A 111,869-nucleotide genomic window follows, 5' to 3' on the forward strand; every position below is an offset into this window, starting at 1 on the left:
GGTCGGAGCGTGATACTCAAAGAAACCACCAACCACACAACATCACAATGTCATCTGGTCAGGGGCATACAAAGAACACTAACCAAATCAGTCCGCTGTTGAGTTCTCAAAGAACACACCCACACCAAAACCCAACCCGGAAAAACCGGGCCGGACTCCGGGGAGTCGTTTTCTCTCGCTCTTGTGCTGATTACTTTAGCAGGCCCGCATTTCGGCGTTTTAAGGGGGGTCCCCTTCGCTTTCTCGCCGGAGCGAGGGCCTTGCTCAAGTTATCAACTCGCCGTAGGGGTCGAAACCTCGGTTCCGTTCTCCTCAGGCGGCCGTTTAACGTTACCCGGTGCGCTTCGCGGTGTCAAACCGCGCGCCCCGGTTCGGTCTGCGCTCCGCGACCCGGACCCCGAGGTCCGATCGTTCGGGCGCTCCCGGCGCCGTCCGCCGCGAGGTGAACACCCCGCTCCGTCCGGCTTTCCGTGCGGCGAAGAAGAAGTTACGCACACTCTCCGTCAATGTCAAATCGCCTGAACACGGGCTTGACGCCACCCGATCAGACCTGCCGCTACTTCCCCTTCGGGCGCAGCCACAGCTTCACGGTGCTGCCGCCGCCCGCCGCGTTCATGGCCTCCAGCAGGTCGGAGGCGTTGACGGGGTGCTCCCGGCCGACCGGGACGAGCTCGTAACCCCACGTGCCGAACTCGCGCAGCGCGGCCGCGGGATCGTCACCCAGTTGGACGATCGCGTCCGGGGTGAACGAGCACACGATCGACGGCTTGTCCCGCCGGAGCAACCGCACGAGCCCGCCCAGCACCCGGTGGACCCGGCCACCGACGTCGACGTGCACGACGGACAGCTTCATGTCGTTGACCGCGTCCAGCCCCTCGAGCTCCTTGTCCAGCCGCACGGCTCGGACGTGCTCCCCGCCTTCGCCCCCGGGCGCCACCGACACGCCGCCGGCGAGCGCGGGCTCAGCGGTCAGCTCGCCGGGGCTGTCCCAGGCCGCGCCGTCGAGCGCCACCAACCGATGTCCCCACGCGGCCGGGACGTTCACCTCGACGTTGCGCTCCAGCAGGGCGCGGCTGCGCGCGCACGGCTCGACGGCGACCACGGCTCCGCTGTTGCCGAGCCTGCTCAGCACCCGCACGCTCTGGTACCCCACGTAGGCGCCGACGTCGAGGAACACCCCGTCGGGCTCCAGCAGCGAGTCGATCAGCCCGGAGACCTCGGCGTCCCAGGTCGGGTGCGAGGACAGCCACGGGAGCATGAAGCTGTCGTCGGCGGGCAGCCGCATCAGGCCCGCGTCGCAGAGCACCGGCGTCGTCGTGCCGTCCCCGGCGCCCGAGGAGCGCTCGTGCTCGCGCAGCAGGATCCGCTGCAGCACGTCGGTGCGCTGCAGCGCGTCCGCCGCGTCGCCGGCGGCGCTGCGCACCCCGGCCTCCAGCTCGGGGTCGGTCTGCTGCTTGCGCTCGAGGTCGTCCATCCGGTCGAGCACCTTCTCCAGCGCGCCGGTGAGGCCGTCCATGCGCTCGGCCAGCGCGTCCACGCGGTCGTCGCGGCCACCGGCCCCGCCCTCTTCCAGCTGCTGCAGCCTGCGGTGCTGCTCGGCGAGGTCGGTGCGGGCGCGCACCAGGCCGTCGTCGGTGCCGATGAGCTGCGCGTCGACCTGGTCCTGGCGGCGCAGCAGGTGCGAGAGATCGGCGCGCATGGCCTCCAGATCGCCGTCGCCGTCCGCCTCGTGCTGCCTGCGCAGCAATTCCGAGGCGGTGTGCTCGACGCCGTCGACGAGCGAGCGCAGCACGTCGCGGATGTGGTCGTCGTAGTGGCTCAGCGCGCGCAGCACCGCCTTGCGCAGGGCCGGCGCCATCGCGTTGCGGGTGCCCGCCGCGTTGCCGACGTCCGGAGCGCGGTGCAGCGCGTGCCGGGCGACCAGCAGCGGGCGCAGCGGGTCGTCGAACTGCCCGTGCTTGTCGCCGGAGTACTTGGTGCGCCAGTTGCGGTAGGCGTGCTCCACGCGTTCCCGCAGCTTGGCGCCGGCGCGAACGACGGTGTGCGCGCCCAGCAGCGTCTCCCTGGCAGCCAGGCCGAAGGCCGCGGTGCCGTCCGGGTCGTCGGCAGCGGTGCGCAGGACCTCGGCAGCGGCTTCCACGTCCGGCTCGCCGGCGCCCTGGCAGGGCACCAGCCGCGCGGCCCGGGCCCCGAAGAGCTCGGCCACCGCGCCGTGGTCCCCGGCGATGACCGGCACGCCGTGCGCGGCGACCTCCAGCAGCCGCAGCACGTGGTCGTCGCCGGCCTCGGCGCGGTGCAGGGAGGCGAAGCAGTCCGCCGCGGCCAGCAGCTGCCCGAGGTCGACATCGGTTTCGACCAGTTGGACGCGGGAGTCGGCGGCGGTGGCGAGCCGCAGCCGCTCGGCCGCCTCCGGGTGCTCGTCGGCCCCGTCGACGCCGAGCACCAGGCGGACGTCGTCGCGCTCGGCGAAGGCCGCGAGGAACGCCGAGACCACGCCGAGCGCGTTGGCCGCGCGCTCGGCGGAGTGGTCGACGTGCGCGGCGACGACGAACTCGTCGGAGAGCTCGAAGCGCGCCCTGGCGCCCTTGCGGGTGGCGAGACCGACCGGTTCGCGCTCGGGCGCGGGCAGCGCGACCACCCGCGTCTTGATGCCCGCGCGGCGGACGACCGCGCGGCTGCTCTCGGAGAGCACCCAGGTCTCGGCCGCGTCGTTGGTCTCCGCGCCGCCCGCGTGCACGTCGATGACGTAGCGGCCGGCGGGGACCGGGAGTCCGGGCTCGCAGCGCAGCACGACCGGGTAGTAGGCGGTGTCGGCCGACGGCAGGCCGGAGGCGCCGACCGCGGTGCGCATCAGCTCGGCGAGCCTGCCGGTTCCCAGCACCGCGACGCCGAGCTGGTCGACCAGCGAGGTGCGCTCGGTGCTGCGGCGGCGCACGGCTTCGGCCGGGACCCGGCCGCTGGCCACGCCGACGTCGGCGCACCACTCGTGGAACGACTCGGCATCGGCGCCGAACGGGTCCGGGTACTCGCGCCGCAGCAGCTCGTCGTCGGCCCAGACCGCCGCGGTCCAGCGGGAACCGCCCGCGACCCGCTGGCGCTCGTCGGCGGGGGCGAACGCCCACTCGCGGAACCCGGCCTCGCCGTCGGCCTCGAACGGGCTCGGCGGCGCCTCCTCGTCGTTCAGCCAGGCCGTCAGGTACTCGGCGCGCAGGCCGTCGGGCAGGACCTCGCCGTCGGGCAGGGCGTCGTAGGGGTGCGGCTGTTCGAGCGAGTAGCCGGCGCCGACCAGCGCGTTGCGGTAGTTCGCGCACAGGCCGGCCAGATCCGGGTGCTCGGAGAGCAGGACGCGCGGCCGGTCGGCGTGCTCGGCCGACAGCAGCCACGGGCGCTGCGGCTGGAAGCCGTCGAAGTGCACGCTGCGCAGGCGCGCGCCGTCGACGGTGTGCCCCTCGTCGTCGGTGGCGAACTCGCGCTGAGCGGCGTTCCACACCGACAGGCCGACGCCCGGGTCGCGGATGACCTGGTGGTCGACCAGCGCGGAGACCCCCTCCAACATCGAGGTGGCCACGGTCGGGTCGGTGCGCAGCTGTTCGGTCCAGCCGGCCAGCAGCTCCTCGGCGCCGGGACGCACCGCGAACGCGCTCGGGTCGAAGGTGCCGGACTCGGCGAGGTCGGCGGGGCTGGGCCGCAGGCCGTCGGCGGACAGCGGCTGCAGCACGCGGGGCACCAGGGCGACCGGGCGCTCCTCGCTCAGCCCGGCCAGCAGGTCGTCGAAGCGGCCGAAGACCTGCACCCAGGGTTCGAGGTGCAGCACCGTCGCGCCGGTGCGGAGCAGGTGGGCGAGCAGGCGCGGGCGCAGCACGTCGCGCAGCTGCGCGGCGGTGCACCCCACGGCGAGCCGGGCGAACTCCTGGGCGTCCACTCCGATGTCGGTGACCGACAGGGCGTCCGGCTCGTCGCGCGCGGCCCCCGGCTCGTCGACGACGAGCAACACGAACCCGGCCGAGGGGTGGTGCTCGCGGAAGCTGTCCCGCAAGACCCGGGCAGCCGGGAGCTGGTCCCGGCGGGCCAGGGTGCAGCCGAGGAGCTGCAGGGCAACGGGCTCGGCGGGCTGCTCGGCGGGCCACTCCGGTTCGAAGGACTCCGCCGGCTGCTCTAGCACGCCCGACTGCAGCGCGGCGTCGGACTCGGAGCCGCGGGAGTCGTCCTGCGAATCAGTCACGGGCGCAACCTATCGCCTCACGCGCAACAGCAAAACGCCCAGTACCGGTTAGTGCTCGCGGGCGAACTCGTTTTGCGTGGCGAAGCGGCCGACCGGGCGCGACACGCCCGCCGGTCCCGGCCGGCCGCTCGCGGTGCCCTACAGCACCGGCAGCATCGAGCTGAGCTCGTACGGCGTGACCCGGCTGCGGTAGTTGTTCCACTCCTCGCGCTTGTTGCGCAGGAAGAAGTCGAACACCTCCTCGCCGAGGGTCTCCGCGACGAGCTCGGAGTTCTCCAGCTCGCTCAGCGCCTCGTTGAGGTTCTGCGGGAGGCTGGCGAACCCGGCGACCTTGCGCTCGCGCTCGGTCAGGCTCCAGACGTCGTCCTCGGTGGCGGGCGGGAGCTCGTAGCCCTTCTCCACCCCGCGCAGCCCGGCGCCGAGGATGGCCGCGTAGGCCAGGTACGGGTTGCAGGCCGAGTCCAGGCTGCGCACCTCGACGCGGCGCGAGGAGGACTTGCCCGGCGAGTACATCGGCACCCGCACCAGCGCGGAGCGGTTGGCGTGGCCCCAGCAGACCGCGGTGGGCGCCTCGCCGCCGACGACCAGCCGCTTGTAGGAGTTCACCCACTGGTTGGTCACGGCGCTGATCTCGCGGGCGTGGTGCAGGATGCCCGCGACGAAGGCGCGGCCGGTCTCGGAGAGCTCGTAGGGGTTCTCCGGGTGGTAGAAGGCGTTCTGGTCGCCCTCGAAGAGGCTGAAGTGGGTGTGCATGCCCGAGCCCGGCTGGGCGCTGAACGGCTTGGGCATGAACGAGGCGCGCACGCCCTGGGTGATCGCGACCTCCTTGACCACGTACCGGAACGTCATCACGTTGTCGGCCATGGTCAGCGCGTCGGCGTAGCGCAGGTCGATCTCCTGCTGGCCGGGCGCTCCCTCGTGGTGGCTGAACTCCACCGAGATGCCCATCGCCTCCAGGGTCTCGATGGCGTTTCGCCGGAAGTGCGGTGCCGCGTCGTGGCTGGCCTGGTCGAAGTACCCGCCCGAATCGGCGGCCTCCGGCTCGCTGCCGTCGGTCGGCAAGCTCTTGAGCAGGAAGAACTCGATCTCGGGGTGCACGTAGCAGGTGAAGCCCGATTCGGTGGCGCGGGCCAGGGTTCGCCGCAGCACGTGCCTCGGGTCGGACCAGCACGGCGAACCGTCCGGCATGTGGATGTCGCAGAACATGCGGGCGGAGTAGTGCTCGCCGTCCGGGGTTTCCCAGGGCAGCACTTGGAACGTGCTGGGATCGGGCTTGGCGACCATGTCCGACTCGTAGACGCGGGCGAAGCCCTCGATCGCCGAGCCGTCGAACCCGATGCCCTCGGCGAAGGCGCCCTCCAGTTCGGCCGGCGAGATCGCCACCGACTTGAGCATGCCGAGGACGTCGGTGAACCACAGCCGCACGAAGCGGATGTCACGTTCCTCCAGGGTGCGGAGCACGAACTCCTGCTGGCGGTGCATGCCAGCAGCCTAACTTCCGATCACCGCTCGCGTCCTGCCCGGCGCACCGACGTCCCGCGCCGCGGAGGGGCGCGGCCCCGGCCTCCCGCGCCCCTCGTGCCGGAAGCGCGGGAAACCGGGGCCGGGGCCCGCGGTCAGCCGAGGCCGATGGCGGCGATCATGAGGGGCAGGACCAGCAGGATCAGCAGGATGCCCGCCGCGTCGAAGACCGCGCCGGAGCGGATCATCTTGGTGATCGGGACCGCGCCGGAGCCGTAGACGACCGCGTTCTGCGGGGTGGAGACCGGCAGCATGAAGCCCAGCGACGCGGCGAAGGTCGCCGCCATGGCGGGCACGAACGGGTTGGTGCCCGCGGCGATCGCCACCGGGATGATGATCGGCACCACCACCGAGGCCGAGGCGGTGTTCGAGGTCGTCTCGGAGACCAGCACCGCCAGCACGATCGCGAACAGCGTCACCGCCACCCCGCTGCCCAGGCCCAGGGCGCCCGCGGTGTTCTCGCCGATGGTCTTGGCCAGCTCGGTGTCGGCCAGCATGGAGCCGAAGATGATCCCGGTGCCGAACAGCACCACCGTGCCCCAGTCGATCCGGCTGGCCTCGGTCCAGGTGAGCGTGAAGGTGCGCTTGGACCAGTTGGTGGGCAGCAGGAACAGCAGCGCGGCGCCGAGCACCGCGACGACACCGGTGTCGAGCCGGTCGCCGACCACGTCGTAGGCGGCCGAGTCGTTGCCCGCGACCAGCGCGACGACTCCGGGCGTCACCCACAGCACCACGGTGACCGCGAAGGCGACCAGGGTGTTCTTCTCCGCGCGGGACATCCGGCCGAGCTTGGCCCGCTCGGCGGCCACGTACTCCTCGACACCGGTGAGCTGGTGGATCTCCGGGCGGTTGAGCAGCAGGAGCAGCGCGGCGAGGACCGCGAACATCAGCAGGCAGATCGGAGCCGCCATGAGCATCCACTGCAGGAACGGGATGCGCTGCCCGGTGGCCTCCTCGATCAGCCCGCGGCCGATCAGGTTCGGCGGCGAGCCGATCGGGGTGAGCAGGCCGCCGACGCTGGCTCCGTAGGCCAGCATCAGCATCAGCGCGACGCCCACCCGCAGCCGCAGCGGGTCGAACGGGGCGCCTTCGGGCAGCTGCTTGCGCACGAGCTCGGCGATGACCGACAGGATCCCGACCGCGGTGGGCAGCAGCATCGCCACGGTGGCGGTGTTGGACACCACCGCCGACAGCAGCGCGGTGATCACGCCGAAGGCGATGATCACCCGCCAGGCGCTCTTGCCGACGCCCGGCAGCGACAGGATGGTGAAGGCGAACCGCCGCGCGACCCCGTGCCGCAGCATGGCCTGGGCCAGGATGAACGCGCCGATGAAGGTGAACACCGTGGTCGAGCCGAAGGGTTCGAGGACGTCGTCGGGCGGCATCACCCCGAGCAGCACGACCGCGGCCACGCCGAGCAGGCCGCCCACGGGGATCGGCACCGGTTCGCACACCCACAGCACGATCACGCCGAGCAGCACGGCGGCGAGCTTGTGCTGCGCGGGTTCGAGCCCGGTGGGGGCGAGCAGGAACAGGATGGTCAGCGCCGGGGCCAGGAACAGCCCGACCGTGCGACGGGCGCGCTCGAAGCGCTCCTCGGCCGGGGACAGCACCTGTTCGCCCAGGCTCTTGTACGTGCTGCCGGACAGCAGCACCGAGGTCACGCTCTGCTCGGCGGGTTTCGCGCCGGAGTCGTCCGCATGAGACATGCCGAGACCTTAAGCGCGATGTGATCGCCTTCACCATACGGCGATGGGTGGACGCTTCGCCCCTGAACGCCCGGTTCTCCGCGCGCGACGGCGACGCGGGTCGGACTGCCCCGCCGAGCGCGGCGGGCTCCGATGTGCCCGCGCTCGGCGGCCGGAGACTTCTGCTGAGAAGGGGGAAGCACGTTCCCGCCGCGCGGCTCCGCCGCCGGTTCTCCGGGGCTCAGCCCGAGCAGCGGGCTCCGCGCTTCGGCAGCTCGCGGTCCACCAGGTAGTCGATGCCCGCTTCGTCGACGCACTGCACGCCCTGCAGGAACACCGTGTGCTGGGTGCCCTCGTAGGTCAGAAGCCTCCCGCCGAGCGCCTTGGCCAGCTCGACCCCCGCGCGGTACGGGGTGGCCGGATCGGCCGTGGTGGACACGACGAGCACCGGGGGCACGCCGCTCACCTCGGGCTGGGTCGATTCGCCGGTGACCGGGACCGGCCAGAACGCGCACATGTCGCGGGCCGGGTTGACCCCGCGGCCGTCGTCGAGGAACGGCGCGGCCTCGCGGTAGCGCCGGTCGGCCTGGGCGACCTCGCGCGGGTCCCGGACGCGCTGGTCGTCGACGCAGTGGATCGCGTCGAAGGCGTCGGTGGTGTTGGAGTACGTGCCGTCCGGGTTGCGCCCGAAGTAGCTGTCGGCCAGCGCGAGCAGGGTGCGACCGCTGCCCCGCTCCAGCTCGGCGAGCCCGCTGTTGAGGTGCTCCCACATCGACGGGGCGTAGAGCGCCTGGATGGCCGCGGTGGTGGCGTCCTGGTAGGACAACTCGCGGTCGCCCGCCGGCGCCGGGTCGTCCACCAGCGGGCGGGTGAGCCGCTGGAAGCGCTCGACGGCGCGGGCCGGGTCCTGACCCAGCGCGCACTGGTCCTGCTCGGCGCACCAGGCGGCGAAGTCGTCGAAGGCGCGCTGGAAGCCCGCTCCCTGGGCGACCAGGGCGTCCACCGTGGACTGCCCGGGGTCGATGGCGCCGTCGAGCACCATCGCGCGGACGTTGGCCGGGAACTCCTCGGCGTACTCCGAGCCGATCCGGGTGCCGTAGGAGTAGCCGAGGTAGTTGAGCTCGCGGTCGCCCAGCGCCGAGCGCAGCACGTCGAGATCGCGAACGACGTCGCGGGTGCCGATGTTGGCCAGCAACGACCCGCCGTTGCGCTGCGCGCACTCGCGCGCGTAATCCCGCTCCTCGCGCTCGGTCTCGGCCACCCCGCGCGGCGAGCTGTCCGCATCGGAGTCCAGCCGGTAGGCGTCGCGCTCCGGACCGGTCAGGCAGCGCACCGCCGGCTCGGACGCGGCGACGCCGCGCGGGTCGAACCCGACGAGGTCGAAGCGCTGCCCCAGCTCGGTCTGGTCGAGCGCCTGGGACAGGCTCGCCGCCGCGCTCATCCCGGACGCCCCCGGCCCTCCGGGGTTGACGGTCAGCGAACCGATCTTGCGCTCCTGGTCGATGGCGCGGCTGCGCAGGACCCCGATGTTGATCGTGCGCCCCTGCGGGTTCGAGTAGTCCAGCGGGACCTCCAGCCGGGTGCACTCCAGGGTCGGCGAGCGGTAGGCGGCGCGGTCGGATTCGCTGGTGGCGAAGCCGGCGCACGGGCCCCACCGGAGCTGCTGCCCGTAGAACCGCTCCAGCCCCTGCGGGACGGGGCCGACCGGGCCGTTGCTCTCGGTGTGCGGCTGCAGCGGCTCCTCGCTGCGCTGCGGCGAGCAACCTCCGGCGATCAGCGCCATCGCGACGCCGATGACCAGTGCGGGCAACGCGAGCGGTGAGCGGATCATCGCTGCATCCTGGCATGGCCGATGCGGCAAGATTCACACCGGGCAGTGACCGCGCGACCAGCGGTGGTACGCGAAGATGGGCGCATGCCCCAGCTGCGGATCGCTCTCGCACAGGTCAACACATGCGTCGGTGACATCGCCGGCAACTCCACGCTGGTCCGCGACTGGACCCGGCGGGCGGTGCAGGACGGCGCGCACGTGGTCGCGTTCCCCGAGATGACGCTCTCCGGGTACCCGCTCGAAGACCTCACGCAGCGCAGGTCGTTCGCCGCCGCCAACCGCGAGGCGCTGGAGCGGCTGGCCGCGGACCTGCGCGAGGACGGCTGCGGGGACGCGCTGGTGGTCGTCGGCCACCTGGGCCGCGACGACCAGGGGCCGCGCAACTCCGCCTCGCTGCTCCACGGCGGCGAGGTCGTGGCCACCTACGACAAGCACCACCTGCCCAACTACGGCGTGTTCGACGAGGCGCGCAACTTCGCGCCCGGCTTCGACCTGCCGATCGTGAATTTCCACGGCCTGGACCTGGGCGTGGTGATCTGCGAGGACATCTGGCAGAACGGCGGCCCGGTGACCGCGCTGGGCAAGGTCGGCGTGGACCTGCTGCTGTGCGTCAACGCCTCCCCCTACGAGCGGGCCAAGGACGACCAGCGGGTGCCGCTGGTGACCTCCCGGGCGCGCGAGGCCGGAGCTCCGATGGCCTACGTGAACCTGGTCGGCGGGCAGGACGAGCTGGTCTTCGACGGCGACTCGATGGTCACCGACGAGCAGGGGCGGATCGTCGCGCGGGCGCCGCAGTTCACCGAGCACCTGCTGGTCGCCGACCTCGACGTCGAAGCGGGCGGGCACACCTCGACCACGGTGCCGCCGGAGCCGGGCCCGATCCAGCTGCCCGCGTTCGACGTGCGGCGCATCGTGCTGGACCCCGAGCCGGTGCCGGCCTACGAGGCGCGGCCGCTGCCGCGGGCCGAACCGCTGCCGGACGCGGCCGAGGTGTGGGCGGCGCTGGTGACCGGGCTGCGCGACTACGTGCACAAGAACGGCGCGAAGTCGGTGACCTTCGGCTTCTCCGGCGGGATCGACTCGGCGGTCTCTGCGGCGCTGGCGGTCGACGCGCTGGGCCCGGGCGCGGTGCACGGCGTGTCCATGCCCTCGGTGTACTCCTCGGAGCACTCCCGCTCCGACGCCGCCGAGCTGGCCCGGCGGTTGGGCTGCCAGTTCCAGGTGCAGCCGGTGGCCGAGATGGTCGACATCTACGTGCGGCAGCTGGGCCTGACCGGGCTCGCCGAGGAGAACGTGCAGGCGCGGGTCCGCGGCATGCTGCTGATGGCGCTGTCCAACCAGCACGGGCACCTGGTGCTGGCGACCGGCAACAAGACCGAGCTGGCGGTGGGCTACTCCACGATCTACGGCGATGCGGTCGGCGCCTTCGCGCCGATCAAGGACGTGCCGAAGTCGCTGGTGTGGGAGCTGGCGAAGTGGCGCAACGCCGACGCCGAGAAGCGCGGCGAGGTGCCGCCGATCCCGGAGAACTCGATCACCAAGGCGCCCTCGGCCGAGCTGCGCCCGGACCAGACCGATCAGGACTCGCTGCCCGAGTACGACGTGCTCGACGTGGTCATCGACGGCTACGTGGAGGGCGGCAAGGGGTACGCCGACCTGGTCTCCGACGGCTTCGACGCGGAGCTGGTCGAGCGGGTGCTGCGGATGGTCGACCGAGCGGAGTTCAAGCGCAGGCAGTACCCGCCGGGGACCAAGATCACCTTCCGGGCGTTCGGCCGCGACCGCCGCCTGCCCATCACCAACCGCTGGCGCGAGGTCGCGCCGTAGGATCGCTCCCACGCGTGCGTCGAAGGGAGTCCGGCCGTGTGGGTTGTGCACGCGCTGTGCGGCGCGGACGGCCGGGCGCTGGTGTGGGCCGAGGACTCCGAGCTGCCCGCCAAGGTCCCCGGCAGGGCCCCGACCGGGCCTGCCGCGCACCCCTTCGCCGTGCTCGGGGCCGAGCTGATCGAGCGGGTGGGCGGGCAGGACGAGACCACCGCGCTGCTGCACCTGCCCTCCTACGCCTCGGCACCGGTGCCCTCGCCCGAGCTGGTGCGCGATCCGCTGGCCGGGGGCGCCAAGCCACGCGGCGCGCTGCGGCTCCGCCGCTGGTTCGTGCCCGCGGTGCACTGCCCGCCCGCCCGGCTGCGGGACCTCCTCGGCTCGGTTCCCGAGGACTGCAGGCTCGGCTCGGACGCGCGGTTCGCGCTGGAGGTGGCCGGGTTCGCCGAGCAGCTCGTCGACCGCGGCGGGGTGCTGCCCGACCTGGTGCAGGAGGACGACCGGCCGACCGCCCGCTGGACCGCGGCGCTCACCGGAGCCGGGATGGCGCGGTTCGCGAACCTGCGCGAGGCGATGCCGCCCGCGCTGCGCGCCCGCACCGGCGGAACGCCCGACGACGTGCTGCGCGAGCTGCTGGACGCCTTCGTCGACGACGAGGTGCGGCAGCGCCTCGGCCGGGCGGAGCTGGGCGAGGGCCCCAGCGCCGCGGCGAGGTGGCTCGGCGCGCTCACCGGGGATCCGCGCCTGGAGGACTCCGCGGAGCTGCACCAGCTCGGCGAGCGGATCGCCGAGTGGCGCGCGGGCATCGCCCGGCCGGACCCGGTGCGCGCCTGCTTCCGGCTGCACGCGCCGGAGGAGGACGACGAGGACTGGACCGTCGAGTTCCTGCTGCAGGCCGTCGACGACCCGAGCGTGCTGATCTCCGCGCAGGACGTGTGGTCCGGGGAGAGCCACGTGCTGCGCCGCTGGGTCTCCCAGCCGCAGGAGCTGCTGCTGGCCGACCTGGGCCGGGCCGCCCGGATCGTGCCCGCGCTGGAGCGCGCGCTGCGCTCGGCGCAGCCCGGAGAGCTGGTGCTCGACACCGAGGGCGCGCACGAGTTCCTGGTCAACGCGGGGCACCTGGACCACGCGGGCTTCGGGGTCCTGCTGCCCGCCTGGTGGGGTCGCGCGCCGAAGCTGGGCTTGCGGCTCAACGCCACCAGCAGCAGCACCGCGGGGGTGGTCAGCAAGGACAGCGCGGTCAACATGGGCACGCTGGTCGACTACCGCTGGGACCTGGCGATCGGCGACGAGCCGCTGACCGAGGACGAGATCCGGGAGCTCGCCGCGGCGAAGGTCCCCCTGGTGCGGCTGCGTGGGCGCTGGGTGCAGGTGGACCCAGCCCGGCTGCGGGCCGGGCTGCGGATGCTCGACGAGTCCGGATCCGGGCAGATGACCGCGGCCGAGGTGCTGCAGCAGGCCGGTGAGCCCGGCCAGGACGATTCGCGGCCGTTCCCGGTGGTGGGCGTCAACGCGAGCGGCTGGCTCGGCGACCTGCTGTCCGGGGCCGCCGAGCAGCACCTCGAACCGGTCGACCCGCCGGCGGGCTTCGGCGCGCAGCTGCGTCCCTACCAGCGGCGCGGCCTGGCCTGGCTGGCGTTCCTCGACCGCCTCGGCCTGGGCGGCTGCCTGGCCGACGACATGGGCCTGGGCAAGACCGTGCAGCTGCTCGCGCTGGAAGCGCTGGCCCGCGAGGGCGCGCGCAAGGCCCCGACGCTGCTGGTGTGCCCGATGTCGGTGGTGGGCAACTGGCAGCGCGAGGCGGAGCGGTTCGCGCCCGGGCTGAAGGTGCACGTGCACCACGGCGGCGACCGGCTCGGCGGCGAGGACCTGGGCGAGGAGGTCGAGCGCTACGACCTGGTGATCACCACCTACCCCCTGGTCGCCGGGGACGGCGGCGCGCTGCGCCAGGTCCGCTGGGAGCGGGTGGTGCTCGACGAGGCGCAGCACGTCAAGAACAGCTCGTCGAAGACCGCCAAGGCGGTCCGCGAGCTCTCCGCGCGGCAGCGGCTCGCGCTGACCGGAACCCCGGTGGAGAACCGGCTGGCCGAGCTGTGGTCGGTGATGGACTTCGCCAACCCGGGCATCCTCGGTCCGCTGACCCGCTTCCGCGCCCGCTACGCGGTGCCGATCGAGCGCGACGGGGACGAATCGGCGGCCGCGCGGCTGCGCCAGATCACCGGGCCGTTCGTGCTGCGCCGCACCAAGACCGACCCGGCCGTGATCAGCGACCTGCCGGACAAGGTGGAGCTCAAGCAGCTGTGCAACCTGACCGCCGAGCAGGCCTCGCTGTACCAGGCGGTGGTCGACGACATGCTGCAGCGCATCGCCGGGAGCGAGGGCGTGGAGCGCAAGGGCCTGGTGCTGGCGACCATGTCCAAGCTCAAGCAGGTGTGCAACCACCCGGCGCAGTTCCTCGACGACGGCACCGCGCTGGCCGGGCGCTCCGGGAAGCTGCAGCGGCTGGAGGAGATCCTGGGAGGTGTGCTGGCCGACGGCGAGAAGGCGCTGGTGTTCACCCAGTTCGCCGGCTTCGGCGGGATGCTGGTACCGCACCTGTCCGCGCGGTTCGACACCGAGGTGCTGTTCCTGCACGGCGGCACGCCGAAGAAGTCCCGCGACGCGATGGTGCGCCGCTTCCAGGAACCCGGCGGGCCCGGGATCTTCCTGCTCTCGCTCAAGGCCGGCGGCACCGGGCTCAACCTGACGGCGGCCAACCACGTGGTGCACCTGGACCGGTGGTGGAACCCGGCGGTGGAGGACCAGGCCACCGACCGCGCGTTCCGCATCGGGCAGCGCAAGGACGTGCAGGTGCGCAAGCTGTCCTGCATCGGCACCCTGGAGGACCGGATCGACCAGATGATCGAGCAGAAGAAGGCGCTCGCGCAGCTGGTGGTCTCCAGCGGGGAGAACTGGCTGACCGAGCTGTCCACCAACGAGCTGCGCGAGCTGATCGCGCTGGACGCGGAGGCCGTCGGTGAGTGACTGGTGGCGCGGCAACCAGCCGGCCAAGCCCATCCCGGTGCAGGACGGCATCCGGGCGCGCAGCAAGCGCGGCCGGATCGGCGAGACCTGGTGGTCGCAGCGGTTCATCGAGGTGCTCGAATCGCTCGACCTGGGCGGCAGGCTGCAGCGCGGCAAGCGCTACGCGCGCGCCGGGCAGGTGATGAACCTGACGCTGTCGACCAGCGTCGCCGTCGGGCTGGTGCAGGGCTCGCGGCCCGAGCCCTACCGGGCGCGGATCGGGGTCAAGGCGTTCAACGACCAGACCTGGGCGGCGCTGGAGCGCGACCTGGCCGGGCAGGCCTGGTACGCCGCGAAGCTGCTCGCGGGCGAGATGCCCGCCGACATCGAGGACGTCTTCGCCGCGCACGGGCTCTCGCTGTTCCCGACCACGATGCGCGAGCTGACCATGGACTGCTCGTGCCCGGACTGGGAGATCCCCTGCAAGCACCTCGCGGCGACCTGCTACCTGCTGGCCGAGTCCTTCGACGAGGACCCCTTCCAGATCCTGGCCTGGCGGGGCCGCGGCCGCGACGAGCTGCTGGAGCGGCTGCGCGAGCTGCGCGGTTCGGCCGCGCCGGACGACACCGCGCCCGAAGCCGCACCGCTGTCGGAGCACCTCGAGGACTTCTGGACCGCCCCGCACCGCCCCCGCGCGGAGGAGCCGGACGGCGAGCAGGCGCCGGCACCCGCCATCGACGAGGTCGAACCGCTGCCGGTCGAGGTCGGCGGCACGCCGGCCACCGAGCTCCTGCGCCCCGCCTACGAGGCCTTCACCAGGCCGTGAGCACCGGCCGCCGCGCCGCGAACGCGGCTGTGATGTCGACCGCTGGAGCATCGCCCCGGTTCATCCGGCGTGCCAGGCTCATGGCGTAACCATCCACGACTACCCGGGGACCCGATCGGGCCTCGAGGGAACAGGACGGTCGACGATGAATGCTGCCCAAGACAAGGGCGAGACCACCGCGCCGTACGGCTCCGCACCGGCGCGCAAGCGGGTGCGCATCCACCACCTCCAGCAGCTCAAGGAGCGCGGGGAGCCGTGGCCGATGCTCACCTCCTACGACATGTACAGCGCCAAGATCTTCGACGAGGCCGGCATCCCGGTGCTGCTGGTCGGGGACTCGGCGGCCAACAACGTCTACGGCTACGAGTCCTCGCTACCGGTGACCGTGGACGAGCTGCTGCCCCTGACCCGCGCGGTGACCCGCTCCGCCGAGCACGCGCTGGTCGTGGCCGACCTGCCGTTCGGCTCCTACCAGGCCTCGCCGGAGCAGGCGCTGACCACCGCGACCCGGTTCATGAAGGAGGGTCGCGCGCACGCGGTCAAGCTCGAAGGCGGCCGCCGGTTCGCGCCGCAGATCGAGGCGCTGGTCTCGGCGGGCGTGCCGGTCATGGCGCACATCGGCTTCACCCCGCAGCACGAGCACGGGCTCGGCGGCTACCGGGTGCAGGCCCGCGGCGACCAGTCCGAGCAGCTGCTCGACGACGCCCGCGCGGTGCAGGAGGCCGGGGCGTTCGCGGTGGTGCTGGAGATGGTCACCGCCGAGGCGGCCAAGCAGGTCACCCACGAGCTGCGCATCCCCACCGTCGGCATCGGCGCGGGACCGGACACCGACGCCCAGGTGCTGGTGTGGACCGACATGGCGGGCATGAACACCGGCCGCACCGCCAGGTTCGTCAAGAAGTACGCCGACCTGGGCGGGGTCCTCTCCGAGGCGGCCACCCGCTTCGCCGAGGACGTCCGCGGGGGCTCCTTCCCCGCCGCGGAGCACTCCTTCGACTGACCCCGCCCGCGGTCACCCCGGCGGCGGCCCGCCCCCGCCGGGGCACCCCGCGACTCCCGACCGCCAAAACCACGGTTCTCGACCCGGCGAAATCCATGGTTCTTGCCTCAGTCGGGGTGGTCGGCTCGTTGGGCCAGGACGTGGGCGTGGCAGGGGTCCGGGGCGCACCAGCAGCCCAGGGCGCGGCCGGTGAGCTCGCCGTTGCGGATGCGGGCGAGGAGCTCGGGCTGCTCGTCGAGCCACTCCTCGTAGTGGCGGACCATGGCCTGGCGGTCCCGCTTGGCCTCGGCGACGAACGGGCTGGCGAAGTCCGAGGCGGGCCAGGAGTGCCGCGGGCCGGAGTGGCCCACGTAGGTGAGCAGGTCCTCCTCGCGCAGCCACGGCACCAGGTACTTGTGCGGCCCGTTCTTGCGCACGTTCACCACGATCGTGTGGCCGTCGAGCAACGCCTCGCCCAGCTCGCGCTCGTCATCGCTCCAGCGGCTCGCTTCCTCGGGCAACAACCCGAACCACCTCCGCCCCGAGCATCCCACCGCGCTCCCGGAGGAGCGCGCGCACAGCCTTGCCGAAAACCGCGCGGCCGAAACGGACGTGATCGCGGAGCAGGTCCGGGCCGACCGCGCGCGGGGCGGCTCAGACGTCGGTGATGCGCAGACCGGCGTGGGCCTTGTAGCGGCGGTTGATCGCGATGATGTTGGCGGTGAACGCCTCGACCTGGTGGGCGTTGCGCAACCGGCCGCCGTAGATGCCCCGGACGCCCGGGACGACGTCGGCGAGCTCGCGCACCACGTCGGTGGCCTCCCGGTCGTCGCCCAGCACCAGCACGTCCAGGTCGACGTCGGAGACCGACAGGTCGGCGAGCGTCACCGCGGAGACGTGGTGGAAGGCCGCGGTCACCCGGGAGTCCGGCAGCAGCGCCTCGGCCTGCTGCGCGGCGCTGCCCTCCTCGACCGGCAGCGCGTAGGGGCCCTTCTTGTCGAAGCCCAGCGGGTTCACGCAGTCGATGACGATCTTGCCGGCGAGCTCCGCGCGCAGCGACTCCAGCGAGGCGGCGTGCCCGTCCCACGGCAGCGCCACCAGCACGATGTCCGCGGTCGCGGCGCAACCCGCGTTGTCCTGCCCGGTGACGTCACCACCGGAGATCTCGGCGATCTCGGCAGCGGCCTGCTGCGCGCGCTCGGCGCTGCGGGACCCGATCACGACCTTCAACCCGGCGTTGGCCCACCGGATCGCCAGCCCGCGACCCTGCGCTCCCGTGCCGCCCAGGACGCCGATGGTCATCTCGCGCACTCCAGCCACCTCGTGGCCCCTTTCCATCGCCGATGATCTTCTCGGACCCACTTTCGACCCGTCCCGGCGAATATGCCACGCGTTGTGCCTCAAGCCACCTCGAACTCGACCTCCCGCCGGTGCGGATCGGCGGTGGCCAGCCGCACCCGCACCCGCTGGCCCTCGGTGAGGCCATGTCCCGCGCAGCGCGCGATGATCGGCGGGTCGCCCAGGAAGATCTCGCCGGCCACTCCGTTGGGCACCCGCAGCACGGTGGCCGGGAACTCCTCGCCCACCCGCGCGGCCAGCGCCCACGCCTGGGCCTGCGCGATGCAGGCGCGCTCGACCTGCGCGGCCGTCCGGTCCGAGCCGCCCATCGCCGAGGGCAGCTCGGCGAGCGCCTCGGTCACCCAGCCCGGGATCCCGCGGCCCGCGGCGACCGCCAGGCAGACCTCGGCGGCGTAGCGGTCGACCAGCCGCCGCAGCGGAGCGGTGACGTGCGCGTAGGACGCGCCGATGCCCGCGTGCCCGGACTTGGCCGGGGCGCCGTCGTCGAACGCCGTGTAGCCCGCGCCGCGCAGCAGTCGCGTCGCGGCCACGTGCACCGCGAGCGCCTCCGGTCGCGCCGGGTCCAACCCGGCCAGCGCCACCGCGGGCGGGCGGTCCACCGGCCAGTGCACGCCCAGCTGGTTGGCCGAGCGGCGCAGCCCGGCGACGACCTCCGGCTCGGGGTCGGGCACCGTGCGCAGCACCCCGATGCCCGCTTCGAGCATCATCTCCGCGGCGCACATGCCGGTGAGCAGCGAGATCTCGGCGTTCCACTCCTCGACGACCAGCCGCGGGCGCAGCACGAGGCGCCACCCGCCGCGGCCGTCGGACTCCACCTGCTGCTCGGGCAGCCCCAGCTCGATCGCGCCGCGCCGCACCGCCTGCTCCCGGCGCAGCCTCCCGACCTGCGGCAGCAGCTCGATCGACGGGTGCGCGCAGCCCAGCCGCAGACCGCGCTGCACGCCCTCGTAGTCCAGCCGCGCCACCGAGCGCACCAGCGCGCGCCGCACGTCCACCCGCACCGGGGACCCGTCCGGGTCGAGGTCGATGCGCCACAGCACCGCCGCCCGGACCTCGTCGGGCAGCAGGCTCCCGGCGTCCTCGGACAGCCTGGTCGGGTGAAGGGGGATGTTGCCGTCGGGCAGGTACAGCGTCTGGCCCCGCCGCCGGGCCTCCCGGTCCAGCGCACCGCCCGGCGACACGTAGGCGGCCACGTCGGCGATCGCGTAGTCGATCCGGTAGCCCCGCGCCCTGCGGCGCACCAGCACCGCCTGGTCGAGGTCCTTGGCACCCGCCGGGTCGACGGTCACCAGCGGGAGGTCGGTGGCGTCCACCCGCTCCTCGGTGGGCAGCGGCCGGGCGACGGTCTGCTCGACCTCGGCGAGCGCGTCGGTCGGGTAGTCGGCGGGGAGCCCCATCTCGCGGCGGACCGCGGAGAAGTCCTGCCCCAGTTGCACGGCGACGTCGGCGTCACCCGGGAACCTCTCCACCGCCGGCACGCGAGCTCAGTCCTCGTCGTCTTTCCAGCGGTCGGCCTCGTCGGCCGCGTTGGTGCGCTGCTCGGCTATCTCCAACGCGCGGGCCGCGGTCTCCCGGTCCGGGTACGGCCCGAGGCGATCAGCGGCGCGGCACCCGGCCTTGGGCTCGACCTGCCGATGCTTGAGGCAGAAGTACCACTGTCCGCGGACCATGCGTCGAGCCTCGCACGACCACCGCGCCGCTGTCACGCGCGGCGCGTGGGATGGAGCCGAACCGAGCAACGCGATCATCACCACGCCTGCGGCGGAGGTGGGCCCGCTGCCGGGGCCTGCGGGATGGGGTCCAGACAGGACACCAGGACCTGGTGGGTCTCCGGGTCCTCGACGATGCGGCCGTCGCGCATCCGGTACTCCAGCTCCCCGTCGTCGCCGACCTCCACGGTGCAGCCGACCTCGGCGAGCTGGTCGTCGTCGAGGTTGACCAGCCGTTCGTAGCGCGACGGAACCACCTGGTAGACCGGCCAGGGGACGTGCCCGAAGGCCTGGTGGAACTCGGCGAGCAGGTTGCGCATCTGCTGCTGCCACGGCAGCGGCATCGCCTCGGCGAGCGAACGCGGTAACACCGCGTAGCTCGCGGAAACCCCGGGCGCCGACTGGTCGAGGTAGTCCCCCAGCGGGGTCGAGGAGGCGGGCGGGCCGCTCGGCCGCGGGATCGGGTCCGGCGTGAACATGATCAACCCTTCCGGGAGGTCAGTGGGCCGCCGCCATTGTCGCCTACCGCGCGCCTCCCGAGGCGGGTTCCGCGGATCCTGGCGCGTCCCCGACCGGCCGGACGACCTGCGGCAGCAGCTCGCCGCCGTCCCACATCTTCTCGATCTCCACGTTCTCGCCGGGCTGCGGCGCGTGCAGCACCTTGTTGTCGCCCAGGTACAGCGCCACGTGGTGGATTCCGTGCGGGTCCCGCCCGTGGCCCCAGAACACCAGGTCGCCCGGCTGGGCCTGGTTCAGCGGGATGTGCTGCCCGCCCTGGAAGTACTGGGTCTGCGAGTACTTCGGGATCTCGACCCCGGCGGACTTCCACGCCTGCTGGGTCAGGCCGGAGCAGTCGAAGGTGTGCGGCCCGGCCGCGCCCCACACGTAGGGCTTGCCGAGCTGTCCGCGCGCGTACTCCAGGGCCTTGGTGCCCAGCACGCTGGAGCTGGGCAGGTCCTCGCAGTCGGTCACGCCGGAGACGTTGCCCTCGACGCTGACCAGGTGCGCGGCCATCGGCTCCCAGCGGTGGTAGCGCAGCGGGAACGCCGAGCGCTCCACGCGCTGCGCCGCGGTGCCGGGCCGCATCTCCTCCCAGCCCGGGACCTCCTGCAGCACGTCGTAGAACTTGTTGATCTGGTAGTCGACATCGGTGACCTGGGCGAACGAACCCCAGCCCATGGACGGCCGCATCTGGAAGATGCCCAGCGAATCCCGGTCGCCGTGGCGCAGGTTGGCCAGGTTCGACTCGGTCTTGCCCGCCTGGATGGCGATCTGCCAGGCGCGCGGCGGCAGGTGCCGCTCCTTGCCGATCTCGATGATCCGCTTGGCGATGCCCACCGACTCCTGATCCAGGGTGCCCGCGTCGCGCTCGCCGCGACCGGCGCCGTCGCCCCACGGGCCGAGGTTGGACGAGCAGCTCGACCAGCTGGAGGACCCGCCACCGCCGAGCCCCATCAGCATGGTGGCCATCGCGCCCATGCCGATCAGACCCGCGAAGCCCCCGAGCACGAACAGGAGGACCACGAGCTTGCGCATGTCACACCTTCCCGTACTCCGCCACGCGCCAGCCGGCCTCGGTCCGGTTCAGGGTGACCACCAGCGTGCCGATGTCGGTGGGGAGCTTGACCTGCATCGACCCCTTGGTGGCCGGGCCGGAGACCATCGCCGCCCCGGTGATCGCGTTGCCCGCGTTCGCCGGGTCCACCGTGGACATCACGGTGAAGAACTCCTCGGTGGTGTAGGGCTCGAGGCCCGCCAACCACTGCTGCTTGTCGGTGCCCGGCGGGTGGTTCACCCAGGCGTCGCCCCACTTCTCGGCCACGCGCAACCCGGCCGGGTCCGGCGCGACCTGCTCGGGCGGGGTGTCCGGCACCGAGATGGTCGGCGGGGACGGCGGGTCCTCCACCACCGCCGAGCGCTGCGGCGGCAGCGTGACGCTGGTCTGCGTCCCCCCGTCGGCGACGTTCTGCGTCGGCGGTGGTTCGGGCAGCAGGAAACCGACGACCGTGGCCATCCCGGCCACCACCACCAGCGCCCCCAGCAGGTGCTTCGGCGAGCGCAGCGGCCAGCCCCACAACCTGCGATACACCGCGGCGCGGCCGCGATGTGTCCGGATCGGCATCGGTTCTCCTCAGTGCTGTCCTGCGGTCGTCCCGTCCCCGGGTCTTCCCCTACTGCTGGCCATCGGTGACCTCCAGCCCGCGGGAGGGCCGGTAGACGACGTGCACCGGGCGGCCCGAGACCACCTCCCGCTCGGCGGGACGCTGCTCGTCCGGCGCCGCCGAGCGGCCGGCTTCCATCGTGCGGGAGGGCACCACTACGGGATCTTCGTCGCTGCGGTCCCACTTGGCATCCGCCACCGGACTGGTATCCACCACCCGACTGGTGGTGCGCGCCTCCGGAAGGGCTTGCGCCCCACCGGGTCGGCGCGACGCCGAGCCCGGGGCGGGCAGGGCTCCCGCAGCGGACGGGTCCTCCGGTTCGCCGGTCGTGCGGTCCAGCCGCTCGGCGGTGGCCGGCACCGAGGGCACCTCGGCCTCCGGGCGGCGGCGCCGGGGGCGCGACTCGGCGAAGTCGCCGTCGGGGTCCATGTCCCGCACCTGCTCCCAGAAGTCGCCGTCCGCGCTGTCCGGCGGTCTCCGGCCGCGGAAGCGGGCGAAGATGCCCTGCGGCGCGCTGGGCACGGCACGTCCGACGGTGCCCACCGACAGCTCCACCATCTGGGTGATCCGCCGGAACGGCCGGGCCACCATCAGGAACACCACGGTGATCAGCGCGGCCAGCAGGATCTGGGTGAGCAGCGAGAACCCGCGGGTGGGGTCGAAGATCCAGGTCAGGATCAGCGTGTGCAGCCCGGCCAGCGCCGAGACCAGCACCACGTTGAGCACCGCCGCCCCGGCCACGCGACCGATCGCCCGCAGCAGGTTGTGGTAGACCAGCGCGACCAGGCCTATCAGCGGCCCGGCCAGGATCAGCACCCGCAGCAGCACCTGCGCGAGCAGGATCGTCAGCTTGGCCATCAGCTGGAACGAGGCGAACGCCAGCGACTGGGTCAGCGCCAGCGCGCCGTTGCCGACGCGGCTGCCGTCGATGCCCTGGAAGTAGCCGTAGGCGCTGCCCATCTTGGACGCGACGTCCTCGAACTGCTGCTTCTTGCCCTCCGGGGACCCGGCGTCCTCGCCGCGCAGCACCTCGTCCTTGCTCCAGGCCTGCGCGGCCAGCAGCTCGCCGCCGAGCTGCTTGGCCTGCGGCGAGTCCGGGCTGCCGAACTCGCCGCGCAGCCAGTTCCGGTAGACGATCTCGTCGTGCAGCATGGTGGGCAGCCGGTCGCGCTGGTCGACGCCCACCTCGGTGAGGAAGCCCGCCTGCACCGCCGACGTCCCGGTGATCACCACGTCGTCGAGGGCGTGCGTGTAGACCAGCGGGGTCAGGTAGGTCGCCGAGGCGAACCAGAGCCCGGCCAGCGCCCACATGCCGCGCTTCCCGATGGTGGCCAGGTCGCCCTGCCAGATGTAGCGGAACAGCACCACGGCCAGCACCAGCGCGACCACGCCGAACCACGGCGCGAACACGCTGGAGTACAGCGCCGAGGTGCCCGTCGAGATCAGGTCGTCGAACGGGCGCATCAGGTCGCCGTCCATCAGCGCGTAGTGCAGCGCGTTGGTGACGCCGACGACGTTCTTGGCGATGTTGAACAGCTCGTTGCCCAGCCAGGTGTCCACCATCGCGTTGGGGTGCACCACGCCCTGCGGCCCGCAGCCGAGGTCGTAGGTGTGCCAGACCAGCCCGGCGTAGCCGTACTGGTCGTAGGCGCTGCCCGCGTCGCCGACCCCGTCGAGGGCGGGATCGATCGCGCCGACCATGCCCGAACCGGGGCGCTCCGGGTTCGGCGCCTCCTTGCAGTCGAAGTCCTGCGCGGAGGCCGGGACCGCGAACAGGGCCTGCAGCGCCAGGATTCCGGCCACCAGCCCGAGAACCCGCCCGCACCGGGAACCCCCGCGGCTACCGAGCAGCCACCACACCAGCGCCGCGGCGCCCAGCGCCACCATCGCCAACAGCGCGCCGCTCACGCGTCGTCCCCACCCCGCTCGCCGCCGGGTCGGCGGGTCGAGCGCTCGGTGCCGTCATCGTGGTTGCCGATGCCGACGCTCTCCAGCTCGAACTCGTCGAACGACTCGAAATCGTCCGCGTAACCGTCCTCGTCCAGGTCCGGCTCGGGGACCCGCGAGTCGGAGTTGACGCCGTCGCCGAGCGCGGGCTGCAGCTCGCGCTGCTCGGACTCGGTGACCGACGCGGGCGTGGTGTCCAGCGCGTCCCGCAGGTGCTCCAGGTGCGGACCGGAGAAGTCGATGCGGATCTTCTCCACGCCGCCCGCGCCGTCGCCGAAGATGAACTGCCGCGGCGAGCGGTCCCGCTCGGTGGAGTTGCGCGAGGGCCCCGGCCTGCGCCCCAGCGCGGCCACGACCTGCTCGTAACCGGCGTCCACCGGGACCTTGAGCAGCCGCAGCGCGTCGGCCTGCGCCTGCTCGTCGTCCAAGCGACCGATGAACACCGAGTCCAGCAGCGAGACGAAGCCCTGGATCTTCAGGAAGTCCGCCGGGATCTGGCTGGACAGCAGCACGCGCACGTTCCACTTCCGGGAGTCGCGCGCGAAGCGGTTCATCAGCACCCGGCCGGTCGGGACCTCCGAGAGGAAGAACGCCTCGTCGATCCACACGCCCTTGCGCTCGCCCTTGGGGCGCTCGTAGATGGAGCGCTGGGTCAGCCAGGCCGCGAGGTTGAGCATCTCCACGCCCAGCGCCTCGGCGTCGGTCCAGTGCTCCCTGCCGACGCCGTCCTTGGGCAGCGTCAACCCGGCCATGGTCAGCACGGTGAGCCGGTCGTCCCGGGACTCCGAGTACGGGTCGGCGTCGTTCTCCGGGATCAGCAGCGCCATGCGCTCGCGGATCTCGTCGAGGAAGTCGGCGACGACCACCGCGTGCTCGTGGTGCTCGCTGGCGTCCCGGCGCAGCGCTTCGAAGACCATGCCCGGGTGCGCGTCCGGCCGCCCGCCGACGGCGCGGACCGCGCGCAGCAGCACGATCCGGGTCTGCGGCAGCCGCGCGACCTCGTAGGGCAGCAGTCCGGTGAGCACGTCGAGGACCAGGCGGCGCCGGGTCGCCGCGGCCAGCGCGCGCTCGCGCCGCCACCCGCGCTCCGGGTCCTCCTCGTCGACGAAGTGCTCCAGCGCGGGCTCGGCGACCACCCGGTAAGGGTTGAGGATGCCGGGCTGGGCGTTGAGCAGGTTGATGTTGCGCGCGTAGGGCTTGATCTCCGGCAGCTCGCACAGCGCGGAGAGCGGACCCGACGGGTCCAGCAGCGTCCAGTGCGCCCCGGATCGCAGCGTCTTGTAGACCGTGCCGCCGCCGAGGAAGCTCTTCCCGCCGCCGAGACCGGCCACCATCGCGGTCAGCCCGGAGGCGTCGCGGACCTCCTGGGCCATCCACGGGTCCCAGGCCACCGGGCGGCGGGTCGCGGTGCAGGTCTCGCCGAGCAGGATGCCGCGCCGGTCACCCACCTCCGCGGTCGCCTGCGGCACCGCCGAAGCCGCCCACACCACCGAGCCGCGCCGCAGGTAGGCGGCGTTGGCCAGCGGCTCGCCCGGGATGAACTCGCGGGCCATCGCGTACTGCGCCTCGGGGTGCTCGATGGCGATCTTGGGCTTGTAGAGGTCCAGTATCTGCTGGGCCAGCCGCAGCGCGTCGCGCTCGGTCGGGCCGGAGACCGCGCAGCGCCACCAGGACTTGACCCGGGTGGCCAGGGCGGTGAAGCCCGAGGTCATCTCGTCGTCGATCTCCAGCACCCGGCCCGCCTGCCGGGCCAGCGAGGTCGGCGGCTCCAGGCCGTGCTCCTCGGTGTAGTGCCGCACCTGGGAGCGCACCTTGTTCATCTGCCGCTGCAGCTCGCCGCTGACGTCCTCGGGGCGGCGCACGTAGATCCGCGCCGACCACTCCACCGGAGCGGGCAGCCGGTCGGAGTGCTGCATCCACGGGTCGTCGATCTCCGGGATCTGCAGGCCGTGCGACTGGCCCACGGTCAGCACCGCGACGTTGCGCGACACGCCGGCGTTGGAACCGGTGCGCCCGCGCACGGTCACCGTCGGCGCGTAGGGCTCCTGGTGCATGTCCGAGGCGTCGGTGAACGAGGCCAGGTCCTCGGGCTCCCACGGCGCGCCCGGCACCGCGGGCAGGTTGCGCGGCGCGGGCAGGCCCAGCGAGCAGGACCGGTGCATCAGCCAGGAGATCTCCTCGGCGGTGACCGGGCGCCCGTCCAGACCTGCCGAGCCGATCACCTGGTCGAGGTGCTCGATCTCGCTGTCCAGGGCCATCAGCTCGGCGTCGACGGCCTCCGGGAACACCTTGCGCAGCAGCGGCGCCGCGGTCTCCACCGCGCGGTCCACGACGTTGCGGGTCTGCACCTGGACGCCCAGGTAGACCTCCTTCTCCGCCATGGAGCGGCCCATCAGCTGCTGCTGCTCGCCGACCATGTAGTCGTCGAAGCTCAGCGCGCCCGAGGTGTCCGGCAGCGGCTCGCGCGAGTTGTGCACGTGCGCCTCGGCCCACATCCGGATCGGGTAGGGCCGGTTGGTGACCCGCAGGTGCATCCAGCGGCCCTGCAGCTCGGCGTACTGCCCCGCGATGGCCGCGATCAGGTCCTGGCGCTGCGAATCGGAGCGGAACGACCAGCGCTGCGAGGACAGCCGGTACCAGGCGAAGACGTCCTGGCCGGTGCGCAGCAGGTGCCCGTCGATGGAACGCGCGGCGATCGAGGGCGTGTAGCTGGGCACCGACTGCTCGTCGCCGATGCCCCTGGCGCGCTTGCGCTGCTTGGTACCGCCCTTCCTGCCCTGGCGGATCTTGCCGTTCGAGCCACGGGGGACCTGCTGTTGCTGTTCACGGCCTCGCCGGCGACCGAACACCGCGAACCTCCTTGCTACGCGTGCGCCTGGTGGGGACCGTGCCGCGGGCGGACCGGCCGGACCGCTGCGACCTCTGCGGGGTTCTCCGCTGGGACTTCTGCTGCTTGGACGACTGAGCGGGGCGTCCGCGTTGCGCCGGGCGCCCGCGCTTCTGCTTCGGCACCGGCCGCCGCGCGCGCACCCGCAGGCGGGCGGCGCTGGCGGCGCCACCTCTTCCCGAGCTCTTCTCGCGGGGCGCGGTCAGCTCCCGCGCCCACATCGCCAGCACGGCGCCCAGCGGCCGCTCGTGGGTGATCTTCGAGGTGAGTATCCGGGTGATCACGATGGTGATGATCACGGCCCAGGCGGTGGAGAAGAACCCGAAGCCGATGTTCATCCGCCGTTCGACGGCCAGCACCAGCAGGAAGACCACCAGCCCCACGCCCCAGGCGACGTAGCGCGCCCGCCAGGGGAAGGTGGCCTTGGGCGGGCCGAGCCAGACCGCGTCCACCCGGTAGATCTCGTCATCGGTGCGTATTCGCACGGGGCATCATCCGTTGGTGCTGAAGAGCTGGGCGATGAACGTGCCGATGTCGATGCCGGCGTTGGTCACCGCGATGCCGACGATGCCGAGGGCGACCAGCACACCGCCGACGCGACGCATCACGCCCGCGTTGTCGCCCTTGCCGCCGCCGAGCCACAGCAGCAGGATCGCCACGGTCAGCAGCAGCAGCGGCAGCAGGTTGTTGAGGATCCAACCGCGAATGCCTTCGGTGCCCAGTTGGGTTTGCTGCGCGAGTACGTCGAGGTGCGCCAGTGTGTCCAGCGGCATGGCGGTCATCTCTTTACCCCTGAATACGCGGAGTGTCTGCGGGCCGGTACCTCACGGGCCGGTGGTGATCCGGCACGTAGGTACGAGTAGAACATGACATGGTCACCAGAAGTAGTGGTTGCGAGCTCGGGTGTGGCGATCTCGGCCGCCCTGGCGGGGCGCCGGTCACGCCGCGAATAGACCGTTCGGACGCACCACTGCGGATGAGTTTGCGCGGAATAGGCGCCCACCAGGCCGGTTTCCGGTCGGTTTCGGGAAGCTGTTCACCCGCTCGCGAGCCCCTTCGTAACTAACCGTGATCACCACGGGGTTGAGTGGATTTCCGCACACAGCACCGAGAAGCACCCGGCCGGATCACGGGCCGTGATCCACAACCGGCGCGCGATCACGGCGCCGATCTCAGGGTAGCGGCTCCGACACGCACCGCACCGCCCAGGGCACCGCACCCCCGGATCGATCGATCAGGTGAGGTCACGGGCTCGCCGGGGGCCTCCCGAGGGGGCGAACCGCGGAGCCCGCCCCGGCCGCGAAGCGCGCGTCGATTTCCGCGAATTCGCGGCGGACGCGCGCGAAAACCGGACCAACGCGGCAAAGGAACCCGATGCGGATGAGCCGGCCTGTAAGCCGGATTCTGTTCCCAGCGACCTCGCGGTCGGCTGTTCGGTGACCATCCATCTCGACCCGCCGTCGCCGACGGGCTCGTGCGGCCTACCCGCGGACCTCGGACGAGCAGCCCTCGAACGTCCGCGCAGGCACCGGAGTGCCCTCTTGGCCTTGCTCCGGGCGGGGTTTACCGAGCCGCCCCGGTCACCCGGGGCGCTGGTGGTCTCTTACACCACCGTTTCACCCTTACCCGGCGAATCGCCGGGCGGTCTGCTTTCTGTGGCACTGTCCCGCGGGTCACCCCGGGTTGCCGTTAGCAACCGCCCTGCTCTGTGGAGTCCGGACTTTCCTCGACGGGGAGGACCCGTCGCGATCACCCGGCCGACTCATCCGCACCCGCGATTTTACCGCTGGTCACCCGACCCCCGGGAAGCGGTGCCTCCTTTCGTCGGAAGTCCCCCGCTCGCGTCGCGATGCCGGGGGACTTCCGACGAAAAGGGGTCAGGCCCAGTGCGAGATGTCGTTGACCAGCCGGACCGAGGTGTTGCGGTCCGGGTAGAACTCCACGATCGACAGCGACGCCAGGTCCAGGTGCAGCCGGTAGAACAGCTCCGGCCCCGAACCCAGGCCCATGCGCAGGAAGGACTTGATCGGGGTCACGTGGCTGACCACCACGATCGTCCTGCCCGGGTAGCGCTGCAGCAGGTCGTCGCGGGCGCCCAGGACCCGCTCGTGCACCGTCTCCAGGCTCTCCCCGTTCGGCGGCACCACCGTCGGATCACCGATCCACGCGCGGTGCAACTCCGGGTAGCGCTCGGCGGCCTCGGGGAAGGTCAGCCCGTCCCAGTCGCCGAAGTCGGTCTCCAGCAGGCCGTCGTGCAGCTCCAGCTCGCCACCGGTGGCCTCCGCGACGGCGCCCGCGGTCTGCCGGGCGCGGGTCAGCGGCGACGTGATGATCGGCGCGCCTGCCACGCCGTCCATGCCCGCGAGCCGCTTGGCCGCGGCGTCGGCCTGGCGCGCGCCGAGCTCGGTGAGCTCCACGTCCACGCGGCCGGAGTAGCGCCGGTCCACCGACATCCGGGTCTGGCCGTGCCGCAGCAGCAGCACCCGCGTCGGCTCCCCGCCGAGGTCCTGCCACCCGGAGGGCCTGCTCCGCGCCGCGGCCGCCTGCTCCCGGCCGATCTCCCCGGAGTCCGCCGGGGCGGCCGACCCGTCGGTGGCGGTGCCGTCCATGGCCTCGTTGGCCAGGCGGTCGGCGTGGGCGTTCTGGGCGCGCGGGATCCACTCGAAGCCGACCCTGCCGAACTGCGCGATCAGCTCGCGGGCCTCGGCGGCCAGCGGCTGCAGGTTGGCGTGCTTGACCTTCCAGCGCCCGGCCATCTGCTCGACGACCAGCTTGGAGTCCATCCGCACGTCGACCTCGTCGGCGCCCAGCTCGTGCGCGGCCCGCAGACCGGCGATCAAGCCCCGGTACTCGGCGACGTTGTTGGTGGTCTCGCCCAGCACCACCGCGCGCTCGGCGAGCACGGTCCCGGCGGCGTCCTTGACCACCGCACCGGCGCCGGCCGGTCCGGGATTGCCGCGCGAACCCCCGTCGGCCTCGACGAGCACCCGGGAGGTCACTGCTTCTCCCGGACCAGGATCGCGCCGCACTCCTCGCAGCGGACCACGTCGTCGGAGGCGGCCTCGCGCACCTCGTTGAGCGCGCTGCGGTCCAGCTCGATGCGGCAGGCGCCGCACCGCGAGCCCTGCAGCAGACCGGCGCCCACGCCGCGCTGCTCGCGCACCCGCTCGTAGATCTTGATCAGGTCGGCGGGCACCGACCCGACGATGCGCTCGCGGTCCTCGCGGTGGCGCTGCTCGGCCACGTCGAACTCGGCCAGCGCCTCGTCGCGGCGGGCCTGCAGCTCCTCCAGCCGCTGCTCGGCCTCGGTGACCGCCTCGCGGGACTTGGTCACGTTGGTCTCCAGCGCCTCGCGCTGCTCCATGATCTCGAGCTGCTCGTCCTCCAGCACGCCCTGCCTGCGGGCGAGGGTCTGCAGCTCGTGCTCCAGCTCCTCCTGCTGCTTGGCCGGACCGCCGGCGGCCATCAGCTCGCGATCGCGCTGCTCGCGCTTGCGGACCTGGTCGACCTCGTTCTCCAGGCGCCGGACCTCGCGGTCCAGGTCGCTGAAGGAGGTCTGGGCGACGACCAGCTCGTCGCGCTTGGCCTGCACGTCGCGTTCGGCCTCGCCGATCTGCTCGAGCTCGGGCAGCGTGCGCCTGCGGTGGGCAACCCGGTTGAGTTCCGCGTCGGCCTCGGCGAGGTCGAGCAGGCGACGTTGTGCGGCGGGGTCGGCTTTCACGCGAGCGCCCTCCCTGGGTCGGTGGCCGCACCGGTGTGGACGGTCCACGGGTCGGTGCGGCGGGTGGAAACGAGGACTTCGACAGTATCCGGCAGCGCCGCGGCGACCACGTCGGCGGCCTGCTGGCACCAGGGCCATTCGCTGGCCCAGTGCGCCACGTCGACCAGCGCCGGCACCGACGTGCCGGGCACCTCGGCGCGGGCGATGTGCTCCCCGGCCGGGTGGTGGCGCAGGTCCGCGGTGACGTAGGCGTCCACGCCGGCGGCCGCGGCGGCGTCCAGGAAGGAGTCGCCGGAGCCGCCGCTGACCGCGACGGTCCGGATGGGCCGCTCCGGTTCGCCCGCGCCGCGCACGCCCCACGCGGTGGTGGGCAGGTTGTCGGCGACGCGCTGCACGAAGGAGCGGAAGGGTTCGGGTTCGGGCAGTTCCCCGATGCGGCCGAGCCCGGTCGCCGCGCCCTCGTGGTGCGGGGCGAGCGGCCGGTGCACGCGCAGGCCGATGGCCTCGGCGAGCGCGTCGGACACGCCGGGGTTGGCGCTGTCGGCGTTGGTGTGCGCGCAGTACAGCCCGATGCCCGCGCGGATCAGCCGGTGCACCACCCGACCCTTGTGGTCGTCGGCGGGCACCCCGTTGACGCCGCGCAGCAGCAGCGGGTGGTGCGCGACCAGCAGCTGGGCGCCGAAGTCGATGGCCTCGTCGACGGTGGCCTCGGTGGGGTCGACGCAGAACAGCACGCGCTGCACCACCGCGCCCGGGTCCCCGCACACGAGCCCGACCGCGTCCCAGCTCTCGGCCAGCTCGGTCGGGTACGCCGCTTCCAGCGAGTCGATCACGTCGCGGACGCGCACCGCTTCACCCACATTCCAATACATCGCGAAACGCCTTGACCAGCAATGAGTTCTGCTCCGGGGAGCGAACCGCGACCCGGACGTGGTCCGGCCCGAGCCCGGGGAAGGTGTCTCCCCTGCGGACCGCCACGCCGCGCTCGCGCAGCTCGCGCCGCACCCGCTCCCCTCCGGGCGCGCGCAGCAGCAGGAACGGGCCCTCGGCCGGCCCCGCGACGGACACCTCGGCCAGCTCGGCGAGCTTGCCCAGCAGGTCCGCGCGGTGCTCGGCGAACTCCTCGGCAGCGCGCTCGGACTCGGCCAGCGCCGCGGGCTCGCAGCAGGCGCGCACGGCCTCCAGCACCAGGGCGTTGACCGGCCAGTGCGGGCGCGTCCGGGTCAGCCGGCCCAGCAGCTCGGGGTCGCCGAGGGCGTAGCCCGCGCGCAGGCCGGGCAGCCCCCACATCTTGGTGAGGCTGCGCAGCACGAGCAGCCCCGGTTCGGCGCTCCCGGCAAGCGACTCGCGCTCGCCCGGCACCGCGTCGATGAAGGCCTCGTCGACCACCACGGTCCGGCCGGGCCGCAGCAGCGCGCGGATCTCGGCGGCCGGGTGCAGCACCGAGGTCGGGTTGGTCGGGTTGCCCAGCACCACCAGGTCGGCTTCCTCCGGCACCCGGTCGGCGTCGAGCCGGTGGTCGTCGAGCACGACCCGCTCGACGGGCACCTCGGCATCGCGCAGCGCCAGCTCGGGCTCGGTGAACGACGGGTGGATCAGCGCGGCCAGCCGCGGCCGCAGCGCGGGCAGCAGGGCGAAGCCCTCGGCGGCACCGGCCAGCACCGCCACCTCGTCGGGGCGCCGGCCGTGCCTGCTCGCGATCGCCTCGCGGGCGGCCAGGTCGTCGGCGGCCGACGGGTAGTGCCCGAGCCGGTCGAGCGCTGCGGCGAGCCGGTCGCGCAGCCACCGCGGCGGGCGGTCGAGCCGCACGTTCACGGCGAAGTCGACGAGCCCGCGCTCCGCATCGACGTCCCCGTGGTGGCGCAGCAGTTCCCGATCGACCTGACTCATCCCGGGCAGTCTAAACGGGACGGCCATCGGCTCACGCGCCGCGCGTGTCCCCGGGGAGCGCGCCGCGGCCCGTTCCCTCTCGTCATCAGAAGTCCCGGGCTCGCCCTGGCGACTCTTGATGAAAAGGGGAGGTCCACCTCGGCGGGCTCCGGACGCGGGCGCGGTGCCGACCCGTACCCTCGGCGGACGTGCACATCAGCTTCATCTGTACCGGGAACATCTGCCGCTCCCCCATGGCCGACCTGGTCTTCCGCGAGCACCTGCGCCGCGCCGGGCTGGACGCGCGGGTGACGGTGACCAGCGCCGGCACCGGGGCCTGGCACATCGGCGAGCCGGCCGACCCCCGCACCCAGAAGGTGCTGGCCCACCACGGCTACCCCACCGAGCACGTCGCCGCGCAGATCGGCGACCACCACCTCTCGGCCGACCTGCTGGTGGCCATGGACAACTCCCACCTGCGCGCGGTGCGCCGGATGGTCGACGACCCCGACCGGGTGCGGCTGCTGCGCTCGTTCGACCCGGACGCCGACGGCGCGGAGGTCGCCGACCCCTACTTCGGCGGGCCGAACGGCTTCGAGGACACGATGAGCATGGTCGAGGCGGCCATGCCGGGACTGCTGGACTGGGTGCGGGAGAACCTGTGAAACCGGAGCGGGCGATCGGCGAGCTCACCGGCCAGGACGTCGTCGACCTGCGGCGGCTAGCCGGCGGCGACACCGCCGCGGCCTTCGTCGCGCGGCTGGCCGACGGCCAGGAGGTCTTCGCCAAGTCCTCGCCGGGGATGCCGGGGGCCGCGGAGGCCGAGGCCGCCGGGCTGCGCTGGCTGGCCGAACCCGGCGCGGTCCCGGTGCCCGAGGTGCGCGGCGGCGACTCCGAGTGGCTGGTCATCGAGCACGTCCCGGAGTCGGCGCCGTCCCAGCGGGCGGCCGAGGAGCTCGGCGCCGGGCTGGCCCGGCTGCACGCGGCGGGTGCGCCCGCCTTCGGCGCCGCCCCGCCCGGGGGTCCGGCCGACGCGTGGATCGGGCTGGCACCGATGCGCAACGAGCCGGTCGAGGACTGGCCCACCTTCTACGCCGATCACCGCGTCGCGCCCTACGCCCGCCGCGCCCGCGACGAGGGCGCCCTGGACTCGGCGACGGCGCAGCTGCTCGATCAGGTCTGCGGCGAGCTGGACCGGATCGTGCCGGAGGAGCCGCCCGCCCGGCTGCACGGCGACCTGTGGAGCGGCAACGTGCACTGGTCCGGCGGGCGGGCCTGGCTGATCGACCCGGCGGCGCACGGCGGTCACCGGGAGACCGACTTGGCCATGCTGCACCTGTTCGGCTGCCCGCACCTCGATCGCGTGATCGCCGCCTACCAGGAGGTCGCGCCGCTGGCCGAGGGCTGGCGCGAGCGCATCGGCCTGCACCAGCTGTTCCCCCTGCTGGTGCACACCGTCCTGTTCGGCGGGGGCTACGCGAGCCAGGTGGCGCGCGCGGCCCGGTCCGCCCTCCGGGCGTGAACCGAGGTCACACTCCGCCGGGGGCTCGCAACCGCGCGCCCGCGGGGCCGCCTACCGTGGGGGCGTGCGTCTGAAGTTTCTGCTCCGCCCCCGGTGGCTCGGGTTGATCGCGCTGGTCGTGGTGTTCGCCACGCTGTGCTTCACGCTGCTCGCACCCTGGCAGTTCGGGCGCGACGCGGAGACCCAGGCGCGCAACAGCGCGATCCAGGAGTCCTTCCACACCCCGCCGAAACCCCTGGGCGAGGTGCTCCCGCCCGGGCAGCCGATCGACGTGCGCAGCGAGTGGCACGAGGTCGAGCTGCGCGGCCACTACCTCCCGCAGCAGGAGGTGCTGGGCTGGCAGCGCACCGTGCTCGGCGAGCCGGCCATCGAGGTGCTCACCCCGTTCCGGCTGCGGGACGGCCGGACGGTGCTGGTCGACCGCGGGTTCGTGCGACCGGTCCGCGGCACGCACGCCCCCGCCTTCGCGCCCGCTCCGGCCGGTGAGGTCACCGTCGTCGCCCGGGTGCGCGCCGACGAGGTCGACAGCGAGCAGCGCCCGCTGTTCGACCACGACGGGCACCGCTGGGCGTACGCGATCAACTCCGGCACGATCGGCCGGGACACCGGCGTGGACCTGCACCGGGGCTACTTCGTGCTCACCGAGGGCCAGCCGGGAGTGCTCGGCGCGCTGCCGCTGCCGCAGCTGGAGGCCGGGCCGTACTTCTCCTACGCCCTGCAGTGGATCACCTTCGGCGTGATGGCCATCGGCGCCATCGGCTACCTCATCTACTCCGAGCTGCGCCCCACCGCGACCGCCCCGTGGCAGCAGCAGCAACAGCAGACCGCGGAGAAGCCGCGGGTGCGCGGCAGGCGCAAGGACGTCGCCGCCGCCATCGCCGAGGAGGAGCGCCGCGAGGCCGAGGAACGCTCGCGCAGCTGAGCGCGGCTCCGGAACGGCGTGGCCGCGAGCGCGTCCGCTCAGCGGCGGGCCGCCGCGACGACGGCGGCCAGCGCTCCGGTGACCGTGCCGATCAGCCGGGAGAGCTCCACGCCGCGGGTCACGTCGCCGGCGTCGGCGGTGCGCCCCTCGCCCAGCATCGGACGCTGCTCGACGACGTCGCCGTAGACCGTTCGCCCGCCGAGCCGGATCTCCAGCGCACCTGCGAAGGCCGCCTCGACCTGACCGGCGTTCGGGCTCGGGTGCGCCGCGGCGTCGCGCCGCCAGGTCCGCCAGGCTCCCCCGGCCGATCCGCCGACCACCGGGGCGCAGGCCGAGGTCACCGCGGCCGCCACCCGCGAGGGCAGCAGGTTGAGCAGGTCGTCGAAGCGCGCGGCGGCCCAGCCGAACTCGCGGTAGCGCGGCGACTTGTGCCCGACCATCGCGTCGAGGGTGTTGGCCGCCCGGTAGCCCACCAGCCCGGGGATCCCGGCGAGCGCGCCCCACACCAGCGGGGCCACCACGGCGTCCGAGGTGTTCTCGGCGATCGATTCGACGGTCGCCCGGGACAGGCCGGGGCCGTCCAGGATCGCCGCGTCCCGCCCGCACAGGTTGCGCAGCCGCTCCCGGGCGGCGTCGATCTCGCCCGCGTCGAGCAGCCGGGCCATCGCCGCGCCCTCGTCGCTGAGCGAGGTGCCGCCGAGCACCGCCCAGGTCACCACGCCGGTCGTGGCCGCTTCCAGCACGGGACTGCGGCGCACGACCCGCTCGACCAGCACCCCGGCCGCGACGGTTCCGCCGACCAGCAGCCCGGTGTGCAGCGCGCCGGCCGCGCGGTGATCCCGGTGGAGCGCTCGCTCGGCTGCCTGCGCGAGCCGGCCGAACGCGGCGACCGGGTGGCCGCGCTCCGGATCGCCCAGCGCCGCGTCCGCGGCCACTCCCAGCAAGAGCCCAACCGCTCGCCCCGCGCTCACCAGCACCGCTCCCATCGCCCGAAACCGTCCTGAACGTCCCGGAAAAGCTACCGCCACCGCAGTTGTGACCGACGACCGCCCGAGCGGTGACCGGTCGTGTCCGAGCCACCGGATATCGTTGCTCCCCGTGACAGCGCCTGATCAGGAAGCAGATGTGCTGCGTGCCGGTATCGCCGGGACGCCCGCGGCGCCTGCGCGCGCTCCGGAGGAACCCGGCGACGACGGGCGCCTGCAGCTGTTCGCCTACCTGCAGGCCCAGGAGCACCGGACCTACCTGGCGATCATGCGGTTGTTCACCTCGACGCTGCTGGCCGACCTGTCGGCCGGGGAGGTCGCCGCGGCGCTGGCCGCCGCCGAGCGGGAGGGCCGCGTCGCCCCCGGCGAGTCCGACGTGGACACCGTGATCGACCGGCTCAAGCAGCTGGTGCGCTGGGGGAACCTGGTCGTCGGCAGGCGCGAGACGATCGCGTCGAGCATCGCGGAGTTCCAGCACGGCAGCGTCCGCTACCAGGTCAGCAAGCTCGCGGTGCGGGTGCAGCGCGACGTGGACGCGCTGCTGCGGGTGCCCGAGGGGGCCCGCGAGGTCTCCCGCGAGCTGCTGCCCGCGATCGACCGGGGGCTGGCCGCCATCGGCACCGCCCTGTCCGACGCGCTGACCGCCGAGAACCGCGACGCGAGCAGCAAGGCGGCCCGCCAGGCGCGGGAGCGGCTCGCCGAGCAGGTCACCACGGTCTTCCTGCAGCACGCCGAGCTGGCCGCCACGGTGCGCGACTTCTACGCCTACCTCGGCCAGGTCGTCACCCGGCACCAGCTCGCGCCGGACGAGATCTCCGGGTTCCGCAACCTGCTGGTCGAGTACATCCAGATGGTCGTCGAGGACGTGCTGCGGCACACCGAGACCATCGCGAGCTCGCTGGCCGGGCTGGGTGCGGTGCGCGGCGAGCTGCTGCGCCTGCTCGGACCGGCCGACCAGCTGGGCACCGACGTCGAGCGCGCCCGCGGACGCACCGCGGCCGACTGGCAGGAGCTCACCGACTGGTTCGTGGACGCCCCCGGCAGGCCCAGCCAGGTCGCCGCGCTGCGCGAGGCCACCGCCCGCGCGATCGGTTCGCTGCTGGCCAGCGTCAAGCGCGCCACCTCCGGCGGCGGGCTGGTGCCGGGCAGGCGCGGCGAGCTGCTCAAGCTGGCCAAGTGGTTCGACGACTCCGACGAGCGCACCTCGCACCGCCTCTACGCCGCCGCCTTCGGGCTGCACTCGGCGCGGCACCTGCAACCCGCCCCCGACTACGACACCGACAACGACAAGGTGCCCTGGCGCGACGGCCCGGTGCAGGACGTCGCGGTCAGCGTGCGCAGCCGCGGGGACCGGGGCGCGCGCGGGCGCACCTCGCGGGTGCTCGACGACCCGATGACCGAGGAGACCCTGCTGCAGGAGGCTCGCGAGGCCGACCAGCAGCGCAGCGCGGCCGTCGCCGAGCTGGCCAACGCCCGCGTGGACGAGCAGGAGCTCTCCCCCGAAGCGCTCGGGGTGCTCTGCGAGCTGCTGACCCTGGCGATGACCCAGCGCGACGGCTCCGACGACGTGGGCTCGGCGCTGGACCCGGTGCACCGGCTGCGCGTGACCATCCGCCCCGAGCCCGGCCGCGAGACCCGGATCACCAGCGCGTCGGGCGAGCTCACGCTGCGCGACACGGTCCTGGAGCTCGCCGGGGACGGCTCGGTCCCGAACCCCGAAGGAGCCGCCCGGTGATCGCGAGCTTCGAAGAGCTGCCCGACATCGACGCGGCGAACGTGGTGCGCTGCGCCCGCGTGCTGCTGCGCCGCCCGCTGCTGCGCGCCGACGGCCCGGACGGCGACCTGCTGCCGATGATCTACCGGCAGCGCACCCCGCTGCAGGACCTGTTCGCCTCGCTGCTGGGCTACCGGCTGGTGGTCGAGCGCCGCTTCGCCCGGTTGTACAAGTCGGGTCCGGGCGGCGACGCGGGACGGGGCGTGGAGCTCACCCCGCGCGGCTACGCCTACTTCGCGCTCACCCTGGCCGCGCTGACCGGCATCGGCCGCCAGGTGCTGCTGTCCCGGCTGGTCAGCGACGTGCGCGCGGCCGCGGCCGAAGCGGGCATCGAGATCGTCGACGATCCGGCCGACCGGCGGGCGCTGACCGCCGCTCTGCGGCACCTGGTGTCCATCGGCGTGATCACCGAGACCGAGGGGTCGGTCACCGCCGAGTCCTCGGCCGAGGCGCTGATCACCATCGACACCGACATGCTCGGCCAGCTGGTCGCCGGTCCGCTGGCCGAGGCGCGCGATCCCGAGCACCTCGTCGAGCTGGCCGCCCAGGCCGGTCCGCGGCAGCTGGAGCACGCGGTGCGCCGCAAGCTGGTCGAGGACCCGGTGGTGCTCTACACCGACCTCCCCGCCGGGCAGGCGAGCTGGCTGCGCGAGCACGTGGTGTCCGAATCCCGGCTGCTGGAGCGGTTCTTCGGCCTGGTCAGCGAGTGCCGCGCGGAGGGCGTGGTGGTCTGCGACCCGGAGGACTACCTCACCGACGTGGTCTTCCCCGGCCCGGGCACGGTGGCGCGCATCGCGCTGCTGGCGCTGCCCGAGCTGCTCGATCGCGCCGAACCGGACTCGGCGGGCAGGCACCCGATCGCCCGGGAGGACGTCGTCGACGTCTGCGGGCGGCTGGTCGACGACTACCCCGCGGCCTGGTCGCGCTCGGCCACCGAGGACCACCAGGACCTGGTGCGCTCGGTGCTCGCCCTGCTGACCAAGCTGGGGCTGCTGCAGGAGCGGGAGGGCGGCTGGCTGCTCAGCCCGGCCGCGCACCGCTGGCTGCCGCAGCCCGACGCCACCCCGGCGCAGACCCGGGAGCCCGATCCCCCGCCCGCGCCCGAGGAACCGGGCCTGTCATTGTTCGACGACATGGAAGAGGCACTGCCGTGAGCCAGCACAGCACCGACGCGGCCGACCACGGGCCGATCGCGGAGGTCGGCAACCGGTGGCGGCTGCACCGCGGCGGGATCGTCAACATCTGGCAGTACGCCGAGACGACCTTCGACCTCGACGGCGGCCGGGCGATCTTCCAGGGCGCCAACGGCTCCGGAAAGTCCAGGACGCTGGAGCTGCTGCTGCCGCTGTGCCTGGACGGCGATCTGCGCCAGCTCGGCTCCAAGGGGTTCGACACGGTCAGCATCCGGCGGCTGATGCTCGACGAGTACCCGGGCGGCCCGAACCGCATCGGCTACGCCTGGATCGAGCTGCGGCGCGAAACCCCCGAGGGCGGCGAGGAGTTCCTCACCTGCGGGCTCGGGGTGAAGGCCTCCAAGACCTCGCAGTCGATCAGCGACTCGTGGCGGTTCATCACCAGCCGCCGGGTCGGCTTCGACCTGCAGCTGGTGGGCCCCGACCGGGTTCCGCTCGGCTCGGCGCAGCTGCGCGACCTGCTGGGCGCGGACTGCGTGCTCGACGACCAGTCGTTCCGGGCCAAGGTCGCGGCCACCGTCTACGGCGTGCCCGCCGCGCGCTACGGCGACCTGCTGCACCTGCAGCGCACCCTGCGCAATCCGGACGTGGGCCTGAAGGTGCTGGAGGGGCAGCTCGAGCAGATCCTCTCCGACGCGCTGCCGCCGCTGGACCCCGGCTTGATCGAGCGGCTGGCGACCTCGTTCGACGACCTGGAGTCCATCCGGGAGAACATCGTCCGCCTCACCGGCGCGGACAAGGCGCTCTCGGCGTTCCTGACCACCTACTCCGGCTACGCCTTCGGCGCGCTGCGCGATCGGGCCGAGTCGATGCGCGCCGCGCGGCAGAAGCTCGGCGCGCTGCGCGAGGAGCTGGCCGGGCTGACCTCGCAGGTCGAGGGCAAGCGCGCCGACCGGGAGACCGCCGAGAGCACGATCGCCGAGCTGGAGCGGCGCGAGGGCGAGCTGGAGTCCAGCATCGACGCGCTGCGCTCCCACCCGGCCTACTCCGAGCTGCAGAACCTCCGCGACCGCGAGGCGCTGGTCGAAAGCGCCCGCGCCGCGGCCACTTCCGCGCTGGACACCGCGACCCGGCACCGGGCGCAGGAATCCCGCTCGGCCGAGTCGGTGGTCGGCCTGCTGCGCAGGCTCGCCGGCGACGCCGAGGCCGCGGGCCAGGCGGCGGCCCGCGCCGGGCAGCAGCTGAGCACCGCGGGTCTGGACGAGGCCGGCCTGTCCCGGCCGCCGCAGGTCCCGGCGGCCGAGGTCCGCACCGAGGACGAACGGGTGCGCACCTCGCCGGAGCCGGACGCGGAACCGACCGCGGTGGAGCGCTACCTCACCCCGGAGCTGGACGCCGACTCCCTGGCGCGGTCCTTCCGCGCCGTGGTGGACGCCTCCGCCCAGGCCGCCGACGGCGCGCGCGAGCGCACGGCCCTGACGATGGCGCTGCACCAGCAGGCCGAGGAGCTCGACGCCGAGCAGCGGCAGGTCACCGAGCTGCAGCGCAACGCCAGGCAGGCGCAGCTGACCGCCACCGAGTCGGCCGGGCGGCGCAACCAGGCTCACCAGGAGGTCGCCGACGCGGCAGCGGTGTGGGTCGAGCGCGCCCGCAAGTGGGCGACCGAGTGGCCGGCGGCCACCGAGCAGCCGGCACCGGAACCGCCCGCGGCCGAGGAGATCGCCAACGATCGGTCGGCCACCCGCAACGCGCGCGAGCGGGCCAGGCAGTGGGCTCGCCCGCAGCTGCACGAGGCGCGCCGGGCGGTCTCCGCCGTGGAGCAGGAGATCACCGAGCTGCGCGCGGAGTCCGCGATGCGCGAGGGCGAGCTCGCCGAGCTGCGCGCCGGGCACGAGCAGCACCCGTCCCGCCCGGAGTGGGCCGACGGCGAGCGGAACCCCGCCGAGGGCCGCGCGTTCTACGAGCTGGTGGACTTCCGGCCCGAGCTGGACGAGGCCGACCGGGCGGGCCTGGAGGCCGCCCTGCAGTCCAGCGGGCTGCTCAACGCCTGGGTCACCGCCGACGGGCGGGTCCCCGGCCTGCCCGACCTGCTCGCCGCGCCGGTCGACGCGGCGGAGGGGCCCACGCTGGCGGACCTGCTGGCCCCGGCGGCGGTCTCGGACTGCCCGGTGCCGCAGGAGCGGGTCGCCGCGCTGCTGGCCGCGGTGTCCACCGGCGGCGACGGCGCGCTGTCGGTGTCGGTGGACGGCTCCTGGCGCGCCGGGGTGCTCTCCGGCGGCTGGCGCAAGAACGCCGCCGAGTACGTGGGCGCCGGCGCGCGGGAGTCCGCGCGAGCCCGGCGCATCGCCCAGCTGGAGGACGAGCTGGCCGGGCTGCGCGAGCGGATCGGCGAGGCCGAGCGGCGCCAGCGCGAGGCCGGCGAGCACGCCGCGGCGCTGGAGCAGCACCTGGAGGCCTTCCCGGACGACGGCGAGCTGCTCACCGCGCAGGCCAAGCTGACCACCGCGATCGAGACGGCCGAGGACAACGAGCGCCAGGTCGCCCAGCTGCGCGAGCAGCACCTCGAGGTCGAGCAGCGCTGGCAGGCCGCGCGGGCCGAGCTGGTGCGCGCCGCGGGCGAGGCGGGGCTGCCGGCCGAGACCCAGGCGCTGGAGGCCGCGCACCGCGCGGCCACCGATGCCCGCGCGGCCATCGACGCCCTGCGCGAAGCCATCGAGTCCCGTTGCCTGCCCACGCTGACCGACCTGCGCGACGTCTCGCTGCACCACGACGTGGCGGTGGCCGACCGGATGGAGGCCGAGGCGCAGGCCGAGCGGCGCTGCGCCGAGTACGCCGAGCAGGCCACCGGGCTGAGCGAGCTGACCTCGGCCGTCGGCGGTGCGGCGCAGGAGATCTCGGAGAAGGTCAGCGGGCTGGAGCAGGAGCGCGCCGAGCTGCGCGAGAAGCTGCCGCAGCAGCGCGAGCGCATCTCCAGCCTGCGGGAGGCCTCGGCGCGGCTGGAGACCCAGCTGGAGAACAAGCAGGGCCAGCTGGCGGGCCGGGAGCAGGACGCGGAGGCGGCCACCGAGGCGTTCCGGCGGGCGCTGCGGATCCCGGGGCTGTGGAGCGCGGCCGAGGTCGCCGAGGAGCTGCCGGACGACCTCGACGAGGCCGCCGAGCTGGTCACCGGCGGCGACCGCAAGGGCTCCACCGAGTCCACCGTGCTCAACCGGCTGCAGACGTTGCAGCACTCGCTCAGCGGCAACTACGACATCACCGCCTCCGACCTGCACGGCCTGCTGACCGTGACGGTCACCGGAGAGGAGGGGCCGCAACCGGTCGCCGAGGCCGCCCGGCGGGTCGCCCAGCGGCTGGGCGAGCAGCAGGGCTACCTCAACGAGCGCTACCAGTCGATCTTCGCCGACTACCTGATCCGCGACCTCGCCGAGCGGCTGCGCGGGCAGATGGGCATCGCCGAGGACCTGTGCAAGCGGATGAACGAGGTGCTCGACAGGGCCCGTTCCAGCCAGGGCGTGCACGTCCAGCTGGAGTGGCAGCCCTCGGCCGCGCTCGGCGAGGACATCAAGCAGGCGATCGAGCTGGTGCGCACCCCGTTCGCCGACCGCAGCGAGGAGCAGGACGCGCTGCTCCGGCGGGTGTTCACCGACCTGATCGAGTCCGAGCGGGACAGCGCCACCGGCGGCTACGCCGAGGTCCTGGCCCGCGCGCTGGACTACCGGTCGTGGTTCGCCTTCACCGTGCGGGTGCGCGACGAGGGCCCGGACGGCAAGCCGCGGGTCCGGCGGCTGCGCCAGCTGTCCTCCGGCGAGACGCGGCTGATCAGCTACGTCACGCTGTTCGCGGCCGCGGCGGCGTTCTACGACGCGGTCAGCGTCTCCTCGGGCGGCCGAGGTCCGCTGCGGCTGGTGCTGCTCGACGAGGCCTTCGAGCGGCTGGACGACCCCACGATCGCGCGAATGCTGGGGCTGCTGGTGGATCTCGACATGGACTGGCTGATCACCTGGCCGAGCGGGTGGGGCGTGTCCCCGAAGATCCCCAAGATGCACATCTACGACGTGCTGCGTCCCCGCAGCGGCCACGGCATCGCCTGCACCCACACGACCTGGACCGGCACCGACCTGCACCGGTCGAACGCGTGACGGGCTGTTGAGGAGGTGCTCGACCTGGCGGTGCGGGTAGCGGGTTCGGAGTCCCGCACCCGAAGCAGCGGGCGACCAGGTGGGCCCTGGGGAGGGGCCGAGGTCGTTGCCGACGCAAGGGGTTCCTTGCGGGGGTGAGCGGAGCGGGTGGTTTGCTGTCGGCGGGAGGACTTTCGTTGGAACGAGGAGATGACGTGCGGGCAGTGCTGCACGAGCCCGCGCTGCAGGGGCTGTGGGCGGCGGCGAGGGAGGCGCTTGCCTCCCCGAAGCAGCCGCCGACGTTCCGGCTGGAGCTGCCCGACGACGCGGCCCGCGCGGCCGTCGGCGAGCTCTACGGGCGACCGATGTGGGGGCAGGGCACGCGGATCAGCGTGTCCAAGTTGGACGCGGCGATGCGCGAGCGGTTCGGCACCGGCCTGGCCGAGGCCCTGCGGGCCGAGGCCTCCGAGCCCGCCGCGACCGACGAGTCGGACGCGGCCGAGGTGCTGCGCCGGGCGCTGGACGACCAGGGGCTGGCCGACGAGCCGTGGGCGCAGCCGTGGATCGCCTGGGTGCTGCGCTACGGCCGGGTGGCCGCCGAGGACCTGCCGGTGGTGGCGCGGCGCTCGGCGCGGGTGCTGGCGGCGATGACGCTGCACGGGATGCCGCGGATCTGGACCTCGCGCGGCGAGCTGGCCGCGCTGACGGGCGACCCGCACCTGCTCGACGAGGGCAGCACGCCCAGCCGGATCGTGCTCAAGGCCGCCTCCCTGGCGCACGACCAGGCCGGGCCGGGCAACGAGCGGGAGCGCCGCGCGCTCTGGGAGCGCTGCGGCGTGGCGCCCGACGGCGTCGCGGACACCACGCTGACCTGGGCGCTGCCGCTGTCCGGGGACGACGCGTGGTCGGCGGGAATCCGGCAGCGCACCGAGCTCGGCCTGCCCGCGCACCTGACCCACCTGGACCTGCGCGCGGCCCCGCCGCGGCTGGTCGAGCCGGACACCGCCATCGCGATCTGCGAGCACCCGCGGGTGCTGGAAGCGGCCATCCGGGAGGGCATCCGGCACCCGATGCTGTGCCTGGCCGGCCCGCCGACCACGGCGACGCGGGCGCTGCTGGGCCGGCTGATCAGCGACGGCGCGTCGCTGCACCACCACGCCGACTTCGACTGGCGCGGGATCAGCGCGGCGAACGCGGTGCAGCAGTTCGGCGCCGAGCCGTGGCGGATGAGCGCGGCGGACTACCGCAGCGCGGTCGACCGGGCCGCGGCCCAGCGCGTCGACCTCCCCAACCTGGTCGGCTCCCCGGTCCCCACCCCCTGGGACCCGGCCCTGGCGGACCTGATGTCCACCGCGGCCCGCGCGGTCGAGGAGGAACAGCTCCTCCCCCAACTCCTCTCCGACCTCCGCACCGGCCTCTGACCCCGCCCCCGCTCCGAATTCCCTCGAACTCCGCCGGGGCAATTCCATGGTTTTTCGCCGGTGGAATTCGAGGGTTTTTCGAGGTTCACCGGATCGGGGGGCGGGTGGTTCAGAGGAAGCGGTACATCACGTGCAGGCCCACGTAGCCCTTGGTCGGGTGGTGGAAGGCCTCGGGGAGGGTGCCGATGATCTCCATGCCCAGCGACTCCCACAGCGCCACGGCCGCGGTGTTGGTCTCCACGACCGCGTTGAACTGCATCGCCCGGTACCCCTCGGAGCGGGCGCGACCCAGCACGTACTCGCCGAGCGCCCGCCCGACGCCCTGCCCGCCGGCCTCGGGGTCGACCATGAAGCTCGCGGTGGCCACGTGCGACCCGGGGCCCTCCCGGTTCGGCCCGGAGATGGCGGTGCCCAGCACGGTCCCGTCGTCGTCGACGGCGACCACGGTGTAACCGGGAGCGGCCGGGAACCACCGCTGCCGGGCCTTGTCCTCGTCCAGCTCGGGGTCGTAGGCGTAGGTCTCGCCCTGGGCCACGATCCGCCGCATGAACGGCCAGATCGACGGCCAGTCAGCGGTGGTCGCCTCTCGAATGCGCATGTCACCAGCTTCGGCGATCTCCGCACCTGGCGCCAGCGTTTTTCCCGTCACGCGGGCTCGATGACCTTCACCCCGTGCAGCCGGCGGACGAAGTCGGCGCCGAAGGCGGTGGCCGGGGTGTGCGCGCCCGGTCGCGGCCGCTCGGAGTGCAGCGCACCGACCGCGCGCACCACGGCGTCGGCGGTGAGGTCGTAGGTGTCCGGCCCGATCAGCGCGGCCGACACGGCGCGCCCGGACTCGTCCGAGGCCTCGGCGTAGACCTCGACCCAGCTGCGCGAGCGGTGCGCGCGCCCGGGACCGCGCACCAGCGCGCCGATCGCGGCCTTGCCCGCCCGCTGCACCGGCGCCGAACCGAGCAGGGCGCGCACCGGACCCGAACCCCGCGACGGGATCCGGTCCAGGCCGGGCATCCGGGTGTAGGTCGTGATCGTGCCGATCCCGGTGCTGTGGAAGGCGGTGCTGACATCGCCCCACGGCAGCGAGGTGACCGTCCGGGACCCGGAGGGGAAGGGGACCTCGCGGCGCCGCCAGGCCAGCGGCACCGCGCAGATGTCGCCGTCGACGCGGGCGCGCCCGCCCATGCCCGCGCCTTCGAGGGCGCTCTTGAGCGTGCCGCCGCTGATCCCGCCGGAGGCCTGGAAGGCCAGGTCCAGCCGGGTCGCCCCGGGCAGTTCGGCGGCGACCATGGCGGCCAGGCAGTCGGTGGGCACCACGTCGAAGCCCGAGCCGGGCACCAGCACCACGCCCGCCTCGCGGGCCTCGGCGTCCCGGGCGAAGGCCGCCTCGAACACGTCGATCTCACCGGTGATGTCCAGGTAGTGGGTGCCGGAGCGCAGGCAACCGGAGATCATCGGCTCCGAGGTGGCCGAGAACGGGCCGGCGCAGTGCGCCACCACGTCGACGTCGCGCAGCTGCTCGGCGACGCGCTCCGGATCGGAGAGGTCGAAGATCCGGTAGGGCAGGCCGCGCGGCGCGGCGATCGCGGCGACCTTGGCGGGGTCGCGCCCGGCGAGCACCGGACGTTCGCCGCGCTCGATGGCCAGATCGGCGATCAGCCTCCCGGTGTAGCCGCTCGCGCCGTAGATCATCCAGTTCATCGGACCCAACTCCCGTTCGAGGCGAACACCCCGCTAACGAACACCGCAGCGCGGGGTGATGGGTTGCCCTCGTCACCCGATCGCCGAGCCTAGGCCGGCGGTGATCGCCGCCACCGTCTCGCGGAGCGCGCCGAGCTGCTCGGTCGGTTCGGGTTCCCGGGGACCGGTGCGCACCAGGGTCACCGACACCGCGGCGGGCAGTCCCGGCACCGCCACCCCGATGCAGTGCACCAGCGGTTCGAACTCGGCCCGATCGGTGGCGTAGCCGTGGCGGGCGACGTCGTCGAGGTGCGCGCGGAAGGCGGCCCGGTCGGTGATCGTGCGGTCGGTGAAGCGGGTGAAATCGTGCCCGGCCAGCAGGCGTTCGCCCTGTTCGGCGGGCAACCGCGCCAGGATCGCCTTGGCCGCGGCCGAGGTGTGCAGCGACACCGCGCGCCCGATTCGCGACCAGGTGCGGATCGAAGCGCCTTCGATCTTGTCGACGTAGACCGCCCGGCCGTCGACGAGCTGCACGAGATGCGCGGTCGCCCGGGCGGATTCGGCCAGCGCGAGCAGGTGCGGGCGGGCCGCGACGCGCAGGTCGATCTCGTCGAGGACCTGCTGGCCGTACTCGACCAGCCGCAGCCCGAGCCGGTAGCGCCCGTCGGCGGCCCGCGCGATCAACCCGCCGCGGACCAGCGGCTGCAGCATCCGCAGCGCGGTCGTGTGGTGCACGCCGAGCGCGCGGGCCAGCTCGGCGATGCCGCGCGGCTCCTCGGCGAGGACTTCCAGCACGCGCACGGCCTTGCCCACCGTCTTCGACATGCCCCTCCCTCCGCTGCCGGAGGCGGGATTATCGCAGCACGCGGGGTGGATCAGGTCAGCGCGAGGACCGCGTCGACGATCAGCCAGCCGCCGAAGACCGCGAACAGCGTCGCGGCGCCGTAGCGCACGAACTTCTCCGGGAGGTGCTTGCCCAGCAGCAGGCCGACGCCGATCGCCAGCGCATCGGCCAGCACCATCCCGACGGTGGAGCCGATCCAGATGCCCATCCAGTCGTGGCTGGTCGCCAGCGTCACGGTCGCCAGCATCGTCTTGTCGCCGAGCTCGGCGAGGAAGAACGCGACGGTGACCACCAGCACCGCCGAGCCCGCGGCCCGGGACGCCTTGGACTTCTCCTCCTCGGTGAGGTGATCGCCGCGCAGCGTCCACGCCGCGAAACCGAGGAACGCCACGCCGGCCAGCAGCGCGATCCAGTCGCCCGGCAGCATTTCGCCGAGCCCGAATCCCAGCGCCACCGAAATGAGGTGCACCACGGTGGTCGCCACCGTGATTCCGGCCAGCACCTGCCACCACCGATAACGCGTGGCGAAGGTCATGGCCATCAATTGCGACTTGTCCCCGAGCTCGGCGACGAAGATCGCCGCAGAACTCAGCGCAATACTGCCCAGCAAGGCGTGAATCCTTTCCCGCAGGTCATCGACGCGCGCCATCACGATGCGCATAATCCCAGCGCAGCAAGGCCGTGAACGAGTCAACACCAGGTCCGCGAACGGGAGCCCACCGCGCGGAACTCCCCCCTCTTCGGTCGTTCGATTACTCTAGCGAACAAACCGATCGATTCAAAGTCGAGAGGCCTGGTGGAATTCGGTTTTCCATTCCGCCAAACAGCTCTTTCGGCGCGCCGCAAAAACGAATTCAGCCGGAACGCCGGCATGAGTCCGGGCTCACATTCCGAGTTGGAACATCCGGGCCCGCGGAGCCGTTGAACCGACCGGTCGATGCGCTCCGTGTCCCCCGGGCCGCAACTACTGCCTTCGCGGAATACCGTCCGGCTGGAGCCGCGTCGCGCCCATCGCCGACAGAGGCGACCGGCGCATCGACCACCAGCGAGAACGGCCCCCGCTCCTTCTCCTCGGAGCAGGGGCCGTTCGCGCGTCCGCGGCGCCGCCCGTGAGACTTTCGGGTACAGCTGCCATCCGGGTGGGTTCAAATCCGGCGGACGGGCCTAGGATCCTGCCGCGTGATGCCCCCGTTGAAAGCGGTCGCAGACGGTCATCGACGTCTGCTCGAGGTGACCGCTCCGCTGACCGACGAGCAGGTTCGCGCGCCCTCGCTGCTCCCCGGCTGGTCCCGAGGCCACGTGCTGGCGCACCTCACCGACAACGCGCGCGCGTTCGCGCGGGTCTGCGCGCTGGCGCTGCGCGGTGAGCTGGTCGACGCCCACGAAGGCGGGCAGGCCGAGCGCGACGCGATCATCGAAGGACTCGCCACCGGCAACGCCCGCGCGCACCGCGACGGGCTCGCCCGGCACATCGCCGCGCTGGAAGCCGTGTGGTCGCAGGCCTCCCCCGCCGACTGGGAGCTGCCGGTGCGCTTCCGCAACGGCGAGCTCGCCGACGTCGTGCGGATGCGCTGGCGAGAGGTGTGGATCCACCTGGTCGACCTGGATCTCGGCGTCACCGCCGAGGAGTGGACCGAGGAGTTCAGCCACCACGCCATCGAGTTCCTGCTCCCCCGGCTGCCCGAGGGCGTGGCGCTGCGGCAGACCGACGGCCCGGCCCGCTGGTCTGCGGACGGCGAGATCTCCGCGGTCCAGGACGTCGAGATCACCGGACGCGCCCGCGACCTGGCCGCCTGGCTGTCCGGGCGCACCCCGCAGCGGCTCCCCGCCGGGGACCTGCCGGAGCTCGGCCCGTGGCCGGCGCACCCGGCACCGACCCCGGACCGGGCCCGGCAAGCGGCCGGCTAGTCGATTCCCGTGAACAGGTCGGTCTCCCAGCCGTGGGGACCCTCGCCGGGGCCGCGTTCGCCGCGCACCAGCACGTAGTGCTCGTTGGCGAACTCCGGCTGGCGGATGATCGTGGCGAAGAAGCCGTCGTCGTCGACGACGACCTGGCTGGGGTACCGGCGCAGCGCGTTGAGCTTGTTCTCGTGGAACTCGCCGCCCTCCAGGACCGCGGTCAGCTGCTCGTCCGGCACGGTGCGCGGCTCGAAGTCGATGCCCGCGGCCTCGGCGCGCTCGCGGATCGAGTCCGGCAGAGCGGTCCAGTAGACCTTCGGCACCTCCCATGCCTCGCCGAGCTCCGGCGCGTAGTCCGGATCGGCCGCCGGGTCCAGCGCGTTCATCAGGGCGCCGTTGGCGGCGATGTGGTCCGGGTGTCCGTAGCCGCCGAAGTCGTCGTAGGTGATCACCACGTGCGGGCGGTCGGCGCGCAGCAGCTCGACCATCGCGCGGGTGACCTCGGCCGGGTCGGCGGCGGCGAAGGAGCCCTCCGCGGTGTTGCCGTCGGTGTCGGCCATGCCGCTGTCCCGGAACCGGCCCGGGCCGCCCAGCCAGTGGTGCCGGATGTCGCCGAGCTCGGCCAGCGCCTCCCGGATCTCGCCCCGCCGGTGCTCGCCCAGCGCGTCCGGGTCACCGCGCAGGTGCGCGAGCTCGTCGCTGACCACCTCGCCCAGCTCACCGCTGGTGCAGGTCACCAGGCTCACGATGGCGCCCTGCGCGCTGTAGCGGGCCATCGTGGCCCCGGTCCCGGTGGACTCGTCGTCAGGATGCGCGTGCACCAGCATCAATCGCCGCTCGCTCATGCCCGCCGAGCTTAGCCACGCCCACCGGCCCACCACCCCGAATCACCTCCCGATCAGTGCCCCGAATCACCTCCCAATCGGGGGTGCGTTCGGGAGGGTTTCGGGGTGCGGGTCAGGGGCTGGGGACGAGGACGACCCAGACCTGGCCCGGGGCGAACCTGAGGGGGTCGCCGGTCTCGGTGGTGTAGGTGGTGCCGAGGTCCGGGGCCGGGCGGTCCCAGCGGGCGTTGTAGGCGAGGCCGTCGCGGAGCACGACCGCGCGGCCGCCGCCGACCGTCTCGGCGTAGGGCGAGACGTTGCCCGCCACGTCGGAGATCGACGACTGGGTGACCGGAACCTCCTGCAGCACAACCGTGCTCGGCGCCAACCTGCCGCCGTCGGCGGTGACGTGCGGACGGCCGTCGAAGGACACCAGCCACTTGCCCTCGGCGGGCGACCAGTCGAACCCGATCCGCGCGCGCTGGTAGGAGACCTCCTGGTGCGGGCTCGGCACCCCACCGGTCGCCGGGGGCGGGCCGAACAGCAACGGCGCCTTCGGCGACCAGCCCGCGCCCGCGGGGAGGCTCCCGGTGCGCACGAACATGTTGTGCGGGGCGCTGCCCGGGCCCCGGTAGAACGCGCCGGGCAGGGTGCGCTGCGAAGCGTTGTGCACCGGCGCCCGATCGATCATCGGCAGCAGTTCCGGCGCGGCGCCGGAGAAGGCCAGGGTCGGGTGCCCGAACTGCGGCAGGAACGCCAGATCGGTCTGCCGAGCGCTGCGCACCGGACCCACCACCGGCGGCACGTCGGAGGCGAAAACCGCGATCAAGCGGCTGATCCCGGCCTCCACGGGCTCGACCGCGATGAGGTCGGCGGCACCGATCCCGGTCGGCGGGCGCGCGGCCGGCGCGTTGTCGATCTTGACGGCGAGCACCGGTGGTCCGGGCGGCGGTGGCGGAGGAGGCGGCGGTGGCGGAGCGGGCGGCGGCACCGGATCGGCCACCGGGAACGTCACGGTTGCCGTCGGCTGCACCAGCAAACCCGCGACGACCAGCGAAACCGTCGCGACCAGGGTGCCCAGCACCCGCAGAACCCACATACGCGCCCCTCCGCTCGGAGCCTCACCCGCGTTTCGCCCGAGTGCAATGGGCCAAGCGGCGCAGCCGATCGGCGGTTCGGCCCCGCGGTCGCGGAAGACCGGGACGAGAAACGCGATCTGCCGCGCCTCCTTAGCGAAACCGCCCCGCGCGTGGGAGGGTCGGTGGCGGAGGTGGCGATGTCCGACGAGGATCCCGAGGACTCGATCTGCCGCGGCTGCGGGGGTTCCGGCAACATCAAGGTCGCGCGGCGATTCCTGCAGCTCGACAGCGGCGAGGTCTCGACGGTGATGGCGCTCGGACGCTGCCCCTACTGCCGCGAGAACCCGGGCCGCCAGCCGGGCTCCGGCCCGCCCGTGTGAGGATCGACGCCATGTCCGAAGAGGTCGGCGACAACGCCGGGATCGCTGCCAACGGTCCGAACGCCCTGTGCTTCACCTGCGGTGGCCTGCGCAAGATCAGCGAACCGCGGCTCTACCTGATCCAGGCGACCGAGGACCTCCAGACCGGCATGACCATGGCCGAGTGGCGCTCCTGCCCGCGCTGCAACGGGAAGGGCTATCTGCCGGGCATCAACCCCCCGGTCTGACGCGCCCCCGGAGTTCGGTGCGGGCCAGACGGTCGGGGGACAGCCGTCTGGCCCGCAGCTCCCCGTCGCGGGGAGGGCGGGGCCGGGCCCATGGGGGGATTCGGGCCCCGCCCCGCCTCTTCACCGGCCGGGGGCCGCCCTGGGGTTGCGGCGGCCGCGCCCGGCCGGACGGGCCGCCGAATCGCAGCGGGCGGCCCGGTCTCCTTCCCCGGACCGCAGCCCACGACGGGCCGAGGAGGGTTCGGGGACGTCTGCCGTTTCGCCGCGCGCGGCGAACGGCGGAAATCGTTCGGGAACGTCGAGGGCGCGCCCCGACGGTGGTGCGGAAGGTCCGGCGGCTGTCGCGCGCCGGGTGGTGAGCTTCGGGACCGCTCCGCTGCGCTGCGCTGGAACCGCGGCCTCATCGTGGAAGCTTCAATCATTATGCCGCATTCGGGCGTTGATCGTTACCGCCCGTGGCAGATAACAGCGTCACACGTAACGCTGAGCACACGTCGATAACACCGCGCGGCAACCTCGCGACCACCCGTCGTCAACCTTCGGCGCGGGGGCGAGACCTGAGCAGCTCCGAGGGGCGCCAGTCGGGTTCCGGGCGCCCCTCGGGACTCACATGCCGCAGTCCGGCGCGGACCAGGCGTCGCCACCACCGGCGACGTGGACGTGGTCGTCGTGCCCGGGGTAGCCCGGCCCGAGGATCTCCCCGAAGCCGTGCTCGCGAGCTGCCAGCGACAGCGCGCAGAAGCCCTGCGAACCCGCGCCCAGGTCGGCCGCGTCGCCGTGGAGGTGGCGGCTGTTCGGCGCGCCACCGACCGCGTCGTTGCAGGACACGCTGCGGAAGCCGCCGTTGACCACGATCGGCGCGTCACCCATCGCGTGCCGCATCGCCTGCAGCTTCCACATGGTCACCAGCGCGTTGGCCTTGGCGTCGGCGGCCGAGGTCGCCCCGCCCGACCAGTCGGAGTTGCAGTTGTTGAGCTCGCCGAAGTCGAAGTTCGCCGGCGAGCAGTCGTCCTCCTGCAGCGCGTAGAGCTGCTCGAAGGTCTCCGGGCCCGCGACGCCGTCGGCGGTCAGCCCGTACGCCTGCTGGAACCGCGTGACCGCCGCCGCGGTCCCCGGCCCGTACCGACCGTCGATGACCAGCTGACCGCCGCGGCCCGGGTATCCGGCGACCCGGATCTGCAGATTGCGCACGTCGTCCCCGGAGGCGCCCTCGCCGAGGGTGCGGTTCCAGGTGTAGCAGCCATCAGCCGCGGCTGGGGCGGGCTCGGCCACCGCTGCGGGCGCGACCAGCGCCGCGAGGGCGCCGGCGAGCAGAGCGGCGGTCGAGCCGGCTAATCGGGTCTTCATGCGAACACCTCTCGGTCGGAGTTGCTGCTGGGCAGCCGGATGATCCCGAAAAACCGACACCCGAAGCCCGAGCTGTCAGGAATTCACCAAGGAATGCAACACTTCGGTCGTACCCGACCGACCGGAAGGGTGATCTCACTTGAGACCCGTCAGCGCAGGAGCCGGCGCGAACCCGGTGCGCGCCAACGCCGGTCCCGCCCGAGCGGCTCCCCCTCGCGCGGCCGGGTACGGTCTCGTGATGATCTCGCCGCGGCGATCCCGGACGCGGGTTCGGGCCGACGTGGAAGGAACCGGAGGCCGATGACGCCTGCGATCGACACGCGCGCGCTGCGCAAGGACTACGGTCGGCGGACCGCGGTGCGCGACATGAACCTCACCGTCGAAACCGGCTGCGTCTACGGGCTGATCGGCCCGAACGGCGCGGGCAAGACCACCACGCTGCGGATGCTGCTGGACATCATCCGGCCCACCTCCGGCGAGGTGCGGGTGCTGGGACGGGCCCCGCGCGCGGGCGGTCCGAAGCTCCGGCGCCGCATCGGCTACGTGCCCGGCGAGCTCCGCCTGGAGGGCCGGGCGACCGGCCGCGACCTGCTGCGCCACTACGCCGAGATCAGCGGTCCGGTCGAACCCGGTGCCGCCGAGGAGCTCGCCGAACGGCTGGACCTGGACCTCGCCCGCCAGGTCCGCACGCTGTCCAAGGGCAACAAGCAGAAGCTCGGCCTGGTGCAGGCCTTCCTGCACCGCCCCGAGCTGCTCGTGCTCGACGAGCCCACCAGTGGGCTGGATCCGCTGGTGCAGCGCGAGTTCCTGCAGCTGGTTCGGGAGGCCCGCGAGGCCGGGCAGACGGTGCTGCTGAGCTCGCACGTGCTCAGCGAGATCCAGCAGGCCGCCGACCGGGTCGCGGTGCTCTCCGAGGGCGACGTGGTGGCCGAGGGCAGCGTTTCCGAGCTGCGGCTGACCGCGATCCGCCACCTGCGCGGGCGGGTGGACGCCGAATCCGCGCCCGGGCTCCGCTCCTCGCTGCTCGCGCTGCCGGCGCTGCGCGAGGTCGAGGTGGCGGAGGACGGCCGGTTCAGCGGAGTGCTGGACAGCGAGCCGAACGCGCTGCTGAAGGTGCTGGCCGGCTACCGCGTGCAGGACATCGTCATCGAGGAGCCCGACCTGGAGGAGTCCGTGCTCGCGCTGTACGGGCAGGAGGACGACCGTGGTTAAGCCCTTCCCGATCTTCCGCCGCAGCATCGCCGAGTCCCGGCGGGCCGTGCTCGGCTGGGCCATCGGCCTGACCGCCTTCGCGTGCCTGTACCTGCCGCTGTTCCCCACCTTCGGCGGCAGCGGCAGCCAGATGGCGCAGATGATCGACGCGCTGCCGCCCACCCTGGTCAAAACCCTCGGCTACCAGGACATCGCCTCCGGCGCCGGTTACGCGCAGAGCACCTTCTTCGGGCTGATGGGCTTCGTGCTCACCACCATCGCGGCGATCTCCTGGGGCGCGGCGGCGATCGCCGGCGCCGAGGAGACCGGTCGCCTGGAGCTGACCCTCGCCCACGGCGTGAGCCGCACCCGGCAGGTGCTGGAGGCGAGCGCTTCGGTGGCGGTTCGCGTGGCGCTGCTCGGGCTGTTCGCGGTGTTGCTGGTGCTGGCCCTCAACGGCCCCTCGGAGCTGGAGCTCGTGCCGATCAACGTGCTCGCCGCGGGCGTCGCGCTGGCGAGCGTGGCGTTCCTGACCGGTGCGGTCGCACTGGCGGTCGGGGCGGCCACCGGTCGGCACGCGTGGGCGACCATCGCCGGCGCGATCGTCGCGATCGGCGGCTACGCGACCAACGCGATCGCCAACCAGTCCGCGGACCTGGACTGGCTGCACGCCATCTCGCCCTACGCCTGGGCCTGGCAGGAAGAACCGCTCGAGTCCGGCTGGCCGCTGCCCGGCCTGAGCGCGCTGTGGATCGCCTGCGCGGTGCTGGTAGTCCTCACCGCCTGGTCGCTCAACCGCCGCGATCTGCGCTCCTGAGCTCGCGCGGAGGTCCCGGAAGCGCGAAATGCGCGCGAGCCGGGGCACGCGCGCATCACTCGGGTATGTCGTTCAGCTCTCGGCCAGCGGGTCGAACGGCGCGCGGAGCCTGCTCATCGCGGCATCGCTGCGGTCGGCAGCGGGAGCGGCGGGCTCGGGCGCGTGACGCCCGGGATCGGGCTGCTGGAAGTGCACCGGCGTGACCGAGCACGGGGTCCGCGGCGCGCGGTTGTCTACTGTGGATGAATCGGTCCGGCTCGTGCGCCGAGCCCGGTGAGGCGTTGAAGTGCTGATGAAGTTCCTCTCGAACTCGCGCGCTGCACTCGCAGGCGCGGAAAAGCCGGTGGCTCCCCGCCCGAGGGACGAGGAGCCACCGAGGAAGAGCGGATCAGACGCGCACGCTGGCGGCCTGCGGGCCCTTGGGGCCCTGCGTGACCTCGTAGGTCACCTGCTGGTCTTCGGCCAGCTCGCGAAAGCCGGAGGCCTCGATGGCCGAGTAGTGCACGAACACGTCGGGGCCACCCTCATCGGGAGCGATGAAGCCGAAGCCCTTTTCCGAGTTGAACCACTTCACGGTTCCCTGAGCCATGTGAATCTCCTTTGGAGCAGCGGAAATGATGACGGACCGACCGCACTTCGCGGGGCCCGGGCCGGAGGAATCTCAGACGGCGGCCAACTCCAGCTACACCAAAGACAGCAGCGCGCCCGCATCGACATCCTGCGAGCATGCGTCAAACACGAACCCAGAACTACAACGACCAACACGGACTCTACGCGTCCACGGTGGATCCGCCAAACACCACCACGATCGTGCGAACGCGATGCTGCTCCGGCAACGCAGGGATCCCAGCTCACGACGTGAGCCGGGACCGCCGCGGACGATCATCGCCCCGCGCGGCGACCCGGCTGCCGGATCGCCGCGCGGGATTCAGGCGGCGGCCGGGGCGACCGGGGCCGGTCGCACGGCCTTCGCCGGGGCGAGCAGCCCCGAGACGGCCACCGCCCCGAGCGCGGTCAGCGCGGCCATCCCCCAGAGCGCCAGCTGCCACGCCCCGGTGAGCTGCACCGCCTCCCCGGGTCCGGCGACCACCCCGGTGGCCACCCTCCCGGCGCCCTCGGCGCCGATCCGACCGGCCAGCAGGGTGATCAGCACCGAGCCGAACGAGGCCAGCACGAGGGTCTGCGCGCCGCCGCGGACCGTGTTCACCAGACCGGCCGCCATCCCGGTGCGCGCTTGCTCGACCTGGTTCATCGCCTGGGCGTCGATCAGGCCGATCGCCATCCCGGTGCCCGTCCCGACGGCCACCAGCGGCCCGAGCAGCTGCCACGCCCCGATGCCGGGGTGCAGGACGGTCAGCCAGGCGTCGCCGACCGAGATCAGCAGCAGCCCGCCGGTGATCAGCAGCCGCGGCGGGACCCCGCGGTTGACCAGCCGACCGGCGAGCAGCGGCAGCAGCAGCATCGGCACCGCGGCCATCAGCATGACCAGCCCCGAGTCGCGCGCCTGCATGGCGCTCGCGCCCTGCAGGTAGGTCGGCAGGTAGGACATGACGCCGCCGAAGCCCAGGACCATCACGACTCCGGCCAGCAGCCAGCCGACGAACCGGCGGTCGCGCAGCAGGGCGAGCTCCAGCACCGGGTGCGCGCTGCGGCGCTCGACGAGGACGAACACCGCGAGCAGACCGGCAGCGGCCACCAGCAGGCCGAGCACCGGTGCGCTCGTCCACCCGGCCCGCGAGCTGCGGGTGATCGCGAGCATGACCGCTGCGAGCCCGGCGATGAAGGTCACCGCACCGGCCCAGTCCACCCCGGTCCGGTCCTCGGCGCGGGCTTCGGGCATCGCGAGAGTTCCGGCGAGCACGAGGAGTCCGGCGAGGCCGAAGGCGGCGAAGGTGGCGCGCCAGCCGAGGGCGCCGACGAGCGCACCGGCCAGAGTCGGGCCGATCGCCATGCCCACGCCGGCCACGGTTCCCATCGCGGCGAAGGCCTTGGTCCGCTCGCCGCCGGTGAACGTCGAGGCCAGGATGGCGCCGCCACCGGCCATCACGCCCGCGGCGCCGACACCGGTCGCCGTGCGCGCCACGTCCAGCAGCAGGATGTTCGGCGCCGTCGCGGCGACCAGGCCGCCCAGCGCGAACGTCGCGGCACCGGCCCGGTAGATCCGGCGCCGCCCGAAGAGGTCCCCCAGCGACCCGGTGACGAGCATGAACGACGACGCGGTGAGGAAGTAACCGGTCACCACCCACTGCAGAGCACCGCCCGAGGCGTCGAGCGCGGCGCCGATCTGCGGCAGCGCCACCGTCGTCCCGGACATCGACATCGGCAGCACCAGGCTGCCCAGCACCACGACCGCGAGCGTCAGCTTGTTCTGCACTTCGCGCACCCCCTGGCCGGTCACGCCGCGTACGGTTCGGCGGCGCGGGCGGCCTTCAGCGCGCGGGCCCACCAGCCGAGCTGGTCGAGCACGCCCTTCGCGGCGCCGTTGCAGCCCTCGTCGATCGGCCGCCCGGACTCGTCGAAGCGGTCCCAGGCGTTGTGGAAGCTGACGCTGTCCCGGACGGTGACCGCGTGCAGCTCGGCGAAGACCAGCCGCAGCTGCTCGACCGCGCGCAGGCCGCCGCCCATCCCGCCGTAGGAGACGAAGCCGACCGGCTTGGCCCGCCACTGCTCGCGGTAGAGGTCGATCGCGTTCTTCAGCGGGGCCGGGAAGCTGTGGTTGTACTCGGGCGTGACGACCACGTAGGCGTCGGCGGCGTCCAACCGCGCGCCGAGGTCGACGACCTCGGCATCGGGCTCGGCGCCGAAGTCGATGGCGGTGGGCAGCGGGATCTCGGCCAGGTCGACCAGGTCGACGTCCAGCTCGTGGTGCTCCCGTGCCTGCTCCACGAACCAGCGCGCGACGGTCGGCCCGAAGCGGCCTTCGCGGTTGCTCCCGATGATCACGGCCAGGCGCAGTGCGGACATCTTCACTCCTCGGTGCTCGGTGTGCTCGAAGCGGATTCACTGGTAAAGTACAACATGTAATGCACTTACTACAACACTCGTTGTACCTTTTCTCGGAGGGCGCATTGAGCAGGGAGAACACCAAGCAGCGCGGTTCGGCGAAGCGGCAGGCGATCCTCGACGGGGCCCGCGAGGTCTTCGGGCGGGACGGTTACAGCCGGGCCAGCATCGACGCGATCGCCAAGGCCTCGGAGGTGTCGACCCGCACGATCTACAACCACTTCAAGGACAAGGACGAGCTGTTCGGCGCGGTGATCCTGGAAAGCGCCGAGCAGGTCCGCGAGACGCAGCTGGACGACCTGGACCGGCACCTCGGGAAGATCGTCGACCTGGAGTCGGACCTGATCGCGCTCGGCAACGCCTTCACCGCGGTCATGCCCCGGTTCAGCGCGCACTTCGCGCTCGTGCGCCAGATCCAGGCCGAGATCGGGCACATCCCGGCGGACCTCCTGCGCGCCTGGCAGGAGACCGGGCCGCAGCGCGTCCAGGAGGCGTTCGCGCGCAAGCTGGCGGAACTGGGCGACCGGGGACTGCTGGAGATCGACGACGCGAAGCGCGCCGCCCTGCACTTCATCGCCCTGGTCGGCAGCGAGATCCAGAGCCGCAGCTACTACGGCGCCCTGCCCATCGACGACGCGGAGCGCGAAGCGATCGTCGCCGCTGGCGTCCGAACCTTCCTGCGCGCGTACGGGTCTCGCTAGGCGCGCGCTGCTCCCGGCCTCCGCGGAGCCCTCGCGCTCCGGCGGCGGGAGCCGGACGTCGTGGCGCCCCGCGCTCGACCGGCCGCTGCCGGCCCCGCTCCCCCGAAGCCCCTGCGCAGGCGATTCGCGGACGACCTGATCGCGTCGGCGCCCTCGACACCCGGCCCGGCGGACGGCGTACGGTGGGGAACACCGGAGACGCTCCAGCACCCGCGGTCTTCGCGGGGCCGCCTCCGGCGGATGAGCAACCCCGGCCCGATCGACGGGCCGGAGGCGGGAGCGCCGAGATGATCTCAGGCGATCTGATGTCAACTGGCGCCGCGAAGCAGGACCCGAGCCGGCCCGAGCCGCGGTTGAGCATGAAACCGGCCGCTGCGGCGCAGCACCGCATCGACGGCGGCTGGTGGCCGCGCTCGCGGAACCCGGAATCGGAGTTCCCGGAGCTCGCAGCAGCGCTGCGGCCGCTGATCGGCGAGATCAACCGGGTCTCCTACCACCTCGGCATGTGGGAGACCGCGCCGCGCAAGCTGGTCTTCCGCGGTCGCGCGATGCACCTGGAGGGGTTCCGGTCGATGGATCCGCACACCGTCGCGGTGGTCAGCCCGACCCGAGCGAGGCTCACCCTGCTGGTCGTCCCGCCGGACGCACCGGCGGAGGTCGCCCGCGCGGCGATGGCGTCAGCCGCCCGCGATTCCTCCAGCAGCACCGAGGAGATGCTGGCGACCGCGCGACCGGTGATCCCGGCACCGCGCTCGACGGAGCCGGCCCAGGAGGAGCGCTGGGAAACCGACGGCGGCCACACGCGCGCACCCGCCCCCAGAGCCTGATCGCGGAGCCGCCAGATGGAGCGAGAACGGCGACGCGCGCTGGAAGCAGCGCTGACCGCGGGCGGATCCGGGCCGGACGTGCGGTCCGTGTGCGCCCTGTGCGTGACCCAGCTTCCGGTCTCCGGCGCGGGAGTCACCGTGCTGAGCAGGTTCGGTGGCGACGGCGACGATCTCCAGCGAGGGCTGGTGCACGCGACCGACGAGATCAGCAGGGGGTTGGAGGACGTCCAGCTCACGGTGGGCGAGGGCCCGTGCATCGACGCGTTCGCGACCGGCGGCCCGATCCTGATCAACGATCTCGCGGCCGAGACCGCTCGGTGGCCCGGTTTCGCGCCGGCCGCCGTGGAACTCGGCGCAGCCGCGCTGTTCTCGTTCCCGCTGGAGATCGGCGTGGTGCGCCTGGGCTCGCTGGACCTCTACCGCGACGCGCCCGGACCGCTGACCGGCGCGATGCTCTCCGACGCGCTGGCGCTGGCCGATCTGGCCACCCAGGCCATCGTGCAGGACCTCGACGGGCACGCCACCGAGGACCTGAGCTGGCTCGCCGATCCGCACGCGCAGGTGCACCAGGCCTCGGGAATGGTGGAGGTGCAGCTGGACACCACGGCGGAGGTGGCCCTGCTCCGCCTGCGCTCCTACGCCTACCGGCACGCGATGCCGATCACCGAGGTGGCACGGCAGGTGGTCGACCGCGAACTGCGGTTCACCGCCGAAGACGATCCCGCCGCACCCCGCGGCGAGAGGGGAGAACGAGACCGGTGATGGCGACTGAACGAGAACGACGACTCGCCGAGACCTTCGTGGCGCTGTCCGACACGCTCGTCGAGGACTTCGACGTGCTGGACTTCCTGAGCCTGCTCACCGAGCGGGCGGCGGAGCTGCTGGACGTCACCGCCGCGGGAGTGATCGTCTCCGACCAGCGCGGCGGGTGGCACCCGACGGCCGCTTCGAGCGAGGACGCGCGCTTGCTGGAGCTGTTCGCGATCCAGGCCCGGGAAGGGCCGTGCCAGGACTGCATCCGCAGCTCGGACGCGATCACCAGCGCCGACCTCGAGGCCGAGCGCGCCCGGTGGCCCTCGTTCACCGAGTCGGCGGTGGCGGCGGGCTTCCGCGCCGCCGCGGCGGTGCCCATGCGCTTGCGCCGCGAGACCATCGGGGCGCTGACGCTGCTCAACCGCAACCCGGTGGGCATCGGCGAGGCCGACGCGGCACTCGGCCAGGCCTTCGCCGACGTGGCGACGGTCGGGATCCTGCACCAGCGCGCGTCCGCGCGGAAGGAGACCTTGTCCGAGCAGCTGCAGGCGACCCTGCACCACCGCGTGGTGATCGAGCAGGCCAAGGGCGTGCTCGCGGAGAGCGGCGACCTGTCCATGCAGCAGGCCTTCGAACTGCTGCGCGACTACGCGCGCGAGAACGGCCAGGGGCTCACCGAGCTGGCCCGCAGCGTCGCCGACCGGACCATCAGGCCCAGCGCCCTGCTCGCCAGCCACCGCGTGCAGCAGACCTCGTCGGCGGAACAGCCCTGACCCGCGAACCGCGCGGCGCCTGCGCCGGTTCCGCCCGGTTTCCTACAATTCGGGACGTGAGCGGAGTTCCTCCCGAGCGGCTGAGCCGCGCGTTCGTCGAACTGGCGGACACGCTGACCGGCGAGTTCGACAGCGCCGACCTGATGCACCGGCTCACCGAGCACTGCGTGGAGCTGCTGGACGTGGACGCCGCCGGACTCCTGCTCGCCGACCCGGCCGAGGCCCACCCGGTGCTGCGCCTGGTGGCCTCCTCCACCGAGCGAGCTCGGGTGCTGGACCTGCTCCAGCTGCAGGACGAGGAAGGCCCGTCGCTGGAGTGCTACCGCACCGGCGAGATCGTCAGCACGTCGGGATCCGACGAGATCCACCGGCGCTGGCCGCACTTCGCCGAGGCAGCGGGCGACCTGGGCTTCGCCGAGGTGCACGCCGTCCCCATGCGGTTGCGGGAGCGGACCTTCGGCTCGCTGAACCTGTTCCGCGCCGAACCAGGGCTGACGACCGCCGAGGCCCACCTGGCCCGCGCGCTGGCCGACGTGACCACCATCGGCCTGGTGCAGGAGCGCACCCTGCGCCAGCGCGAGGCGCTCAACGAGCAGCTCCGCGGCGCGCTGGACAGCAGGGTGGCGATCGAGCAGGCCAAGGGCGTGCTCGCCGAGCGCCTCGATCTCGACGTCGAGGAGGCGTTCGCCGCGCTGCGCCGCTACGCCCGCAGCCGGAGCCTCCGGCTCAACGACGTCGCCCGTTCGGTGGTGTCCGGATCGCTCCGCCTCGACGATCTCCGGGCGGGCGCATCCCACTGATCACCCGGCCAGGGGAAACGGGACCTGTGGCCCCACCCGGACGGGTAGACTGGGGCCCAGATCGCCCCAGCCCCTGGCGATGCCCGAAGCAAGCCGTCCATCCCAGGGAACTTGGTGCCATGAGCTCACCTGCCACCACCCGAACTCCTCGCCCGCACACCCCCGCTCCCATCACCGCGGACCGGGTTCCGATCGGGCAAATCGCGTTGATCGCGCTGTTCACCATCGTTCCGCTGCTGGCCCTGCTGGCCGCGGTGCCCTTCGCGTGGGGGTGGGGTCTCGGCTGGTGGGACGTGGGGATCGCCCTGTTCTTCTACTACGCCAGCGGTCTCGGCGTGACGATCGGGTTCCACCGCCACTTCACCCACCGGTCCTTCCGGGCCAAGCCGCCGCTGCGCATCGGCCTGGCGATCGCGGGCAGCCTCGCGATCCAGGGGCCGATCATCCAGTGGGTCGCCGACCACCGCCGCCACCACGCCTACGCCGACAAGGAAGGCGATCCGCACTCCCCCTGGCTGTACGGCACCGGACCGATCGCCGTGGCGAAGGGGTTCTGGCACGCGCACATGGGCTGGCTGTTCGGCCGGAACCGGACCAACGCCGACCGGTTCGCGCCCGACCTGCTCAAGGACCGCGGACTGACCTGGGTGAACCGGATGTTCCCGGTGTGGACGCTGGCGACGCTGGCCATGCCCGCGCTGCTGGGCGGCCTGCTCACCTGGTCGTGGTGGGGCGCGCTCACCGGCTTCTTCTGGGGCGGCCTGGTGCGGGTAGGGGTGCTGCACCACGTGACGTGGGCGGTCAACTCGATCTGCCACATGATCGGCGAACGCCCCTACGCCTCCCGCGACCGAGCGGCCAACTTCTGGCCGCTGGCGATCGCGTCCTTCGGCGAGTCCTGGCACAACTCCCACCACGCCGACCCGACCTGCGCGCGGCACGGCGTCGGACGCGGCCAGCTCGACACCTCGGCGCGCGTGATCTGGCTGTTCGAGAAGCTGGGCTGGGCGGACCAGGTCCGCTGGCCCACACCGCAGCGCCTCGCCAAGCGCACCCTGCAGGAGGCCTGACCTCGGGCTCCCCGCGGACCGGCCGGAGGCCGGACGAGGAGTGGATTCCCGCGCCGCAGCGCGAAATCCACCGGCCTCCGGCCTCACCCCGTGCGCTTCGCGAACGCGATGACGTTGGCGAGGTAGCGCCCGCCCTCGTCGTCGAACTCCCCACCGCAGGTGATCAGCCGCAGCTCGGCTCCCGGAGTCGGCCCGTAGACGGCTCGGGTGGGGAACGCGTCCTTCGGATGGCGTTCGATCTCGTACGTCGTGAACACCGCGGTGCTGCCGTCGGCGCGGTCGACCAGCACTTCGACGCCGGCTCGGAGTTCCGGGACTCGGTAGAAGACAGCTGGCCCGCGATGCGAATCGACGTGGCCGGCGATGACCGATGGCCCGCTCTCCCCCGGCTCCGGCCCGGCGCGCCACCACCCCGCGACGTCGTTCGCGGTGGGCGCCTGCAGAACGCCGCCTCGACCGACCGCGAGGGGGCGGATCGGAGCGTCAACGCCGATCGCCGGCACGCGGATTCGAACGGGCCGCGCCGCGGACCGATCTCGGAGCACCGGATCGACCGCGACGTTCGGCTGCGCCGTCGAGCCGCGCGGCGCTTCGCCGACGACCTGCGCACCGCCGCACCCGGCCAGCAGGAGGGCGGCGAGGAGCCAGGAACCGGCCGCAGCCGCCCAGATCGGACGACTGCGGCCCGGCGATCCGCTCGTGCCCACGGGAAGCCTCAGCCCGACTCGCCCCGACGCCGCACTGCCAGCGCACCACCGGCCGCCAACAAGGCGGCGCCGGTCAACCCGAGGGGGAGCACGACTTCGGCACCGCTGCCCGCCGTGCCGCCGTGCCCGGTCTCAACCCCGCCGGACGGGGGCAGACCGGAGTCCCCGCCGCCCCCGCCTCCGGCCGGAGGCCGCGTGCCCGCTTCGCCCTCGGCGGGGTCGGTCATCCCGCCACCGTTGAGGGCTTCGCAGGCCAGGTTGTCGTTGTCGGCGTCCAGCCGCTCCGGATCGCCGATCCGACTCTCGAACGCGGCCTGGGCCTCCTGACGACTCGAGAAGTCTGCGCAGTCGCGGTCCTGCGCGACAGCGGTTCCGGAGAACGCGAAAACCGTTGCACTGGCCAGAACCGTGACGACCATGGATGCGCGAACCAGCATGAGAACCTCCAGGTGGACTTGCGCTTCGCACGCATCGGCAACGTATTCTCGCCGTGATGCAGATCACAAACTGCGAACCACTCGGACGAGGCGTCCCAGGACTGGCGCTTCACCCGATTCACACCTCTCGATCTGGGAACTCGCGCGGTCGAGCGCGAACGACCGGCAGCACGGGGAAATTCGGAGAGATCTGTTCCGCTCGGAGCGCGGTCCGACGTGCCGCGGGTCGTGGTCGTCGGCAGCAGCCGAGCGGGCAAGAGCACCTTCTCGCGCTCCCCGGGCGAAAGGCTGGGCGTCCCGGTGATCTCCCTGGACGAGCACTACTGGCGACCCGGCTGGCAGCGCCCGCCGCAGCAGCGGTGGCGACGGGAGCAGGCCGAGCTTCTCGACGAACACCCGAGCTGGATCGCCGACGGGAACTGCTGGTCCACGTTGGACGTTCGGCTGGAACGGGCCGATGCGGTCGTCTTCCTGGACGTGCCCCGCCTGAGGTGCCTGCCCCAGGCGTTGTGGCGCGGGCTGCGGCACCGCGGCCGGGCGCTCCAGGCCCCCGGCTGCCCGGAGCGCTGGTCCTGGTCGTTCTTCGGCCACATCTGGTCCTACCCCGCCCAGCACCGCCCTCGCCTGCTCGCCGCGATCGCCGACCATGCCTCGCACGCGCGCGTCGTCGTGCTCCGCCACCGGTACGAGATGCGGGAATTCCTCGACGCCGCGCGCGGACCGATCGGCTCGGACGTGGTGCGCTGGCCGGGACGGGCGTGGTAAGGCTGGCGACCACGGCCCGGCAGCACCGGCGAGCCGCCCCGGGACGACCGGTCCATCCTGGTCGTGCCGGTGCTCGTCGGACGCATCGGCCCATCGCGCTCGCCTCGGCGTCAGCCCCGCGCGAACGCGGCCAACACCACGACCTCCCGAGGAGCGATCCGTTGTCGGCTAGGACCCATCGTCAAGCGCGCCCGTCCGGAACGCCCTCGCAGGTCGTCGTGATCGGCCTGGGCCGGTTCGGCAGCTCGCTGGCGCTCGAACTCGTGGAACGGGGCTCGGAAGTGCTGGCGCTGGACACCCGGCCGCAGGTCGTCCAGCACTTCGCCGACTCCGTCACCCACGCCGCGGTGGCCGACACCACCGACCCGGCAGCGCTGCGCCAGCTCAACGTGCCCGACTTCCGCCGCGCCGTGGTGGCCATCGGCAACGATCTGGAAGCCAGCATCCTGACCACCTCGCTGCTGGCCGACTTCGAGATCCCGCACATCTGGTGCAAGGCCGTCAGCCGCCAGCACGGCCGCATCCTCGAACGCGTCGGCGCCACCCGCGTCGTGCTCCCCGAGCACGACATGGGCGAACGGGTCGCGCACCTGGTCACCGGGCGCATGCTCGACTACATCGAGTTCGAGGACGACTACGCCATGGTCAAGACCCGCGCCCCGGCCATGGCCGTGGGCCACCCGCTCGGCGAGAGCAAGATCCGCAGCAAGTACGGGGTCACCGTGGTCGCCATCAAGCGCCCCAACCAGGGCTTCGCCTACGCAACCCAGGACACCGTCGTGGAGCACGGCGACGTCCTCATCGCTTCCGGCCTCAGCCACGACGTCGAGCGCTTCGCCGACCTCACCTGATCGCCGCGCACCTCCGCCCCGGCCGAGACCGGCGAGCCGCTCAGGAGGACGGCCCGCCGCCGGACTTCGACCTGGCCGCCGCGGACGGGTCGATCCCGGCCGCGGCCTGCTGCGGGGTGACCCGGCGCTTGCGGGCGAGCTCGCCGAAGGCCCAGGCTCCACCACCGCCGATCAGCAGAACTCCCGTGCCGAGCAGGATCCAGCCGGTCCGCGAGTTGCTGCTGGCCTGCTCCTCGGCGGACCGCCGGTGCGTGACGTTGTTGCGCGTCGAGGTGCACACCTCATCGGGTCGCATCTCCTGCGACCCGCACGTGGGCCGGTCCTCGCCGAGCAGCACGAGCGAGATGACGAGCACGACGGCACCGACGACCAGCACGCCGAGGGCTTGGAACCGCGCCTTGAGCAGGCGGGCGTTGATCACCTTCGCGGCGCGCTCCGGTGTCACGTTCACGGGGCCTCCCAAGGTCCGCGATCTCTCCCGCGACCGGAGGCTACTGGATCCCGACCCGAAATCGCGGCGGTTCACCGCAAATTCGCGCACGGCGCACCGAGCACGTCGCGACGGGCTGCTCCGCCACGGTCACCGGCCGGTCCGACCGGTGCACCCGGCGCGGACCGGGCTCGACCGGATCGGCACACTCGATGCGGCTCCGCGCGCACCTGCCGCTCGGGACCGCTCGACCGACGGAACACCTGCGGGTACCGCGCAGGCGCTCGCCCGCACCGGGTCGGCACCGCGAACGCACCGCTGCACTTGAGGAGGAGTCGAGGTGCCAGGGCAATTACCGGCCTTCATCGGAGCGTGCTTGGCCGTGATCGTCGTGCCGGGGCCCGATCTGGCGCTGCTGCTGCGCAACGCCGCCGTGGCGGGGCGGAGCGGGGCCGCCGCGACCGCCACCGGAATCATGCTCGGCAACACGATCCTCGCCGGGGCGGCCGTCGCTGGACTGACCGCGCTGCTGCAGTCCTCCGGCCCGCTCTACAACGCCATCCGCCTCCTCGGCGCGGCGTACCTGATCTACCTCGGCGTCCGGGCGCTGATCAGCCTCGGCCGCCGGAACGACCGAAGCGGTGAGCAGCCCCAGGAGGCACCGGCGGGCCCGCGACTGCCCGGGAAGCGCGCGTTCCGCCAGGGGCTCCTCAGCAACCTGCTCAACCCCAAGGTCGCCGCCTTCTACCTCGCCCTGTTCCCGCAGTTCTCCCTTCCCGGCATGCCGACCCCGGCACAGCACGCCCTGCTCGCCGCGCTCTTCTGCCTCCTCTCGCTGACCTGGTACGTCCTGCTGATCTCGGCCCTGGGCCGCGTCCAGACCTGGTTGCAGCGGCGGAAGGTGCAGCGGAGCATCACCGGCCTCTCCGGCGCGGCGCTGATCGGCCTGGGAACCAGCCTGGCCGCCCACGGCTGACGGCCCCGCGGTGATCGAGGACACCTGGTTCCAGCGGGACGTGCCCCGCACACTCGAACCGCCGATGATCACGTTGCAGGGAGGTCCGCGATGACCACCGTCCAGGAGAACTACGCCCAGGCGGCGCGAGCGGCCGTGGCGCTGCTGCGCGAACCCGCGGTCGCCGCGGCGTGGGACCAGCCCAGCGCGCTCCCGGAGTTCAGCGTGCGCGGACTGGCCGGGCACCTGGGGTCGCAGGTGCTGCACGTCTCGCGGCTCCTGGCCGGCGAACCGCCCGAGGCCGCGCCCCTGTCCTTCGCGGAGTTCTTCACCGCAGCTGCGTTCGAGACCGGCATCGACTCCGAGATCAATATCCGCATCCGCGAGGGCGGCGAGAGCGCAGCGGCGGACGGCTCCGAGGCGCTGGCCGACGCCGTCGAGTCGGCGCTCGGCGAGCAGCGCACCACCGTGCTCGCCGAATCGGCGGAACGAGTCGTCGCGTTCGCCGCGGGTCCGATGCGCCTGGGGGACTTCCTTCTCACGCGGATGATGGAGATCGCCGTGCACTCCGACGACCTCGCCACGAGCGTCGGAATCGCGACGCCGCGCCTGCCTGCGGAGGTGATCGAGCCGGTCGTCGACCTGCTGACCCGGCAGGCGCTGCGGCGGCACGGGCAGGCGGCGGTGCTGCGTGCGCTGAGCCGCGCCGAACGCGCACCCACCACGATCACCGCGATCTGAGCCGCGCCGCGGACGAGTCCCACCCGGAAGTGCGCGGGAGCGCGCAACGCTCGTTGTCCTGCTGGTCCGGCCGCGCACGGCCCGGACCAGGACCGACCGCCGCGAACTCGAACTTTCGTCGGTGCGCGCCGCGCGGATTTCTGCACTCGCCGAAGTAGACATGGTTCCGCGGTACTGCTATGGTTTCTCGTCGAGACGACGAAGTGCACTGAGGCGCCATCAACGACGAATCGGCGCGCGAACGGTGTGGCAGAAGGGCCCGGGCGGGGCCGGATTCCCCGCCCGGGCGACGAGAGCAAGTCCGTGACCTGCACGCGAACGAGAAGGGGGTCGTCGAGTCGGTGTTTTCCAGCCGCCCCATGTCCCGCGTTCGCGGATGGAGGAGCGGCTTCAGCAGTGAGTAAGTACCTCCTCACCGGCCCCCGGTGCACCGTTGGTGCGCCGGGGGCCTTGTCGAGGAGCGAGGGAGAGCAAGTGAGCCAAGGCCGACCGGACGCCGGCGAGAAGTTCGACGACGAGGACTACCCCGCCTACACGATGGGCCGGGCCGCGGACATGCTGGAAGTGACCCAGCCGTTCCTGCGGTCCCTGGAAGAAGCGGGCCTGATCATCCCGCAGCGCTCGGAGGGCGGGCACCGCCGCTACTCGCGCCGCCAGCTGCGGCAAGCGCTCCGCGCGCGCGAGCTGGTCGACCAAGGCACGCCGGTGGCGGCGGCTTGTCGGATCATCACCCTCGAGGACCAGCTCGCCGAGCGCACCGACCAGCGCGGGTCGGCGCAGAACTAGATCGACTCGCCCACCCCGCGCGCCTGCTCGCAACCGCAGCGATTCCGCCGCACGGCTCCGACCGCACAACGAGACGCCGGACTACTCCGGCGTCTCGTCAGCACCGGCGGTCGCCGCCCGGAGCTCGTCGTCGAGTGCGACCACCTTGGACTGCTCGGCGACGTCGGCGGGGTCGGCCTCCCCCGGCGGCGGGACGTGCTGCGCGGTGGTGGCGATCTCGATCGGGTCGGTGAGCTGGTGCTGCTCGACGGCGTCGGCGGCCGGAACCGACGTGATCTCGTCGTGTACCGGGTGGATCATCGCGGTCTCCTCCCCTCGGGGCGTCGTGGCCGTTGGTCAGCCCCGCTCGACGACGTTCGCGCCCGGGCGCGAACGCACCGGGCGCGCGGAACGGGCCGGCGGCTCAGCCCGCGGAGCTCTCGATGACCTTGCGGCCACCCCCGTGCCCGACCTTGATCTGGCGGGGCTTGGCCTGCTCGGCCACCGGCAGCGTCACGGTGAGCACGCCGTCGGTGTAGTCAGCGCTGATGTTGTCCACGTCGAGCCCGTCGCCCAGCGAGAGCTGCCGGGAGAACGTCCCCCGCGGGCGTTCGGAGGCCAGGAAGCTGACCTCGCCCTCGGCCTCGTCGCCGGACCGGCCGCGGCGCTCGCCGCGCACGGTCAGCGTGTTGTTCTCGGCCCGGACGTCCAGCGTCTCCGGATCGATGCCGGGCAGGTCGAATTCGACCACGTAGTGGTCACCGGTGCGGTAGGCGTCCATCGGCATCGCCTGCGGCACCCTGCTCGAGCCGAACACCTCGGTGGCCAGTCGATTGAGATCGCGGAACAGCGGATCGAAGGCCACGGTCATCGCGAACACCCCTTTCCAGCGTGCGAACGAGACAGCAGGCGGCGACGCGGTGGCGGGGCGACCCGGGACGTCGGCCGCCACCGGCCGCGAGGAGAGAGAAGAAGCGGGAGGGCTGCACCCACCTCCTTCCGTCGAACCGCGTCCTCGCAACCAGCCCTACAGCACCTATTCTACATCGGCCGAACTAGGTTTTCAACACCTGCGATCTTGAGGAAGATGGCCTGGCAGATGGATGGAGATTCCGCGGCCGCGCCACCGCGCCCGTTCCGGCGGACGAGCTCGGCCATGCCCGATCCCGCGCACGACGTCCCTCGCGGCAGGCGGAGCTAGCCGATCGCCCGGCGACCCGGCAGTCCGCACAGCTCCAGGAACTGGCCGAGCACCGGGCCGGGATCGGCGTGGTAGGCCAGGGCCAGCTCGACCGCGGGCCGGGGCGCGGAGAGGTGCTTGAGCCGGACCCCGCGCGTGCGGAGTGTGCGCGCGCGGGGCGCGGGAACGGGTGCGATGCCGGCGTCGTCGGCGACGGCGCGCACGAGCTGCTCGTCGTCGGGCTCCTCGCGCACGACTCGCGGCGACGAGCCGGGCCACAGCTGGTCGACGATCCGGTCGTACATCCCCGGGGCGTTCTCGCGCGGCCAGAGCACGACGGGTTCGTCCTCGATCTGCTCGCGGCGCACGGTGCGGGCGGAGGCCAGCGGGTGCTTCGCCGGCACGACCAGCAGGAGCTCCTCCGTCGCCAGCGCGCCGCAACGCAGGTCGGGGAGGTCCAGCGGTGGGCGCACGAACGCCGCGTCCAGGGACCCGGCCCGCAGGTCGGCGATGTTGCGGGCGGTCCATCCGGTGGTGAGCGCGAGTTCGATGGCGGGATGACGCACGCGGAACCGGTCGACGAGGTCGGCCGCGACCCCGCCCGGTGCCGAGCGCGTGTAGGCGATGCGCAGCTGCCCCGCGCGGCCGGTGGCGGCCTCGCGGATGTTCCGCTCGGCGCGGTCGAGCCGGTCGAGCACGTGCCGGGCTTCGGCGACCGCGACCTCGCCGACCTGCGTCAGCGCGATCCCGGTCGACCGGCGGTCGACGAGCTGCGCGCCGAGCTCGCGCTCGAGCAGCCGGATCTGCTGGCTGAGCGCGGGTTGGGCGATGTGCAGGGCGGCGGCCGCGCGGGTGAAGCTGCCGTGCTCGGCCAGGCGAACCAGGTAGCGCAACCTGCGAACCTCCATGCCACACACCATAAGCGCACCTTATGGTCCCATACGAATCCGATCTTCGACGGCGCCGGGGTCGGGGCCGTGAACTGGAGGCCTACCTGGCGTCGTGGAAGGGCGAGATCTGGTGAGAGCGGTCGACGTGGTGGTGGTCGGTGGCGGCATCGTGGGGATGACCTGCGCGGTCGCGCTGGGGCGGCGCGGTGCGCGGGTTCGCGTCGTCACCGCGGACGTTCCGGCGCGCACGACGTCGTGGCTGGCGGCCGCGGTCTGGTACCCGGTCGGCATCGGCGGCGATCACCGGGTGCTGACCTTCGCCCGCGAGACCTTCGAGGTGTTCGCCGAGCAGGCCGCGCGCGGAACGCCCGGCGTGAGCATGATCGACACTCGCATGCTGCACCGGCGCCCGTCGCCGGCCGACCCGTGGTGGTCGGCGGCGGTGCCGGGGTTCGCCGCCGACACCGCGGAGGAGCCGTTCACCGGCGCCTGGCGCTTCTCGGTGCCGATGGTCGAGATGCCGGTCTACCTGCCCTGGCTCCGCGAGCAGGCCGCGAACCTGGGCGTCCACGTGCGCGCGAAGACCGTCGCGTCCCTGGCCGAGATCGCCGACGACGCGGACGCGGTGGTCAACGCCACCGGCCTGGCCGCGCGCACGCTGTGCGGCGACCGAACCGTGCGCCCGGTGCGCGGCCAGGTCATCCGCGCCTCCAACCCCGGCCTGACGGCCTCGGTCCGCGACGAGGACAACCCCGGCGGGCACACCTACGTCCACCCGCGCCGCCACGACGTGATCGTCGGGGGCACCTTCGAACCCGGGATCGCCGACACCGCGCCCTCCCCCGACACCGCGCGAGCGATCTGGACGCGCGCGTGCGAACTCGTCCCCGAACTGCGGCAGGCCGACGTTCTCGACCACCACGTCGGCCTGCGGCCCGTGCGCGAACGGGGCCCGCGCGTCGAACTCGACCGACGACTGGTCCCCGGGCGGACGATCGTGCACAACTACGGCCACGGAGGAGCCGGCATCACCCTGGCCTGGGGCAGCGCACGCGAAACGGCCGCACTCATCGAGCGAACGTCAGAACCGGAGCCCGAGAGCTCCCGAGCCCTCGGCTGAATCCCGTTGCCCCGACAGGTCGTCCGCCAACGGCGTTCAGGTCTGCGGCCACTCAGGGTCGGTGACCGGTAACCCTGGGTCGGTTACGGTGGCGGCATGGACGACGATGCTCGGGGCTCCCCGCTAGCAGCGGAGGTTTCGCACGCGGACCTCGCCAGGCCGAACATCGCCCGCATGTACGACTACCACCTCGGCGGGTCGGCCAATTTCGAGATCGACCGCAGGACGGCCGACCAAGCGCTGGAGCTCGTGCCGACCGAGCGGGACTACTGCTACACCAACCGCGCCTTCCTCGGCCGCGCGGTCCGGTACCTGGTGACCGAAGTCGGCATCGAGCAGTTCCTCGACCTGGGATCTGGAGTTCCCACCGTCGGCAACGTGCACGAGATCGCCCGCGCGCACTGCCCGAACGCGAAGGTGGCCTACGTCGACTGGGAAGCGATCGCCTGCCACCACGCGCGTCACCTCATCGGCGAGGACCCGCAGGTGACGGTGACCGAGCTCGACGTCTGCGACGCCGAGGAGGTGCTGCGGTCCCCGGGGGTCGCTGGGCTGCTGGACTTCTCCGAACCGGTCGCGATCCTGGCCTTCGGCGTGCTCGAGCTCGTCCCCAGCCCCGACGGGGCCGCGCTCGTCAGGCGCTACCGCGACGCGTGCGCTCCGGGCAGCGCCCTGGCGGTGTCCAACAACGCGCAGATGTCCCGCACCGACGCCGAGGTAGCCGCGCTGCGCTCCCTGCTGGCCGGCACGTCGACCCCGCACATGCACCTGCGCACCGCCGACGGGGTCGCCGCGCTGTTCCCCGGGTACGCCCTGGTCGAACCGGGCGTGGTGCCCGCCGCCAAGTGGCACCCCGACCAACCGGTCAGCGACGAGGAGGCAGCGCGAGGCAACGTGCTCGGCGGCGTCGGCGTCCTCCGCGCCGAGCACCCCTAGCACCGCCGACGAGCGACCACGTCGACGATCGAGGCCGACGCAAGCGTCGACCGCTCGCTGCCGCGCAGGGGCCGGATCCCGGTGCCGTCGACTGAGCTGCGCCCTTCAACGGCACCCCTCGAGATCCGTCCGGCTCGACGATCTACACGGTTGCAGGCACGAGAATCGTCAGAGCTGCCCGGTTCGACCACGAGTCCTCGCTCAATCCGAGCGCCAGATGTGTCGCAGACCGTGTCACGCGCATTCCGGCCGCGCGAAACGCGGACCCAAAACACCAGGTCAAATGCGGTGGACTTCAACGATGCGACCGGACGGATGTCACACCCATCCACACGACCGCAGAGATCCCGCGCTTGCGCGGGAGCGCTCCTTCTGGCCCCGCCCCTCCCCCACGCGCTCTAGATCCCGTCCACCGGGGGTGGAGGGCGGTATCCAGTTAACCCGAGCGGCGCAGACGAGTCATCCCGACGCCGCCCCGACGCAGCAGGCCCTGCGCTGCCCGGATCAGACGCGTGCCGGTGCCGGTCCGCGTCGCCAGGTCGTAGGCACCGCGCAACGCCGCCGGCCTGATCGACTCGACCGCGGGAGAACAACGGTAGGGACTGCCGCCGAAGTCGAGCTTGTATCGATCGTAGCTGCTCAGCGACGATCGATCGCCGACGTCGTCCAGCAACGTCCGCAACGCCGACTCCGGCAGACCACCAAGGTCGAACCATCGACACCCCTGGTCCCTGGCCCACCTCATGGCTTCCCAGTGCAGGATCCCGGGCAGCCCGTGTGGGCTCGGCACCGAGCGGTCGAACCCGGTCAGGCGCGACCTCATCGTCGCCCCGCACAGGGTGTAGAGGTGGGCGACCACGGGGGTTCCGCGATAGCGCGCGATCCACAGCACGGCGTGCCTGCCGAGCCCCCGCAGCAGGGTTGTCACGTACTCCTCGGAATACGGCTGGAACCCGTGTTGGGCGCCGGTCCGGGCGAGCAACTCGGCCATCACCGGGACATCCCGCTCGTCACCGCGGTCGACCCGAACCCCCTTGTTCTCCCAGGACCTCCTCCTGACCTCCCGACGCAGCCGCTGGTTCCCGAGCTCGGACCGCAGGGCATCGTCGGAGCGGTCGAGATCGACGCGCAACGACCCGGGCGGAGCCACGCACGCGTCGGACGCGCGGAACCCGCGCGCGATCAGCTCACCGCTGAGGTCGTCGACGCCTTCCGGTGGTTGCACGAACAGCATCCGCAACCGATGCCGAGCGAGGTCGTCGAGGGCCCCAGCGAGCGCATCGCGCACACACGCGCGCTCAGGCACGCCGGTCGCGATCACGGGCCCGTAGGGCACGTAGCCGAGCGCCCCCAACGGAAGCACCTGCCGGACCAGGACCTGCGCCCCGCCGATGACTTCACCCCGGCGCTCGACCAGGACGTAGTGGGGCGCGTAGCCCGCCGCGGCGCGAACGCGCCCCCAAGCGCTCAGCTGGCCGACGTCGCAACCCGGTGTGGACTCGACGAGTTCGTCCCACGCCCGAAGCCGGGACTCCCCCGGTCGAGCCGAGTCCATGACGGTGATCGAATTCCCCGCGGACACATCCTCACCCCCATCGCGGCGCGGAGCCGGTCGCCGGCATCCGTCACAGCCTTTCCGCGTTACCGGAGCGCAGCCGGTTGCGCGTGTCCAAAACGCAGTCGCTTCGTTGAGCGACCAGGTCCCAGTTAACGACGTCGTGATCGGTCAGCACGATCACCAGGTCAGCACCGTCGAGATGTTCCCGCTCGCAGCCCACCATCTCCACGTACGTGGGTACCGCGGCCGAGTCGACGAGCGGGTCGATCGCACACAGCCGGGCACCGAGTTTGTCCAGGAGCCGAGCTACGGCGATCGCCGGAGAGTTGCGCGCGTCCCCGGAGTTCGACTTGTAGGCCAAGCCGACGAGCAGTATCCGGCTGCCGTTGACCGCCTTGCGGCGGGCGTTGAGGCATTCGACCGCACGGGCGACGACGTAGTCGGGCATGTGGTCGTTGACGTCGTTGGCGAGGTCAACGAACCGGAACGCCCGCCCGAGCGACCGCTTCACCTGCCACGACAGATACGACGGATCGATGGGCAGGCAGTGTCCGCCGACACCGGGACCGGGCTCGAAACGCATGAACCCGAACGGCTTCGTCGCGGCGGCGTCGATCACCGACCACACGTCGACCCCCATCCCGTGCGTGTAGACCGCGAGCTCGTTGACCAGCGCGATGTTCACGTGCCGGAACGTGTTCTCCAGCAGTTTGGCGAGCTCGGCCTCCCGCGTCCCGGGTACCGCGAACGTTTGGGCGACGAGCGAGTCGTAGAACTCCCGCACGACTCGGAGCGACTCGGCATCGACGCCCGAGATGATCTTCGGCGTGTTGTGGAACTGCCAGGTCCGGTTGCTCGGGTCGATGCGTTCCGGGCTGTAGCCGACGTGGAAATCCCTGCCCGCACGGAGTCCGGAACCGGCTTCGAGGATCGGGACTAACAGGTCTGCGGTCGTTCCCGGGTAGGTGGTGGACTCCAGCACGACGCAGCACCCGGCAGCGACGTGGTGCGAGATCATCCGTCCGGCCTTCTCGATGCTGCCGACGTCCGGGGTCCCGTCCCGCAGCGGTGTTGGCACGCATATCACGGCGATGTCGAACCCGGCCAGCTCCTTCTGGTCGCAGGTGGCGACGTACCGGCCGGACGAGAGCGCGAGCGCGATCTGGGCGTCGCTAACGTCGTCAACGAACGTGCTGGCTCGCCTGAGCAGCCCCACCCTGTCCTTGTCGAGATCGAACCCGACGACCTCGAAACCGACCTCCACCGCCCTCATGGCGACCGGCAGTCCCACGTAACCCTGGCCCACCACCACGAGCCGTCCGAACGGTTCGTCTGGCATCTCACCCACCTCCTCTGCGACGCGACTCGGCGCCCTGCTCCGAGCACGGCGGGCGGCACCGTCGTCGCTGCATGAATCGGGGCCGGGCTCTAACCTCGGAGAACAACCGCTCGGGTTTCGGAGGGGGAGGGAAACCATGAGCGTCAGGATGATGATCGCGGTCGTGGCGACAACGGCGCTGTTCGCAGGCGCGTGCACCGGTAGCGGGAGCGAACCGGAGGGACCGTCCCGACCGGAGCGAGCTCCGGCCGCGGCTGCCGAGCCTCCGCGAGCCCATCCCCCTATCGCCTGCACGCACACCGCGACCGATCCCGAGCAGGCCCGCGCTCAGCTCGCTCGGGCCGCACCCGGTCAGACGCTGTGCTTCGCGGGCGACGGACTCCACGGCGCCGAGTTGGAGGCGACGGCCTCGGGAACTCCACGGCAACCGATCGTGCTGGTCGGCCGGGACACCACCGTGGGCTCGGTATCGGTGGACGCCGACCACGTGGTCGTGGACGGCTTCACCACCGTCGACGGCGACGGCCTGACGCTCGACGGGACGGGCATCACCGTCCGGGGAAACGAAGTCCTGCGCGCGCGCGACGACGGCATCGGCTGCCTGTGCACCGACACCCACATCAGGGACAACGTCGTGCGCGAGGCGGACGGCACCGGGATCAGGATCGAGGGCGAGCGGATCTCCGTGCTGAGCAACGACGTGAGCCGTTCGGTCATGCGCGAGTCCGGCGACGCCGACGGGATCCGGTTCTTCGGCACCGGACACCGGATCAGCGCCAACAAGGTTCACGACATCTCCGACGACGGTTACCCCGACCCGCCGCACACCGACTGCTTCCAGACCTACGACAACAGCAGCCCGCCCACGCGCGACGTGGAGATCTCCGGGAACACCTGCCGCAACGTCGACCACCAGTGCCTGATCGCCACGGCGCAGGAGGCTGGGCAGGCCGGCGCTGTCGGCCGCTCCCGCTCGCTGCGGTTCGTCGACAACACCTGTGCCGTCGAGGGGTCGCAGGCCGTTCTCGTCCGATGGTTCCCGGAGGTCGCGGTGCGGGACAACGAGATCTCGGGCCCGGACTTGGCCCGCGGGGTGTACCTCGCGAACGGGTCGACTTCCGCGGCGGTCGTCGACAACCGCTTCCGCGGTGACTACCCGATGGTCGAGGTGGACGAGAGTTCTCGTCCAGGCCTGCGCGTCGAGGGGAACGAACGTTTCTGAGGCGGACAGCCTCCCGGGCGGCAACGCCCGGGAGGGACCGCGTCGATGATCGCACGACATACGCCGCTCCTAGCAGAAGTAGTGGTACAGCAGGCTTCCAGCTCGCGCCGTGACCTCCTCCGGGACGGAGTCCTCGGTGAGCAGCAGCGTGATCGCGTTCAGCGTCGACCCGACCTCGATCTCCGCGGGCGAGGCCTCCCCCCGGGAGCGCAGCGTGACGACCCGCGATTCGTGCGTGGAGTACTTGCGTTTGAACCGCTGCAGGCCGGGCTGGTCGAGTCCGCTGATTCCCCAGTCGACCATCCGCAGCCCCTGCTGCGCCGCCCAACGGATACCCGCCCAGTACAGCGCGTCGTTCGGCCTGTCGTCGAGGGATTCCGGCATCGACGCCATGAACTTGCCGTACAGCACACCGTTCCACCGCAGGAAGACAACACCCGCCACGGGCTCCGTGCCGCCGGGGAGGTACGCCAGCATCGTCGTCACGGCCTGCTCCGGGACGAACGCCTCCCAGATCCGTTCGAAGAACTCGACCGGCTGTGCCAACATCCGGAACTTGACCTTGCGCAGCGCCACCTGCAGCCGATGGAACCGTCGCACCCCGCGAAGGCCCGTATCGATCTCAACCCGAACGCCCCGTCGCGCGGACCTGCTGACGCTGCGCCGGGCAGCGGCCCCGATGCGCTCGTACAGTTCCGGCACGGGCACGTCGAGACGGCAACCGTGTCGGACCGCCTCGTCGACCACCTCGAGGCGGGTGTCCTCGAAGGGAACCGAGTCCTTCGAGCACCGCACGGTGAAGCGCTCCCCCGGAGCGAGCAGATCGTCGGCCAGCGCGTTCCAGGCCGCCGCGTCCGCCGTGATCGGGTCCGCCCAGTCGGAGAACGGGAGGCTGCAAACCCTGCGTCCTCGGGCGTCCGACACCGGGATCCACGCCAGCCCGGCGACCGGGTCGCCACCAGCGTCGAGCGCGATCCTGGCCATCGGGGTGAATCCGTAGGTCGCGCACAGCGCTCGGATCCACGGCGGGGAGACGAACGGCCCTCCCGACGCGCTCAGCACCAACTCCCTCCATCGGTCGTCCCGGCGCGGGTCGACCCGCACAACCTCGACGGCAGCGAGCGTCATCGTCGTCCACTCCCCTCGCGTCGCGGGAGCAGGCTGAACGGGCTCGGTTCGTCAACGCGCCGAACCGACCAGGACATGCTTTCGATCAGCTCCGCGACGTCGACCGGCCCAACCCGTCGGTACGACGCCAGACCGCGCCACTGCAGCTCCTCGGCCAGCTGGCCCTGGTGGTCGTCGCTGGCTTCGCCGTGTTCGTGCAGCCGAGCAACCAGGACGGGCTTCAGTCCCGCCTCGAACGCCGCCATCGCCGACCCCGTACCGGCATGACTGATCACGATGTCCGACACCGAGAGGGCGTGGTCCAGATCAGGCGCCGACAGGTACTGGACCCCTTCAATCGGCAACCCGTCGACCGGCGTGGAACCCGTTTGCCACAGCACCTCCACGGGGCGCCCCGTGGAGGTGCTCAGCGCGCCTCGCGGCGCGAGCAGCCGCACGAGCTGGTCGAGCATGCGTCCGAACGGGAACGCCGATGTCCCCACGGTGACCAGGACCCGGGTCGGACCAGGGCGATCGCGGTGCGCCGGTGCCGGTGCGTAGCAGTCGAACTGACTGCCCCCGTAGTGCCAGTAACGCGATGCCCACCCGGGGTACTGGGTGTAGCAGCGCACACCGGGCACCCACCGCATGATCCGCCCGGTGAGCGAGGGACCCGTGACTCTGGCCGCGCTCTCGACGTAGTGGCACTCGACACCGCGCGCCGCCAGGTACGGGAGGAACCCCAGCGCGATGCCCGAACCCGTCGAGATGGCCCGCGTCACCTCCCGGTCCCGCCACATCCGGTGGGCGATCGGCAGACACCGCAGCACACCCGACACGCTGCGTCCCGGGACGGCGTGGGTGAAATCCGCGTCGCGGTCCGCCAGCAACGACCGGCCCTGCTCGGAGTCCGGGGTCACCCACAGCGCGGTGCCGTCGGGGGGAACGCGCCGTGCCAGCCGGTCCAGCTGGGCGAGGTGTCCTCCCGTCGTCGCCACGAACAGCGTGGTCATCGCGAACCACCTCCGCGCAGCATCGAAGGAACCGTTCGGGCGAGGATCACGAGATCGCTCCAGAAGCCGCGCTGCCGAACGTAGGCGAGATCCAACTGCAACATCTCGAGAGTCCCCACCTTGCTCCTGCCGCTGACCTGCCACAGCCCGGTCATGCCGGGCCGGACGGTGAACCGCTCTGCGTAGGTCGCGGGGAACATCCCCACTTCCCACTCCAGACAAGGCCTCGGACCGACCAGCGCCATTTCTCCGCGGACCACGTTGATCAGCTGGGGGAGCTCGTCCAGGCTGGCCCTGCGCAGCCACGAGCCGAGGCGGGTGATCCTCGGATCGGCGTCGAGCTTGCAGCTGCCGTCGACCGAGGTGTCTTCACCCCGCAGCTCGCGAGCGATCAGCTCCCGGTGCGCGGCGTCGCTGCCGCCGGTGCGCATGGTGCGGAACTTGTAGAGGGTGAACGGTTCTCCCGCGAGGCCGACGCGGCGCTGCCGCAGCAGGGCAGGACCGGGACTCGTCAGCCGCACTAGCGCGCCGATGGCGAGCATCGGTATCGCGAGCACTCCCAGCGCCACGATTGCCAGGACGACGTCGGTCCACCGAGGTGGATCGGGTCGTCGCGGCGCGGGCAGGTCACGATCGATCATGGGCCCACCTCCCCGAAACGACTGCGAGGAGCACGAAAAGCAGGTCACCAGCCCCGCGCAGCACCAGGTGAATGTCGATGATCGAGAGCACGAGGATCACCCACCACGTGATCTCCAGAGCCGCCGCGTAGGCGCCGGTGGTGTCCGGGCGCGTCCTCAACCGCGATGTCGCGGTCAGAACCGACACCGAAAGCCATCCGAATGCCACGAGCAGCGGCAGACCGCCCACCCACAGGAACTGCAGGTAACCGCTCTCGAGGTAGATGAGCTCGCGCCAGGTTTCCGGAGCGGCGAGCACCGAATCCGGGGAGACGCCGAGCAGGAAGCCGAATTCGTCGAGCCGGGGCACGTAGAAGTGGGTGATGTTGTCCCAGCGCCCCAACCAGCTGCGCGGGACGGTGAAGCCCTCCGCGAAGTCCGACATCCTGCCGAGGAACGCGGGCGCGCCGATCAGCACGGCGACAACCACCACCGGCAGGAATCTCACGGCGCGCCGCCGCAGCTGCGGGATCCTCCGCAGGATCACCACCACCGCGACCGCAGCCGCAATCCACGTGGAGAACTGCCCGGCGGCCAGCACTCCCGCTCCGAGGACGAACCCGGCCACGAGTGCTTCCCGCCTGCCGAACAGACCGCGCAGCGAGCAGCAGATCACCAGGCTCAAGCACATGATGACGTAGTCACCGGTGGCGATGGACGAACCGAGCGTCGTCGTGCCCCGCGACGAGAGCCCACCGCTGTCCGTGGACCACCACCAGGCGAGCAGGTCCAGCACGGGACCGACGTTGAGCGTCTGCAGGATCGCCACCACTGCGACGACAGCACCCGGCCAGACGATCAGGCGTGCGCATCGGAGCAGCTGCGCGTCGGTACGCACGGTCATGCGCACCAGGACGAGCAACGCGGCGAGCTTGCACATCGGCAGGACGGCCACCAGGTCCGAGCTCAGCGGTGTCTGCCCGCGAAGCATCATGGAGGCGATCGGCCACACCGTGGACAGCAGCACGAGGCAGGCCAGCGGCATGTCCATCGGACGCAGCCGCAGCCGCACGGCGTCACCGCGCAGGTATCTCAGGACTCCGCCGAAGCAGGCGCCGGCCAGCAGCACGGCCAGCAGAGCTTCGTTCGGACGCGCCATCGGCACCAGCGCCCCGCGTTCGATCCCGGCCAGGAACGGCAGCGTGACGAGGTAGACGTAGGGGGCGAACACCGGGCGGTAGGCGCACGCGGCGAACAGCCCGACGATCCCGAGCACCGCGAACACGAGCGTGCCGCCCACGACCGACAACGCCCCGGACACGACCGCCGTGACCGCGGCCAGCGCGACCAGCCGACGGTCGCCGCCGACGCCCGCTCGAGGTGCTCTGTCGCGGACCGACGAGATCATGTCGCACCTCCCGGCAGGTGGCGCAACCCGGCACGCACAGCTCCGGCGAAGGCGGCCAACGACAGCAGCCCGCACGCAGCGAGCACGCCGAACTCGGCCACCCTGCCGAGCTCGTTGGGGTTCAGCAGCCACCAACCGGCCAGGACGACGGGCAGCATCGCTGCCGCGGCGATCACGGCGACCGCGATGTGCGCGGGATCCGCGCACCTCTCGGGCCGGATGGCGTGCCACAGCCGAACGAGCGTGATCACCGCTCCAGCGAGCTCTCCGAGCAGCAACGCGACGCACAGGATGACCAGGCGCGTCGTGCCCGGCGTGACCAACAGCGCCAACGCGGCAGTCGTCACGGTCACGATCAACAGCGCCAGGCTCGCGTTCCTCGGCCCGGCGACATCGATGCGTGCGAACAATCCCTGGCGCCCGATCTGGTGCATCCCGGCCGCAAGCTGCGCCACCGCAACGACGGTGATGCACGCTGCGAACCGGGCGATCACGTCCGGCGACCGCATCTCGCCGCTGGCGAGCACGTGGGCCACTGGCTCACCGAGCACCACGAGCAGCACCGCCGCGGGCAAGCTGGTCACGGTGGCATACGTCAGTGCCTGACGCCACGACGCGGCGAAAGCGGCGCGGTCGCCGCGTTCGTAGCTGCCCGACATGTCGGGCAGCACGGCTATCGACACGGCACGAGCCCCCAACGCGATCGGGAACTGGAAGATGGCGTACGCGAGCTGGACGACGACCACACCCCCGGGAACGGTCGCCGCGATGACGAGCAGCGCGTACATCCCGATCACGGGTGCGGCGGGTACCGCGAGGGAACCGCGGAGTCGCCGCGCGACCCGCATCACGCCGGGGTCGCGCCACCACCTGCGAAACGGCCGGACCGCCAGGCCGCACCGCGCGGCACCGTACAGCTGCAGTCCCGCGTGCACGGCGACGGCGGCTGTGCTGCCCACTCCCAGAGTCAGGATGAAACCGTGCGGGACGCCACCGACCTCCTGACCAGTGCCCCACGTGACACCGGCGACAACGACGATCGCGATCAGGATCACGTTCTCCACGGCCGGCGCGGCCGCCGCGAGGGCAAACCGCTCTCGGGCTTGCTGGGCGGCAGCGGCTAGGGCGGCCACCGTGTAGAGCACGACCTGCGGGCTGACCAGAAGGATCAGCAGCACCGCCACCCGCTGCGCCTGCTCGCCAACGGCGGGGTGGTCGATGCCGAAGGTCAGCGACCACGCCAGCAGGGGTGAGGCGAGGATCAGGAGCGCGGTGACCGCTCCGGCCGCCGTGAGCAGACACGCTCCCACACCACCGAGCAGTTCCGCGGCATGCTTGCGCCCCCCGCGCGACAACGCGCTCACGAGGGCGGGCACGACCACGAGCCCGAGCGCCTGTCCCGCCACGGCCGAGAAGACGATGTTGGGCACGACGTTGGTGGCGATGAACGTGTTCGCGAAGAAGGTCGGCCCGAGCACGGCCCCTATGACGACCACGCGGCCCAGCCCGGTCGCCCGACTGACCAGCGTCCAGCCCGCGACCACCGCCGAACGACGTGCGGCCACGGTGACGAATTGGCCCAGCGGGCGGGAGCGCAACACTACCCCGCCCCGCTCATCCTCGAGCGCCTATGAACGATCACCACAACCGTCAGCGCCGCGACGACGAAGGCCGTGAGGGCACCGGAGGCGGCGGCGAAGACGGGTCGTGGGCTCACCGGGTCAGGCACGCCGTACGGAGGAACGACGACCTCGGTGCGGGGCGCGTCCATCCGCGCGACCGTGATCTCGTCGAGCTGCGCCAGCAGGTCCTGCTCCCGGTCACCGAGGCTCTGCACCCGGGCCTCCGCCGATGCCAGTTCCGAGGTCCCGATCGCGCCGTAGGCCTGTTGAGCGCGCTGGACCGCCAGCTCCGTGCGGGCATCGGCGAGTCTGTCCTGCACCTGGCTCAGCTGCGTGTTCAGATAGCCCGCCGCTCCGCTGCCATCTTGGGCCAGCACGACCTGCCGATAGCGGTCGACAATGCCGCGAGTGAGGTTCAGCGCTGTATGACCGTCCCCTGCCCGGGCTTCCACCTGGATGATCTCGCTGCTGTCCAGCAGTGAGATGGTGACCTGCTCTCCGAGTTGCTCGACGGGGACGCCGTTGGCGATGGCGACAGGCGCGAGCACCTGCCGGCTGCGGAGCATGACCAGCTGGGTGGTCAGACTACGGTCCTCGCGCAGGAAGCCGGTCGGCTTCTCCGTGCTGATCTCGTAGAGGATCTCCGCCCGGGCCGCGTACTCCTTCGGCCACAGCAGGGCACCGACATATCCGGCGGCCGCCCCGAGCAGCACTATCGCGAGCACCAACGCGAGCAGGCGGCGAGGGGAGATCACGCGAAAGACGCTGTGCGCGGCGGTGTCGCGATCCCGCGTTGGTACCCGGCTCTGCCATGCCAGACCGGTCTCCCCGGTCTCGTAACCATGCCAGCGTTCGATGGACGAGTGGTTCGCATCCCCGTCCGGCTCGGTCCGCGGCTGTCCCTGATCAGGTCCAGTGCTGGTCATGAGGTGACACCTCGCAGTACGTCACAGATCCGTGCGACGTCGGCTTCGCCGAGCGTCGGTGAGATCGGGAGGGAAAGGATCTGCCCGGCGGCCTTCTCGACTGTCGGCAACCGCTCGCAAAACGCGGAGAAAGCGGGCTGCAGGTGACACGGAACCGGATAGTGCACGCCCCAACCGATCGCAGCAGAGTCCAGTGCGGACACGGCACGCTCCCGTTGTGCGGTCCGCACGACGGCCAGGTGGTGCACGGACTGCGCGGCGGGTGATACGGCGACCGGGACGTAGGAGGCGGGCAGCAGAGCCGCGTAGACCTCCATCAACGCCGAGCGTCGTCGGTTGTCGTCATCCAGTTTCGGGAGCCTGACCGACAGCGCTGCCGCCTGGATGCTGTCGAGCCGGCTGTTGCGGCCCCGTTCGCTGTGCACGTGACGGTTCGTCGGTGAGCAGCCGTGGTTGCCGAGCCGACGCACCCCGTCGGCGATCGAACGATCCCGCGTGACCACGGCTCCCGCGTCTCCGAGGGCACCGAGGTTCTTGCCAGGGTAGAAGCTGAAGGCCGCCGCTGTGCCGACGCTTCCCGCTCGGTGGCCGGCGTACCGGGCGCCGTGCGCTTGTGCGGCATCTTCGAGCAGCGCGAGTCCGTGCCTGCGGGCCACCGCCGCCACACGGGGCACGTCGATCATCTGGCCGAAGAGGTGCACCCCGACGATCGCTGCTGTCCGCGAGTTCACCGCCGCGTCCGCCGCTTCGGGGTCGATGAGCAGCGTGCCCGGATCGACGTCAACGAACCGCGGCCGGGCCCCTGCCGAGCAGACGGCCTCGGCCGTGGCGGCGAAGGTGTTGGCCGGGACGATCACCTCGTCACCGGTGCCGATCGACAGCGCGGTCAGGATCAGTTGCAGCGCGTCGGTCCCGTTGCCGACCCCGATGCACGCGGAGGTCTCGCAGTAGCTCGCGAACTGTTCTTCGAACAGCTCGACCTCCGGTCCGCCCACGAATCGCCCGTGCTGCAACACGGCCTTCCACGCGACGTCCAGCTCCTCACGAACGCCCGCGTTGACGCCGACGACATCCAGGAAGGGGATCGGCTCGTTCATGTCGGTGTCCCGCCGAGTTTGGTGCGCGCGAGCCTGACCTCTCGGCCGTCGACGACGCCGGGCTCGTCGCCCACCGGGACTTCGCGCCCACACATACGGGCCACGTCGGAGGCGCTGAGCACGCGGACTACGTCGAGTCCGCTCTCGCCCGGTGTCAACGGCCGCTCACCTGTGCGGACGCAGTCGACGAAGTGGGTGTCCTGAACCAGGAGCGGCTCCCGGAACACGACGTGCGGTGAAACGATGTCGCCGGTGCGGTAGGTGACCGGCATCGCCGGTGTGTCCACCGGTTCGCCGGGGTCGTTGGGATCCACACCGATGTCGTAGATCCGGATCCGGTCCTCGTCGAGCAGGTCGTTGTAGACCGCCATCTTGCGGTCTCCGACAACGGTCACGCGCCGGACCTTCTGCGGGTCCAACCAGCTCACGTGCACGAAAGCCGGAACGAGCGACCGCTCGAGCTGCAGGCGCAAGTACGCGACGTCGGCATGTCGGGCCCCGACGCTGCGGTGAGCCCAGGTCGCAACTGAAGCGGGTCGTTCCCCCATGAGAAACGCGATGATCGACAGATCGTGCGGAGCCAGGTCCCAAATGACATCGACGTCGTTTTGATAGATCCCGAGATTGAGCCGAGCTGTGTCTATGTAGAGAATTCGTCCGAGCTCACCGGAATTGATCGTCTCTCGCAGCTTCCACACCGCGGCGTTGTACTCGAAGGTGTGGCCGGCCATCAGCCGGGCACCGTGCTCGGCCGCGGTCTCGACGAGCGACCTCGCCGCCGATGTGGACGTCGCCAGCGGCTTCTCGACCAGGACGGGTTTGCCCGCCCGCAGTACGCGATGCGCGATATCACCGTGTGTCGTAGGTGGAGTGGCGACCACGACACCGTCGACGAAGTCGAGCACCCCGACGAAATCTCCCGTGAGGTCAGCTGTGGGGCAACCCCGCCGGGCCTCCTCCCTCCTCTCCGGATCGGTGTCGACGACGACGAGGTCGACTCCCGGAACGCTGCTCAACACGCGTGCGTGCTTGGCACCCCAGTACCCGTACCCGACGACGGCCAGCCGAGTTTGTTGATAATTCATCCCCCACCCCCATTCGAGTCGAAACGTTGACTCGGCACGATTTGCTGCCCTCTCGACAGATATAGATATCTGCACCAAAGGTTGAAGCAGATTGCCGGGTCTTCCCAGTGCCAAAAGTCCCTGCCGTTGCCCCTTGACTGGTGGACAGACGGACACAGCCAGCGCTCGAAGGGGTACGTCCGCCTGAGGTTCGAAGGCGTGGGCGCCGTTGGCTCCGGCTGCTGGTGTTCGCGCGGGCTAACGTACGCGTCGTCCGCCCGCACGAGGTTCGCGCTCGCGGCTGGCACGACCCGTATCGGCGCCGCGCTGGACCAGGGTTTGCCCCTGATGTGCAGAGCTGGAGCTCGACGAGTGCTCGGTTCGTCACCTGGTTGGGCAGAGATGACTTCGGGCCGGTCGAAGACGGCGAGGTCGTCTTGCCCGCGGGTTGTAGGGGTCTCGGAGTCGAGGAGCTTTACGCCGCAGGCGCTTCAGGAGCAGCGCGCCCTGGCAGGAGAGGCCGAGCGAGCTGTCCTCGGTGAAGTTCTCGGCGACCTGCTCGGCGCGCTCCACCTGGTCGAGCTTCAGGAAGGCGCAGCCACTCGGTAGGGCGCCTGCCGCCCGCAGCCGCGAGCCGGAGTTGTGGCGCATACCGCCAAGGACGCAGTATTCCGTGAGCTAGCTGAGCTCCTCGCAGGCCATACCGACTCTCGCCCCCAAGAGAACAGCACGCGAAGGCACTCGAAGAAGGCGCGCGTCGAGAATTCGATAAGATTCCACCTGGCTATCGTGATTCCGAGAAAGCTCGGCCCGGAGGACCCGACAACCCCAGTGGGTGTCTCGCCTGGGTTCAATCGATAGACGAGTCGGCGGCGCGAAACTTTCCGCTGATGGTCGTCACGGGTGACGAGAAGGACGACCGGCGGTGGAAACACCGTTCGACTTTCATGGGGCCTAATTCAGGGTTGGCGAAGGAATTGCCCAACGCTCTCAGCATCGCCTTTTCATGCTGCGTCCGGTGCAGTTGATCGATCACGAGGACGCGCTGACCGTCACGGTTCCGGAAGGTGCGCGCAGAACATTGGTGCGAATGATCGCCAACTGCGCCCCGCGCTCACTTGACCCGCTTGTCAATGCCTGAAGACCCTGACCTGGGTCGCCTGAGGTGCGCTCGGGGGTGCCAGTGTCATCCGCGGTGTCGTCGATCGTGGCGTTTGTGCCGGTAGCAGCGCTGCTGCTTCGTTGCGCTCTTGCCGCAGTTCGTACCTGCCGAGGCGCCAATGGCCAGCACGGCAGCCGCACTCGTACTGCTGTTCATCGCGATGACCGCCGTGTTCTTGTCGCTGCTCGTGACGCTGGCAGTACGTACGTCCACGTTCCTGGCTCGCCCCGTGGTCCGGCGTTGGCTCGACCGAGCGGCCGGGACGATATTCGTCGGATTCGGTGCTCGACTCGCTGTTGATCACTGAGGATCCTGAACGCCGCGAGTGACGCGCTTGGCAATCTCGAGAGCACGATCCAAGTTCGGGGAGCCGACGCCCACCCCCCTGACGCTCCCTAGCGGACGTCGGCTCCTCGAGACTCCAAGGCTGGGCCCCCTGAGCTATGGAGGCAGCGCACCCGCGTTCCAGGTGCGCGCTGATCTCAGTGAAACATGCCCAAAAGCGCCATGAAAGTTTAGGCCCTCTACCGGTTACATCGTGGAACCACAAGCCGGTGACCAGCTCATTCAGCCCGCCCAGAGCTCTCAGCTTGCTTAGTGAGGCGAACAGCTAAGCAACGCGCTCAGCACGGCTTTCGTGGAGCCGCCCCAGCGAGGGCTCGCGTCGCGAGATCCGTGGTGAGCGCCTCTCCCCACTAGGGGGCTTCTGCGGGATCGCCTGCCTTCCGGTAGACGGTGGCCCCGGGCGGTCTGGGGCGACTACCAACCGACCTAGCTCTGCGCCCTGACCGGTTACTCGCACTCGGACCGACGCGACAAGCCGCCCTTGTCCGCGCAGGCCCCACGCCAGAACACGTGAGTCTGATGGTTCGTCCACCAGCTGAGCCAGTGACTGCAGCAAGGTTGGGATGATGAGGTCACCATCCGCCTGGGCCTCGGTGACGCAAGCGGCTCGTTGCAGGGTCAACACCTCGCCGGCGTCTGAGTTTGAAAGGCGCGACATGACTGAGCCTCGGTTCAGCCGCTCGTCCGTGTTTAGAACCCTAGCCTCATCGCCGAATGGTGAGATACCTGTTTAAGTGCTGCTGGGCAGAGGGACCACAAGCGGGCACCCACCTCAGAAGTCGCAGCTTTGATCACGCCAGCCGCGGTGCAAGACGACCTGCTCGGCAACGTATCCAGCACCGCCCTCGCAGATGCACCCAAGCAGGCCCTTCGCCGGCCGGATCCGCGGTGGACGTTCTCCCCATTGGCACCTTCTGCGGAGCCGCCCTTGATGCAGAAGGGAAGGTCCAAACACGCACGCCTACGGGTCCTGCTGATCTGCGTGGAGCGATGGGTTACACGCGGAGTCGCATTTCGCCCCGCGGGAGCGTGCCAATGGCGCGAACCCGGCCGCGGAGCTCCCGCCCTGCTCGCCCGTAGTGTCCTGGTGACTGCGCCCGTCGGGATGAGTGAGCAGCACGAGCTCGCGCTGACCTCGCTGGCTAGGGTGGCCGTGCTCGCATTCCGATCAAATCCACCGCGAACCTCGTGTGGCGTGATGGCTAGATGGAAGAGCAGGCGGTTCTGGCTCCGCGTGACCCCTGCGGTTGCAGGTCCCGCACCCCCGCTCTTCAACATGCTGCTGATGGAGCTTGAGGTGGGGCGTTGGGCACGGTTCACGGCGTGTGTGGTGTTCCTCCTCGCCGAGCTGTTGATCTTGGTGCCAGTAGCGGTCATCGCTGAGCGCAAGGAGCGACGTTCCTGCGGCGAGTTGCCGGAACGCTCGGCGAAGACTGAATGACGAATGCAGGACGGGGCTTCCGAGCGCGGCCGCACCGATGGCTCCAGCACCACTGAGGGCACCGACGCCAGCCCCGGGCGGCAGGCCTGCGGTTGAGAGGCAGGAGGGCCGCCCCGTGCGCCTGCTCTTCCGCGTACGTGACGCGGGCGGCGGCCGATGTGGATGGGCCCGAGCACGGAGCCGTCAGCGGGCGCGCCATGCGGTGCGCCCGGCGGGGTCGCCGCCGGGCGCCCGTGGCGGGAGGACAACGGCCCCCTCAGGCCCACTGCAGACGGTCGGACAGGCCCGCCGCGGCGAAGGCGGCCACCAGGTGGTCGCGGCCCTCGGTGAAGTGGGCCCAACCCTCGAAGTGGACCGGAACCACCCGGCGGGCGCGGAGAATCTTGGCGGCCTCGGCGGTCTGGGCGCTGTCCAGGACGATCGGCTTGCCGTCGAAGAGGGCGGAGAAGCGGGGAGCGCCTGCGAACAGGACGGCCGTGTCGATCGGGGCGAACCGCTCGGCGATCTGCTCGACGGCGTCGAGCGAGGCGTTGTCACCGCTGACATAGACCGCGGGAAGGCCGTCCCCGGTCAGGACGAAACCAACGACTTGGCCGGTGACCGACTCGACGTCTTCGCGATTGCCGGGGCCATGGATGGCGGGCACGCCGGTCACCGTGATCGTGCCCCCGTCGGGACGGTCCAGCTGGACGGAGTCCCAATCGGCCAGGCCTCGGGCCTTGTCCCCCAGGTGCTCGCCCAGACGCTCGCCGCCGTCGGGCGTGGTCAGGGTGAGAGGCACGTCGGCGAGCAGAGCGCGGCCGGAGTGGTCGAGGTTGTCGTCGTGCTCGTCGTGGGAGAGCAGCACCACGTCGACGGGGCCGAGGTCGGCGGGGGTACCGGTGGAGGGGGTGGTCTTGGTCAGGAACCTGCCGTCGGGACGGGGGTAGTCGCCGGGGGCGTCGAAGGTCGGGTCGGTCAGGAAGCGCAGGCCGCCGTACTCGAACAGGGCGGTCGGGCCGCCGAAGGCGCGCACGGGGAGTTGATCGATGGAGCTGGGGACAGAAGACATGGAAGAAGTGCCTCACGGTTTCAATGTGGTTTATCCGTGAAGTCACGGTAGGTCATGCTCACGGATTGATGCAAGCTGTACCATGAGATCCATGGAGTACGCGTGACCACAGGCGCCGCTCCGCCTCCGGCGCCGGACGAGGAGCAGCATCCCTGCCTCGCGCTGGCCAACAGCGCCGTCGCGCTGCCGGGCGGGCACGCGGCAGACCTGGTCGAAGTCCGCTACTCCAGCCGACGCGGGAACGGCAGCGAAGGCGTCCAGCCAGGGTGGCTCCCCGCCGAAGCAGTACGCCTCCGACACGATGCGCCGGCACGGAGAGGTCGAGAGCGCTGAGTCCCAGCGCCAACCATGCCCAGCAGGACCGCCGGACTCGATGCTCACGCGGTCATGGTCACGAAGGTCCTCAAGACTGGTCCACCGGGCCGACGGACATCCATCTCGTGGTCAAGGAATCACCGAGGTCCCGGCCGAGGCTCAGACCAACGGCGACGGCGCGCTTGTCGCAGCGTTCGCGGTGCTCGGTGAGGACCTCGACGGTGACCGGGTCCAGCGCGACCGTCGCTGCTGGTGGGTCTTGGTGTCCTTCTCGTACCAGACCCGCTTCTCCGGATCCCACGAAATCGCGCGCTTGAGCGTCACAACCGCGGCGTCAGGCTCGAAAATCCGCCCCACGCAGGGCGCACAGCTCACGACGCGCGCCGGGCGTCAACACCAGCCACAGCAGGCTGCCCCAGTCCTCGTCCTGCCACGCCTCGTTCAGGATCCGCGCCGACTCGTCCGCGGTCGGCGGGCTCGGATCGGCCGGCGGGGATGCCGGCGGGTCGACGTCGACCGTCGGATTCTTGGGCACCCAACCCCACCTCACCGCGCGCTTGTAGGCGCCCGACGGCAAGTAGTGGATCTGACGGATCGCCGTCGCCCCCCCAGCGGCTTGCACCGGTGCGGACGACACCGCGCATCGCACTCGCGCCTCCGCGAGGTGCGGTGGTCGATGCGCCGCTGAAGCTCACGGCTCGAGCCCTCGAAGCCGGTTGATGTACTCCTCGACCGCCGTCACGGCACTCGCCGACGCGGACCAGTCCGCACCGTGTTTCGAGCCCGCCGGAGCTGGCGTTTGGGTAACAGCCGCGCAGAAGACAACCCTTGGTTGTGGTGTCTCAGGACGTCTGGTCTGCGTGTGCAGTGCGGCGACGAGATCTTCGACGTCGCTGGGCGTGGACTGCGGGCTGTTCTCCGGGCGCGAGGAGTGATCAAGTAGTCCGTCCTCGCCGTGTCGGCGCCAGCAGGAGCACCACCACCCGCATACGGTGCGGAGAAGTTGCGGGCCCGTTGATCAGCTGTTCGCGGTGTTCTCGATATGGGTGGGTGCGTGGAGGCTGCTGAGCAGCGCCAGGGCGTGGGCGCTGGGGGTGCCGGGTTCTGCGTGGTAGAGGATCAGCTGCTGCCCGGGTGCGCTGCGTACGTCGAATGCCTGATAGATGAGCGCGATCGTCTCGACGCGCTGGCCGAGGAGATCACCGCCGAGGGCGGCACCGCGGCGATCCAGCAGCTGGACGTCACGCGGTGTATAGCGCGACCAAGTTCGCCGTACGCGCGATCTCCGAGGGACTGCGCCAGGAATCGTCCGGCGACGTCCGGGTCACCACCGCTTCCCCAGGCGTCACCGAATCCGAACTCGCCAATTCCATCTCGGACCCGCGTGCCCGCGAGGACATGAAGACCTACCGTTCGGTAGCCATCCCGGCGGCGGCGATCGCAGACGCCATCGCCTTCGCCATCACCCGGCCCGCGGACGTCGACCTCAACGAAATCGTGGTTCGCCCCGCCGCCAGCGCCCAGTAACAGCGCAACACGCGAACCGCGTGTGAAACGGAACGTAGGCCCAGCCTCCGACCGCGGCTGGGCCTGTGTTCCGCAACGATGCGGCGAAGCCGGCCATCAAGCCTCCGTCGGGTTGACGTTCGACCAGAACAGCGGCGTCAGACCACGGCGGTCGGCGTCGCCCAGGGTGCCCGCCCAGGCCGGTTCGGTCAGCGTGTCAGCGGTGGAGGGAGCGGTTGAGCTCGACGAGCTGATCCCGCGTGGGCGTGGAGGTGTACTCGAAGTAGCGCTCCAGCATGCAGTCCCGGTTACGCGCGGCTTTGTCCCTGTCGGCCGAGTCAAGGGCCTTCTCCAGGTCCTGCAGGCCCAGTTCGGTGCAGTAGGCGGGCATCATCGGCTGCTGGCGCCAGGAGTCGGCCAGAACCCCGGCGTCGAAGGGGTCGAAGCCTGTTTCGTCCACCAGGCGCATGCCCACACGCCGCGCCTCCTCGGAATCGGCCGCGACCGGCAGCGCGATGCGGTCCGGGGTGCCCGCCGGAGCGTCCCCGGCGTGGAACGTTTGTGACAGCACGGCGTTCCACGCCTTGACCACCGGCCGCCCCAGCTGCTCGGTAACCCACAGGCTCTCCACCTGGCCGTCCTCCACCGCTTCGATGGCGCCGTCCCGGTGGGGAAAGTAGTTGGAGGTGTCGATGACCACGGTCTCGCCGGGTACGGAGGCGAACAGCGGCGCCACCGCCGGGATTCGCCCGAACGGGATGGACAGAACGATGACGTCCTTGCCCTGGACGGCGTCGGCCGCGGTCACCGCGTGCGCCCCGAATTCCAGCGCCTCGGCATCGATCGTCTCGGGGCCCCGGGAGTTGGCCACCGCAACGTCGTGTCCGCCGGCGCTGAGCCTGCGCGCCAGCGTCGTCCCGATCGGCCCGGCTCCGATGATGCCAATTCTCATGATGCGTCCCTCTCGAGGTTGCGCCACCCCCGTGAAAGGGGTGGCCAGGGTGTGATGGATGACTGCGCGCGGGCACGCGACGCCGCAGGAATGACCGACGGCGCTGGCAGGGACTGCGAGGGGAGCGGCCGGTGGCCTACTCCTTGTCGCCTCGTTCGCGGTATCCGCTCTCGATGAGCGCGCGCAGACGGCCGAGTGATTCTTCCTCGGTGGCGCCGGTGCCACCGATCCAGGCGGTGGAGATCGCCGCGAGGAACAGGTCGTAGCCCTTCACCGACCGCCGTGCGTGGCCCGCGAGTTGAGCGGCCCGCAGGTACTCGTCGGTGGTGGCTATGAGGTCGTCGCAGGGAAGCGTGAGCGGGTTGTCCGGCTCCCGCTCCCTGGCCGCGGCCATGAGCGGTTCCGGCAGCCCACTGAAGGCACTGAAGTAGTCCTCCATCGCCCGCAGCCACTGCCGCAACGCCTCGGAGGCGTCCCCGAGCCGCGCGATGTCCGCCCGGCGGACCACCAGCTCCTCGGAGCGCGTCTGCAGCACGGCTGCGAGCAGCGCCTCCCGGGAGGGGAAGTGCCGGTACAGCGTGCCGGGCCCGACACCCGCCTCCTTGGCCACCGCCTCCAGGGAGGCACCGACCCCGTCTTTCAGGAAGTGACGCTGCGCCGCTTCCAGGAGGGCCGCGCGGTTGCGCTGCACATCCGCACGGGGCTTGCGCACCTGCTGTCCCTTAACGCTCATCGGCCCTCCTGTCTCATGCGTTCGTGCGGCCCCGGGCAAAACGGAGACTGACTCCGCGCAGAGTCGAGCATAAAACGGAGGCAGCCTCCGGTCAACTCGGCACCGCCTCTCCGTTGACGCCTGGACGGCATGAGCGATCGACACTCCTGGTCACATGACGCTGGAGAATGACGTACGCCCTGGACTCCTGAAGCTGACCCAAGGGGCAAGGCAGCGGCGAGCCCTCCGAGGGGCGGATCCTTCCGGCCCACCGAGTTCTCGCTGCTCGGCCGTGCCCTCGGTTCAAGCGGTGGCGATTTCTCCGTTTGGCCCCGTGCGCCGTGAGGGAACTGGCATGCTCGCGATCACGAGTCCACTGGGGGGCTCTGCTCGAAACTGACGGTTTCGGGCACGTGTGACCTGGGGAGGTAACCGATCATGAGTGCTGCTTTGTCCGCCAAGCTTGTGAGCATTCCCGAAGAGGCGGCCCCGGAGGAAGCCGCCCGGATCCTGTTCCCGGACGACGAGCAGGCGCAGCAGGAGTACGTGCAGCAGGCCAACGCGCTGCAGGAATCCTACGACCAGGCCCGACGCGAGGCCGCCGATGCGGGAGAGGTCGAGCCGATGGCGTTGCCCGCCTTCGTCGCCGCGGCCCTGCCGATCATCGCCCGGTGCGTCATCAACGGCCTCGGGGCCGCCGGGATCAACGAGATCATCAACCTGGTCCACAAGGGCGAGCAGGCCACGGCCGAGTCGCGTGTCTACGCACTCGTCGGCGGCTGCATCCAGGGCATCATTCCGTGGAAGTGGTTGGCCGACAAGCTGAAGAAGCCGATCGCTACTGCCGTGCTGTGGATCATCATCAAGTGGAACACCTGATGCGCGGCATGCGCGTGTCGGCGTGAACATCTAGAAGCGAGGGGACCATGACCAAGGCGAAACGTGCTCGGCGACGGCACGTGTCCGCGTTGGGCTCGGCGGCCGGTGTGACGGTGCTGCTCGGACTGCTGGATGTGGCCGAGCTGTCCCAGGAACCACTACTGATCCACATGCTGGGGTTGTTGCTGGTGTTCGTGCTGGCGGCAGGATTCTGGGAGGTAGTCCACCTGCTCACCCGCGACAAGCTGCTCGGCGGCGACCGGGACGTCGAGCAGTGACTTCGAACCGCACCAGTCATCGCAGCACCACGCCTCGCAGAGCGGTTTTCACGACTCTGCCGGTGTGATGGCCCGGAGCGGCGCAGCGGCCCTCAGATCGATCCTGAGGGCCGCGCGCCAACGGCGGGCGTGACTGGCCGTGCTCGCTGGTCGGTGCGCGCGAGGGAGCGGTAGATCGTGGGGCGGGTGGTGGAGAACAGCTCGGCGATCTCGGCGGTGGTGTAGTCACCGGAGTCGCGCATGCGGCGCACTTCGGCGTCCTGCCGCTTGGAGAACGTCGGCTGCCTGCCTCTGAGCTTGCCCGCACGGCGAGCTTCGTCGGTGCCGGCGTAGACGCGGACGCGGAGGTTGCCGTTCGGGAGCTTCTCTACGTTGCCTAGTCGCCGCGGTCTCGACCTCGCCGTGCATCAAGGCTAAGGCGGTTCGTGCCACAACTCGTGCCACGAAGATCCGGCACGATCTGAACTGCTACCTAAAACCCCAGGTCAAAGACGGTGGGCACAGTTGGGTTCGAACCAACGACCCCCTGCTTGCAAGGGAGATCGACGGCGTCAACACCGCCATCTACCTGCAACTTCGCCCGCACAGTCTCCCCCACCACCCCACGCGGACCACCCTGATTCACACCATTTCATGCCACGAGTGATGCCACGACGAGGCGTAGGACTCGACCCCCCGAAGCCGGTTGACGTACTCCTCAACCGCCGTCACGGCACTCGACGATGCAGACCACTCCGCACCGTTTCGTGCTCGCCGGAGCTGACGAGCGCGTACGCAACGATCCGACCGATCTCCAGACACGCCACGACCTCCGCGGCAGCAAACAGCAGCCGGCAAATCCACCCTGGCCCAAGCGGTGGCCGAGCACCTGGACGACCACGGGCGCCGGGTGGAAGTCCTCGACGGCGACGACTTGCGCACCGACCTCTCCGCCGACCTCGGGTTCTCCCCCGAGGAATCCCGGGCTGTGCCGATGATCGTGCGGTAGCGGTTGCACGGCCACACGACGGCCGACAACTCTCACCGGTGGCGCCGGGAAACGGGCGTTCGTCCAACCGGCCGATGGGGTGCTTTCCGGGCGTAGCGCTGCCGATCAGGTGGTCCACCACCGCCAGCAGCGCGTCCAGGAACGAAGCGGACCCGCAGACCGAGAAGGGCTGTGGGCTGGAGCCCGCGCTACTTGCGCAGGGACTTCATCTTCCGCCAGACGACGAGCATGGTGCGCACGAGTTTCCACTGCTCGCCGAGTTCGACGACCGTGCGTTTGATGCGGTCGACCGGCGCCAGCTGCCGGTGCTCGCGGTGGATCCTCTCGGCCTCCTCCTGCCTGGCTTCTTCCCTTGCCAGGTCACGCTCGTTGCTCATGTGCACCAGCAGGCGCGCAATGGAGTCCGTGGCGGTATCGAGCACGTCCGATGGGTTGAGTTCCGCTGTTCGCTCGAACACGTCGTCACCGGGCATCAGCTCGTTGAGGTCCCCGACAACGTGGAAGTCCTGGCTCTTGAGCTCAGCCACCAGCTGGTCCGTATATTCCCGTACCCACTGCGCCCACTCCGCGGGCAAGGTGATCCGCGTCTTGGTCTCACGGGTGGCGAGAATGGTGTGGGCGAGAAGATCGCGGGCCAGCAGCACCCGGTGCCAGACCGGAAAGTCCGGCGGCAGGGCCTCGTTGACGAGCCGCAACACCTGTGCGCCCTCCGCGCCGATCGAGGAATTGGCTCGCACACCGGTGTCCACTCCGCCCGGGTCGATGCCCAGCACGGACGTGAATCGCTCCCACAGCAGTTCGGGCGGCGAACCCGGCGGCGGGAGGGTCAAGACGTGCAGCCGCTCCGCCGGCACCGCCGAACCCCAGCGCCGCAGCACGTCGGTGACGTCGTGGACCTCCCAGAACCACTCCCCGCCCTCGTCCTTGGCCGCGACGACGTCGCGCAGCCAGGCGTCGAACGTCCGCGTGTCGCCACCGTCTTTGACGTGCTCCTGCCACTCGGCGGGGAACAGCTCCGCCAGTCCGCGCGTGGTGTAGACCACGTGGACCTCGGCAGGAGCCAGCGAGGCCACCGAACGGGCGACCTCCTCGATCGTGCAGGCCGCGAGCCGCTCGTCCGACACGACGACGACGTCGCTGCCGCTGCCGCTGCCGCGGATCTCCGCGGCCATCGCGTCCCAGGCGCCAGCCCAGCGCTCGCGTGGATCGTCCGCGTCCTGCTCAACACCTCGAAGGTCGAACCCTGCGTTGAAATGGTCCTCAGGGTGCGCACCTGGCAGCCACACGTTTTGCTGCTCGAGGGAGCCGCGGTTCTCCCACAGCACACCCTGCAGAAAGGTTGTTCCGGTCTTGGGCGCGCCTACGTGGAGGTAAACCCGCGGGCGCTTCGGTGAGGACTCCGAGCACATCGCGCTGCATGATACTGACAGCCAGCTGCTGAGCGTACGGAGGTGGGAACGCCGTGCACACGACGCCGCATCCGCGCTCAGACAGGCAGACCGCCGGTCAGCATCGCCCCCGTTACGGAGGCCACGGTGCAGCGGCGGTCGGCGAGCTGGGCTCGATTGCGGCGCGAGCGCGGGGTTGGAAGTAGTCGGTGATCAGGTCCTGGTAGTGGCGGTAGGACGTCGCGTGTGCGATCCCGAGGTAGCGCTCTTCGGCCGTGATGGTGGGGCAGCGTCCGTTGGCGGCGGCGTCGGCGAATGCGGTGTCCCTCGCGGTGCGGACGGTTGCGGCGGTGGGCAGGGGCGTTTCACGAGATCTCCGGGGTGTGGCGGGCGAGGAACTCGGCGAGCTCGTCGCGTCAGCTCGCCGGGGGCTCCGTCTGCGTCGCAAAGGGTGCCGATCGGGCGACCCGGCGTCCGGAATGAGATCCCCAGGCGAGCAGCGGTGGGCCGAGCAATGCTCTCGACTCCGCCCTGTGACCGGGCACGCGCCCGGTCCGGCCGGGGGCTGGCCCGCAGGACTTGCCGCATGTCGTTGTAACTAATACTGTTACGACTAGAGCCGAAGGGCGAGGGAGGTGGAGTACGGCGTGGGCGCCAACAGCAGGCTGACCATCGCAACGCACGCCCTGACATGGATCGGGCTGTACCAGCGGCGCGGCCACGAAGTCGCCACCTCCGAGCAGATCGCGACGAGCGTCAACACCAACCCGGTGGTGATCCGCCGCCTGCTGGCCGAGCTGCGCAAGGCCGGCCTGGTCGATTCGCAGCGGGGGGCGGGGGCGGGCTGGATGCTCGCGCGGGACCTGGCGGCGATCACCCTGCTCGACGTCTACCAGGCGATCGAGCCGGGACCGGTCTTCGCCCTGCACCGCGCGACACCGGACCCCGAGTGCGTCGTGGGCCACGGCATCGGGCCGGCGTTGACCGCCGTGTACGACGAGGTGGAGGCCGCCCTGCGTGGGGAGCTGGCCAGGACCACGCTGGAAGACGTGCTGCGGGACGTTTTGAAGGCCACCTGACCTCGGACCATTGACTTCCCCTGATCGAGGGAGGCCAGTGCCTGCGGCCATAAATGTAACAAAAATTGTTACGTCAAGGATCGGAGGGAGGATCTCATGGGACAGCTGGACGGCAAGAGCGCCCTCGTCACCGGCGCTTCCAGCGGCATCGGCTTGGCGATCGCCCGCCGTTTCGCCGCCGAGGGCGCGACCGTCTACCTCACCGGCCGCCGCGAGGCCGAGCTGTACGCCGCCGTCGAGCAGGTCGGCGCCCGAGGCATCGCCATCCAGGGCGATGCCTCGGACCTCGGTGACCTCGACCGGCTCTTCGCCGAGATCGCGAACCGCAGCGGCCGCCTGGACATTGTGGTGGCCAACGCCGGGGTCGGAGACTGCGGCCCGCTCGGCGCGATCACCGAGGAGGAGTACGACCGCACTACCTCGATCAATATCAAGGGCACGGTCTTCACCGTCCAGAAGGCGCTGCCGCTGCTGACGGGCGGCGCCTCGGTGATGCTGCTCTCCTCCAGCTCCGCCTTGCGGGCCACACCCGGTCTGGGCGTCTACGCCGCCACCAAGGCCGCGATCCGCAGCCTCGCCCGCACCTGGGCCGCCGAGCTGGCCGGCCGCGGCATCCGCGTCAACACCCTCACCCCCGGCCCCGTCGAGACCCCGGGCCTGGACGAGCTCCTCGCCACCTTCCCGCACGACGATCAGCCCACCGCGGGCGAGCCCGCCCCACCGACCCCGCTCGGCCGCGCCGGCCGTCCCGACGAGGTCGCCGCCACCGCCCTTTACCTGGCCGGCGACCACAGCACTTTCACCACCGGCGCGGAACTGTTCGTCGACGGCGGCGCCACACAGCTCTAGGACCCAAGTCGGCGACGCGGGACGCAGGCACTTCCTGTTCCAGGGCTGAGGCCCGACCGACACACCTCATGCGAACGAGAAGACAAAGGACAAGGACGATGGCAACAGATACTCAGACCTCGCGGAGTGTGGCCGAGGAGTTCGTGGAGCGCCTCGGCAGGCAGGACGCCGACGGCATCCAGGAACTGTTCGCCGAGGAGATCGACTGGCACGTCCCCGGCAGTGACGCGCTGCCCTGGACCGGGCGCCGTACCCGGCGGGAGGAGGTCGCGCCGTACTTCACCACGATGTGGCCGCACTTCGTGCACGGCAGGAGCAAGGTCGTGCTGGAGCGCGTCATCGTCGACGGTGGTGATGTGATGCTGCTGGCGGACTTCACGCACACCGTTCTGGCCAGCGGTAAGGAGTTCACCACACCGGCGGCCATGCACCTGGTGGTCGAGGACAGCCGGATCGTGCGCATGCACGTATACGAGGACACGCTGACCGTCGACGAGGCGTTCACCGCCGGCTGAGTGGAGAGTGCCCCGTGGCCCGGGGCACCCCGGCCGGGCGTGTACCAACGGTCTCGCCGCTCGGCTGGGGCCCGCCGACCTGATCCTGGCCGTCGGCCGCGACGCCCGGAGGATCTTCCTCGGCTCCGGTCATCGCCGGTGCGTCCCGCATCCGTTGCCGTGTCGAGGGCAGGATCGCCGACATCACACGACCAGAGTCCACGATCCCACCAACTCATCCGGCTGCCACTCGCGCTGCATGGGCCAACGCTAGACCTGCGTGATTACGACAACGGATCAAAGTCGATCACCGTTGGCTACCTTTGCGGCTTGGGAACAGTACTCGCCGTCTCTTGGCGCGCCAGGGCAGTCGCGGACTCCGCGCTGGCCGTGTCGGCGTAGTTCGCACGGACCTGTGCGCGCCTACCGCGCGCGACCTCGACCGTGCCCCAGTCCTGCAGCAGTTGGACCGCCCGCTGGACGGTCCCGACCGAGATCCCGTAGTCGGCGGCGAGCCGCTTCATCGGCGGTAGCTCATCGCCGGCGAACAGCTCACCGCGCTCGACCTGGCCGTAGACATCGACCGCGAGCCTCTCGTACGGATTCCTGGGGTTCGCCCGGATTCGCTCCGCCGAGGTCAACGGCTTCGGCCGCTCCGGCACCCGATCCGCCAACGCACTCGACGCGCGCTGGTCAGCCTCCGAGACCCACGCCGTGTAGACCCGCAAGGTCGTTTGCCCGCCGGAACCGTGTCCGAGGCGACCGGCCACCGTGCGGACATCAACTCCCGAGGAGATGAGCTCGGTCGCCGAGTAGTGTCGCAGCTTGTGCAGGGTGGTGTTGATGCCGAGGCGCTTGACCATCCGCTCATAGCGTTGGGTCACCGAGCTCGGCTTCTGGTACTCGGCCGCATCGGGCGACTGCGAGAACATGAACGCCTCTCGCTCGAGACTCAGGCCGATAGCGACGGCGCGCTTTTCGCAGCGTTCTCGATGCTCAGTGAGCACCTCGACGGTGACGGGGTCGAGCGCGACTCGGCGCTGCTGGTGGGTCTTGGTGTCCTTCTCGTACCAGACCCGCTTCTCCGGATCCCACGAAATCGCGCGCTTGAGCGTGACAACCGCGGCGTCAGGCTCGAAATCCGCCCACCGCAACGCGCACAACTCACCTCGGCGCGCGCCAGTCGTCATCGCCAGCCACAGCAGGCTGCCCCAATCCTCGTCCTGCCACGCCTCGGTCAGGATCCGCGCCGACTCGTCAGCAGTCGGCGGGCTCGGATCGGCCGGTGGGGACGCCGGCGGATCGACGTCCACCGTCGGGTTCTTGGACACCCAGCCCCAGCGCACCGCACGCTTGTAAGCGCCCGACAGCAGGTAGTGGATCTGGCGGATCGCCGTCGCCCCCAGCGGCTTGCACTGATGCGGACGACACCGCTCATCGCACTCATGGTTCCGCGAGGTGCGATGGTCAACGCGCCGCTTGTTCGTGCAGTGATCCCGGCAGCGACGCAGCTCCGCGTACAGCGAATCCAGGATGTCGGCGTCGATGCGGCCGACCGGCTCCTCCCCGATGAACGGCGCGATGTGCTTGCGCACGTAATCCCGGTACTGCTGCCGCGTAGAAGGCTCGCCCTCGAAGTACTGATCCAGGTACCGCTTCAACAACTGTCCGACGGTTGCCCGAGTGCGGGGGTTGAGCTCCTCGTCGACCTGGTTCAGGAGGCGGGTGCGCGCTCGGCCTCGGCGGTGTCGTTCGGGCCCTGTGGGACCACCTCAGTCAGAAACAAGCGTCGCTTGGTCACCGGATCAATGCCCGCGGACACCCTTACGCGTAGAGCTCCGCTCGGGAGGCGATCGACTGCACCGCGCTGCTTCTTGGCGATCCGACCACGAGCCATGACTCAAGATTAAGGCCGGATGTGTCATAGACCGTGTCACGCGCAATTCAGAAGCGCTGAACTGCGACCTAAAACCCCAGGTCAACGATGGTGGGCACAGTTGGGTTCGAACCAACGACCCCCTGCTTGTAAGGGAGATCGACGGCGCCAACACCGCCATCTACCTGCAACTTCGCCCGCACAGTCTCCCCCACCACCCCACGCGGACCACCCTGATTCACACCATTTCATGCCACGAGTGATGCCACGCCCCACCAGCCCTACGTTCGACGCCGAGCGTCGTGATTGACGAACTTCGTCATCTATGATGTAGACTGCCAGTATGGCTGCTAAGGACATCTGCGACCACGTCGCCGCTCTCGCGAACCCGCTGCCCACTTCGCCTTCGGAGGTCCAGCCGCCGGAAGCGCTTCCCGACGCTCAAGACCAAATCCGCGAAGACCAAGACAACTACGCCCACAATCTCCGCGGAGCGTGGGAAGCCGAGGACATCGACCCTCTGCTCACGGAAATCGAGATGGTCCGCAAGGAGCGCTCCAAGCTCGACCACCAGCTGCGCATGCTCATCGCTTACGGCCGGGAGTTCGTCGGCCCTCGCCCCTACCCGCTCAACACTCTCGCCACCGCCGCCGGCCTCGGCTCCCACAGCAGCGTGCGCACCTTCTACGACGAAGACGAAATCGAGGCCGTAGCTGCAATTACGGGCGCGAAACGAATTACCAAACCAACCAGCCAGTGATTCGGAAGCGAGCTCGCCCGATCTGTGCCCGGCATACCGAACAGCTGAGGGCAAACCATCATGCCGTTCGTAGTTCTGGCCGTATCGCTCCGCTCTTGTGATACTCAGCCCCGGAAGCGTAGCGAAATCTCCGGGCACACTGTGGGGATCAGGCGTGCGCCTGATCCCCACAGACTTTCACGGCTAGGCCGTCTTGACCATCAAGGTGATCACTGCTGCCACGGCTGACACCAGCGTTCCTACTGCCGAGAAGCTCGCCGCGATCCCATTGAAGCCCGAGAGCAGACGCTTGATCAACTGGCTCCAAGCTGATTTTCGAACGAACCACTTGAGCTTCTGCCACCGATGTTCCCTGATCCAGCAGCCCATCAGGATCCCGCTCGCGTTATTTCGACAGAACTCCTCCTTCCGGGTCTCAGCACAGCACCACACGGGAGCCTGAAAGAGACTGTAGAGAAAAGCCACCGCCGACAGAACGACCAGGATATTCGGCCCTAACGAACCGCTGAACCAGCCATACACCACGACAATCGCAACAACATATCCCCAGTACTTCCGTAGCGACTTCACGTGACGTCAACGTAGACGATCAACGACGATGCACCGCAGGACCAAACGGGTGTTCCTGGGGCGAGTCAGGCCGTCCCGACACCCTAGATCCCTGGCCAATGCCCACACCGGGACACCGCCGGGGTCGGGCGTGTTGCTCTCACCCCTGCCTTTCGACTTTCCAAACTGCTTCCGCTACTCCTGTTGCTGCTCGTGCTCATCAGCATTGATGAGCACGAACCAGGCGTTCCCTCGTCGAGGCAAGTAGTCGAGTCGCCGCTACGCAGACGATTGGGAATCGCAGCACGTCAGCCGCGGCAGGACAACGACCATCAACGGATGACTCGACGATGAGTAGAAACCCACACCACACGAGCCAGCACGTCAGATACGGTGATCGCTGATCGACGGACCGTGATCAAGGGGAGGATCATGCGCGCGTTTGACGCGCACGACATCGACGCGGCCCCCTCGGTGATTGGCCCTGAGGCCGTCGGCGACGAAGACGTCGACGAGCCGGCCGAGGCCGAGCAGCAACCGGGAAGCACCATCGTGTACCTGCCGGTCGCCGCACCGATGGGAAGCGACCAGCACAACGTCACGGTCCAGCTTCGCGCCACCGACGCAGACGAACTGACGCTGCCCGTCTTCCGCGACCTCGACACGTTGGTTGCCTGCTGCGGGCAAGACCAGGCATGGATCTCGGTGGCCACTGGCGATCTTGACGACATCGTCGCTCAAACAGGCGCGGACACCGTCGTAGTCGACGCCATTGTCCCCGGCCACGAGCAGGATGGGAGCGCTGACGCATGACCGGGTTCGGTTCCGGTGAGGAGATGACTCGCCTCGCGAACACGTTGACCACTGCGCTGGACGGATTGCGCCAGACCGCAGAAGGGGAAATCAGCCCTGTGGACGCAGGGCAGTCCACCGCCGAGGTCACAGCAGTGCTCGCATCGTTCTTCGACGTCACCGGCGGGATGGTCAATGACCTGCAAGGGCAGGCCGAGCAAGTGCCGAATGCCCGCACCGACTACGAGAGGACGGACGACGCCGCGGCGCAGGGGCTGCCACCGGTGCCTTTGCCGAGCAATGGGGGGAACTAGCGAATGGAGCCGATCAACACGGTCGTGAAGGGAACGCCGTCCTCATGCCGGAGCGCAGCGGATCTCCTCGGCCAGATCGACCGCGGCGTGTACGACACAGGATCGGCAATCAACCGGGCTCGATCCGAGTCGGAGTCATGCTGGGCCGGCGATGCAGGCGATGCCTTCCGCCAAGCGATGTCGCAGAGAGGCAAATACGCCGACGACCTGGCCGAGGCCGCGGGCCGAGCCGAAAAGGCACTGAAGGCGTTCGCCGATGAGCTGCAAACCGTGATCGGCTTGATCAAACAGGCGCGCAGTGTGGCCGCCGAGCACGGGGTCACGGTAACCCCGTCCACGATTGAGTCACCGGGGCCAGCACCACAAGCACCTGCAGCCCCAGACGATCCCACTGCCCTGCCCGTGGCGCCGACGCACGAGTACGAGGCCTACAGGGCGGCCAAGGGAGCCTACGACCGCAAGGTCAAGGGCTACGAGGAAGCCAAGGCCACCGTGGACCAGGCCCGGAAGAAAGAGGCCGAAGCCCACAAGGCCTTGACCTCTGCAATGGACTACGAGTCTGGCCTGCTGGAATCGCTTCAGAAGGGCGCGCTGTGGTCCCTTGTCGGGGTCAACCACGGCCTGATCACACAGCCCCAGATGACCGCGGATGCGTTCCGCACCAAAGCAGCATCGTTCGTCGACCAGGCGGCAAAGGCCGGGCAAGCCGCAAACGACCCGGCACTCACTGCGTCGCAGCGCGCCCACTACCTCTCTCTGCAGGAGAAGTTCACAGAGAAGGCCAACAACGCTTCAACACGCGCAGCGAACACCCAGGTCGCAGCCGACCGCCTGCACCGCCGCATCGGCGTCGGCCCCAAGACCGCCCGCGTGCTCGGTAAGACCGTCGGCAAGAGGATTCCCGTCGTCGGAACCGGCGTCTCCGTCGGCCTCCAGGTCGAAGCAGTCGTCAACGATGGCAAGCCGGTCGGAAAGGCCGCCGCGAACGTCGGCGGCGGCCTCGTCGGTGGCATCGCGGCCGGCGCCGCAGTCGGCGGTATGGTCGGCGGCCCAGTCGGCGTCATCGTCGGTGTCGGCGTCGGCGCCATCGGCTCCGGTATCGGTAGCTGGCTGGGCGAAGAAGGTTACGACGCCGCAACCGAAGGGGAGAGCGGCTGATGACTCGCCGCAGCGGGATCGTCATGGGACTCTGGGCGCTGCTCGCGCTCGCCGCGCTCATCTGGTTACTCGCCGGCAACCTCAGCAGCGAGTTCGGCGTGTTCGCGGCCATGTTCGTCGCGGTCTCGTTCGCCTACATCCCCGCTCGCCTCATCGCGCTACGCCGCAGTGCCAAGGAAAGCCCCTTGGAACCGCGGATCGTTCCATTGCGCGTGGGCTACGGCATCACCGGTGCGATCACGTTCGGCCCCGCCATCGCCGCCATCTTCGACTGGGTCCCGATCTTGCCCGCACTCGGCAGCTTCCTCGGCGGGTTCGTCCTGATGACATGGGTAACCGCTGCCCTATCCGACGGCTACCAGGGCCTCTGGCTCGACTCGCTCATCTTCCACGGCAACCTGACCCCGCCGGAAGACGACTGGATCAACCAGAAGCGCTAACACTAGAGACGGCAGAAGACATGACAAGTCTTCCGCCGCGTCCTGCTCCCACCACAGGCGAACCGCGCCCTCCGTCGACACCGACTGATCCCCTGTCCACATCTTCTGGGCGGAGTCAGCGGTCTTGTGCCGGTCTTGCCAAGCGCGACATCGGAGCTGAGGGGTCCGCCCAGGGTTTGGTTGACACCTGATTTGTCCGCCTGCTCCGTGCCCGAGGCGGCCGACCACCGTACGGACATCCACACCCGAGGAGATGAGCTCGGTCGCCGAGTAGTGCCTTAGCGAATCCAGGATGTCGACCTCGATGCGGCGGCCGACCGGCTCGTCCCCCCGACGCCCGCGGCCAGGCAGATGGCGAACGCGCTGCCTCGTTCAGTGGGAGCGGGGTGTATCCGGCGAGCATGAAGCCCCGCAGCATCGCGCAGGCGACCGCGACAGCTGGCTCATCGACCGGAAGCCCCAGAACCGAATGATGGCCCTCTCAGCGACTTGCTGAGGGGGCCATCATTCGGTTCTGGGGCTAGAAGTCTTCGGTCACCGGGTAGGCGAACGAGTCGGAATCGACCATCCACGCACGTACCGGCCGACCTTCGGCAGTGACAGTGCCCTCAGCGGCCGGCACAACCGCGACCGGGCGGTGACAGATGTCGATGCCGGCGAACCCGGGCAGGTCCTCGGCGCGCACTAGGCCCCGGTGTTCCTCACTGACCACCAGCGGCCGGCCATCGGCGTCCCACCGCTCGATGTCTCGGGACTCGATCCCTTCCTTGAAGAAGGCCTCCCAACCCGTAGCACTCCAGCTCAACGACCCGTGGACAGGCTTCGCAACTTCATGGGCGTTCGCGTGATCCATGCTCTTGATCGTCCCGCACCGAGCTGACACCCAGGGGCGAGTTCGGCGAAAACGTACTGTCCGAGCGGGTACGACGTGCAAAATGCACAGCTCCATACAGGTCAGAACAACGCTGACAGGCGTTCAGAATCTGGAAGCCTCCGCGTGCCTGCTGGCCATCGTTCTTCCATTGGCACCCGCCGACCCGGTTTCATGATCCTGTGGCTTTAACGTCAGGCGGACACGAGCAGGTGCACCAACTGGGGAGCAAATTCAGGCTGTACTTCGCTGGTCAGGCGTTATCGACCTTCGGTGACAGCCTGATTCCTCTGACAATCGCATTCGCTGCGCTCCACCTCGAGGGTCCCGGCCTCCTCGGACTGACGCTAGCCGCGAACCGTGTCCCCATCGCCGCGCTGGTGCTCTTCGGCGGTGCACTCGGCGACCGCTGGAATCGGCGTTGGGTGATGCTGGGCGCCGACCTCCTGCGGTGCGGCACTCAACTCACGACCGGCCTGCTTCTGGTGTTCGGAGCCGCGCAAGCATGGCACCTCGTGCTGCTTCAGGGGCTCGCCGGCGTCGGGACCGCGGCCTTCGTGCCGGCTGCGAGCGGATTGGTGCCTGCGTTGGTCCGCCACGAGCAGCTCCAGCGCGCCAACGCCCTGCTCGGTCTGGCTACCAACGCGAACAAGGTGCTTGCCATCAGCGTTGCCGGGGCCGTGGTAGCAACCGCCGGGCCAGGGATCTCCCTTCTGGTTGACTCTGCGACGTTCGCCGCGTCTGCGGTCTCGCTGTTCCTGCTCCGGTTGCCAGAACAAGCTCGCGACGCAAACCGGTCGAGCTTGTGGCGTGAGCTCCGCGAAGGCGCCTGCATGGTGGCATCGACTCCCTGGTTGCGGTCCCTGATCTCCTATAACGCGCTGCTCCAGGGGCTCGTCATTGGCCCTCATATGGTGGCTGGCCCGTTACTGGCCGAGGCGCATCTTGGCGGCGCGGGCGCCTGGGCGACCATCGGCGTCGTGCAAGCGGTTGGATCGATCGCAGGAGGCCTGTGCGCTATGCACTGGCAGCCGAAACGTCCCCTGCTAACTGCCTATGCAGTCGGCTTCCTCATGGTTCCCTACCTCCTGCTCTTGGCCATGAATGCGCCGCTATGGCTTGTGGCCGCGTTCGCGATCGCGGTTGGAGCGCAAGGCGCACTCTTCATGACCATTCAGTCGACGCTGCTACAGCGCCACGTCCCCGCGACATCTCGATCCCGCGTCGCCGCCTGGTCGCAGCTCGGCAATCTGGTCTTCCTGCCGACCTCCTTGGCAGTCGCCGGCCCCGTAGCCGCGGCCTCCGGCGGCGGTCCGATTCTCCTCGTCGGCACTGGCTGGCTCGCGCTTTCGACGATCTTCGTTCTGTGCAAAGTGCCAGCGACCGGAATTACAACGAAAAGCGACTCCCCCGCCGTAGCGGAGGAGTCGCCGACGAGCTGATTATGAGTGGGCTTGTTCAAGGCCCTGCGGAGTCCACGGCAGCGGGAGGCCATCACCCGCGTACCGCGGAAGGACATGCAGGTGTAGGCGGAATCAGGTTTGCGTCGCGGCCCTGCCTTTGCTGGTGATGATGTTGACGGCAGGCAGTGCCCACCTTCCCGGTCACGCGGCAACCCGCCCGGCGAGTTCCTCGACGCCGCCGCGCTCGGCGAGGTCGACCTGCACGGTCTCGACGTCCACGCCGATCCGTTCCACCTCGCGCGCGGTGGCGTGCACCTGGGGGTTCTCCGCGGTCAGCAGGAGGTCCTGGCCGTCCCGGACCAGGCAACGCGCCAACTCCCGGCCGATGCGCCGGTCACCAAGGCCAGCGGTGTGCGGGTGTCCACGCTTGCCTCGCGGGCGCTCGGCGAAAAGCGGGCCGTACATGGGTTGCCGTGGCTCTCTCGCCTCAAACACCCCACGCCGACCCCGACTGCACCCGGGTGCAGGACGTCTACTCGCTGCGCTGCGCTCCGCAGGTGGCCGGCGCCCGCGACACCGTGCCCACGCCGAGACGTTCGCGGACGTCGAACTCGCCAGCACGGTCGGCAACCCGGTGTTTTGGTATTGCTGCCCCAAGGCGCCCGGATTACGAAGCGCGGACATCTACCGAGAGTAGTTGGACGCCTCGGCGGAGTGGTGCGTGACGTCCACTCGGAAGGGCTGGCCTTCGAGGATGGCCAGATCAAGCAGTCCCGGGAAGCGGCGGTCGCATTCGGATTTGCGCAGGGTGTTGAGGCGACGGGTTCCTTCGTCCCACTGACGCACCACACCTGACTCGCGCAGGATGCGGAAGTGGCGACTGCTGGCCGATTTCCCCACGGGAAGATCAAACCCACCACATGGCACATCAGGCGTCCTGGCCAGTGCCGCGACGATCCCGAGGCGCAGCGGATCGCTCAACGCGTGGACGACGTCGAGGAAGCGCATGTCCTCCTCGCGGGGATGTATCAGTGGGGATGCGGTCCTGCTTGCCATGCCACCCAGTATCGCACCCCGGATGTTTCACGAATTGCGAACATAAGGTAGTGTTCATGTTCGACAGATAGTGAACATGGGGCGGAGTGGAGCCGTGCTTCATCCCGCCTGCTGCAGGAGAGGACGGACAGGTCATGCCACGCATCGTGCGCTTCCACGAGACCGGAGGCCCCGCGGTTCTGGGTCTGGACGAGGTTGAGGTCCCGCAACCGGGAGCTGACGAGGTTGTGATCGAGGCGCAGGCGCTGGGCCTGAACCGGGCCGAAGAGATGTTCCGCAAGGGGCAGTACGTGCAGGAACCAGTGCTGCCGGCCAAGATCGGTTATGAGGTCGCCGGAACGGTCCGGGACGTCGGAGAGAACGTCACTCACCTCCGGAGCGGCGATGCGGTTAGTGTTATCCCGGCGTTCGGCATGACCGACTACGGCATGCACGGTGAGGTCGTGCTAGCCCCGGCGCATGCTGTGGTCAAACATCCCGAGCACTTGTCGTGGGACGAGGGTGCGGCTGCCTGGATGATGTTCATCACCGCCTACGGCGGACTGATCGACCTGGCCGGAGTCGGTGAGGGCGACACCGTCCTCATCCCCGCCGCCTCCAGTAGCGTCGGTCTGGCGGCGATCCAGATCTGCTCCATGGTCGGAGCCACGCCCGTGGCATTGTCCCGTACCAGCAGCAAGCGCCAGGCACTCTTGGACCATGGTGCGGCCGCGGTCATCGCCACGCAGGAACAACACGTGGCCGCCGAAGTGCACCGTCTCACCGGCGGGGCCGGCGCCCGCGTGGCCTTCGACCCCGTCGGCGGTCCAGCCTTCGCCGAGCTCACCGCCTCGCTCGCGGAGCACGGAATCATCCTCGTCTACGGCGCTCTGGACTCGGAGAACACCCCGCTGCCGGTCATGGACGTCTTGGGCAAGCACTTGACGATCCGCGGCTATGAACTATTCGAGCTCACCACAGACCCCATCCGGCGCGCCCAGGCAGCCGAGTTCGTCTTCAACGGCCTAGAGAAGGGCGATCTCAAGCCCGTCATCAGCGCCACCTTCGCGCTTGACGACATCGTCGCCGCACACGAGTACATGGCATCCAACCAGCAACTCGGCAAGATCATCGTTCAGGTCGGGGCATAGCCGATGCGCTGGGACTGACCGGTTCTGCGCGGCCGAACGGGCAGGTGGTGCGGATGCCGCTGGCAGGTGGTCCGCCCGTTCCGGTCACAGGACTCGGTTTCGTCCCGGACAACTGCGCTGGACGGCGGCTGGAACGATTCTGGCCACTGGCCAGGACGTGACACGCACGTGTCCAGCGAGGATCGAAAAGAACACGCAGGTCATGCGTCTCCTCAGTAGAGTGATTTCCAGGAATCGGTGAGATCGACTTGTTCGGCCGTTGCCGCCCGCCAGAACAGGCGGGCGGCTCGGCTAATCCACAGGCGAATCACGTGTGCCGGATCGGCAGGTCTCGCAGGGTGATCCCCGACCAGCCTTGGCGGTTCAGGAAGTCGACGGAGTACCGCGCCGCGCGGCGCTTGATCGTGCCGTTCCGGTATGTCGCCATAGCGGCGTGGAATCCATCGGCGATGTAGGTCATGCCGAGGTCCCAGATGTCGTCGTGGTTGCTGTTGAGCTGGTCAAGCGTGTAGTTGCGCTTGATATTCGGGACCACGGCGACGCCCGCGGAGTCAAGAGCCCGGATACCGTCGAGCATCTCCAGGTAGGAGTCCGCTCCGAGAACGTAGTCGGTCTCGACGACGTCGAAGCCGACCCGTCGAGCTCGAAGGTACTTCTCAACGTGCTGGTCGAAGGTGATCGAGCCCTTCTTGCGTCCCCACTGACGAACTCGTTCGGCATCGTTGAAGCACTCGACCGTGCCGATGAAGCCGAAACATCCCGCGTCGCGGAGTCGCTCCATCGCGGCTGCCGAATCGATGGCGTAGGTGAACGGGAAGAAGGCGGCATTCGTGAACCCGTGGCGCCTGTATTCCTCGATGATCTGGAGCATCATCTCGAGCTCGCGCTCTTCGTCCGGTTGGCAGCCGGTGGTGATGTTGACCGAGACGAGCTCGGACCTGTCCCAACCGCGTCCGTCGAAGTCGTTCGCCAGCAGCTGGACATGACGGCTGATGTAGTCCTTCGGTGGTGGGGCGAAGCTCTTCACCGCTCCCCTGCTGCATCCGAGACAACCTCCGGCGCACGTGGTGTAAGGCGAGATGATCGTGGCCGTGGGCAGCTCTACGAAGTCCGGAGAAACGCGGCTGTAGTAGTGGCTGCTCGCGCCGAAGATCTGCGAATGCACGAGCACATCCGCGAGTACCTCGCCGGTCGAGCGGAGTTCGAGCCGCGCGTTTCGCCCCTCCCGGCTGAACATAACCGGCGACGCCGCGCGGTAATCCGGAATGCAGATCGTCTGGTAGTTCGACTTGCCGGAGTCGCCATCCGTGTAGACCAACGTGTAGGTGCGGCTGTCGAGTGACTCATTGGTATCGCACCCGACGAACCCGATCAGCAGCGAGAGCAGCTGTGTACGCGACAGGCCAGTGTCGGGGTCCGCTTCGCCGCCGTCATCGAAGGGCACGAAAGCATCGATGAAATCGAGGGCGCTGGCCATGAAGCCGGACAGTCGATCCGCGACCTCAACCCGTTCGTGAGGCGACAGATCGTCACCGGCTTCGCGCGCGCGGGTGGGCTCGACGAGCAACGGCTGTTCGTTCAACGACAATGGAATCTCCACTTCCTTCGGGTGGTGGAGCCCGGCTGAGGTGATGAGCTGTGGAAGGTGAAGCACCTCAGCCGGGTCCTCGGAGGTCCGAGCGGACCCGACGCGCCGCCCAGAACGCGCTGGACGGCGCATCGTCGACCGCTCGCGGCTCGTTGCCCTATGCCGCTGTCGCTCGCCGCCGCGATGGCCGGCCGGCCGCGCCGCTGGTGCGCTTCCCGCGGTACATGTCCTGATCGGCCGTGGCGAGCAAGTCGTCGAGACCAACGCGTCCGGTGCCGGCAGCGCCTCCGACGCTTGCCGTGACCGTGATCGTGTAGCCGTCGATGGTCATCGGCTCCGCCACCGCCGCCGCCAGCCGTCGCTTGAGCTCCTCGAAGTGCTGTCCGCCTTGCCACCGGCCCGCCCAGAAGGCGAACTCGTCACCGGACAAGCGCACAGCCAGCTGTCCACGGCTCTGCAGTGCTCGGAGTCGGCGCGCAACGTGGACGAGGACCTGGTCGCCGTAGCGGTGGCCGAAGGTGTCGTTGATCGCCTTGAACTCGTTGAGATCGAGCATGAACAGGGCCGTAGGCCGTCCCGCGGAGCGAGTCGCGACTTGCTCGAGGGCGAGCCGGTTGCCAACCCCCGTCAAGGCGTCGGTGCGAAGGCGCCGCTGCAGCTGCGCCACGCGCAGGTGGGTGCTGGCCCAGCCTGCGGCTGCCAGTGCGAACCCGAGCTCAGTGATCATTCGCGATCACCCCAGCGCGCACAGGCTGCTCGACTTCCGGTGTCGTTGGATTGGACATGGTGCTTCTCCTCGGTTGTTGGGTGGATGCCTGTTGACCCGGGTGCTGGCGGCTTCGAGGTCGAACGAGGCAGAGCTATGGCGTTTCCGCGGACGAGCGGCGGTGGCCGAGCCAACAGCGGCGCTAGGCTTCGGGCATGGCGATCGACACGAACGCAGTGGTGAACCTGCCTGGCCTCGACGATCAGAAGATGGACGACTTGATCGCGCTGCGCGCGGCGTGCCAGGTCACCGGGGCGCCCACGGAGTGGCGCGACGCCAAGCCGTACACCCACGAGTTCGAGCGGTGGCTGCGAGCCTCGAAGGACAACGCCGACCGCCTGGTCCGCCGATACGTGCTGCTCGTGGTCACCGAGGGCCGCTCGACGCTGGGCAACTCCGAGTCGGACGCGGGCGACGTGGCGCGGCTGGTTGAAGAGTTCTACCGGAAGATCGGTTAGCACGCGTCTCCCCCACCTTCCAGCGCAGCGAGGGCGCGACGGACCTGGGCGAGGCTCAGCCCGGTCTCCTGCATCAGCGATAGCGGATCGGCGTTCGTGCCAGCCCCGATCGCGTCCTCGATCTTCCGCTGGATGTTCGCGGTGTCCTCCGCCATTGGCTCGGTTTCCGTGGTGGCCAGCGATTCGTCGACGTCGCCAACGAGAGTCGGCTCGGCTTCCGCAGCGCAGTCACGATCGAGCAGGGTCTCGGTGAACTCCTGCTGCTCCGGATGCTCGATGAGCAACGAGCGCGCCCGGATCATCCGTGCCGTGAGCATGTAGCCGAGACCCCGCGTCGGCCGACCGTCCGGGAAGACCGCCGGCAGCTCGTGGAGGCCCTCCGGCATCGGGGCTCCGGACGTGATCATGTTTCCGGAGGTGCGCTCGTTGACCCGCAGACCGACAACCGTCCCGCCCTTGAGCTGGTCGCGCAGGACCGTCGAGCCACCGAGCTGCTTGGCGGACGGCACCTGAGTGGCCAGTACGAGGCCGATCCCGTACTTCCGGCCCTCCTGAGCGAGCTTCTCGCACATGCGCCGGACGTCGCTGTTGTCGGCGCCGGTGTCCTCGTCGTTCATCAGCAGCTTGTGCGCCTCGTCGATAACGATGAGGATCAGCGGCATCTTCGGGCTCGGCTCGAGCGAACCGCCTCCCTGGCGCTTGAGCGCCTTCCGCCGGCGGTCCATCAGCCGCAGCACGTAGCGGAGCAACTTGCGCGCGTCCTTCGGGGTCTCCGCGAAGAGCTTCACCCGCTTCCGCCAGTGCGGCAGGGACGCCCCTTCCCCGCCATCGACGATCAGCGGGTAGACGCGGTCCGAAGCCGCGGCCTCGGCGAGGATGAGGTCCA

108 protein-coding genes, 1 other RNA gene and 5 pseudogenes (1 of these 114 running past the window's edge) are annotated in these 111,869 nt (G+C 70.9%); 50 read left to right on the top strand and 64 right to left on the bottom strand.

Annotated features, from left to right (window positions below):
• Nucleotides 1-556: 556 nt before the first annotated feature.
• The 4 genes from ACFQRI_RS11030 to ACFQRI_RS11045 form a co-directional block, all read right to left on the bottom strand.
• Nucleotides 557-4,222, bottom strand: a complete 3,666-nt coding sequence (locus tag ACFQRI_RS11030) for an FkbM family methyltransferase (RefSeq protein WP_380667347.1) — start codon at nucleotides 4,220-4,222, stop codon at nucleotides 557-559.
• A 138-nt stretch (nucleotides 4,223-4,360) separates the two neighbouring features.
• Nucleotides 4,361-5,704, bottom strand: coding sequence for a glutamine synthetase family protein (locus ACFQRI_RS11035; RefSeq protein ID WP_380667349.1), 1,344 nt, complete (start codon nucleotides 5,702-5,704; stop codon nucleotides 4,361-4,363).
• A 134-nt stretch (nucleotides 5,705-5,838) separates the two neighbouring features.
• Nucleotides 5,839-7,452, bottom strand: coding sequence for an SLC13 family permease (locus ACFQRI_RS11040; RefSeq protein WP_380667351.1), 1,614 nt, complete (start codon nucleotides 7,450-7,452; stop codon nucleotides 5,839-5,841).
• Between the two features lie 220 nt (nucleotides 7,453-7,672).
• The gene (locus ACFQRI_RS11045; RefSeq protein WP_380667353.1) at nucleotides 7,673-9,262 is read right to left on the bottom strand and encodes an alpha/beta hydrolase; all 1,590 of its coding nucleotides are present in this window, start codon (nucleotides 9,260-9,262) and stop codon (nucleotides 7,673-7,675) included.
• A gap of 84 nt (nucleotides 9,263-9,346) precedes the next feature.
• Between ACFQRI_RS11045 and ACFQRI_RS11050 the strand changes: the two genes are divergently transcribed.
• The 4 genes from ACFQRI_RS11050 (at nucleotide 9,347) to panB (ending at nucleotide 15,912) form a co-directional block, all read left to right on the top strand.
• Nucleotides 9,347-11,089, top strand: coding sequence for an NAD+ synthase (locus ACFQRI_RS11050; RefSeq protein WP_380667355.1), 1,743 nt, complete (start codon nucleotides 9,347-9,349; stop codon nucleotides 11,087-11,089).
• A gap of 36 nt (nucleotides 11,090-11,125) precedes the next feature.
• Nucleotides 11,126-14,107 carry a DEAD/DEAH box helicase gene (locus ACFQRI_RS11055; protein ID WP_380667357.1) on the top strand — a complete coding sequence of 994 codons (2,982 nt, stop codon included), beginning with the start codon at nucleotides 11,126-11,128 and terminating at the stop codon, nucleotides 14,105-14,107.
• Nucleotides 14,100-14,912, top strand: a complete 813-nt coding sequence (locus tag ACFQRI_RS11060; protein WP_380667359.1) for an SWIM zinc finger family protein — start codon at nucleotides 14,100-14,102, stop codon at nucleotides 14,910-14,912. Before ACFQRI_RS11055 ends, ACFQRI_RS11060 begins: the two co-directional genes overlap by 8 nt.
• Before the next feature lie 145 nt (nucleotides 14,913-15,057).
• On the top strand, nucleotides 15,058-15,912 hold the full coding sequence (gene panB, locus ACFQRI_RS11065; RefSeq protein ID WP_380667361.1) for a 3-methyl-2-oxobutanoate hydroxymethyltransferase: 855 nt from the start codon (nucleotides 15,058-15,060) through the stop codon (nucleotides 15,910-15,912).
• Between the two features lie 107 nt (nucleotides 15,913-16,019).
• On the opposite strand, the gene ACFQRI_RS11070 is transcribed toward panB, so the two are convergent.
• The 16 genes from ACFQRI_RS11070 to cobC all read right to left on the bottom strand — a co-directional run bounded on the left by ACFQRI_RS11070 (nucleotide 16,020) and on the right by cobC (nucleotide 31,566).
• Nucleotides 16,020-16,415: a DUF4326 domain-containing protein gene (locus tag ACFQRI_RS11070; protein ID WP_380667363.1), complete on the bottom strand. Its 396-nt coding sequence runs from the start codon at nucleotides 16,413-16,415 to the stop codon at nucleotides 16,020-16,022.
• A 130-nt stretch (nucleotides 16,416-16,545) separates the two neighbouring features.
• The gene (gene npdG, locus ACFQRI_RS11075) at nucleotides 16,546-17,211 is read right to left on the bottom strand and encodes an NADPH-dependent F420 reductase (protein WP_380667365.1); all 666 of its coding nucleotides are present in this window, start codon (nucleotides 17,209-17,211) and stop codon (nucleotides 16,546-16,548) included.
• Between the two features lie 80 nt (nucleotides 17,212-17,291).
• Nucleotides 17,292-18,647 carry an RNB domain-containing ribonuclease gene (locus ACFQRI_RS11080; protein ID WP_380668045.1) on the bottom strand — a complete coding sequence of 452 codons (1,356 nt, stop codon included), beginning with the start codon at nucleotides 18,645-18,647 and terminating at the stop codon, nucleotides 17,292-17,294.
• Between the two features lie 87 nt (nucleotides 18,648-18,734).
• Nucleotides 18,735-18,920, bottom strand: a complete 186-nt coding sequence (locus tag ACFQRI_RS11085) for a hypothetical protein (RefSeq protein ID WP_380667367.1) — start codon at nucleotides 18,918-18,920, stop codon at nucleotides 18,735-18,737.
• Between the two features lie 77 nt (nucleotides 18,921-18,997).
• Entirely contained in the window at nucleotides 18,998-19,438 is a 441-nt protein-coding gene (locus ACFQRI_RS11090; RefSeq protein WP_380667369.1) for a hypothetical protein, read from the bottom strand.
• A gap of 43 nt (nucleotides 19,439-19,481) precedes the next feature.
• A complete protein-coding gene (locus ACFQRI_RS11095; protein WP_380667371.1) occupies nucleotides 19,482-20,495 on the bottom strand; it encodes a C40 family peptidase in 1,014 nt (337 codons plus the stop codon).
• Between the two features lies 1 nt (nucleotide 20,496).
• Nucleotides 20,497-21,081, bottom strand: a complete 585-nt coding sequence (locus tag ACFQRI_RS11100; RefSeq protein ID WP_380667373.1) for a hypothetical protein — start codon at nucleotides 21,079-21,081, stop codon at nucleotides 20,497-20,499.
• Between the two features lie 49 nt (nucleotides 21,082-21,130).
• Nucleotides 21,131-23,029 (bottom strand): hypothetical protein, encoded by a 1,899-nt coding sequence (locus tag ACFQRI_RS11105; protein ID WP_380667375.1) that lies wholly within the window; start codon nucleotides 23,027-23,029, stop codon nucleotides 21,131-21,133.
• On the bottom strand, nucleotides 23,026-25,854 hold the full coding sequence (locus ACFQRI_RS11110; RefSeq protein ID WP_380668047.1) for an ATP-binding protein: 2,829 nt from the start codon (nucleotides 25,852-25,854) through the stop codon (nucleotides 23,026-23,028). The genes ACFQRI_RS11105 and ACFQRI_RS11110 overlap by 4 nt, the downstream gene beginning before the upstream one ends.
• A 37-nt stretch (nucleotides 25,855-25,891) precedes the next feature.
• A complete protein-coding gene (locus ACFQRI_RS11115; RefSeq protein ID WP_380667377.1) occupies nucleotides 25,892-26,440 on the bottom strand; it encodes a hypothetical protein in 549 nt (182 codons plus the stop codon).
• A 6-nt stretch (nucleotides 26,441-26,446) separates the two neighbouring features.
• Nucleotides 26,447-26,737, bottom strand: a complete 291-nt coding sequence (locus ACFQRI_RS11120) for a hypothetical protein (RefSeq protein WP_380667379.1) — start codon at nucleotides 26,735-26,737, stop codon at nucleotides 26,447-26,449.
• A 595-nt stretch (nucleotides 26,738-27,332) separates the two neighbouring features.
• An RNA gene (gene rnpB, locus ACFQRI_RS11125) (RNase P RNA component class A) lies at nucleotides 27,333-27,720 on the bottom strand.
• 112 nt (nucleotides 27,721-27,832) lie between these two features.
• Nucleotides 27,833-28,954 carry a bifunctional RNase H/acid phosphatase gene (locus ACFQRI_RS11130; protein ID WP_380667381.1) on the bottom strand — a complete coding sequence of 374 codons (1,122 nt, stop codon included), beginning with the start codon at nucleotides 28,952-28,954 and terminating at the stop codon, nucleotides 27,833-27,835.
• Nucleotides 28,951-29,676, bottom strand: a complete 726-nt coding sequence (locus ACFQRI_RS11135; protein ID WP_380667383.1) for a zinc ribbon domain-containing protein — start codon at nucleotides 29,674-29,676, stop codon at nucleotides 28,951-28,953. Before ACFQRI_RS11135 ends, ACFQRI_RS11130 begins: the two co-directional genes overlap by 4 nt.
• Nucleotides 29,673-30,548 carry a Nif3-like dinuclear metal center hexameric protein gene (locus ACFQRI_RS11140; RefSeq protein WP_380667385.1) on the bottom strand — a complete coding sequence of 292 codons (876 nt, stop codon included), beginning with the start codon at nucleotides 30,546-30,548 and terminating at the stop codon, nucleotides 29,673-29,675. Before ACFQRI_RS11140 ends, ACFQRI_RS11135 begins: the two co-directional genes overlap by 4 nt.
• Nucleotides 30,529-31,566, bottom strand: coding sequence for an Rv2231c family pyridoxal phosphate-dependent protein CobC (cobC, locus tag ACFQRI_RS11145; protein WP_380667387.1), 1,038 nt, complete (start codon nucleotides 31,564-31,566; stop codon nucleotides 30,529-30,531). The genes ACFQRI_RS11140 and cobC overlap by 20 nt, the downstream gene beginning before the upstream one ends.
• 188 nt (nucleotides 31,567-31,754) lie before the next feature.
• Between cobC and ACFQRI_RS11150 the strand changes: the two genes are divergently transcribed.
• The 3 genes from ACFQRI_RS11150 (at nucleotide 31,755) to ACFQRI_RS11160 (ending at nucleotide 33,989) form a co-directional block, all read left to right on the top strand.
• Nucleotides 31,755-32,210 carry a low molecular weight protein-tyrosine-phosphatase gene (locus tag ACFQRI_RS11150; RefSeq protein ID WP_380667389.1) on the top strand — a complete coding sequence of 152 codons (456 nt, stop codon included), beginning with the start codon at nucleotides 31,755-31,757 and terminating at the stop codon, nucleotides 32,208-32,210.
• Nucleotides 32,207-33,067 (top strand): fructosamine kinase family protein, encoded by an 861-nt coding sequence (locus tag ACFQRI_RS11155; RefSeq protein WP_380667391.1) that lies wholly within the window; start codon nucleotides 32,207-32,209, stop codon nucleotides 33,065-33,067. The genes ACFQRI_RS11150 and ACFQRI_RS11155 overlap by 4 nt, the downstream gene beginning before the upstream one ends.
• Before the next feature lie 64 nt (nucleotides 33,068-33,131).
• On the top strand, nucleotides 33,132-33,989 hold the full coding sequence (locus tag ACFQRI_RS11160; protein ID WP_380667393.1) for an SURF1 family cytochrome oxidase biogenesis protein: 858 nt from the start codon (nucleotides 33,132-33,134) through the stop codon (nucleotides 33,987-33,989).
• A gap of 38 nt (nucleotides 33,990-34,027) precedes the next feature.
• Here the strand turns inward: ACFQRI_RS11160 and ACFQRI_RS11165 are convergent, their stop codons facing one another.
• Nucleotides 34,028-34,975 (bottom strand): cobalamin biosynthesis protein, encoded by a 948-nt coding sequence (locus ACFQRI_RS11165; protein WP_380667395.1) that lies wholly within the window; start codon nucleotides 34,973-34,975, stop codon nucleotides 34,028-34,030.
• Between the two features lie 112 nt (nucleotides 34,976-35,087).
• On the opposite strand from ACFQRI_RS11165, the gene ACFQRI_RS11170 reads away from it, so the two are divergent.
• From ACFQRI_RS11170 to ACFQRI_RS11185, 4 genes are all read left to right on the top strand, one after another.
• Nucleotides 35,088-36,710, top strand: a complete 1,623-nt coding sequence (locus tag ACFQRI_RS11170; protein ID WP_380667397.1) for a DUF2397 domain-containing protein — start codon at nucleotides 35,088-35,090, stop codon at nucleotides 36,708-36,710.
• Nucleotides 36,707-37,903, top strand: coding sequence for a TIGR02678 family protein (locus ACFQRI_RS11175; protein WP_380667399.1), 1,197 nt, complete (start codon nucleotides 36,707-36,709; stop codon nucleotides 37,901-37,903). Before ACFQRI_RS11170 ends, ACFQRI_RS11175 begins: the two co-directional genes overlap by 4 nt.
• The gene (locus ACFQRI_RS11180) at nucleotides 37,900-42,021 is read left to right on the top strand and encodes a TIGR02680 family protein (protein ID WP_380667401.1); all 4,122 of its coding nucleotides are present in this window, start codon (nucleotides 37,900-37,902) and stop codon (nucleotides 42,019-42,021) included. The genes ACFQRI_RS11175 and ACFQRI_RS11180 overlap by 4 nt, the downstream gene beginning before the upstream one ends.
• 194 nt (nucleotides 42,022-42,215) lie before the next feature.
• Nucleotides 42,216-43,421, top strand: coding sequence for a DUF2399 domain-containing protein (locus ACFQRI_RS11185; RefSeq protein WP_380667403.1), 1,206 nt, complete (start codon nucleotides 42,216-42,218; stop codon nucleotides 43,419-43,421).
• 109 nt (nucleotides 43,422-43,530) lie between these two features.
• Here ACFQRI_RS11185 and ACFQRI_RS11190 read toward each other — a convergent pair whose 3' ends face one another.
• The 4 genes from ACFQRI_RS11190 to ACFQRI_RS11205 all read right to left on the bottom strand — a co-directional run bounded on the left by ACFQRI_RS11190 (nucleotide 43,531) and on the right by ACFQRI_RS11205 (nucleotide 46,549).
• Nucleotides 43,531-44,019 (bottom strand): GNAT family N-acetyltransferase, encoded by a 489-nt coding sequence (locus tag ACFQRI_RS11190; RefSeq protein ID WP_380667405.1) that lies wholly within the window; start codon nucleotides 44,017-44,019, stop codon nucleotides 43,531-43,533.
• Nucleotides 44,020-44,066: 47 nt separating this feature from the next.
• A complete protein-coding gene (locus ACFQRI_RS11195) occupies nucleotides 44,067-45,116 on the bottom strand; it encodes a saccharopine dehydrogenase family protein (protein WP_380667407.1) in 1,050 nt (349 codons plus the stop codon).
• A gap of 72 nt (nucleotides 45,117-45,188) precedes the next feature.
• Entirely contained in the window at nucleotides 45,189-45,920 is a 732-nt protein-coding gene (locus tag ACFQRI_RS11200) for an IclR family transcriptional regulator (RefSeq protein WP_380667409.1), read from the bottom strand.
• A 50-nt stretch (nucleotides 45,921-45,970) separates the two neighbouring features.
• On the bottom strand, nucleotides 45,971-46,549 hold the full coding sequence (locus ACFQRI_RS11205) for a TMEM165/GDT1 family protein (protein ID WP_380667411.1): 579 nt from the start codon (nucleotides 46,547-46,549) through the stop codon (nucleotides 45,971-45,973).
• Between the two features lie 572 nt (nucleotides 46,550-47,121).
• On the opposite strand from ACFQRI_RS11205, the gene ACFQRI_RS11210 reads away from it, so the two are divergent.
• Nucleotides 47,122-47,847 (top strand): maleylpyruvate isomerase family mycothiol-dependent enzyme, encoded by a 726-nt coding sequence (locus ACFQRI_RS11210; RefSeq protein WP_380667413.1) that lies wholly within the window; start codon nucleotides 47,122-47,124, stop codon nucleotides 47,845-47,847.
• Here the strand turns inward: ACFQRI_RS11210 and mshB are convergent.
• Both mshB and ACFQRI_RS11220 read right to left on the bottom strand, forming a co-directional pair.
• A complete protein-coding gene (mshB, locus tag ACFQRI_RS11215) occupies nucleotides 47,844-48,665 on the bottom strand; it encodes an N-acetyl-1-D-myo-inositol-2-amino-2-deoxy-alpha-D-glucopyranoside deacetylase (RefSeq protein ID WP_380668049.1) in 822 nt (273 codons plus the stop codon). The two genes, ACFQRI_RS11210 and mshB, sit on opposite strands and share 4 nt — an antisense overlap.
• A 130-nt stretch (nucleotides 48,666-48,795) precedes the next feature.
• Complete coding sequence (locus ACFQRI_RS11220; protein ID WP_380667415.1) at nucleotides 48,796-49,761, bottom strand: DUF3048 domain-containing protein; 966 nt, start codon at nucleotides 49,759-49,761, stop codon at nucleotides 48,796-48,798.
• A 177-nt stretch (nucleotides 49,762-49,938) separates the two neighbouring features.
• On the opposite strand from ACFQRI_RS11220, the gene ACFQRI_RS11225 reads away from it, so the two are divergent.
• Entirely contained in the window at nucleotides 49,939-50,121 is a 183-nt protein-coding gene (locus tag ACFQRI_RS11225) for a hypothetical protein (RefSeq protein WP_380667417.1), read from the top strand.
• Nucleotides 50,122-50,132: 11 nt separating this feature from the next.
• Nucleotides 50,133-50,348, top strand: coding sequence for a hypothetical protein (locus tag ACFQRI_RS11230; protein WP_380667419.1), 216 nt, complete (start codon nucleotides 50,133-50,135; stop codon nucleotides 50,346-50,348).
• A gap of 606 nt (nucleotides 50,349-50,954) precedes the next feature.
• On the opposite strand, the gene ACFQRI_RS11235 is transcribed toward ACFQRI_RS11230, so the two are convergent.
• The gene (locus ACFQRI_RS11235; protein WP_380667421.1) at nucleotides 50,955-51,695 is read right to left on the bottom strand and encodes a D-Ala-D-Ala carboxypeptidase family metallohydrolase; all 741 of its coding nucleotides are present in this window, start codon (nucleotides 51,693-51,695) and stop codon (nucleotides 50,955-50,957) included.
• A 300-nt stretch (nucleotides 51,696-51,995) separates the two neighbouring features.
• Here ACFQRI_RS11235 and ACFQRI_RS11240 point away from each other — a divergent pair, with 300 nt between their 5' ends.
• A complete protein-coding gene (locus tag ACFQRI_RS11240) occupies nucleotides 51,996-52,907 on the top strand; it encodes an ABC transporter ATP-binding protein (RefSeq protein ID WP_380667423.1) in 912 nt (303 codons plus the stop codon).
• Nucleotides 52,900-53,703 carry an ABC transporter permease subunit gene (locus ACFQRI_RS11245; RefSeq protein WP_380667425.1) on the top strand — a complete coding sequence of 268 codons (804 nt, stop codon included), beginning with the start codon at nucleotides 52,900-52,902 and terminating at the stop codon, nucleotides 53,701-53,703. The genes ACFQRI_RS11240 and ACFQRI_RS11245 overlap by 8 nt, the downstream gene beginning before the upstream one ends.
• Nucleotides 53,704-53,775: 72 nt before the next feature.
• Here the strand turns inward: ACFQRI_RS11245 and ACFQRI_RS11250 are convergent, their stop codons facing one another.
• From ACFQRI_RS11250 to ACFQRI_RS11265, 4 genes are all read right to left on the bottom strand, one after another.
• Entirely contained in the window at nucleotides 53,776-53,898 is a 123-nt protein-coding gene (locus ACFQRI_RS11250; protein ID WP_380667427.1) for a hypothetical protein, read from the bottom strand.
• A gap of 193 nt (nucleotides 53,899-54,091) precedes the next feature.
• The gene (locus ACFQRI_RS11255) at nucleotides 54,092-54,292 is read right to left on the bottom strand and encodes a cold-shock protein (protein ID WP_380667429.1); all 201 of its coding nucleotides are present in this window, start codon (nucleotides 54,290-54,292) and stop codon (nucleotides 54,092-54,094) included.
• 339 nt (nucleotides 54,293-54,631) lie between these two features.
• Nucleotides 54,632-56,101: an MFS transporter gene (locus tag ACFQRI_RS11260; RefSeq protein WP_380667431.1), complete on the bottom strand. Its 1,470-nt coding sequence runs from the start codon at nucleotides 56,099-56,101 to the stop codon at nucleotides 54,632-54,634.
• Nucleotides 56,098-56,667, bottom strand: coding sequence for an NADPH-dependent FMN reductase (locus ACFQRI_RS11265; protein ID WP_380667433.1), 570 nt, complete (start codon nucleotides 56,665-56,667; stop codon nucleotides 56,098-56,100). The genes ACFQRI_RS11260 and ACFQRI_RS11265 overlap by 4 nt, the downstream gene beginning before the upstream one ends.
• 104 nt (nucleotides 56,668-56,771) lie before the next feature.
• On the opposite strand from ACFQRI_RS11265, the gene ACFQRI_RS11270 reads away from it, so the two are divergent.
• The 6 genes from ACFQRI_RS11270 to ACFQRI_RS11295 all read left to right on the top strand — a co-directional run bounded on the left by ACFQRI_RS11270 (nucleotide 56,772) and on the right by ACFQRI_RS11295 (nucleotide 61,630).
• Nucleotides 56,772-57,407 (top strand): TetR/AcrR family transcriptional regulator, encoded by a 636-nt coding sequence (locus tag ACFQRI_RS11270; protein ID WP_380667435.1) that lies wholly within the window; start codon nucleotides 56,772-56,774, stop codon nucleotides 57,405-57,407.
• 287 nt (nucleotides 57,408-57,694) lie between these two features.
• Entirely contained in the window at nucleotides 57,695-58,234 is a 540-nt protein-coding gene (locus ACFQRI_RS11275; RefSeq protein WP_380667437.1) for a DUF5994 family protein, read from the top strand.
• 15 nt (nucleotides 58,235-58,249) lie between these two features.
• Nucleotides 58,250-58,996, top strand: a complete 747-nt coding sequence (locus tag ACFQRI_RS11280) for a GAF and ANTAR domain-containing protein (RefSeq protein WP_380667439.1) — start codon at nucleotides 58,250-58,252, stop codon at nucleotides 58,994-58,996.
• Nucleotides 58,996-59,760, top strand: a complete 765-nt coding sequence (locus ACFQRI_RS11285) for a GAF and ANTAR domain-containing protein (protein ID WP_380667441.1) — start codon at nucleotides 58,996-58,998, stop codon at nucleotides 59,758-59,760. Before ACFQRI_RS11280 ends, ACFQRI_RS11285 begins: the two co-directional genes overlap by 1 nt.
• Nucleotides 59,761-59,816: 56 nt before the next feature.
• Nucleotides 59,817-60,560 (top strand): ANTAR domain-containing protein, encoded by a 744-nt coding sequence (locus tag ACFQRI_RS11290; protein WP_380667443.1) that lies wholly within the window; start codon nucleotides 59,817-59,819, stop codon nucleotides 60,558-60,560.
• Nucleotides 60,561-60,679: 119 nt separating this feature from the next.
• A complete protein-coding gene (locus tag ACFQRI_RS11295) occupies nucleotides 60,680-61,630 on the top strand; it encodes an acyl-CoA desaturase (RefSeq protein ID WP_380667445.1) in 951 nt (316 codons plus the stop codon).
• An 83-nt stretch (nucleotides 61,631-61,713) separates the two neighbouring features.
• On the opposite strand, the gene ACFQRI_RS11300 is transcribed toward ACFQRI_RS11295, so the two are convergent.
• Entirely contained in the window at nucleotides 61,714-62,337 is a 624-nt protein-coding gene (locus ACFQRI_RS11300; RefSeq protein WP_380667447.1) for a class F sortase, read from the bottom strand.
• 8 nt (nucleotides 62,338-62,345) lie between these two features.
• Complete coding sequence (locus ACFQRI_RS11305; RefSeq protein WP_380667449.1) at nucleotides 62,346-62,774, bottom strand: excalibur calcium-binding domain-containing protein; 429 nt, start codon at nucleotides 62,772-62,774, stop codon at nucleotides 62,346-62,348.
• Between the two features lie 216 nt (nucleotides 62,775-62,990).
• On the opposite strand from ACFQRI_RS11305, the gene ACFQRI_RS11310 reads away from it, so the two are divergent.
• Nucleotides 62,991-63,539, top strand: coding sequence for a P-loop NTPase family protein (locus tag ACFQRI_RS11310; RefSeq protein WP_380667451.1), 549 nt, complete (start codon nucleotides 62,991-62,993; stop codon nucleotides 63,537-63,539).
• Between the two features lie 161 nt (nucleotides 63,540-63,700).
• Nucleotides 63,701-64,390 carry a potassium channel family protein gene (locus ACFQRI_RS11315; RefSeq protein WP_380667453.1) on the top strand — a complete coding sequence of 230 codons (690 nt, stop codon included), beginning with the start codon at nucleotides 63,701-63,703 and terminating at the stop codon, nucleotides 64,388-64,390.
• A 40-nt stretch (nucleotides 64,391-64,430) separates the two neighbouring features.
• Here the strand turns inward: ACFQRI_RS11315 and ACFQRI_RS11320 are convergent, their stop codons facing one another.
• Nucleotides 64,431-64,841, bottom strand: coding sequence for a hypothetical protein (locus ACFQRI_RS11320; protein ID WP_380667455.1), 411 nt, complete (start codon nucleotides 64,839-64,841; stop codon nucleotides 64,431-64,433).
• A 319-nt stretch (nucleotides 64,842-65,160) separates the two neighbouring features.
• On the opposite strand from ACFQRI_RS11320, the gene ACFQRI_RS11325 reads away from it, so the two are divergent.
• The 3 genes from ACFQRI_RS11325 to ACFQRI_RS11335 all read left to right on the top strand — a co-directional run bounded on the left by ACFQRI_RS11325 (nucleotide 65,161) and on the right by ACFQRI_RS11335 (nucleotide 67,302).
• Complete coding sequence (locus ACFQRI_RS11325) at nucleotides 65,161-65,796, top strand: LysE family translocator (RefSeq protein ID WP_380667457.1); 636 nt, start codon at nucleotides 65,161-65,163, stop codon at nucleotides 65,794-65,796.
• Between the two features lie 90 nt (nucleotides 65,797-65,886).
• A complete protein-coding gene (locus ACFQRI_RS11330) occupies nucleotides 65,887-66,516 on the top strand; it encodes a maleylpyruvate isomerase N-terminal domain-containing protein (RefSeq protein WP_380667459.1) in 630 nt (209 codons plus the stop codon).
• A 474-nt stretch (nucleotides 66,517-66,990) separates the two neighbouring features.
• A complete protein-coding gene (locus tag ACFQRI_RS11335; RefSeq protein ID WP_380667461.1) occupies nucleotides 66,991-67,302 on the top strand; it encodes a helix-turn-helix domain-containing protein in 312 nt (103 codons plus the stop codon).
• An 81-nt stretch (nucleotides 67,303-67,383) separates the two neighbouring features.
• On the opposite strand, the gene ACFQRI_RS11340 is transcribed toward ACFQRI_RS11335, so the two are convergent.
• The 3 genes from ACFQRI_RS11340 to ACFQRI_RS11350 form a co-directional block, all read right to left on the bottom strand.
• Entirely contained in the window at nucleotides 67,384-67,602 is a 219-nt protein-coding gene (locus ACFQRI_RS11340; RefSeq protein WP_380667463.1) for a hypothetical protein, read from the bottom strand.
• A gap of 103 nt (nucleotides 67,603-67,705) precedes the next feature.
• Nucleotides 67,706-68,152: an Hsp20/alpha crystallin family protein gene (locus tag ACFQRI_RS11345; RefSeq protein ID WP_380667465.1), complete on the bottom strand. Its 447-nt coding sequence runs from the start codon at nucleotides 68,150-68,152 to the stop codon at nucleotides 67,706-67,708.
• A 326-nt stretch (nucleotides 68,153-68,478) separates the two neighbouring features.
• Nucleotides 68,479-69,369 carry a LysR family transcriptional regulator gene (locus tag ACFQRI_RS11350; RefSeq protein WP_380667467.1) on the bottom strand — a complete coding sequence of 297 codons (891 nt, stop codon included), beginning with the start codon at nucleotides 69,367-69,369 and terminating at the stop codon, nucleotides 68,479-68,481.
• Between the two features lie 94 nt (nucleotides 69,370-69,463).
• On the opposite strand from ACFQRI_RS11350, the gene ACFQRI_RS11355 reads away from it, so the two are divergent.
• Together ACFQRI_RS11355 and ACFQRI_RS11360 are read left to right on the top strand one after the other, a co-directional pair.
• Entirely contained in the window at nucleotides 69,464-70,471 is a 1,008-nt protein-coding gene (locus ACFQRI_RS11355; protein ID WP_380667469.1) for an FAD-dependent oxidoreductase, read from the top strand.
• Between the two features lie 96 nt (nucleotides 70,472-70,567).
• Nucleotides 70,568-71,407, top strand: a complete 840-nt coding sequence (locus ACFQRI_RS11360; protein WP_380667471.1) for an SAM-dependent methyltransferase — start codon at nucleotides 70,568-70,570, stop codon at nucleotides 71,405-71,407.
• Between the two features lie 436 nt (nucleotides 71,408-71,843).
• Here ACFQRI_RS11360 and ACFQRI_RS11365 read toward each other — a convergent pair whose 3' ends face one another.
• Nucleotides 71,844-72,962: a lipid II:glycine glycyltransferase FemX gene (locus ACFQRI_RS11365; protein WP_380667473.1), complete on the bottom strand. Its 1,119-nt coding sequence runs from the start codon at nucleotides 72,960-72,962 to the stop codon at nucleotides 71,844-71,846.
• Nucleotides 72,963-73,032: 70 nt separating this feature from the next.
• Entirely contained in the window at nucleotides 73,033-74,304 is a 1,272-nt protein-coding gene (locus tag ACFQRI_RS11370) for a nucleotide sugar dehydrogenase (protein WP_380667475.1), read from the bottom strand.
• Nucleotides 74,305-74,440: 136 nt separating this feature from the next.
• Between ACFQRI_RS11370 and ACFQRI_RS11375 the strand changes: the two genes are divergently transcribed.
• Nucleotides 74,441-75,526, top strand: coding sequence for a right-handed parallel beta-helix repeat-containing protein (locus ACFQRI_RS11375; protein WP_380667477.1), 1,086 nt, complete (start codon nucleotides 74,441-74,443; stop codon nucleotides 75,524-75,526).
• 69 nt (nucleotides 75,527-75,595) lie between these two features.
• Here ACFQRI_RS11375 and ACFQRI_RS11380 read toward each other — a convergent pair whose 3' ends face one another.
• The 8 genes from ACFQRI_RS11380 to ACFQRI_RS11415 all read right to left on the bottom strand — a co-directional run bounded on the left by ACFQRI_RS11380 (nucleotide 75,596) and on the right by ACFQRI_RS11415 (nucleotide 84,404).
• Nucleotides 75,596-76,588 carry a GNAT family N-acetyltransferase gene (locus ACFQRI_RS11380; RefSeq protein ID WP_380667479.1) on the bottom strand — a complete coding sequence of 331 codons (993 nt, stop codon included), beginning with the start codon at nucleotides 76,586-76,588 and terminating at the stop codon, nucleotides 75,596-75,598.
• Nucleotides 76,589-76,650: 62 nt separating this feature from the next.
• Nucleotides 76,651-77,646 carry a glycosyltransferase gene (locus tag ACFQRI_RS11385; RefSeq protein ID WP_380667481.1) on the bottom strand — a complete coding sequence of 332 codons (996 nt, stop codon included), beginning with the start codon at nucleotides 77,644-77,646 and terminating at the stop codon, nucleotides 76,651-76,653.
• Nucleotides 77,643-78,287, bottom strand: a complete 645-nt coding sequence (locus ACFQRI_RS11390) for a sugar transferase (RefSeq protein ID WP_380667485.1) — start codon at nucleotides 78,285-78,287, stop codon at nucleotides 77,643-77,645. The genes ACFQRI_RS11385 and ACFQRI_RS11390 overlap by 4 nt, the downstream gene beginning before the upstream one ends.
• Entirely contained in the window at nucleotides 78,274-79,674 is a 1,401-nt protein-coding gene (locus tag ACFQRI_RS11395; RefSeq protein ID WP_380667487.1) for a hypothetical protein, read from the bottom strand. Before ACFQRI_RS11395 ends, ACFQRI_RS11390 begins: the two co-directional genes overlap by 14 nt.
• On the bottom strand, nucleotides 79,671-81,239 hold the full coding sequence (murJ, locus tag ACFQRI_RS11400; RefSeq protein ID WP_380667489.1) for a murein biosynthesis integral membrane protein MurJ: 1,569 nt from the start codon (nucleotides 81,237-81,239) through the stop codon (nucleotides 79,671-79,673). Before murJ ends, ACFQRI_RS11395 begins: the two co-directional genes overlap by 4 nt.
• Nucleotides 81,240-81,274: 35 nt before the next feature.
• A complete protein-coding gene (locus ACFQRI_RS11405) occupies nucleotides 81,275-82,222 on the bottom strand; it encodes a GumC domain-containing protein (RefSeq protein ID WP_380667491.1) in 948 nt (315 codons plus the stop codon).
• Nucleotides 82,219-83,319 carry a DegT/DnrJ/EryC1/StrS family aminotransferase gene (locus ACFQRI_RS11410; protein WP_380667493.1) on the bottom strand — a complete coding sequence of 367 codons (1,101 nt, stop codon included), beginning with the start codon at nucleotides 83,317-83,319 and terminating at the stop codon, nucleotides 82,219-82,221. The genes ACFQRI_RS11405 and ACFQRI_RS11410 overlap by 4 nt, the downstream gene beginning before the upstream one ends.
• Complete coding sequence (locus ACFQRI_RS11415; protein ID WP_380667495.1) at nucleotides 83,316-84,404, bottom strand: Gfo/Idh/MocA family protein; 1,089 nt, start codon at nucleotides 84,402-84,404, stop codon at nucleotides 83,316-83,318. Before ACFQRI_RS11415 ends, ACFQRI_RS11410 begins: the two co-directional genes overlap by 4 nt.
• A 704-nt stretch (nucleotides 84,405-85,108) precedes the next feature.
• Here ACFQRI_RS11415 and ACFQRI_RS11420 point away from each other — a divergent pair.
• From ACFQRI_RS11420 to ACFQRI_RS11435, 4 genes and pseudogenes are all read left to right on the top strand, one after another.
• A pseudogene (locus ACFQRI_RS11420) lies at nucleotides 85,109-85,411 on the top strand (PIN-like domain-containing protein); the annotation flags it as partial.
• Complete coding sequence (locus ACFQRI_RS11425) at nucleotides 85,402-85,524, top strand: hypothetical protein (RefSeq protein ID WP_380667497.1); 123 nt, start codon at nucleotides 85,402-85,404, stop codon at nucleotides 85,522-85,524. The pseudogene ACFQRI_RS11420 and the gene ACFQRI_RS11425, both read left to right, overlap by 10 nt.
• A 109-nt stretch (nucleotides 85,525-85,633) precedes the next feature.
• Nucleotides 85,634-85,852, top strand: a complete 219-nt coding sequence (locus tag ACFQRI_RS11430) for a LysE family transporter (RefSeq protein ID WP_380667498.1) — start codon at nucleotides 85,634-85,636, stop codon at nucleotides 85,850-85,852.
• Between the two features lie 1,314 nt (nucleotides 85,853-87,166).
• Nucleotides 87,167-87,331, top strand: coding sequence for a hypothetical protein (locus ACFQRI_RS11435; protein WP_380667500.1), 165 nt, complete (start codon nucleotides 87,167-87,169; stop codon nucleotides 87,329-87,331).
• Nucleotides 87,332-87,587: 256 nt separating this feature from the next.
• Here ACFQRI_RS11435 and ACFQRI_RS11440 read toward each other — a convergent pair whose 3' ends face one another.
• The 4 genes and pseudogenes from ACFQRI_RS11440 to ACFQRI_RS11455 form a co-directional block, all read right to left on the bottom strand.
• Entirely contained in the window at nucleotides 87,588-88,382 is a 795-nt protein-coding gene (locus tag ACFQRI_RS11440; RefSeq protein ID WP_380667502.1) for an MBL fold metallo-hydrolase, read from the bottom strand.
• A 649-nt stretch (nucleotides 88,383-89,031) separates the two neighbouring features.
• Nucleotides 89,032-89,232 carry a hypothetical protein gene (locus ACFQRI_RS11445; RefSeq protein ID WP_380667504.1) on the bottom strand — a complete coding sequence of 67 codons (201 nt, stop codon included), beginning with the start codon at nucleotides 89,230-89,232 and terminating at the stop codon, nucleotides 89,032-89,034.
• 156 nt (nucleotides 89,233-89,388) lie between these two features.
• A pseudogene (locus ACFQRI_RS11450) lies at nucleotides 89,389-89,685 on the bottom strand (leucine zipper domain-containing protein); the annotation flags it as partial.
• A gap of 30 nt (nucleotides 89,686-89,715) precedes the next feature.
• Nucleotides 89,716-90,003 carry an MmyB family transcriptional regulator gene (locus ACFQRI_RS11455; protein ID WP_380668051.1) on the bottom strand — a complete coding sequence of 96 codons (288 nt, stop codon included), beginning with the start codon at nucleotides 90,001-90,003 and terminating at the stop codon, nucleotides 89,716-89,718.
• Here ACFQRI_RS11455 and ACFQRI_RS11460 point away from each other — a divergent pair.
• A complete protein-coding gene (locus ACFQRI_RS11460) occupies nucleotides 89,946-90,224 on the top strand; it encodes an SDR family NAD(P)-dependent oxidoreductase (protein ID WP_380667506.1) in 279 nt (92 codons plus the stop codon). The genes ACFQRI_RS11455 and ACFQRI_RS11460 overlap by 58 nt on opposite strands.
• 196 nt (nucleotides 90,225-90,420) lie before the next feature.
• On the opposite strand, the gene ACFQRI_RS11465 is transcribed toward ACFQRI_RS11460, so the two are convergent.
• On the bottom strand, nucleotides 90,421-91,155 hold the full coding sequence (locus tag ACFQRI_RS11465; protein ID WP_380667508.1) for an NADPH-dependent F420 reductase: 735 nt from the start codon (nucleotides 91,153-91,155) through the stop codon (nucleotides 90,421-90,423).
• Nucleotides 91,156-91,291: 136 nt separating this feature from the next.
• A complete protein-coding gene (locus ACFQRI_RS11470) occupies nucleotides 91,292-91,888 on the bottom strand; it encodes a TetR/AcrR family transcriptional regulator (protein ID WP_380667510.1) in 597 nt (198 codons plus the stop codon).
• Between the two features lie 417 nt (nucleotides 91,889-92,305).
• Between ACFQRI_RS11470 and ACFQRI_RS11475 the strand changes: the two genes are divergently transcribed.
• On the top strand, nucleotides 92,306-92,746 hold the full coding sequence (locus ACFQRI_RS11475; RefSeq protein WP_380667511.1) for a hypothetical protein: 441 nt from the start codon (nucleotides 92,306-92,308) through the stop codon (nucleotides 92,744-92,746).
• 47 nt (nucleotides 92,747-92,793) lie between these two features.
• Nucleotides 92,794-93,024 carry a hypothetical protein gene (locus tag ACFQRI_RS11480; protein ID WP_380667513.1) on the top strand — a complete coding sequence of 77 codons (231 nt, stop codon included), beginning with the start codon at nucleotides 92,794-92,796 and terminating at the stop codon, nucleotides 93,022-93,024.
• A gap of 92 nt (nucleotides 93,025-93,116) precedes the next feature.
• On the opposite strand, the pseudogene ACFQRI_RS11485 reads toward ACFQRI_RS11480, so the two are convergent.
• Nucleotides 93,117-93,302 (bottom strand): annotated as a pseudogene (locus ACFQRI_RS11485) (helix-turn-helix domain-containing protein); the annotation flags it as partial.
• Between the two features lie 557 nt (nucleotides 93,303-93,859).
• On the opposite strand from ACFQRI_RS11485, the pseudogene ACFQRI_RS11490 reads away from it, so the two are divergent.
• Nucleotides 93,860-94,012: pseudogene (locus tag ACFQRI_RS11490) on the top strand (adenylyl-sulfate kinase); the annotation flags it as partial.
• A gap of 188 nt (nucleotides 94,013-94,200) precedes the next feature.
• On the opposite strand, the gene ACFQRI_RS11495 reads toward ACFQRI_RS11490, so the two are convergent.
• Entirely contained in the window at nucleotides 94,201-95,421 is a 1,221-nt protein-coding gene (locus ACFQRI_RS11495) for a hypothetical protein (protein ID WP_380667515.1), read from the bottom strand.
• Nucleotides 95,422-96,047: 626 nt separating this feature from the next.
• On the opposite strand from ACFQRI_RS11495, the gene ACFQRI_RS11500 reads away from it, so the two are divergent.
• The 3 genes from ACFQRI_RS11500 to ACFQRI_RS11510 all read left to right on the top strand — a co-directional run bounded on the left by ACFQRI_RS11500 (nucleotide 96,048) and on the right by ACFQRI_RS11510 (nucleotide 97,843).
• On the top strand, nucleotides 96,048-96,479 hold the full coding sequence (locus tag ACFQRI_RS11500; RefSeq protein WP_380667517.1) for an Rrf2 family transcriptional regulator: 432 nt from the start codon (nucleotides 96,048-96,050) through the stop codon (nucleotides 96,477-96,479).
• 96 nt (nucleotides 96,480-96,575) lie between these two features.
• Nucleotides 96,576-97,328: an SDR family NAD(P)-dependent oxidoreductase gene (locus ACFQRI_RS11505; RefSeq protein WP_380667518.1), complete on the top strand. Its 753-nt coding sequence runs from the start codon at nucleotides 96,576-96,578 to the stop codon at nucleotides 97,326-97,328.
• A gap of 98 nt (nucleotides 97,329-97,426) precedes the next feature.
• Nucleotides 97,427-97,843 (top strand): nuclear transport factor 2 family protein, encoded by a 417-nt coding sequence (locus tag ACFQRI_RS11510; RefSeq protein ID WP_380667520.1) that lies wholly within the window; start codon nucleotides 97,427-97,429, stop codon nucleotides 97,841-97,843.
• A gap of 296 nt (nucleotides 97,844-98,139) precedes the next feature.
• Here ACFQRI_RS11510 and ACFQRI_RS11515 read toward each other — a convergent pair whose 3' ends face one another.
• The gene (locus ACFQRI_RS11515) at nucleotides 98,140-99,486 is read right to left on the bottom strand and encodes a tyrosine-type recombinase/integrase (RefSeq protein WP_380667522.1); all 1,347 of its coding nucleotides are present in this window, start codon (nucleotides 99,484-99,486) and stop codon (nucleotides 98,140-98,142) included.
• Nucleotides 99,487-100,041: 555 nt separating this feature from the next.
• On the opposite strand from ACFQRI_RS11515, the gene ACFQRI_RS11520 reads away from it, so the two are divergent.
• Nucleotides 100,042-100,458 (top strand): hypothetical protein, encoded by a 417-nt coding sequence (locus ACFQRI_RS11520; protein WP_380667524.1) that lies wholly within the window; start codon nucleotides 100,042-100,044, stop codon nucleotides 100,456-100,458.
• A 183-nt stretch (nucleotides 100,459-100,641) separates the two neighbouring features.
• On the opposite strand, the gene ACFQRI_RS11525 is transcribed toward ACFQRI_RS11520, so the two are convergent.
• Nucleotides 100,642-101,028, bottom strand: coding sequence for a hypothetical protein (locus tag ACFQRI_RS11525; RefSeq protein WP_380667526.1), 387 nt, complete (start codon nucleotides 101,026-101,028; stop codon nucleotides 100,642-100,644).
• A 411-nt stretch (nucleotides 101,029-101,439) separates the two neighbouring features.
• Between ACFQRI_RS11525 and ACFQRI_RS11530 the strand changes: the two genes are divergently transcribed.
• From ACFQRI_RS11530 to ACFQRI_RS11545, 4 genes are read left to right on the top strand one after another with little or no spacing between them, the layout of a single operon-like run.
• Nucleotides 101,440-101,820, top strand: coding sequence for an SAV_915 family protein (locus ACFQRI_RS11530; protein ID WP_380667528.1), 381 nt, complete (start codon nucleotides 101,440-101,442; stop codon nucleotides 101,818-101,820).
• Nucleotides 101,817-102,113 carry a hypothetical protein gene (locus ACFQRI_RS11535; protein WP_380667530.1) on the top strand — a complete coding sequence of 99 codons (297 nt, stop codon included), beginning with the start codon at nucleotides 101,817-101,819 and terminating at the stop codon, nucleotides 102,111-102,113. The genes ACFQRI_RS11530 and ACFQRI_RS11535 overlap by 4 nt, the downstream gene beginning before the upstream one ends.
• Nucleotides 102,114-102,116: 3 nt before the next feature.
• Nucleotides 102,117-103,271, top strand: a complete 1,155-nt coding sequence (locus tag ACFQRI_RS11540; protein ID WP_380667532.1) for a WXG100 family type VII secretion target — start codon at nucleotides 102,117-102,119, stop codon at nucleotides 103,269-103,271.
• Complete coding sequence (locus tag ACFQRI_RS11545) at nucleotides 103,271-103,711, top strand: hypothetical protein (protein ID WP_380667534.1); 441 nt, start codon at nucleotides 103,271-103,273, stop codon at nucleotides 103,709-103,711. Before ACFQRI_RS11540 ends, ACFQRI_RS11545 begins: the two co-directional genes overlap by 1 nt.
• A gap of 520 nt (nucleotides 103,712-104,231) precedes the next feature.
• Here the strand turns inward: ACFQRI_RS11545 and ACFQRI_RS11550 are convergent.
• Nucleotides 104,232-104,564, bottom strand: a complete 333-nt coding sequence (locus tag ACFQRI_RS11550; protein WP_380667536.1) for a hypothetical protein — start codon at nucleotides 104,562-104,564, stop codon at nucleotides 104,232-104,234.
• 230 nt (nucleotides 104,565-104,794) lie between these two features.
• On the opposite strand from ACFQRI_RS11550, the gene ACFQRI_RS11555 reads away from it, so the two are divergent.
• The gene (locus tag ACFQRI_RS11555) at nucleotides 104,795-106,024 is read left to right on the top strand and encodes an MFS transporter (protein WP_380667538.1); all 1,230 of its coding nucleotides are present in this window, start codon (nucleotides 104,795-104,797) and stop codon (nucleotides 106,022-106,024) included.
• Between the two features lie 162 nt (nucleotides 106,025-106,186).
• Here ACFQRI_RS11555 and ACFQRI_RS11560 read toward each other — a convergent pair whose 3' ends face one another.
• Complete coding sequence (locus ACFQRI_RS11560) at nucleotides 106,187-106,360, bottom strand: SDR family oxidoreductase (RefSeq protein ID WP_380667540.1); 174 nt, start codon at nucleotides 106,358-106,360, stop codon at nucleotides 106,187-106,189.
• 122 nt (nucleotides 106,361-106,482) lie between these two features.
• Here ACFQRI_RS11560 and ACFQRI_RS11565 point away from each other — a divergent pair.
• Nucleotides 106,483-106,622, top strand: a pseudogene (locus ACFQRI_RS11565) (aromatic amino acid lyase); the annotation flags it as partial.
• Nucleotides 106,623-106,669: 47 nt separating this feature from the next.
• Here the strand turns inward: ACFQRI_RS11565 and ACFQRI_RS11570 are convergent.
• Nucleotides 106,670-106,993: an ArsR/SmtB family transcription factor gene (locus tag ACFQRI_RS11570; RefSeq protein WP_380667542.1), complete on the bottom strand. Its 324-nt coding sequence runs from the start codon at nucleotides 106,991-106,993 to the stop codon at nucleotides 106,670-106,672.
• A 182-nt stretch (nucleotides 106,994-107,175) separates the two neighbouring features.
• On the opposite strand from ACFQRI_RS11570, the gene ACFQRI_RS11575 reads away from it, so the two are divergent.
• Complete coding sequence (locus ACFQRI_RS11575; RefSeq protein WP_380667544.1) at nucleotides 107,176-108,171, top strand: zinc-dependent alcohol dehydrogenase family protein; 996 nt, start codon at nucleotides 107,176-107,178, stop codon at nucleotides 108,169-108,171.
• Between the two features lie 307 nt (nucleotides 108,172-108,478).
• On the opposite strand, the gene ACFQRI_RS11580 is transcribed toward ACFQRI_RS11575, so the two are convergent.
• Nucleotides 108,479-109,759: a radical SAM family protein gene (locus ACFQRI_RS11580; protein WP_380667546.1), complete on the bottom strand. Its 1,281-nt coding sequence runs from the start codon at nucleotides 109,757-109,759 to the stop codon at nucleotides 108,479-108,481.
• A gap of 157 nt (nucleotides 109,760-109,916) precedes the next feature.
• Nucleotides 109,917-110,486, bottom strand: a complete 570-nt coding sequence (locus ACFQRI_RS11585; RefSeq protein ID WP_380667548.1) for a GGDEF domain-containing protein — start codon at nucleotides 110,484-110,486, stop codon at nucleotides 109,917-109,919.
• A 194-nt stretch (nucleotides 110,487-110,680) separates the two neighbouring features.
• On the opposite strand from ACFQRI_RS11585, the gene ACFQRI_RS11590 reads away from it, so the two are divergent.
• Entirely contained in the window at nucleotides 110,681-110,983 is a 303-nt protein-coding gene (locus ACFQRI_RS11590; protein ID WP_380667550.1) for a hypothetical protein, read from the top strand.
• Here the strand turns inward: ACFQRI_RS11590 and ACFQRI_RS11595 are convergent.
• Nucleotides 110,980-111,869 carry the 3' portion of an FtsK/SpoIIIE domain-containing protein gene (locus ACFQRI_RS11595; protein WP_380667552.1) on the bottom strand. It continues 943 nt past the right edge of the window, so the window shows 890 of its 1,833 coding nt (coding positions 944-1,833); the start codon falls outside the window, past its right edge; its stop codon occupies nucleotides 110,980-110,982. The genes ACFQRI_RS11590 and ACFQRI_RS11595 overlap by 4 nt on opposite strands.

This window comes from Saccharopolyspora griseoalba (assembly GCF_042665275.1).
Classification (GTDB): domain Bacteria; phylum Actinomycetota; class Actinomycetes; order Mycobacteriales; family Pseudonocardiaceae; genus Saccharopolyspora; species Saccharopolyspora griseoalba.

Coding starts and splice junctions, on each gene's coding strand:
- ACFQRI_RS11035 (WP_380667349.1), bottom strand. CDS start 5,704: ATGCACCGCCAGCAGGAGTTCGTGCTCCGCACCCTGGAGGAACGTGAC.
- ACFQRI_RS11040 (WP_380667351.1), bottom strand. CDS start 7,452: ATGTCTCATGCGGACGACTCCGGCGCGAAACCCGCCGAGCAGAGCGTG.
- ACFQRI_RS11045 (WP_380667353.1), bottom strand. CDS start 9,262: ATGATCCGCTCACCGCTCGCGTTGCCCGCACTGGTCATCGGCGTCGCG.
- ACFQRI_RS11050 (WP_380667355.1), top strand. CDS start 9,347: ATGCCCCAGCTGCGGATCGCTCTCGCACAGGTCAACACATGCGTCGGT.
- panB (WP_380667361.1), top strand. CDS start 15,058: ATGAATGCTGCCCAAGACAAGGGCGAGACCACCGCGCCGTACGGCTCC.
- ACFQRI_RS11080 (WP_380668045.1), bottom strand. CDS start 18,647: ATGGGGCTCCCCGCCGACTACCCGACCGACGCGCTCGCCGAGGTCGAG.
- ACFQRI_RS11085 (WP_380667367.1), bottom strand. CDS start 18,920: ATGGTCCGCGGACAGTGGTACTTCTGCCTCAAGCATCGGCAGGTCGAG.
- ACFQRI_RS11090 (WP_380667369.1), bottom strand. CDS start 19,438: ATGTTCACGCCGGACCCGATCCCGCGGCCGAGCGGCCCGCCCGCCTCC.
- ACFQRI_RS11095 (WP_380667371.1), bottom strand. CDS start 20,495: ATGCGCAAGCTCGTGGTCCTCCTGTTCGTGCTCGGGGGCTTCGCGGGT.
- ACFQRI_RS11100 (WP_380667373.1), bottom strand. CDS start 21,081: ATGCCGATCCGGACACATCGCGGCCGCGCCGCGGTGTATCGCAGGTTG.
- ACFQRI_RS11120 (WP_380667379.1), bottom strand. CDS start 26,737: ATGACCGCCATGCCGCTGGACACACTGGCGCACCTCGACGTACTCGCG.
- ACFQRI_RS11140 (WP_380667385.1), bottom strand. CDS start 30,548: ATGTATTGGAATGTGGGTGAAGCGGTGCGCGTCCGCGACGTGATCGAC.
- cobC (WP_380667387.1), bottom strand. CDS start 31,566: ATGAGTCAGGTCGATCGGGAACTGCTGCGCCACCACGGGGACGTCGAT.
- ACFQRI_RS11165 (WP_380667395.1), bottom strand. CDS start 34,975: ATGGGAGCGGTGCTGGTGAGCGCGGGGCGAGCGGTTGGGCTCTTGCTG.
- ACFQRI_RS11190 (WP_380667405.1), bottom strand. CDS start 44,019: ATGCGCATTCGAGAGGCGACCACCGCTGACTGGCCGTCGATCTGGCCG.
- ACFQRI_RS11195 (WP_380667407.1), bottom strand. CDS start 45,116: ATGAACTGGATGATCTACGGCGCGAGCGGCTACACCGGGAGGCTGATC.
- ACFQRI_RS11200 (WP_380667409.1), bottom strand. CDS start 45,920: ATGTCGAAGACGGTGGGCAAGGCCGTGCGCGTGCTGGAAGTCCTCGCC.
- ACFQRI_RS11210 (WP_380667413.1), top strand. CDS start 47,122: ATGCCCCCGTTGAAAGCGGTCGCAGACGGTCATCGACGTCTGCTCGAG.
- mshB (WP_380668049.1), bottom strand. CDS start 48,665: ATGCTGGTGCACGCGCATCCTGACGACGAGTCCACCGGGACCGGGGCC.
- ACFQRI_RS11220 (WP_380667415.1), bottom strand. CDS start 49,761: ATGTGGGTTCTGCGGGTGCTGGGCACCCTGGTCGCGACGGTTTCGCTG.
- ACFQRI_RS11225 (WP_380667417.1), top strand. CDS start 49,939: ATGTCCGACGAGGATCCCGAGGACTCGATCTGCCGCGGCTGCGGGGGT.
- ACFQRI_RS11230 (WP_380667419.1), top strand. CDS start 50,133: ATGTCCGAAGAGGTCGGCGACAACGCCGGGATCGCTGCCAACGGTCCG.
- ACFQRI_RS11235 (WP_380667421.1), bottom strand. CDS start 51,695: ATGAAGACCCGATTAGCCGGCTCGACCGCCGCTCTGCTCGCCGGCGCC.
- ACFQRI_RS11240 (WP_380667423.1), top strand. CDS start 51,996: ATGACGCCTGCGATCGACACGCGCGCGCTGCGCAAGGACTACGGTCGG.
- ACFQRI_RS11255 (WP_380667429.1), bottom strand. CDS start 54,292: ATGGCTCAGGGAACCGTGAAGTGGTTCAACTCGGAAAAGGGCTTCGGC.
- ACFQRI_RS11265 (WP_380667433.1), bottom strand. CDS start 56,667: ATGTCCGCACTGCGCCTGGCCGTGATCATCGGGAGCAACCGCGAAGGC.
- ACFQRI_RS11275 (WP_380667437.1), top strand. CDS start 57,695: ATGATCTCAGGCGATCTGATGTCAACTGGCGCCGCGAAGCAGGACCCG.
- ACFQRI_RS11280 (WP_380667439.1), top strand. CDS start 58,250: ATGGAGCGAGAACGGCGACGCGCGCTGGAAGCAGCGCTGACCGCGGGC.
- ACFQRI_RS11285 (WP_380667441.1), top strand. CDS start 58,996: ATGGCGACTGAACGAGAACGACGACTCGCCGAGACCTTCGTGGCGCTG.
- ACFQRI_RS11295 (WP_380667445.1), top strand. CDS start 60,680: ATGAGCTCACCTGCCACCACCCGAACTCCTCGCCCGCACACCCCCGCT.
- ACFQRI_RS11305 (WP_380667449.1), bottom strand. CDS start 62,774: ATGCTGGTTCGCGCATCCATGGTCGTCACGGTTCTGGCCAGTGCAACG.
- ACFQRI_RS11330 (WP_380667459.1), top strand. CDS start 65,887: ATGACCACCGTCCAGGAGAACTACGCCCAGGCGGCGCGAGCGGCCGTG.
- ACFQRI_RS11340 (WP_380667463.1), bottom strand. CDS start 67,602: ATGATCCACCCGGTACACGACGAGATCACGTCGGTTCCGGCCGCCGAC.
- ACFQRI_RS11345 (WP_380667465.1), bottom strand. CDS start 68,152: ATGACCGTGGCCTTCGATCCGCTGTTCCGCGATCTCAATCGACTGGCC.
- ACFQRI_RS11350 (WP_380667467.1), bottom strand. CDS start 69,369: ATGGAGGTTCGCAGGTTGCGCTACCTGGTTCGCCTGGCCGAGCACGGC.
- ACFQRI_RS11360 (WP_380667471.1), top strand. CDS start 70,568: ATGGACGACGATGCTCGGGGCTCCCCGCTAGCAGCGGAGGTTTCGCAC.
- ACFQRI_RS11365 (WP_380667473.1), bottom strand. CDS start 72,962: ATGGACTCGGCTCGACCGGGGGAGTCCCGGCTTCGGGCGTGGGACGAA.
- ACFQRI_RS11370 (WP_380667475.1), bottom strand. CDS start 74,304: ATGCCAGACGAACCGTTCGGACGGCTCGTGGTGGTGGGCCAGGGTTAC.
- ACFQRI_RS11375 (WP_380667477.1), top strand. CDS start 74,441: ATGAGCGTCAGGATGATGATCGCGGTCGTGGCGACAACGGCGCTGTTC.
- ACFQRI_RS11385 (WP_380667481.1), bottom strand. CDS start 77,646: ATGACCACGCTGTTCGTGGCGACGACGGGAGGACACCTCGCCCAGCTG.
- ACFQRI_RS11390 (WP_380667485.1), bottom strand. CDS start 78,287: ATGATCGATCGTGACCTGCCCGCGCCGCGACGACCCGATCCACCTCGG.
- ACFQRI_RS11395 (WP_380667487.1), bottom strand. CDS start 79,674: ATGATCTCGTCGGTCCGCGACAGAGCACCTCGAGCGGGCGTCGGCGGC.
- ACFQRI_RS11405 (WP_380667491.1), bottom strand. CDS start 82,222: ATGACCAGCACTGGACCTGATCAGGGACAGCCGCGGACCGAGCCGGAC.
- ACFQRI_RS11410 (WP_380667493.1), bottom strand. CDS start 83,319: ATGAACGAGCCGATCCCCTTCCTGGATGTCGTCGGCGTCAACGCGGGC.
- ACFQRI_RS11415 (WP_380667495.1), bottom strand. CDS start 84,404: ATGAATTATCAACAAACTCGGCTGGCCGTCGTCGGGTACGGGTACTGG.
- ACFQRI_RS11435 (WP_380667500.1), top strand. CDS start 87,167: ATGCTGCTGATGGAGCTTGAGGTGGGGCGTTGGGCACGGTTCACGGCG.
- ACFQRI_RS11440 (WP_380667502.1), bottom strand. CDS start 88,382: ATGTCTTCTGTCCCCAGCTCCATCGATCAACTCCCCGTGCGCGCCTTC.
- ACFQRI_RS11465 (WP_380667508.1), bottom strand. CDS start 91,155: ATGAGAATTGGCATCATCGGAGCCGGGCCGATCGGGACGACGCTGGCG.
- ACFQRI_RS11470 (WP_380667510.1), bottom strand. CDS start 91,888: ATGAGCGTTAAGGGACAGCAGGTGCGCAAGCCCCGTGCGGATGTGCAG.
- ACFQRI_RS11475 (WP_380667511.1), top strand. CDS start 92,306: ATGAGTGCTGCTTTGTCCGCCAAGCTTGTGAGCATTCCCGAAGAGGCG.
- ACFQRI_RS11480 (WP_380667513.1), top strand. CDS start 92,794: ATGACCAAGGCGAAACGTGCTCGGCGACGGCACGTGTCCGCGTTGGGC.
- ACFQRI_RS11495 (WP_380667515.1), bottom strand. CDS start 95,421: ATGTGCTCGGAGTCCTCACCGAAGCGCCCGCGGGTTTACCTCCACGTA.
- ACFQRI_RS11505 (WP_380667518.1), top strand. CDS start 96,576: ATGGGACAGCTGGACGGCAAGAGCGCCCTCGTCACCGGCGCTTCCAGC.
- ACFQRI_RS11510 (WP_380667520.1), top strand. CDS start 97,427: ATGGCAACAGATACTCAGACCTCGCGGAGTGTGGCCGAGGAGTTCGTG.
- ACFQRI_RS11520 (WP_380667524.1), top strand. CDS start 100,042: ATGGCTGCTAAGGACATCTGCGACCACGTCGCCGCTCTCGCGAACCCG.
- ACFQRI_RS11530 (WP_380667528.1), top strand. CDS start 101,440: ATGCGCGCGTTTGACGCGCACGACATCGACGCGGCCCCCTCGGTGATT.
- ACFQRI_RS11535 (WP_380667530.1), top strand. CDS start 101,817: ATGACCGGGTTCGGTTCCGGTGAGGAGATGACTCGCCTCGCGAACACG.
- ACFQRI_RS11540 (WP_380667532.1), top strand. CDS start 102,117: ATGGAGCCGATCAACACGGTCGTGAAGGGAACGCCGTCCTCATGCCGG.
- ACFQRI_RS11545 (WP_380667534.1), top strand. CDS start 103,271: ATGACTCGCCGCAGCGGGATCGTCATGGGACTCTGGGCGCTGCTCGCG.
- ACFQRI_RS11550 (WP_380667536.1), bottom strand. CDS start 104,564: ATGGATCACGCGAACGCCCATGAAGTTGCGAAGCCTGTCCACGGGTCG.
- ACFQRI_RS11570 (WP_380667542.1), bottom strand. CDS start 106,993: ATGCGCTTCCTCGACGTCGTCCACGCGTTGAGCGATCCGCTGCGCCTC.
- ACFQRI_RS11575 (WP_380667544.1), top strand. CDS start 107,176: ATGCCACGCATCGTGCGCTTCCACGAGACCGGAGGCCCCGCGGTTCTG.
- ACFQRI_RS11585 (WP_380667548.1), bottom strand. CDS start 110,486: ATGATCACTGAGCTCGGGTTCGCACTGGCAGCCGCAGGCTGGGCCAGC.
- ACFQRI_RS11590 (WP_380667550.1), top strand. CDS start 110,681: ATGGCGATCGACACGAACGCAGTGGTGAACCTGCCTGGCCTCGACGAT.